The sequence below is a fragment of the Rhodospirillales bacterium genome (genome assembly GCA_020638175.1).
In the GTDB taxonomy this organism is placed as follows: Bacteria; Pseudomonadota; Alphaproteobacteria; order Micavibrionales; family Micavibrionaceae; genus JACKJA01.
In genome coordinates this window covers 1,549,195-1,664,537 of record JACKJA010000002.1, presented here as the reverse complement: position 1 = coordinate 1,664,537, position 115,343 = coordinate 1,549,195, and the positions used below count along the sequence as shown (strand labels likewise).

The window sequence follows — 115,343 nt, the reverse complement described above, 5'->3', positions numbered from 1 at the left end:
GAGCTCGACATCCTGCGCGATCAAACCGATTTCCGTTCGGCCTTCGCTGTCATTCTTCATCTTGAAGGTCACGCCGTTCAGGGCGAGGAGTTTTTCGATCTGACCTGCGGGCAAATCGACAATATCGGTTTTCAGGCGACGGTCGGACACATCGTTGAGCATACCGGTGTATTCAATGTCACCGATCACGTTGAGCTCAACACTTGGGCTGGTCGTGCCAATTCCAACCTTTCCGCCCATAATGACAAAGGCGTTGGACTGGGCAACATCGACACCGCTCTGGTCGCCGAGGAAAAAGCCGATCGAATCGGCGCCGGAAACAACGGGGTCGGTCGCGGGATCGGCGTTGGTCGCCCCGAAGGCGATGGAGCCATTACCTGTAACTTTTGCGTAGCGTCCCAACGCCATGTTATTACCATCTGCGCTGTTGCCGCGCCCAATCGCATAGCCGCTATGGTTGGTAACAGAATTAGTATTGCCTAATGCGACACTGCCATCTCCTACTGCGGAATTGCTGAACCCCATGGCGATAGTTGCATTTGATCCGCCAAAGGTAAGAGTGTTCATACGCCCCATAGCGATTCCGCTGCCACCCACGCCACCTGTGATCACATTGGCCTCACCAACCGCAAGCGACGCCCAAGATGCCACAGTATTGTTATAGCCAAACGCAACACTGTAGTCGCCGGTATTAGCTTCATTCCATTGTGATCCATTAACGTACCCTGCACGCAGCGCGGATTTGTCTTTATTCCAAACCAGCGCCGAACCCATACCGCCATCAAACCCGGCGCTGGTCATCGTTTCCCCGGCTTTGAGGAAATGCGCGCTTTGATAACTTATGTGCGTGCCGTTGTCGGTCCACAGGCCGGTCGAGCCGCCATTGGCGATCGTCTGCCACACGGAGCCGTCGCAGTAATCAAGGGACGGCGCGCCGCTGTCATAGCGAATCGCCCCGGCGATCGTGCCGTCACAGGTCGCCGCGTCATAATCGACCTTTACCGCTCCGGCAACGTCGAGCTGAGTCACCGGCGTTAATGTTCCAACACCGACTGCCCCTGCATCATCCAGGAACAACTGGGGGATTGAGTGGCCCGCGGTTTGTATGAGCATTGTGCCTTTGTTGTTAGACCCTGAATTTTTAAAAACCTCAATTTTTGCGGCATTCCAGCCCGCTCCAAAATCGCGCCACATCAGTTTTCTTGTTGAGTTTCCGGCAATGCTGAACCGGTAATCCCCGCGCAGAGTATCTCTTCCTACAATGAAACCGACCTCTGTCGCTGTGTTGTCCTTCAAATGGATATATGGGCTTGATCCTTGATAGGCGTTTAGAGATGTTTGTGTCACGCCATCATTCTGAAAATAGAAGCTGGTTGCGTTGTCCGTCCCGGTATCGTTGAAAATCACGTCGGGCGAATCTGATGTTAAATGAAGCGGGGAAGCAGGTGTTGCTGTGCCGATACCCAGAAAGCCGGCCGACGTGAATACAAAATTGCTGTCGGCAGAAAGCGAACCGCCGCTGTTGAACTGGATTTCGCGGTCCGCACCGGCGGGTGAGGCGGTGGTTGTCAGGGCACCAATGGTCCATCCGGACGCCCCGGCGCTGTAATACATGACGTCGCCGTTGTTCGGGCCGGCGGCATCGACATCGCTCAAATCATCAAGGACGAAATTGAAGGTCGGCGCAGGTTGTCCGGTCACGGTCGATAGGGCCGCGCCGCAGGCACCATTGGCCCATTCTGTACCACTCCAGGTCAGGCATTCACCGCCAGAAGGCGCACCGGCATTCACGTCGGTCAGGTCATCAAGCATGTAGGTAAAGGTCGGGGCAGGCTCACCGGTAACGACGGCGATTCCTGACCCACTGCCGCTCGCCAGGTCCGCCCAGCTGGCCCCATCGCAGTATTGCCAGAGGTCAGAGGCGCTCAAATACCGCAGGCCGCCCTCCGTGGACCCGGCGCAGGACAGGCCCTGCGCACCGAGAATAGCTTCGCCCCAGACATGAAGCGGCGCGGCAGCATCGCCGCCGGAGCTGAACATGATGTAACCGTTCTTGGTGAGAGTATTGACGTGGGCGACGGCCTGCCAGTTAGAGCCATCACAGACCAGGATATAGCCATCATCCTGACGGACCTTGCCATCGAGTGCGGGGGCACAGGCATCGCCCGGCGCGGTGGCGAAAGCCGGGCCCGCACCAACGAACAGCGTCAGAAACGCGCCTGCCAGCAAAATCCGTTTCATTGCGTATCTTCTTCCCTGCATTTAAAGACGTCTCTTTCCATTGTTATCAGATACATATCAAGAAGTCGTTAACGCGCGGGGATTTTTCCCCAAGCTTTTTTTTCGGCGTGTTTGATTGCTGATTGGTGTTCTGTCTCCGTCTTTTTTTGTCTGGCCGGGTCTGTCTCTATTCCAGCGTTAACCCCTTATCGCCTTAGCAAACGCACCGGGAATGCCTCGCGGCGGCGCGTCAATGGCCTGCCCGCTCCGTTCGCCTGCGCCTACGCAGGCTCCCGTGTTGGCCATGACACGTTCCCGGCGGCGTCCGCTGTTCGGCGGGCAAGGCTGGAATAAGCCAGCCCGTCACTCAAAACAGAAGACAAGGAGAAAGACCATGACCAATGCAGCAGAAAACCAAATCGCCGAGCAAACCAACGGCAAGAAGAGCAACCCACCGACCCACGTCGTAAAAGTCCGGCACGGTTACGGCAAGAACGCTAGCTACGAGCGCATCGGGGTTGCTTGGCAGAAAGAAAACGGCGCCCTTTACGTGAAGCTTCACGGTACGCAGATCGTCAGCGACTTTTCGCTCTACGAATTGCCCGGTGAAGGCGCTTCAGAAAATCCGGACTAGGTCGGTCCGACACTGAAACGCCGGGGGCGGTAATCGCTCCCGGCTTTCTTACGTCTCGGAGGGGGAGGGAACCATCGCGGCCATGTGGTCGCCGCAAATCAAATTCGCATCGTGCTTGGCCCAGGCCTTCTGGCCGCAATCGTCATGGCTGCACAGATAACGGATGCGTTTGCCGCTCTTCTTTTCCTTTGCGGTGGTCGCACTTTCAGCGGCCTCCTCCGCGCCTGCCGGTGCAATCCGCGGCCGCTCCTTCCAGCGGATCGCAAAGCCTTTAGCGATGATCGATTTGGTGAGACGCTCGAAGGAACCATCCGGCACAACCAGGTGATGAACGCTATCACCGGTCTCTTTGCCGCCTTCTTCGCCCGTGTCGGTCGGTTGCAGCCCGACCACCTTCATTTTGTCGGCCCATTCGCGGTTGTGGTAGCGGCCGCGGCCCGGCGTGCCGTGATGGTGCTGCCATAAATGCACCATCTCATGGGCGAGGGTAGCGAGAACTTCTGTTAAGGGACGATCGCGAAAATGCGAGGGATTGAGCGCGATCTCGTCTGTCGTCTTGCCATCCTCCCGGCCAAACCGGTCGCCGCAAAAATAGCCGTAACTGCGGCGCCGTCGCTGCAACGTAATCAGGCAGTTCGGCAGCGCATCATCGAACAGGCGCTTGTTGTAAAGCTCATAGACCTGCTGGAATCGGCCATAGGTCTCATTGGTTGGTCGCAGGCGGGTATCCGGGGTATCGTCTCTTGACACGGCAGACCTCCCAAGCATCGAGAAGGTGGCTGCCTTTTGGAATGTACATTCCAATTTCCGCGCGATTCAGCGCTTGAGGCAGCCGTCCTGCCTAGAATGCCCTTGCTGAAATATTCAGTGCCTCGCGAGACCCTCGCGGATAGCGATACGACCGCCACCGTCTTGCCGAAACCATCAGAATCAGGCCAGTGTGGTAAATAGCGTTAACGAATGATTAACGGCATCCTTGCTACCCTGAAAGGGTATTCGCTCAGTCCCGAAGGCGGTTTCTGAATGGCTCGATATCTGCGAAAAAGTCGGCCGTGATGGCCGCGAAAAGGTTGAGCCCGCGACGCTCGAAGAGTATCGCCATCGTGGCCGAATTATCTCCGAATACGCTTGGCCGAAGTCTCTGCAGGAAATCGAGCCTGTCGATATTGTGCATTTTCGTAGCTGGCTTCTGGAGAACAAGAGCCGTGATCTGGCTAGGCGCACGCTGTCGTCGCTGCACTCAGTATTGATCGAAATGAAGCATCAGGGCCACATCAAGGACGATCCTGCCGCCGGGATAACGGTGAAGACCGGGCGGTATGAGGAAGAGGAAAGCGAAGTCGAAATCCCTTCCGACAAGGAAATGCGCGATATCTTCGGCGCTGCCGATGTGCTTGCCGCAAAAAACGAACAGCTGGAGAAAAGCTGGGCACGCTACCGCCCCATGATTTATCTGGCCGGATTTTCCGGCATGCGACCGTCCGAGTACCGCGGCCTTGCGTGGCCTCATGTTCAGACGGACCACGTAACGGTTAAGCAGCGGGCTGACAAGAACGGAATCATCGGACCCGTGAAATCGCGGGCGGGACGCCGGACCATATATCTTCCGCAACTCGTTCTCGACATGCTCGCTGACTGGAAGCATTACAGCGGAGGCGCCGATGATGCGTTGGTGTTTCCTACCTCTACAGGGAAGCCACAGCTGCTGGGACGGTTCCGTCGAAGCGCCTGGGTGCCGCTGCTGAGAGAGGCAGACCTGATGGTGAAGGAAGTCAAAGGGGGCAGGGAGGTTGAGCGCCCCAAATACACGATGTATTCGCTCCGACATTACTACGCGTCAAAGCTGATCGAGAAAGGCAAAGACCTTAAGTTCATTCAGGAGACGATGGGGCACTCCCGAATCGAGGTCACGCTGAACGTTTATGGTCACCTTCTGAAGGATCGCGAAGAGGCGAGGAAGCAGACAGCGGAAGAGTTAGTTTCCGAAATACTGATGAATTGATGTGGCGAATTTGTGGCGAGTGCTCGCTACACCGCAGAAATCAAAGTGTTTTACTCAGCTTCCCAAGCTGAGGGCCGAGGGTTCGATCCCCATCACCCGCTCCATTTTTCTAAAAACTTGACATTTACGGCAAAAAAAACGATTGTCTGTGCCACTCACGGAATCGCGAATATCTGATGGCTGCGGACGCAGCCCGATTCCCTTAACTTTTCGGTGGTTATTCGTGCCTGTGTCGGCCTTGGGTGGCGGGCAAGCGGTGGCACTACAAAAACGGGAGAAAAAAATGAATAACAACAAATCTCTATCGGGTACAAAGATCGCTCTTTTGCTGGCTAACGGTTTTTACGAGCCGGATGTAACGGCGGCGCAGCGGGCGTTGCTGGAATCCGGGGCAACCCTTCATATCATCAGCCCGGATCAGGGGCTGGTTAATGGCTGGACCGGCGAGAGCTGGGGCCATCATTTCATGGTCGACCAGTCGCTTTCGACGGCGCTGGGCGCCGACTACGACATGCTGGTGCTGCCGGGCGGGCAGCGGAGCATGGACAAATTGATGCTGACGGCTCACACCAAGCGGTTTATTACGAGCTTTATGAACGCGGACAAGCCGGTGGCTGTGTTTGGCGAAGCGGCGGATTTGCTGGTTCGGACCGATAATGCCAAAGGTCGCAAGATTTCCGGGCCGGTGGCCTTGTTCGATATGATGATCCAGGCGGGCGTCGAGTGGCAAGACGAAACGCCCTGTTTTGACGGCGCTTTGATGAGCGGCGATGTGAGTGATGACAATCGTGCCGCCTTTATTACGGCGATGATGGATTTCTTTGTCAGCCATGGGCAACAAGGGGATGACAAGGCCGAAAAAGCGGCCTAATCTGCTTTCCGGTGATAAATATCGGACCATAAGGAATATGTCATGAAGGCAGAAACAGAAAGCATGGCCGGGGCGATCGAAGAGTCCCTGTCTTTGCTGAGGAGGCGTCTTTGACTGGGATCAGGCGCTCTCCCGGATGGACGAACTGAATGCTTTATGTGAGGATCCGAACTTGTGGTCGGATCAGGAAAAAGCCCAATCCCTGATGAAAGAACGCACGCGGCTGGAGCAGCAGATCGCGGAAATTCGGACGATCGAACACGGTTTGAACGATAATGTCGAGTTGATTGAGATGGGCGAGGCCGAAGGCGATCAGGAGATCGTTGCCGAGGCTGAGCTGGCGTTGGCTGTCCTCCAGAAAAAAACCGAAAAACTCCAACTGGAAAGCCTGTTGTCGGGGGAAGCCGATGGCAATGATGCCTTTTTGGAAGTGCATGCCGGGTCCGGCGGCACCGAGGCGCAGGACTGGGCCGAGATGTTGCTGCGGATGTACACGCGCTGGGCCGGGCAGCGGGGATATAAGGTTTTATTGCTGGAGCGGAGCGACGGTGAGGAAGCCGGGATTAAATCCGCAACCTTGAAAATAGAAGGCGAGCGCGCCTATGGTTGGTTGAAGGCGGAAAACGGCGTGCACCGGCTGGTGCGGATATCGCCTTTTGATTCAAATGCCCGCCGCCATACCAGTTTTGCTTCGGTCGCCGTGTCGCCGGTTATTGATGATTCCATTGATATCGAAATAGACGAAAAAGATTTGCGTATCGATACGTATCGTTCTAGCGGCGCGGGCGGCCAGCACGTTAACACAACGGACAGTGCCGTGCGTATTACCCACCAGCCGTCGGGCATTGTTGTTGCCTGTCAGAACGAACGATCCCAGCACCAAAACCGCGATCAGGCCATGGCCATGTTGCGGGCGCGATTGTACGAGATGGAGCTGGAGCGGCGCGAGGCGGAGAAACTGGCGGCGCATGGGGCCAAAAGCGATATTGGCTGGGGGCACCAGATTCGCTCTTACGTCCTGCATCCATACCAGATGGTCAAGGATCTGCGGACAAATTATGAAGACACGCAGGCGCATAACGTGCTGGACGGCGATCTGGACGGGTTTCTGGAGGCGTCGCTGGCGCATGGTCTGGGGATGGGAAAAGAGGGGTGAGGTCTATGAAACGCATCGGGACAAATGCTGCCGCTTTGTTTTTTTTGCTGATTATGGCGCTGGCTATGCCGGTCTCTGCGCAGGAGGAGTCTCTTTATGCGCCGACCAGTGCCTGGCTGGTGGGGTATTCCTCGATTTTTCTTCCGGATCAGGGGGGCGAAAGGCCCGTTTTGCCGTGCCTGATGAGTAATCAGTACAATAACGGCTATGTGTTTCGTTTCTCCGGCGACGAGGAGCGCTTGTATGCTCTGGTCGTTGATTTTCGTCAGGCGGTTTTCAAGCCCGGTGAAAAATACCCGGTTCATGTGATGGTGTCTCCGGACTTTGATGCGGTCCTGACCGGGGCGGCTTTTGACCAGGGAACCTTGATTATCAACCTTCAGGACGAAGAAACAATACGTTCCGTTCTGGTGGACGGACAAATCCTGACGCTGGGGGTCGGCGACAAGGATATCCAGTTTGCCTTGATGGGGATGGGTAGCGCTTTCAAGCGTTTGGGGCGCTGTTACCGCGAGCAGGGCGTTATGTCCGAATCGTTACAGCGTATGCCGGCGCCTGTGGCGGCGGAAGCGGAGCATATCTTGCCCGAATCAAAGGCTCCGCCGCAAACGCCCGATATCAAACCGCAGGTGATGATGTCGACCGGCCCGGTCATGGACGGGCAGGGCGTAACGCCGCCGCGAATCGTCAAGCAGGAGGGAATCGCCGTTACAATGGACCCCGTTCCCGCGCAGGACATATGGAAGGCTGCCGCCGGCAGCGATCTGAAGGGCGTTTTGTCAGCGTGGGCTGTGCAGGCGAATGCCCGGCTGCTCTGGGATACGGACAAAACGTTCGCCGTTCTTGAGCCGGTCAGCATGACGGGGACGTTTGAAATGGCGGTTCTTTTGTTGCTGGAGCAGTATCAGGGCGCAGGCGTCAAAAATCGCCCGGTAGGCCAGATATACCGCGATCCCGGCAATGGCCAGAAGACGTTGTGGGTCTATGTCGAGTCCGGTCATTCCTTGAATCGCTGATTTATCAAGGGGAGAATTGTTCGTTTTCCCTAAAAAGTCTTTGCATCCTCTGGCTATCGCTGTATCCTTGCGTGGGAGACAGTTTTTTGCTGTCGGTTACGGTTTCGACAGGCGTTTTTTACAAACGCCGGAAGCAGATTAAAATATATTTTCAGGAGAGCATGATTATGCACGTGCGGAAGTTGCTGTTGTCATCTGTTGTTTGTGGCAGTGTTTTATGGGGCGCCGGGGCTGTTTCCCTGCAGGCGGCGCAGGCATCGACGACCTACAAACCGAACAGCAATTGGGCGGTGTCCAAAATTTCGGCTCAGCAGGCCGGCGGCGATGCCTATTGTGCGATGGCGCGGCGCTTTAACGACGGGCTGGTTCTGACGCTGGCCCGGAACAGCGAGGATGAAAGCTCTCTGGCCCTGGATTTCCAGCAAATGAAGCTGAACACAACCCAGACATACAAAGTTTCTGCCGATGCCGGATTTAATCAGGTGCGGAATTTCGATGTGCGCCCGGTTTCGGGTAAAGCCGTCGTTATTCATCTGGGCAAGGATTATGCTTTTTATGATGCCCTGAATCGCTCGGATCGCCTGAAAGTTAATATGAACGGCGATGTTTATGAATTCTTTATGGACGATATCGCCGCCGGGCAGAAACAGCTCAATGGCTGTCTGGCGACTCTGATTGCTCCTGCCGCCGGGGAGGGAACGCCGCAGGTGGTCAAGGCGCAGCCTCAGGCCCGGTCTGCTCCTGTTTCGGTTTCTTCGGCCCCGACCCCGATGCCGGGCGAGCGCATCGAAACGCGGGCGATGCCTGTGCCGGCGGTGAATGCTTATGACACAGCCCGTTTGTCCGAACTGATGGCTGAGAACGAAAGCTTGAAGGCGGCGCTGGCCAAGGAACGTCAAAACTACGAAAACACATTTGCGAAGCGGGGGGCTGAAAGCAGCGCTGTTGCCGAATTGCAGGAAAAAGTTTCTGTCCTTGAGACGGAAAATAATTCCCTGCAAATGAAACTGGCCGATATGCGCGTTGTGTCCCAGAAGCAGGCAGTTAGCGCGGCGGCAAATGAAGCGCAGGAAAAACTGGCGCTGGAGATCAACAGTTTGCGCAGCGCCAATGACCGTTTGCTGGCGGATTTGCAAGCGCAGCGGCAGGTGACAGCCCAGCTGGAGAGCAAAGTGGCGCAGGCGGCGGGGCAGTCTGCGGCACAGGAAGCTGCGGCGGTGAATACACTGAATGACCGGATCGCGGTTCTGGAGACAGAGAATGGCCGTTTGAAGCAGGATTATCAGGCGCAGGCCCAGCGTATGGCGCAACTGGAAACACAGTTGGCGCAGGCTGGTGACAAGAGCGCCGAGTTGGCCCGGATCGCGGAACTGGAAGAAAAGAACAAAGCTTTCACAGCCGATATCGCCCAGAAACAACAGGCGCTGTCGCAGATGAAAGAGCAGTTGGCACAAGCGGGCGATAAAAGTGCCGAACAAAGCCAGATTGCGTCTTTGGCCAAGGAAAACGAGCGGCTTTTGGGTGAACTGGCCCATCAGCGCCAGTCTATGGATCAGATGAAAACGCAGTTGGCGCAGGAAGCCGGTGAACGTTCTCAGGAAACGGCGGCGGTGAATACACTGAACGACCAGATTGCGGTTCTGGAGACAGAGAATGGCCGTTTGAAGCACGATTATGAGGCGCAAACGCAGCGTATTTCCCAACTGGAAACCCAGTTGGCCCAAGGTGCAGACAAGAGCGCCGAGTTGGCCCGTATTGCCGAGCTGGAAGAAAAGAATAAAGTCTTCGTTGACGAAATGGCCAAAAAACAAGCCGCGTTGTCGCAATTGCAGGCACAACTGGCGCAGGCCGGTGATCGCTCGGCTGAGCAGACCCAGATTGCTTCGCTGACAGAAGAAAATCAGAAATTGTTGGAAGAGGTAGAACAACAGCGTCAGGCCACCGATCAGATCAAAACGCAACTGGCCCGTGTGGCGAGCGAAAAAGCAGCGGAAAGTGCCGATGCCGGGGCTGTGGAAGAGCGGATTGCGGTTCTGGAAACGGAAAACAGCCGTTTGATGAAATCTCTGGATTCCCAGAATATGGCGATGGCCAGCCTGAAAGAAAAGCTGGCGCAGGCTTCGCAGCAAGTGGCTGTGGCGACGACCGATGACGAAGCGTTTAATGCGATGCAGGAAACGGTGGCGGCGTTGAAAACGGAAAACGCCAAGCTCCATGAAGATTACAACAGGCAGTTGCAAGAGCTGGCAGCGTTGAAAACAAATATGTCTGATAGCGCGGCGGCGCCGCGGGCCGAGGATATGGACCGCGTGGCGGTGCTGGAGCGTGAAAACGCACGCCTTCTGGCCGATATTGAAGATCAGCGCACTGTTATTTCCCGTCTGGTTGCCCAGCAAGCGCCATCTGCGGGCGGAGATGATGTCGTCGATGATGGCCGCGTGGCGGAGTTGGAAGGGCAGATTCAGGCTTTGAAATCAGCCAATACGGCGCTGAACAATCATCTGGAAGACCAGAAACAGGAAATTGCTGCGTTGAAGGCGGCTCCTGCGCAGGTTGTGGCTGGGGACGGTAATGCGGCGGCCAATGAAAGAGTTGCGGCGCTGGTTGAGCAGATTGATGCCCTGACGGCGAAAAATGCCGATCTGTCGGAACGGCTGGCGGCGGTATCTGCTGATAAGGCGGCTGTGATTGACAAGCAAGCCCCCTATGATTCTCTGGCACAACTCAAAACGCTGGAAGAAGAGCTGCATATAGTTACGGTCGAGCGCGACCGTTTGGCCGCCGAGCTTGATAGCGTATATGACGGCAAGGCCGGTGAATTGTTCGAAGTATCATCGTCGAACTGGAATCTGGAAGAGGCGACCCGCCGCTTTAATGAGGCAGAGCGCGAGATCCGCCGTATGGGGGGGCAGATGGAAGAAGAGCGTCTGCGCTGTGAGAATGAAAAGCGCGATATCGAACTGTTGCTGTTTGATCCCGAAATTGCTTCGGAAGCCCAGATTTCCAAGTTGAAAACGCTGGAAGGAGAGCTGGCGCAGACCAAAATGCAGCTGGCGGAAAGTCAAAAAGCCGGTGCGCCGGATAACAGCTTTGAGCTGGCAGCCCTGCAGGACAAAATAGAGTCTCTGGAAGCGGAAAATGCGCGTTTGCAACGTGAGGGCCGTCAGGTGGAAACGCAAGTGGCCGTTTCCCGTGAGCCTCTTCCTGCTCCTACCCGGTCCGAAACGGTCGCTGTGAAAGATGCCGTTGGCGATTATGTCTACGATACAGCTCGTGAGATGGAAGAATCCGAAGCTATGGCGTTGTCCGCTATTGAGTCAAGCGCCGGGACGGTGTCACCGCGTATTGATGATAATTCTTCTTCCGCGATTTACGCTGCGACGACTGTTTCCGCGCCAGCGCCCGCACCGGAAAAAATGCCGCAAGCGGGGGCGCAGGCCATCAAGGCTGCGGGTGACGATATAAAGGCTCTTTTGAACAGCGCCCAGATTGCCCTGTCCGGGCCGATGCAGGAACTGGTGGCAAAGGACGACCCTTCTGTCGTTGTTTATAGCTGGGATACGCCGGATTTGTTTGGCAGCGCTGAGCAAAAACTTCTGGCAGATGCCGGGCAGTTTGACAGCTATGTGAAATCTTATCTCGACAAAACCGCCAGCCGTTGCGCCGGTGAGTTTGCCGCTGTGCCGGCGGTGACCAAAAATCAGGGGAATATCCGGGTTTCGGCTTATGAGATTGCCTGCATTGGGAATCAGGGCGAAGCGGTTGCTTCTCTGGTTTTCTATAATCAGGATGATGTCTTTACAACTATTGCCCATGAGGCCGGTATATCGGGCATTGACAGTGCCATGGATGTACGGGACCGTCTGGTCGATGCGTTGACGACGTTGCGGTAGACTTTTCTTGTGGGGAGAAAGCTGTATTTGCAGCACCGACGTTAAGATTAATTTTACCAACATGTCTGTAATATTACAGGTAAGTGGCGGTATTTCTTATATTCATGAAATGTTTCCGCATTTCAGGCGCCTATTGTGTATGGGGGACTTTTTTAATGTCATCGCGTGAAGATGATCCAGAAGCATTGAAATTTAAAGACAAAGAAAAGCTGCGAAACAGTATGGATGTATCGTCATCACTGTCGCATGCCTGGGCGCATAATGTTGACCGTCAATCCATGTTACGGACGATTGAGCGCTGGTATGATGAAAGCCAGGGGAATACCGGCTTTGTTCTGGTGGCCGGTATTAACCGTATGTACATGTTCAATGAAGCGCTTGGCGCTTCTGTGGCGGATGAACTGATCGTTCAGACAGGGGTGGCGTTGAAGGATGTTGTCGGTCATATGGGCGACGTTGTGCGGATTGACGGCAATACTTTTTGCATGCTGTTTTCCGATGATACACAAAACGATATAGAAACCGTATCGCGCTACATTTTGAATTATTTCTATGAAGCGCCTGTAAAAACAAAACGGGGCGACATATCGGTCAACCTGTCTATTGGCGGTATTGTTCTGGACCGTCAGCAGTCGATGTCCCCGGCGGCGGTTTTAACCAAAGCGGAATCGGCCATGCGCGCCGCCAAGGAGCAGCGTTTCAGCTGCTTTGTTTCGTATGAAAATATGGCCAACCGTACGGATGCTTACCGCGATGTTTTATCGCAGGGGGAAAAATTCGTCCGGGCCTTGAAGGAAAACAGGGTGCGTCTGGCGTATCAGCCTATTGTGAAGGCCGGTAAGGAAAACGTGGTTTTCAATGAATGCCTGATCCGCATGGTGGACGAACGGGGCAAGGTTTTGGCCGCCGCCGAATTTTTGCCGGCGATTGAATTGCTGGGGCTTAGTCACCTGGCCGACCAGTTTGCTTTGCAGACGGCTTTGCAGGAGCTGGTTCAGTATCCTGATCTGGGGCTGTCGATCAATGTCTCTCATATGTCGCTTCATAACCCGGAATGGCTCAGCACGTTAGAGCGCGTTTTGAAAAACCGTCCCGGCGTGGCGGAGCGTCTGGTCGTCGAGTTGACGGAAAGCGCGATGATGGGCGATCATGAGAAAACGGTAGAGATTGTCCGTAAGCTTCATAATATAGGCTGCCGTGTGGCGCTGGATGATTTTGGATCGGGGTATACGACCTTTGCGCAGATCAAGGATCTGTCAGTTGATTTTCTGAAAATCGACAAATCATATATCCGTAATATTCAGGATGATAAAAACCGCCTGTTTGTCCGGACGCTACAGGCGTTGGCTGACGGGCTGGGCGTTGAAACGATCGGGGAGGGCGCTGAAACGATCGGAGACGTCAAGATATTGTCCGATGATGGTATATCGAATATTCAGGGGTATGCATTTGGGTTGCCGCTGGTTGAGCGAATATGGTTGCCGGAAGGGCACGAGAAGAGAAATCTGTTGCGAAAAAATGATAAGAACGAATAAAGGCGGATACAAAATGATCCGCCTTTTCTCATTATGAACACCTGAAAGAACGGCGCTATTGTTATTTTTTGTCGGCTTCGCCGCCGAACGGCGACCATGCCTGCATGGCATTTTCAAACAATGCCATGTTCTGGCGATTGATTTCTTCCATGGCGCTCATCGGGTTCATTATGCCCATGCCCCCCATGGATTTTTGCATTTGGTCGCGGAATTGTTCCTGATTTTGTGAGAACGCCGAAAAAGCCTGTTCCAGATAGCCGGGGACCAGTGATTGCAGGCTGTCGCCGTAAAAACCGATGAGCTGGCGTAGGAATGATTCCGGCAGCATGTTTTCGCCTTTGGATTCCTGGTCAACAATGATCTGGGTCAAAACCTGACGGGTGAGGTCATCGCCGGATTTTGCGTCGTAGACGATAAAGTCATGGCCTTCCTTGACCATCTGGCAAAGATCGTCGAGCGTGACGTAGCTGCTGCGCCCCGTGTCATACAAACGGCGGTTCGCGTATTTTTTTATAACGATGGGGCCTTCATTTTTTTTCTTTGCGGTTGACATGTTGCACCTGCCTTTATGTGGTTACAATGTGTTTTTATAATTCGGGAATACGGTGACTATTATACATGTTTTTTGCAGTGCGGGAAGAGTTTATGTGGAAAAAATTGTGCAATTTTTTATAATGTCCATATGCAACGAAATCTTTCCGATGAAAATGCTGCACAAAAAAATCCGATTGAAAGAACGGGGCCGACGCCGTTGCCGATGCATCTTATGGCCGGCATGAATGTGGCGGGTGATGATGGCCTGAGCCTTTCAATGATTGAAGGGGTGAAAAAATATCGTGCGCATCCTTTCTTTCGTCAGCTTGCACCATTGCCTGTTGTCTGGCAGGCGGGGGAGGTTACGCTTTCTTTTTGTGCAGGGGCGTCTTTGCCGCGCCGGGATGATAAACCGTCTGTGCTGATTGTGCCTTCGATGATTAACCGGTCGACCGTTTTGGATATTCTGGAGGAGCGATCCTTTGTGCGATGGCTGGCGTCAAAAGGCGCGGATGTTTTTTTGCTCGATTGGGGGATGCCGGTTAATGATCCTGGCCAGCAATCCATGGCGTCTATTATAGAAGAGCGTTTGTTGCTGGCCGTTGCTTATGTCGCGGATAAGAATAATGCACCGGTCCATTGTGTGGGGTATTGCATGGGCGGGACGTTGCTGGCGCAAGCCGCGATGCGGGATGCCGGTCATATGGCGGCGCTGTGTTTTCTGGCGGTGCCGTGGGACTTCCATGCCGGGGATAAACGGCTGGCCGGGCAGGTGGCTTTGGGAACGCCGGCGGCGATGCAAATGATGGCGACGGAAAACAAGCTTCCGGCGCGCTGGGTCCAATCTGTTTTTGCCGTTGTGAACAGCGATCGTGTGGCGCAAAAATTTTCAAAATTTGCTATGCTTGATGATGAAAGTTTTGAAGCGCGTTTGTTTGTTGCGGTTGAGGACTGGTTGAATGGCGGGCTGGATTTGCCGGAGGCTGTCGGGCGAGAATGTCTCATCGACTGGTATGGAAAAAACTCTTTGCAGGAACAGTATAAATCCCGAACGCTTGGCAGGCCGTCTCTGGTTGTTTCTCCCCAGAGGGATCGTCTGGTTCCCGTGGAGTCGGCGCTGGCGCTTTGTGCGCATTTATCATCATATGAAACACTCACACCGTCGTGCGGGCATGTGGGAATGATGACGGGCCGTAACGCTGAACAAGAGGTATGGCTTCCTGTTTTGGAATGGCTTTTTCATTGTGCATGACAGCATAAATATCCACTTGCTTATTTCTTAAAGATGCAAATAATAAGCGTAATTTTTTGACATCTAAATTTGTTCGTTCATGGAAGGGATTACAATGAACCAGAATGATCCTGTCGTTATTGTTTGTGCAAAAAGAACGCCGATCGGTGCTTTTAATGGAGGGCTGTCAACGTTGCCGGCTCATCATTTGGGGGCACTGGTTATCAAGCATGTTATCGAAGAAGCGCAGCTGAGCCTCGACGATGTTGATGATGTCGTGATGGGGCAGGTTCTGACAGCCGGGGTCGGGCAAAACCCTGCCCGGCAGGCTTCTATGGCGGCGGGCATTCCGCAACATAAAACGGCGGCAACAATTAATCAGGTCTGCGGGTCCGGGCTTCGGACTCTGGCAATGGGGATGCAAGCTATCATGAATGGTGATGCGGCGATCGTCGTTGCCGGCGGGCAGGAGAATATGAGTCTGGCACCCCATTGTATGCATTTGCGTTCCGGAATCAAAATGGGTAACGGCGAAATGGTCGATACGATGATCCGTGATGGGCTGTGGGATATTTTTAATGAATATCATATGGGGATCACGGCAGAAAATATTGCACAAAAATTTGATATCAGTCGTGAGCAGCAAGATGAGTTTGCTGCACAATCGCAGCAAAAAACAGAAGCGGCGATGAGTGCCGGAAAATTTGCTGCGGAGATTTTGCCTGTGACGGTCAAGGGCCGGAAGGAAGATATCGTTGTTGACCGGGATGAATTTCCACGAGCCGGGGTGACGGCCGACAGTCTGGGTAAATTGCGTCCGGCTTTCTCGAAGGATGGAACGGTGACGGCGGGTAACGCTTCGGGGATTAACGATGGCGCGGCGGCGGTTGTTTTGATGCGGGCCAGTGAAGCGCAAAAAAGAGGCCTGCCGGTTCTGGCTACGATCAAATCGTGGGCGACGGCCGGGGTCGATCCGTCCGTGATGGGGACCGGTCCCATTCCCGCGAGCCAGAAGGCTCTGGAAAAAGCCGGATGGAGTGTTGCGGATCTGGATCTGGTTGAATCCAACGAGGCGTTCGCTGCGCAGGCTCTATGCGTCATGAAGGAGATGTCATTCAATCCGGAGATCGTCAATGTCAACGGCGGCGCGATTGCTCTGGGCCATCCGATCGGCGCATCGGGTACGCGGGTGACGGTGACGTTGCTGCATGAAATGGCGCGGCGAAATGCGCAAAAAGGTTTGGTAACGCTTTGTATCGGCGGCGGCATGGGCATTGCCATGTGTGTGGAGCGCGATCCGGCGACAAACCTGCGGCAGGTATCTTAAATAGATAAATATAAAGGGATGTGAAGAATATGTTTTCAAAGAAGGCAGAAGCCCCCAAGGGAAAAGTGGCGATTGTCACAGGCGGAACACGTGGCATTGGTTTGGAAATCACCAAGGCTTTGCGGGCGGACGGTTACAAGGTTGCGGCGCTTTATCATGGTAATGATGAAGCCGCGCGGGCCTGCGAACAGGAAACCGGCGCAAAAGCCTATAAATGTGATGTGTCCGATTTTACAGCTTGTCAGAGACTGGTGCAGGATCTGGAAGAAAAAGAGGGGCCGGTTGATATTCTGGTGAACAATGCCGGGATCACCCGTGACGGGATGCTGCACAAAATGGAAGAAGACGCGTGGCATGCCGTGATCGAAACCAATTTGACGTCCTGTTTTAATATGTGCCGGGCGGTTGTAGCGGCGATGCGGGAGCGTAAATATGGCCGGATTATCAATATCAGCTCGATTAACGGCCAGAAGGGCCAGCTTGGCCAGACGAATTATTCCGCGGCCAAGGCCGGGATGATTGGTTTTACCAAGGCGCTGGCGCTGGAAAATGCCTCTAAGCAAATTACGGTCAACGCGATCTGTCCGGGGTATATTGAAACCGAAATGACCGGCGCGATGCGTCACGATATTCTGGAGTCGATTGTCCGGCAAATTCCGGTCGGGCGGATGGGGCGGCCCGATGAAATTGCCGGAATTGTCTCGTTTTTATGCTCGGAACAGGCCGGTTTTATTACCGGCGCGACGCTGTCGGCCAATGGCGGGCAATATATGGTGTGATCCGCCGGGTTTCCCCGCGGGACATTATCAAAATTTTAAGAAAACCTCTGTACTATTCCAGTGAGATTTGGGGAATAACCAGAGGACACCATGACAAAAGCAAATAACCGGGAAACTGTTATTCTGGAGCGGCGCTTTGTGCCGGCCGGCCGGATTGTCGTGGATGAGGGCGATACCGGCCATTCCGCGTTTTTGATACAATCCGGGTCTGTGCAGGTCTTTACCGGTGCAAAGGGGGCGGAAGTCGAGCTGGCCCGGCTAGGGGCAGGGCAGATTTTCGGTGAAATTGCACTGGTTTTTGACTCGCCGCGGTCGGCGTCCGTGAAAACTCTGGAAGATAGCACCCTGATTGTAATTACCCGCCAGACATTCCAGGACAAGCTGAACAACAGCGATCCAACTGTGCGGGCGATTATTCCGATGCTGATTAAACGGATTACCAACAGCAATAATGCGATTTTGCGCCGTCAAAGCTCGGTTCAGGATTTGATGGAAACCGTCAATACAATCTATGAAAACATCAGTTTGGCAGTGCCGTCTTCACAAAAAGCGGCGCTGGAATCCGATGTTTTACCGAAGCTGGACGATTTATTGAAAGCCGTGCGTTCTTTTCAGGAAAAATACGTGAAAGATTAAGGGTATTCCCTTTCTTTATCGCCTGTTTCTTGTATATATATCTTTGTATACATCATTTCTTTTTGAACTTTGGAAACAGGCGGGGTGTCGCGTGAAGCGCTTAGTTATCGTTATCAGTGTTGTTGTTCTGGCAGTTTTGGGCCTTTTGGTTATGGCGCCCGGTTTTGTCGACTGGAACAAGTACAAGCCCCAGATTATTTCGCAAATCAAGGATACGACCGGTTATGAGGTCAAAATTGACGGCGGCCTGTCGTTTGCTGTGGTTCCGTTTCCCCGTTTGATGGTTGAAAATCTCTCTGTGGCGACGGCGGCCGGCGGGACGGTGCCGTTTATTTCGCTGGACCGGGCCGAGGTGTCTGTGGCCCTGATGCCGCTTTTAAGCCGGGAAGTGATTGTGAACAGCGTTTTGCTGGTGAAGCCGGATATATTGGTGGAGGTCGCAAAAGACGGCTCTTTGACGGCGATGACCGATACGATCAAGCAGAAAACGGAAAAGGGCAAATCCGACAACGCGGCAGGGCCGGAGAGCGCGATCAAGAATGTGGCGCTGAACGAAGTGAAAATCCGCGATGGGCGGTTCCATTACCTCAATCACCAATCCGGACAGGATATCGTGCTGGATGCTGTGGGGATGACGGTCAAAGGCGATAGCCTTCAGGGGCCGTTTGCTGCTGAAACCGCGTTTTCTTATAAGGGGCAAAAAGTAGAGGCTGACATTAAAACCGGCCGGATTGACGATGGTTCCGGGACGGTTGCTTTGCAACTGGCGGTCAATTTGCCGGACAGCAAGGCAAACGTTTCCTACTCCGGGATTGTGACAACGGGCGGTCCGCTGGAGCTGCAGGGGGAGTTTGAAGCGGCCTTTGATAATCTGGCTGCGGCGCTGGCGCTGGCCGATGTGCCGGCGCAGGACGCGTTGAAAAAAGCCGTGCAGGTTAAGGGAATGCTGACGTTTGGGGATGATGCACTGGCGCTGAAGACGCTGAGCGGCACCTATGACGGGGTGGCTGTTAGCGGAAATGTGAATGCCAAGGGGCTGAAAAGCAAGCTCTTGCAGGTTTCTGTTGCGCTGGAAAGTGCGGGGACGCTCAATCTTGATGCGATGATGAGCGGGACAGCCAATGGTAAAGGCCAGAAGAAGGACGGCAAGACCGCGGCGCAGGCTGCGGCGGCGTTTTTACCCGAAACGATGACTGTGCCCATGGATATTCGCGGGACGGCGGCCCTTAAAGCGGCCGGTATTACGGTTAAGGGCGTGACGTATACGAATGTGGCGCTGGCTTTGGAAAAGAATGGCGAGAGCGCCCTTAAAGGGACGGTTAAGGCCGCCGGACCGGGGGCTGGCAAGCTGGATAGTTCGTTTACGCTGTCTTTCGGGGCCGTTTCCCGTTCACTGCAGAGCGGCCAAATGGTTTATTCGGAGCCGCTGCTTTCTTTTGATGCTTCTGTGGCGACCGATAATGCCTTGCAAATGGTTGCTCCTTATTTGCAGCCGGACCAGGTTAAGCAAATGAACGCGGTGTTGTCCCGATCTGTTGACGGGCAAGTGCGCGGCAAAATCGTGTCAGATAAGGTTAGTGTTGAGGCCGGGCGCGTGACCCTTGATGACACGAAAATGAATTTTTCTGGTTCTTTCGCTTTAGGGAAAAAGCCGGTTTTGAGTGTGAACATGGAAGGTGCGCAACTGGATGTTGACGGCTGGAAGACCCGATTGCAGGGGGGCGGTGCAAGTGCCGCGGCTGTTGCGGCCGCTGCGGAGAAAAAATCGCCGGCTGCCGGGATCAAGGATATGACGGATCATTTGAAGCTACCGTTTGATCTTAACCTCGTGGCTTCGCTGCAGAACGTGAAACTGGATGGCCGGACTTATCAGAAAATTGATGCCAAGGGGGCTTTGACCGGTGACCGTTTGAGTATCGAGACGTTGAATGTGCGTAATGCGCAAGGGGATAGCGGGCTGGTTAGCGGCAAGATCGGGAGCGTGTCCGCGTTGTCGGATATTGATTTGTCCGTATCTGGTAAAACGCCGGATGTCGAAAAACTTGTCCAGTTTTTCAATATCAAAAATGTGACTTTGCCGGCGCATGCAGGGGATGCGGAGCTGGTTTCCGAATTTAAGGGGAAAGCTGACAATCTTTCTTATATAGCGAACGTCAAGGCGTTGCGCGGATCGGCAGAGGCGCGCGGTGTTTTGACTGGTCTTCTGGACAAACCCGATATCAGTGAACTGACGTTGCGGTTGCGGCACCCGAACTATGTTGACCTGATCAATATTTTCAAGCCGTCCTTTACCAGCCGGGTCACGATCAAGAAATCTCTGGACCTGTTTATCCCTGTGAAACGTGCCGGGGATAGTTACAATTTCAACGGTGTAAAGGCCGAGATCGGACCCGTATCAGCCAGCGGTGATATTGTGCTGAAAACCAGCGGTGTGCGTCCGGCGATCAAGGCAACGATGGCGATGAACGATGTGCCGCTCGACAGTTTGCTGGGGCATCAGCCCAGACAGCGCGGGACCGTGCGGGCAACGACGGGGCAATCGACACAAAAAGAAGATATCCGTTGGTCACGCAATGCGATTGATACGGGCTGGATGCACGCAGTCGATCTGGATATGGCGGCCACGGCTACGTCCTTATCTTATGGGACATGGACCATGCAAAATGTTGATCTGGACATGGATATGACGGGAGGAATCCTGACGCTTAAAAAGCTGAACGGGGCCATGCATGGCGGGCAGGTTGCGCTGAACGGGGTCGTTAAATCATCCGACAAACCGCGCCAGCCGTTGTCTATGGAGGGGGATGCCTCTTTGAAGAATGTTTCTTTGGAATCTTTTGTGAAATCATTCAGCGGGTCACGTCTGGTGCAGGCGAAAGGGACTGTTTCTCTGGATACATCCGTGAAATCAACAGGTTTAAGCCCTGCGGCCTTGATTTTTGACTTGCAGGGGAAAGGGGCATCGACGGGCCAGAACCTGATTTTTGAAGGGTTCGATCTGGCGCGTTTGTCGCGGGCTTTGTCTGCCCCGACCAGTAGCTTTACAGAGAATTTCGGCAAAATCCTGGAGGCCTCGACAGCCGGGGGCAGTACGGCATTCGATACGTTGGATGCCGCTTTCACGATTAATGAGGGGGGTATTAATTTTGACAAGCTGCTCCTGAGCGGGGCGGATGCTGATGTGACCGGTACGGGGAATGTGAATTTACCACTCTGGACGATTGACCTGACGACAGTTGTGGACCTGAAGGAACCTGCGGATGCTCCGGATCTGAAAACCGTGTTCAGGGGGCCGCTGGACAATCCCGGCAAAACATTCGCCCAGAATGCCCTGAACCAGTATTTCAACAAACAACTGGAAGGGCTGGTTCTCAATCCGCTGCTGAACAAGTTGCAAAAAGAGGGAATTTTGCAGGCACCGGCTGCGCCAGCTCCGGCGCCATCTGCACCGACTGCGCCAACGGCAGGGGAAACGCCCCAAACGCAACAACAGCAACAAGTTGTGCCCGAAGAGCCGAAACCTGCTCAGCCGGTGCCGCAGTCGCGTGAGATTTCACCGGAGGATGCGTTGTTCGGTATTTTGCAGAATGTTATTGAAGGGGCGCGGTAGTTCGGCTTTTACGGGCCGGGAACAAACGTAATCTGGATAACATTTCTGATTTGCCTGTTGTCGTCGATGGCGACGAATTCAAGACGGGATTTTTTGCCTTTGTGAAGAATGCGCTCCTCATTTCTTAGGCGGTATTCATTACTTATCTTTAGTGGCGTTGAGAGAGTTGGCTGTTTTGGATCACGCATCAGGACGGTGGTGATTGACGGATCCTGATGCAGGGCTTTGATCTTTATTATAGTTTGATCCGGTATCTTTACTTCCACGGAATCGAGGTAATATTTTCCGTTTATCAGCAGAGAAAACGGCCGTTCATAGGGGTATACATATTTCCTGTAGTAGTGTTCGGATAATTCTCGCGCTTTCTTTCTTTCCTCACCCTTTAACTGGGGGGCGAGTTTTGCCCTTTCTTTTTCAGCTTCTTCATGGCCGAGCATGGCTGCGGCGTAAAACCAGGCGTAAGCCGTTGGTGGGCTGGGCGGGGTGTCTTCGGTTCCGTTCAGGTAGATCAGGCCCGTGGCATATTGAGCGTCAGGGTCGCCAGTGCGGGCAGTTTTTTCAATGCCTTCTATCGCAAAATATTCTTTTTCTTGCGCATATGCTGCCGGGCAATGAATGAAACCTGTTGCCAGAGATAAAAACAAAACCGTCACAGCACACAGGATTGGCGCAGTTTTTACTCTCATTAGATATTAATCTCCCCCATCAAAATCCATATCATGACTATTATAACATACCGGCACGGGCCTGTGCCAACACATATAGCCGCAGGGCGCTGGAGAGATTTTCTGTCGCGCGGGTTTCATCAATTTCCGCGATCAGAGCGTTCATAGACATGTCGCGCCGGGCAGCTATATCCTTCAACGCTTCCCAGAATTCGTCTTCCAGCGTGATGGAGGTGGCGTGCCCGGCGATTTTAATGGAGCGTTTTTTCATTTAATCCCGCGGTTTGACCATATCTTCCGGTTTGATCCACTGGGCGAATTGCTCTTCGGTCAAGAGGCCGAGTGCAACACCAGCTTCTTTTAGCGTGGTCCCATCGGCGTGGGCCTTTTTGGCTATTTTGGCGGCGTTGTCATAGCCAATATGTGGGTTGAGGGCTGTGACCAGCATTAGGCTTTCGTGCAGCAATTTGTCGATCCGGGCGCGGTTGGCTTCGATGCCGACGACGCAATTATCGGTGAAGCTGTTGCAGGCATCGGCGATCAGGCGGATGGATTGCAGCACGTTATAAATCATCACGGGTTTAAAGACGTTTAATTCGAAATGACCGTTGCTGCCTGCGACGGTCACGGTGGTGTGATTACCCATGATTTGTGCCGCGACCATGGTCATAGCTTCGGCCTGAGTCGGGTTGACCTTGCCCGGCATGATTGAAGAGCCGGGTTCGTTGGCGGGCAGATTCAGTTCGCCAATACCGCAGCGCGGGCCGGAGCCGAGCATGCGGATGTCGTGGGCGATTTTCATCAGGCTGGCCGCCAGAACGTTAAGCGCGCCGGACAGTTCGACCATGGCGTCGTGGGCGGCCAGAGCCTCGAATTTGTTTTCCGCCGTGATGAACGGCAGGCCGGTGATGTCGGCGACTTTATCGGCGAAAGCCTCGGCAAAGCCGGCCTTGCTATTGATCCCGGTGCCGACGGCTGTGCCGCCCTGCGCCAGTTGCATGATGCGGGGCAGGGTGTTTTTGACCCGGTCGATGCCATAGCGGACTTGCGTGGCGTAGCCGGAAAATTCCTGACCCAGCGTCAGCGGGGTGGCGTCTTGCAGGTGCGTGCGGCCAATCTTGACGATATCGGCGAATTCCTTTGCCTTGGCGTCCAGGGCGGCGTGAAGCTTTTCGAGGGCCGGGATCAGGGCGCTATGAATTTGTTCGCCCGCAGCGATATGCATGACGGTTGGGAATGTGTCATTCGACGATTGACCCATATTGACGTGATCGTTCGGATGGACCGGGGTTTTGCCGCCGCGGGTACCGGAGAGTTGTTCGTTGGCCCGGCCGGCAATGACTTCGTTGGCATTCATGTTGGTTTGCGTGCCCGAACCCGTTTGCCAGACAACCAGCGGGAATTCCCCGGCCAGTGTGCCGTCGATGATTTCATTGGCTGCGGACACGATGGCATCGGCCAGATTTTTGTCCAGTACACCGAGTTTCTCATTGGTCAGCGCGGCGGCTTTTTTCTGGATACCCAGCGCCCGGACCAATGGCACGGGCATTGTCTCGCCACCGATTTTAAAGTTTTGCAGGCTGCGCTGGGTCTGTGCGCCCCAGTAACGGTCGGCGGGAACTTCGATGGCGCCAAGGGAGTCGGTTTCAGTGCGGGTATCGGTCATGATCTATCTCTTTGAAAAAGTAAAAAGTTGTCTGGGGCGGATTTTACTGCCTGCGGCACAGAAAACAATCATGAACAGCCTAAAAAAACAGGCTTTCCCCCGAATAATCTGTTGGTTGCAATTTATGGGAAAGCGTATGATGATGTAAGAAAAATGAGACAGCAGACAGAGAGGGATAGATGAAAAAAGGGAATGTTACCAGTATCAGTGACAGGCAGGCACGTCTGGCGGCGTGCGAGGATATCTATCGCCGGGCGCGTGGCCAGATGAGCAGTGCGTTTAACCTGGTGCGGGAAATGCAGGAGACTGTGGATACGCGCTCGTTGAAGATTGCGCTGCCCCAGAGCCGGGCTGAGCGGTTGTTGCAGGCTATCCGGGACGGGCGTTTTCGCATTGGTTCGCTGGATGGCGGAGATTTTTCCGGTTTCCGGCCGCGTTGGGAGCGTTAGGTCTTTGGCTTTAGCGCCGTGGCGTGCCCCATTTTGCGGCCATCCTTGACGTCTTCCTTGCCATAGAGGTGGACGCAAGTGCCCTCGATTTCCATGAGTTTTTTGGCTTCTAGAGCATCTTTTCCAATCAGATTTCTCATGATGGCGTCAGAATGACGGCTCGGATGACCCACGGCTAGGCCGCAGACCGTGCGGACGTGGTTTTCGAACTGTGATACGGCGCAAGCGTCAATCGTCCAGTGGCCGGAATTGTGGGTGCGCGGGGCGATTTCATTGGCGATGATGCGGCCATCCTTTGTGACAAACATTTCAAGCGCCAGAACACCGACCAGATCAACGGCATCAGCCAGTAAACGGGTCATTTCAACGGCCTGTGCGGCCATTTGATCCGGAATCGGCGCGGGCACGGTTGTCTTCGATAAAATATGGTCTTTATGCTCATTTAGACACGGCCCGTAGTGGACAGTTTGTCCGAGTTTGTCGCGAGCAACGATGACGGAAATTTCACATGAAAAATCAATAACTTCTTCGATAATTATTTCTTTTGAATTTAAAATTTCCCAAGCGTTTTCCACAGAGTCATTGGCCGATAGCATTTTTTGGCCTTTTCCGTCGTAACCAAAGCGTGTCGTTTTTAAAATATGACGCTCTCCCGGTACGGTTTTCAGAGCTTCTGGCATGTCTTTGACGCTGGCGGCCAGTGCCCAGCGTGCGGTTGGGATACCGATATCGTTCAGGAATTTCTTTTCCAGACCACGGTCCTGTGCGATTTCCAGCAGGCGGTCATCCGGGTAGACCGGTTTTAGATCTTGCAGATAGCGGACGGTTTCAACCGGGATATTTTCAAATTCGTAGGAAATGACATCGACGCTTTCAGCAAAGGCTTTCAGCTTTTTTTTGTCTTCATAGGTGCCGATAAAGGTCCGGGCGGCGACATGACTGGCAGGGCTGTTTTCTTCCGGGCAATAGATATGGGTTTTGATGCCTAGACGTGCGGCGGCCATAGCGCTCATCCGCCCAAGCTGGCCGCCTCCGAGGATGCCAAGTGTTTTCGCGTTCATTTTCATGGGGGCTTTTATGGCAGTGAATAGTCAAAACCGCAAGTGCGAATTAGTCGGCCGGCTGTTCGGCAACGCCGGCGGTTTGACGGTCGCGGTAGGCCTGCAGGCGTCCGGCGATCACGTCGTCATGGGTGCTCAGGATGGATGCCGCCAGAAGGGCGGCGTTTTTGGCGCCTGCCGCGCCGATGGCCAATGTGCCAACGGGAATTCCGCCCGGCATTTGCACGATAGAGAGCAGGCTGTCCATTCCCTTTAACGCCTTGCTTTCAACCGGTACGCCGAGAACGGGCAGGGTTGTTGCGCTGGCGATCATGCCGGGTAAATGTGCGGCCCCGCCGGCCCCGGCGATAATCACTTTCAGGCCGCGATCACGCGCGGTTTTGGCGTATTCAAACATCCGGTCCGGTGTGCGGTGGGCCGATGTGATCTTTGTTTCATAGGGAATGCACAGTTCATCGAGAATACCGGCGGCTTCCTTCATGGTGCCCCAGTCCGACTGGGAACCCATGGTGATACCTATAAGAGGGGGGGGTGCGGTCATAACAGCCTACGCAATAATATCCGGGAGCAAATTGCTTTCGATTTTCTGGATCATGTCCTTGAGCATCAGTTTACGCTTTTTCAGGCGCTGGAGCTGAAGAAAGTCGACGGGCTGGGTATGCATCAGGCGATCGATAATCTCATCGAGATCTTTATGCTCGGCCTTCAGGTGGACCAGCTTTTCTTGTAACTCGTCTTCGTCATCCATGAATTATGTATATCCGATATATTGTTATTTTGAGGTTTTTAAGTATAGCAAATAATGCTTTGTTTGATAAGTTTTTTTTGCATCCATTGCACGGTGGACACATTCTATGAAACAGAGTAAACAGAGACTCGGTTTTTTTAGTTAATATTTGATTCTGTAAAAGGTTGTAACTTATGGCGACAAAGCGTATCGGAATTCTTACCAGTGGCGGCGACTGTGCAGGCTTGAATGCGGCTATCCGGTCGGTGGTGCATAGTGCTCATAATCTGGGGTGGGAAACGGTCGGGATTTTGAACGGTACGGCCGGGCTTTTGAAAGATCCGCCGCAGTACCGGGTTTTGACGCCGGCGGAATTTAACGGCAACATTATGAGGTTGGGCGGCACTATTCTGGGGACGACCAATAAGGGAAATCCGTTTGCTTTTCCGATGGCCGACGGTTCGACCAAGGATTTATCCGGAAAAATCGTCGAAGGATTCAAGGCGTTGGGGCTGGATGGCGTTATCGGTATCGGCGGTGACGGCAGCTTTGCGATTTTGAAAAAACTGGCCGAGCAGGGCGGGATTAATCTGGTCGGGATTCCCAAAACCATTGATAACGATATCGGCATGACGGAGGCATCCGTCGGATTCGATACGGCGGTGGCGGTGGCGACCGAGGCGCTGGATCGTTTGCAGCCGACGGCGGCCAGCCATGACCGCGTGATGATTTTGGAAGTTATGGGCCGTGATGCCGGGCATATTGCCTTGAATGCCGGGATTGCCGGCGGCGCGGATATTATCCTGATCCCTGAAATTCCGTATACGATTGAGGCGATCGCCGAGAAAATCAGAAAAGTCAAAGCGTCGGGCCGTAACTTTGCGTTGATGATCGTGTCGGAAGCGGTGAGCACGCCGGAAGGTTCCAAGGCGGAAATGGAATATCATGGCGGCGAAAAACGCTATGGCGGGATTGGCTATTATCTGGGCGACCAGATTGCCCATGCGACGGATTCAGAAACGCGGGTCAGTATTCTGGGACACGTCCAGCGCGGCTGCCAGCCGACATGGAACGACCGGATGCTGGCATCGGCTTTCGGGGCCAAGGCTGTGGACCTGATCCGTGAAGGGAAATTCGGGCGTATGGTGGCCTGGTCCAACCGTCAGGTCATCGACGTGGCGATTGAGGATGCGATTGCGGCCTATCAACAAGTAGACCTGGACAGCACTTTGGTTCATACTGCCAGAGCGTTGGGTATTTCATTTGGAGATTAGAATTGAGTCGCATGGTATATGTCAGGCAGTCGTTGGGGCCTGACGAAGAATTAATAGCCGTAGGGCAATTCCACTGGATGTACAGTCTGCAGGCCGTGTTGAACATTATCTGGGGGATTTTGGGCTGTATCGGCGTTTTGTATGCCGCCATTTACTTTCAGGCTCATTACGGCAGCGGCGTTCATGCGCAAGGGATGATCGGCGCTGTTCGGGAATTGCATCCCGGCTTACGATTGCTGGCGTTTTTTGTCTTTGTGATGGGCATGATGCGTTTTGCCCAGATGATGGTGTACAAGGCATCTACGGAAATCGCGATTACCAATGCACGTCTTATATACAAGCGCGGTCTGGTCGCCCGTTATGTCGGGGAAATGAGTATCGACCGGATTGAAGGGGTTAATGTACTGCAAACATTCTGGGGCCGTTTGCTGGGCTATGGCCGGGTGATGGTTCGCGGGATGGGGATTGGCGAGGTTATTTTGCCGCCGCTGGCCAATCCGATTGTTTTCCGCAAGGCGATTGAAAGAGCCCGGACGAGCTAGGTGTTTTTCGTGAGGAGGGAATCATGGCAAAAGAGATCAAAGACGTTCTGGTTTCCGGCGAGCAGGTAAAAGCGCAGGCGCATCTGCATAAAGCGATTTTTATTTTCCCGTCGACGATTGTGCTTCTGGCCGTTTTGGTCGGTGTGTTGTTTCACTGGCTGGTCGGGTTGACGATTTTATTCCTGAGTCTGTACCCGGTTAGCAATGCTTATATCCTGTTCAAGACGACGCGGTTGTTGCTCACGGATCGACGTATTCTCTTGATATACGGCTTTTTTAATCAGGACGTTGTCCAGTTTAAATTCGACAAGGTTGAAAGTGCGTCGCTGGAAAACCCGCTTCTGGGCCGTATTCTCGGCTATTCTACAGTGGTGATCCGCGGGGTCGGGACCGGGGCGGTGCCGGTCCGGTTCGTGATGAACGGCGAGCGTTTCGTTCGCAAGACGGAAGAAGCGCTGCTGAAGCCTGAAAACTAATTTTCCTTTTGGTTAGAATTATTTGCATTCTCCATCGTTTTGGGCTATCCTTCACGTTATGTAAATAATTTAAGGAAGGGTGTGTGATGAGTGCAAACAAAACTTTGCTGGCTTCTGTATTGCTGGCCTCATCATCTTTGGCGGGGGCGCAAGGCCATACACCACAAATTGCTATCGTTATTGACGATTTATGTGAAGGTAAAATTCAAGAGACATTAGATATTGCTGCACTCAAGGCACCTATAGCGGGAGCATATTTGCCTTATGCAGCCAAGACGCCTGCTGGAAAGGCTTGTTTGGAAAAGGCAACCAAACTGGCCAAATCCAATGGTCAGGAAGTCTTTGTCCATTTGCCGGTGCAGCCGGTCGATCGTCGTCATGATGCACCGTCGGGCCAGATCAATGTCGGGATGCAAGCCGATCAGATTGTCCCGATTTTAAAGCAGGCATTTGATGCTGTGCCGCGCGCGATTGGTTTTAACAATCATCAGGGCAGTAAAGGGACAGCGAACAGGCAGCTTATGAGGGAGCTGGCGTTCGCGACGGCCTTTACCCAGTCTGACAGAATTAAATATACGCTGGATTCCCGTACATCAGGGAAATCCGTGATGTGTGATGCCATGAAGGATTTTAATGTGAACTGTGCCAAGCGTGAAGGCCGGTTTCTTGACAATGTTCGGAACGAAAATCAAATCTACACAGAAATCTATAATGGCATAGCTCTATCCCGTGAAACTGGTAAGCCGGTGATCGTGATCGGTCACCATTATCCTGAAACGCGGCGGGTTCTTGAAAAAGTAATTCCTGAAATCCGTGAATATATGATCCCGGCTTCCGAGGCGATCAAATTCAATAGATAGTTTTTATCTCGGCTTGAGTTCAGGGAATAAACACGCTATCCCTTTAGGCATTCTTTGAGTGCCATTATAAAGAGGGGTGCGCCCGCCATGACCTGGGATAAATCAAAACTTGTCAGCCGTTATGTAACCGAAGGCGTTAAAAGCGCCGCGGCCCGTTCGTATTACTATGCGATGGGCCTGACGGAGAAAGAAATTCACCAGCCTCTGGTCGGGGTGGCGACGTGCTGGAACGAGGCGGCTCCCTGTAATATTGCACTTCAGCGGCAGGCGCAATCGGTCAAAAAAGGTGTGAAATCCGGCGAGGGCACGCCGCGCGAATTTACGACGATTACCGTGACGGACGGGATTGCCATGGGGCACGAAGGGATGCGGTCTTCGCTGGTGTCCCGCGATATTATTACGGACTCTGTGGAACTCACAATGCGCGGGCATTGCTATGATGCGCTGGTGGGACTGGCCGGGTGCGACAAATCCCTGCCGGGGATGATGATGGCGATGATCCGTTTGAATGTGCCGAGTGTGTTTATGTACGGCGGGTCGATCATGCCGGGGAAATTCCGCGGCAAGGATGTGACCGTTATTGATGTGTTCGAAGGGATCGGCAAGCACGCGACCGGCGAATTTTCCGATAAAGACCTGCATGAAATGGAATGCTGTGCCTGTCCGGGGGCGGGGGCTTGCGGCGGCCAGTTTACGGCGAATACGATGGCTTGCGTATCTGAGGCGATTGGTCTGGCGTTGCCGGGATCGGCCGGAGCGCCGGCGCCCTATGAAACGCGCGATGAATATGCTGTGGCTTCCGGGGAGGCCGTGATGAAGCTGCTGCGCGAAGGTGGGCCGCGGCCGCGTGATATCGTAACGCGGCAGGCATTGGAAAACGCGGCGGCCGTGGTGGCGGCGACGGGCGGTTCAACCAATGCGGCGCTGCATTTGCCGGCGATGGCGCATGAGGCCGGGATAGAGTTTGACTTGCACGATGTGGCGGTGGTGTTTGCCCGCGTGCCGTATATTGCCGACCTGAAACCCGGCGGAAAATATGTAGCCAAGGATATGTATGATGTCGGCGGCGTGTCGGTGGTTTTGAAAGAATTGCTGGATGGCGGTTACATTCACGGCGATTGCCTGACGGTGACGGGCAAGACGATTGCCGAGAATCTTAAAGATCAGGCATTCCCCGAAAATCAGAATGTAATCCGGCCATTGTCCCATCCTATTCATCCCACCGGCGGCGTTGTTGGCCTGCGCGGGAATCTGGCGCCGGAAGGGGCGATTGTGAAGATTGCCGGGCTGGATGAGCTGGTTTTTGAAGGGCCGACCCGCTGTTTCGATAGTGAGGAAGAATGCTTTAATGCCGTGCAAAACCGCGATTACGAAGAGGGCGATGTTCTGGTCATTCGTTACGAAGGGCCGAAGGGCGGTCCCGGCATGCGGGAAATGCTCTCGACCACGGCAGCGTTGTACGGGCAGGGCACCGGTGGAAAAGTGGCGCTGATTACTGATGGGCGTTTTTCCGGCGGAACGCGTGGTTTTTGTATCGGGCATGTCGGGCCGGAGGCGGCTGTCGGTGGTCCGATCGCCTTGCTGAAGGATGGTGATATGATCCGTATAGATGCCGAAAAAGGCTCGTTAGAGGTTCTTTTGAGCGATGATGAGCTTAAAATGCGCCGCCAGTCGTGGCAACCCCGGACCAATAACTACCAGTCCGGCGCGCTGTGGAAATATGTGCAGCTGGTCGGCCCGGCCGAAAAAGGGGCGGTAACCCACCCCGGCGCCAAGGCGGAAACTCATATTTACGCGGATTTATAATCGTTTTCTGGCCAAATCATGTTATCTTGGTAGTAGATCTTTGTGTCTACCAGATTACGTTCTAAAGGTATCCGGCCATGTGGGCAAAATTCATAACAGAACCGGACAGTCGGCTTGTGCGCCCCTGGTTTTCCAAGGTTGCGGCGGGTGCGATTGTTCTGGCGCTTTTATCTTTGCCTTGTCCGGCAGAGGCCGGGGATGTCCGGGAAAAGCCAACGGTCATTGATAAAATTACATCCTTTGTCAATCCGGGCTCTGTTTTTCAAGCGGCTTTGGCGGCCGGCACGGTTGATGATTCTACATTTTATGATGCCGATGCCATGCGCGCTTTCTACCAGCAGCGGGACAATGAACTGATCTGGACGGAAAAAGAAGCGAATGCCGCGCAGATTAATGCCATGCTGACGGTTTTTGAAGATTCATGGCGTCATGGCCTGAACCCGGCGCGTTACCACGTGCCTTCCCTTCGTTCTCTGTTGTCCGGACCGCAGAATAAGGAAACGCAAGCCCGGCTGGAGTTATTACTTTCGGATGCCGTGGTTCGTTACGGCCATGATATAAGCGGGATGCGCGTTATTCCCGAACATGTCGGGGAAAAGGGCAAATACTGGCGGGCGCCGGTTCCGGCCCTGACGGTTCTTTCCCGTGTGGCGCAAGCGCATGCCCCGGCGCAGGAGTTACTGGCACTGGGGCCTTCCGGATCTTTGTACAAAAAGCTTCAGGAGGAGCTGGTTCGTTTATCCCGTGAAGATGATGGTTACGATCACGTTTTACCGCTGGATTTTGGCGTGCCTTTTTTCAAGCCGGGAAAACGTCATCCGGCGGTGGCGGGGTTAAGGGTTCGTCTCGGGGTTGAATATGACCCGGCGTATGGCCCTGAAGATTTTTATGATGACGAACTGGGGGCTGCGGTGATGCGTTTCCAGCGTGAACACGGTCTGGAGCCTGATGCCGTGATAGGTCCGCAAACGCTGACACTTCTTAACCGGACCCGGCAGGCGCAGATGGAACAGATTATCGCTAATCTTGAGCGGTTGCGCTGGCTGGATCCAGACCGCCCGGACCGTTATATGCTGGTCAATATTCCGTCCCAGACGTTGTGGGCGATATCCGGCGGGCGGGTGGCTCTGGAGATGCCGGTTGTGGTCGGGCAGCCTTCGCGGCCCACCGCGAGTTTTAAAACCGAAGTTAAGGGCATTCGTTTCAATCCGACCTGGACGGTGCCGTTGAGTATCAAGATGAAGGATTTCCTGCCGAAGATTCTGGAAGATCCCAGTTACCTCGATCACAAGGGGGTGGAGCTATATATGGGGTATGGCAAGGATGCCGAAACCATTGATCCTTATGATGTAGCGTGGGAAAATGTCGGGCGCAAGGAAATGAACCAGATCCGGATGGTGCAAATTCCCGGTGACCATAATGCGTTGGGCCGAATTCGCGTTTTGATGCCCAATGAATTCGATATTTATATGCATGACACGAATCACCCGGAATTATTCGATTCCAACCAGCGTATCTATAGCTCCGGCTGTGTACGGTTATCGCATCCGCGTGATGTGGCTCGTTTCGTGCTGGCGGAAAACCGTAACTGGTCCGAAGAAAAAATGGATGCGGTGATACAGGAAGGGAAGATGACGGACATTTTGTCGGCGAATCCCATACCTGTGTATATCGTTTACCAAACGGTCTGGCTTGGTGAGGGCGGGCGTATTATTTATGGCCCCGATGTCTATGGACTTGACAGGCGGCTGGTCAGCGAATTGCGCTCTATGGATGGGTTTGCATTGCCTTTGACGGCACCTTCGACCATGACGGTTGATGCGGCGCAGCGAGAACTTGCATCCGTCGGCACTTTCTAATATAATTATAAGAGGTCTTTACTGGTTATACCAAGTCTGGTATTCAAACATCTTCGATTCTCTTACTTTTGACGAATCACCATTCAGTAAACAAACGAACAAGTAAGTATATATATCAGGAGTTCGTGTTTCTCATGACACTAGATAACAACGAAAACGTGCCGGTTATTGGTCGGCGTGATGTTCTGAAATCCGGCCTTATCGGCGGTACCGGTCTGGTTCTGGCGGGCGGTATTTTTAGTCCTGTGCAGGCGGCGTCATTGTCCAAAATGGACAGGGGTGTGCGCGAAATAGAGCTTTACAATACTCACACGGGTGAAAAATTCTCAGGTGAATATAAAGTCGGCGGGAAATATCTGCCGGATGCCTTTGAGGAAATTAACAGCGTTTTACGCGATTTCCGTACGGGGGAAGTTTTTCCGATTGATCCGCGGGTTCTTGATATTATGCATACGATCCGTGAGCGGTTGGGGCGTAAGGACCAGTTTGAAATCCTGTCCGGTTACCGGTCGCCGAAAACCAATAAAATGTTGCGGACGAACACCAGCGGCGTTGCTAAAAATTCTTTGCATATGACCGGTCAGGCTGTTGATATTCGTATGCCGGGGGTTTCGACGACGAAAATCAGAGATATTGCCCGTAGTTTGAGAGCGGGCGGCGTTGGCTATTACCCGAAAAGCGGCTTTGTTCACATTGACACCGGTGCGGTTCGGAGCTGGTAGTCGGCTTTTGATTACGAAATAGAATTTTGATATCCCCGCTTTGGCGGGGATATTTGTATCAAGAGGGAAATGATGATTTTTGTTGCTCTGGGAGCCAATTTGCCAAGCCGTTTTGGCGCACCGCATGAAACGCTGGCGGCGGCGCGGGCTGAAATGGCGCGGCGTGGGCTGGATATTGTTCGGCAATCTTCAACATGGCTGACAGCGCCGGTGCCTGTGTCTGACCAGCCCTGGTATCATAATGAGGTGGTGGCTGTAGAAACCGGCCTGTCGCCTTTCCGGTTGCTGGAAACGTTGCAGGATATAGAGAATACATTTGGCCGGGAGCGCAGTCTTCGCAACGCGCCCCGGATCCTTGATCTTGATCTGGTGGCTTACGACGATGTGATACTTGACCGTCCAGAGCTGATTATCCCGCATCCGCGCATGCATGAGCGGGCTTTTGTCTTGCTGCCGTTGCAAGAAATCGCGCCGGACGATTGGCGGCATCCGGTTTCAAAGGCATCGCTGGTGGATTTGATCGCCAAAGTGCCGGCAGAGCAAAAAGCCCAGAAAAGCGATGTTGAGCAAGATTTGGGGTGAAAAACAGGGTGTTCGCAGGCGGCGTTGTGGTTTAGATATTATTTATGGTAACGCAAAATCCTTTTTTTAGCGGCGGCCCGTATATTATGGGCATTGTTAACGTTACGCCGGACAGTTTTTCCGATGGGGGCCGCTATTTCTCTCCGGAAAAGGCGGTCGCACATGGTTTGCGTCTGGTGGAAGAGGGGGCGGATATTCTCGATATCGGCGGCGAGTCAACGCGGCCTGGCGCCGTGCCGGTGACGCCACAAGAAGAAATCGACCGGGTTATGCCGGTGATTGAGGGGCTGAAGGGCTGTGGGCGGCGGATTTCCATTGATACGCGGCATGCGGCGACGATGCGCGCGGCGCTGGCGGCCGGGGCGGGCATGATTAACGATGTCACGGCGCTGACCGGTGACCCGGATTCTTTGGATGCCGCGCGGTCTGCGGATGTGCCTGTGTGTCTCATGCATATGCGGGGCATGCCGGGAACCATGCAGGATAATCCTGTTTACGAGGATGTGGTCGCGGATGTTTTTGCGTATCTTGGCCAGCGCATTGCCGCTTGTGAAGCGGCGGGTATTGAGAAATCCCGGTTGATCGTCGATCCCGGTATCGGGTTTGGTAAAACGGCGGCGCATAACACAAATTTGCTGGGGCATTTACGGCGGTTTCATGATTTGGGGGTACCCTTGTTGATTGGCGTATCCCGAAAACGTTTTATTGATGCGCTTTGTGAGCGGCCGATTTTACCGCAAGACCGCGTGCCGGGATCCTTGGCGGCCGCGCTTTTTGCCCTGACGCAGGGCGCGCATATTTTCCGCGTTCATGATGTGGCTGTCACGCGGCAGGCGTTCAGGGTCTGGCAGGGGATGCAATCCGCGTCATAGTGGGGCGCGTGAGACGTTATGACGTCTTTTTTCGGGTTGTGATACGCCTTGTTTTCAGACAATTTTATATTTCTTTTTTCCTGATGGCTGCGGTCTTTAAAAAACGTTTTTAGGCGTGTTCTTCATCGATCTTCCTTATATAAAGCTTCGGACTTGATCCTGTTATGTTCTCTTGTGGATAAACATACAGGGGATTGTTCTGTGGATATCAGAAATTCCCTTTAAATAACAAAGTGTTTGTGGATATCTATGATATTTGCACAGATGTTTTTTCCGCAAACGAAACGATATGTATCTATATTTTCGGCATTGTTTTTTGGGTCATCACTGGTTTTTATGATACGAAAAACAGCGAAAATGAGCCTTTTATACGGCGAAAATGCCATTTATGACCTTTTTAAGATATTTTCAGTTGGGGCGTATCGTAAAAGGAGCATTTTATCTGTGTGTAAGGCCTAAAGTTATCCACAGGCAAAAAACGGTCTGATCGCTGTTTTTTTCTGTGTGCGGTGCAGCAGACTGTGGATATCATTTTTGCCGGTTGGGCTGTAAATTAGTGAAAACGGAGAAAATATTGAAGTGACCTTGCGCCGGTTTGTATTCAGGTCCGGGATGTGCTATTTTATTGTCATATTATTTTTGTGGTCCTGCGGGGCCAGAGGGGCAAAACGTGTCATCGAAAATCATTAAAGGTTCATTATCGGTGCTTGGCGGCGCTTTTTTGGGCGGACAGGTGGCGGCGGCCGGTAATCCGGTGGTTGATGATGTGCCGTGTTTTGATAATTTGCGGGATTATTCGATTGCGGCGCTGGGGGTGGCTCCCGATATCAAAGGGTATGGCGTTATGAACAAAACCGCCGATTACACCGTCTTTATGGACAGCCGGCAGACGGATGGCGGTTTGCGCGGCCGGTTTCATTATCAAGTGGTGTCACTGGCGACGGCGCAAAAATGCGATTTCCAGCAGGATATTATTCTGCGAGAGGGCGGTGTGCGGACTCTTTCTGTCGCCGGCGTTTGCGCGCCTCTGAACGGCTGGCGCGATCAAAGTGAACTGGAGGATGTCCGGGGGCGTTACCAGCCCCGTGCCGGGATTTATGATGAAAACACGCCTTTTATGCGCTATGCGCGCGATCAGTGCTGGGCGATTGGCGGCGGGACGGACGATCGCGGCGAATATCGGCGGGAGATCGACAAGGAAGCTCATATTGTCGCGGAAAGCTCCTGTATACCGCTGACGGAAAATGCCGGCGTTTGTGTTACGGAATCGTTTAAGGGCAGCGTGTATGACGGCCGGACGAACGATGTAGAGCTGTCCTTTCAGCACAGCTATATCTGTAACGGCCAGGCTTATACAACGGAAGCCCGTTACAACCGCGAGCCCACGCCGTATGAGGGGGCGCGTTATAATGAAAAATCCGCCAAGAAGACCGAGGTTTTGCGCTATGACCCCTAGGCGGGGTTACAAGGCCGCGTTTTTTATCGTTAACTTCCCGTTTTCTACGATAATCTGTGAGACTTTCCATGGAAAATCAGACGTTTCAGGTGTGGGCGCCGGTTCGAAATAATGAAGGATCGCGTTTTCGGCTGTATGCCATGTGGTGCCGAAGCCAAAGGTGTGGCCGAGCACCAAAAATATTCCGCCATGGCAAGAAATAAGCGGCAGGCCGGGCTGCGCCAGTATGTCGTTCATTCCCTTCCTAACGCGCGCGGCGAAGGTTTCAAAGGTTTCGCCTTCGGGAGGTTCCTGCCATGATTTAAAGCTGTGATCGGCCTTTAATTCGCTTTTGATACGGCCCTGATAGATGCCGTAATGTTGTTCCGATATATCGCGGCTCTCAGCCATGGGAAGCGCGCATTCCTGATTCATCAGGGCGGCTGTGTCGCGGGCACGGGCCAGATGGCTATGGACGATCCGGTCCGGGCTGGGGATAAGTTCTGTCAGGAACGGTGTATAGGCCAGCGCTTGCTGACGACCCTTTTCGGTCAGGGCGACATCCATTTGTCCCGAATAATATCCACCGGCATTGGCTTCGCTTTCGCCGTGACGGATCAGGTAAAAAGGTCTTTGTGGCAGCATGTTATCTGTTTCTTTTAAAGAACGGTTATATCATCGGTCATTTGCCGGAGGGCGGCGATGACGCTGTGGGCAGCCAGCATGCTGGTTTTCGGGTTGGCCGGATCGGGAATGTTATCGACGCGGGCGGTCAGGGCCGAGTATTCGCCGGTGACCGTAATTTCGTGGGTGTTGCCTTGCGCGGCCGGATCGGCCCAGACTTCGACGGTGGTGTTTTCCGGACCCAGGCCTGCAAGGCTCAACGTGGCCGCCACGTTAACATTAGCCGGGAAAGCTTTGGCAGCGGCCAGAGCATTGCCAGAAAAAATGCATGTGGCGGTTTCTATGGCGTTTAAATCAATTTGTTCCTGTTCTATGTAAGGTGCGCCTGCGTAGGAAAGCGGCTTTTTAGTGGAACGAATTTGCGCCGTTTTGATACCCATAGAGCGGAGCGCGGCGACCCCGTCCAGTCCAAATAGAGCCCCGGATGGCACGATAATGCGTCCTTGACCTTCTTTTGCCCATTTTTTGATGTCAGGAAAGCGGAGCAAGGCAGCACTGGAGATCATAATCAGTGTTTTACCGCGGGACAAAACGTCCTGCGCCAGTGCCGAAACAATGTCCGGCGGCAGGCATTCACAGATAATGTCGCAGGTTTCCGCCAGTTCGGCAAAAGGCAGGTTGGGGACATCAAACGGCACAGAGCCGGTTTCGGCTACGGCGGTCAGATCCATGTCCGCGATATCGCCGTTTAGCAGCGCCGCGCAGACGGTTTTTCCAATCGCGCCGACCCCGGCGACTCCGATTTTGTAAGTCATGTTCAAGAATCCATGTGTATCTGTGACGATCTATGGTTAAATACAAACCATGGAACAGTGGGAAGATCAAGGGATAGTGCTGATGGCGCGGCCGCATGGCGAGAACGGCGCGATTGTGTCGTTGCTAACCGAGCAGAACGGGCGGCATGCTGGCTATGTGCGCGGGGCGAGCTCATCGAAAATGCGCGGAACGTTAGAGCCGGGATCGCTGGTCGGGGTGCGCTGGCAGGCGCGTAGCCATGATGAGCTGGGTACTTATACGTTAGAGCAAGAGCGCGGGTATGCCGCCGGTTTTATGTATGATCCGTTGCGGCTGGAGGCGTTGCTGTCGGCTTGTGCGCTATGCGATGCGGCGCTGCCAGAGCGGGAAGGGCATGCGGGGCTGTTTTACGGGCTGCAGGCGTTATTCGAGGCGCTGGACGATGAGCATTGGGGCGCGGTTTATGTGATATGGGAGATCGCGCTGCTCAGGGAGCTGGGGTTTGCGCTGGAGCTGAGCAAGTGCGCGGGCGGCGGCGATGATAACGATCTGGCTTATGTTTCACCGAAGACGGGGCGGGCGGTCAGCCGCGCTGCGGGGGCTGTTTATAAAGAGCGATTGCTCGAATTACCGGCGTTTCTCAAGCCGGAAAAAGGGGCGGCGACGGACGAGGAAATCCTGAAAGGTCTCAAAATGACCGGGTATTTTCTGGAACACTGGGCGTTTACCCACCATACGCAGGGCGTTCCGGAAAAACGCCTGCAATTTCAGGAGCGGTTTGAAAAAGCTCTGAATCCCTCGGCAGAAATGGAAAAAACCGCGTGACGCGGCGGTTTTCTTGGGCTATGAATAATGCCCATGACAAAAGAGAACACGATTCAAGACCAGCAAATCATTGACCAGCCGATGGGGGAGATTCTCTCCGACCGATATTTATCCTATGCGCTTTCGACGATTATGGACCGGGCGCTGCCCGATGTGCGCGACGGGATGAAGCCGGTGCACCGGCGTTTGCTGTATGCGATGTACCAGCTCAAGCTGGCCCCGGATACCCAGCCGAAAAAATGCGCGCGCGTCGTCGGGGACGTAATCGGTAAATTCCACCCGCACGGCGACACGGCCGTTTACGATGCCATGGTGCGTTTGGCGCAGGATTTTGCCGTGCGTTACCCACTGGTCGACGGGCAGGGGAACTTCGGGAATATTGATGGCGATAACGCGGCGGCCATGCGGTATACGGAAGCGCGGCTGACGGCTGTGGCGCGGTTGATGCTGGAGGGGATCGACGAAGATGCCGTTGATTTCCGGGCGACGTATGACGGGGAAACGCTGGAACCTGTGGTGTTGCCCGCCGCGTTCCCGAATTTGCTAGCGAACGGTTCGTCGGGGATCGCCGTCGGTATGGCGACAAATATTCCGCCGCACAACGTGTATGAGCTGTGCGAAGCTATGGAGCTGATGCTGGACAGCGACACGGACCCGACGGTTGAGGATTTGCTGAAAATCGTCAAGGGGCCGGATTTCCCGACGGGCGGCGTGATGGTTGAGCCGCACGAAAGCATTATTCAGAGCTATAAAACCGGGAAAGGTGCGTTCCGCCTGCGGGCGCGCTGGCACAAGGAAGAACTGAAGCAGGGGCAATACCAGATTATTGTCACGGAAATCCCCTATCAGGTGCAAAAATCCCGGATGATCGAAAAGATCGCCGAGCTGATTAATGCCCGGAAACTGCCGATGCTGGACGATGTGCGCGACGAGAGCGCCGAGGATATCCGCCTTGTTCTGGTGCCCAAGAGCCGGAATGTCGAGCCGGAATTGTTGATGGAAGCTCTGTTCCGGGCGACTGATCTGGAAACGCGCTTTAACATGAATTTGAACGTGCTGGACGGCGGGACCGTGCCGCGCGTGATGAACCTGAAGGAAGTGCTGGCGGCGTGGCTGGCGCATCGTCAGGAAGTGCTGGTCCGCCGGGCGCAGAACCGGCTGGAAAAAGTCTTGCACCGGATTGAGATTCTTGCCGGGTATTTGATTGTTTACCTCAATATTGACGAGGTGATCCGGATTGTGCGCGAGGAAGACGATCCGAAACAGGAATTGATAAAGACCTTTGGCCTGAGCGATGTGCAGGCCGAGGCTGTCCTGAATATGCGGCTGCGTAATTTGCGCAAGCTGGAAGAAATGGAGCTGCGCACCGAGCATGATGATTTGTGCAAGGAGCGCGATCAGCTGGAGGCGCTGATTAAATCCGAAAGCAAGCAGTGGAAAGAGATCCGCAAGCAAATCGGCGAGTTGAAAAAGCTGTTTGCCCTGAATACGCCACTGGGCGCGCGCCGCACGGAAATAGGTCATGCGCCGGCCCCGGTCGATATCGATTCTCTGGAAGAAGCCATGATCGAAAAAGAGCCGGTAACGGTGATTTTGTCGGCCAAGGGCTGGATCAAGGCGATGAAGGGGCACGGCGTTAATCCGAAGGATATCAAGTACAAGGACGGCGACCGCGGCAAATTCGTGCTGGAGGCCCAGACAACCGACAAGTTGCTGGTGTTCGGGACGAACGGGCGGTTTTACACGGTGGGCTGCGACAAGTTGCCGCCGGGGCGTGGTTTTGGCGAGCCGGTGCGGCTGATGGTCGATTTGCCCAATGATTCCGATATCGCGGCGATGGAGCTGTTTAAGCCGGAGGCCAAGTTGCTGGTGGCTTCGGATGACGGGCGCGGGTTTATCGTGGCGGAAAAGGATGTTCTGGCGCAAACGCGGGGCGGTAAACAGGTTTTGAATGTTGGCGGCAAGGTTGAAGCAAAAATCTGCGTGCCGATCGTCGATGAAGACGATCATATCGCCATTATCGGCACCAATCGCAAGATGCTGGTGTTTGAACGCGCGGAGCTGCCGGAAATGGCCAAGGGCAAGGGCGTGATCCTGCAACGCTTCAAGGATGGCGGTGTGTCGGATATTCGGCCGTTTAACATGGCGGTGGGCCTGACGTTTAAATACGGAGCCGGGGAGACGACGGTTGAGAATATTACGCCGTGGATCGGTCGTCGGGCCAGCGCCGGGCGCTTGCCGCCCAATGGTTTTCCAAAGAATAACCGTTTCGGTTAGACTCTTCGTTTAGGGCTGAAATTTGATTTTATGCATTGCGCGGTTCATGTATTCATCTGGCCGTGTCCGGCTTTGCTGTGGAACCGATTCTACGTCTTTCCAGCCTTTGTTTGTTAAGATCTGGAATGGATTGAATTCGCTTTTGTAATGCATACGGCCATCTTCACTCCTATCCCAAGGACCAAGGTAGATATAGGAAAGACCATTTTTTTGTGCGTGCTCGATGGACTTTAGAATAATGAATTTCCCAAGACTTCTCTCGTGAGATTGAGAGACATCGTAGTAATATGTATTCAACGACATACCATCTTCCAAGAGAGAGTAAATGCCCGCGCCGAGCAATTTATTATCGCGATCGCGTACTTCGATTGTGTAATCCGGAATATCTACGCGTCCCATTTGATGCGTTACATATCGGAACAGAAAAGTTTCAGGGTCGTTTTCTTTTTTGGCGGATTCAATTATTTTTTTGTATTCGTCCGGGTGGCGTCCCTTCATGAAATTTAGAAAAATAGCGATGTGTTCACCTATGTTTTCTTTTGCTTTCAAGGGGGAAAGCACTGTCAGTGTCAAATCATTATTCGTGTTTATATTGCGCCGTTGGGAACGGCGGGGTGTGAAATTCGCCGCGTCAATTCTGCAAGGGACGCAGTGATCGCATTGTGGGCACGTGTACTGTACGAAAAAATTACTTATTTTCATCAGGCCGCCCTGATGGGCAAGCGTGCTTATTCTTTTTGCCTGCTCAATGTCAACGTCGTCCCGCCATCCATAAACGTTGTATGTTTTTATGCCTGTATTCTCGCGAATGAGACATGTGGTTTTATTTTGTTGCTTAAGTAATAACGCCATACTTTGCCCAAATTTTTTATGGCAATGTAGCTTTTTGGTTATGAAAAGTCAAGGTTTCTGATGCCCCGTATAAACTAAGGGAAATAAACGGCGCCGGGGGTTTTTTGATAAGGTTTATCCTTGTCCGGCGCGGGGGTGACCGGCGTGCGGGATCGCGGATACTCATCAAAATTATTATCGGCGAAGGGGTCCGTGTCATCGGTGGTTCCTGCCGGGTGTGGCGTGGTTTTGGTTTCTTCGCCGGATGACTCTCCTGTTTTTTCTCCGACCAGATCGTCCAGCGCGCCGCGCGCCAGAGCGTCTTCCAGATTTTCCCGGAGCAGAATAATGCTAATCCGGCGGTTGCGGGCATCCATGGGATCTTCCGCAATAAAGGGATCTTTATCGGCCTTGCCCACGACATTGGCCGTGCGATCGGCGCTTACCCCCGCATCAATCAGGACACGGCGGCTGGCGTTGGCGCGATCGGCGGACAGTTCCCAGTTGGTGTATTTCGCGCCGACGCCAAATTTATGGGCGTCCGTATGACCGCGGATCGACAGATTGTTGGGCATGGTGTTGATGACGCCGGCCACCATTTTCATCAGGTCCTTCGTATAGCCGTACATTTCGGCGCTGCCGCTCGGGAACATGGGTTTGCCGTCCTGGTCGATGATCTGTATGCGCATGCCTTCGGGGACGACGTCAATGGCAAGATTTTCAGCAAGCCCGGCCAGTTCGGGATTGTTTTGCATCGTTTCTTCCATTTCCTTTTTGGCTTGCTCAAAGGCTTCGTCCTCGCGCTTTTCGAGTTCTTGCTTGAGCGCCTCTATATCGGCTTTCCCGGCTTCCATTTCTTCGCTGCCGACCTGTTGGGTAACTTTTTTACCCTGATTGACGGCGCCGGTTTGCTGGGGGGCGGATAAGGGCTGGGCATTGTCGGCCATGGCGCCTTCCGATGTCATGGTCAGACCACCGAGAACGCCGCCCGCACCGCTGGTATAGCTCGATATTTTTTCCGGAGTGGGGTCAAAATAACTGGAAATCAGGTTCTTTTCTTCCTCGGTCGTCACATTCAAAAGCCAAAGCAACAGAAAAAAGGCCATCATGGCCGTCACGAAGTCGGCATAGGCAACTTTCCATGCGCCGCCATGGTGACCGCCGCCACTTTTTTTGATCTTTTTGACGATAATCGGCTGGAGTTCGTCGGCCTTTTTTGACAACGTCGTTCTCCCGTTCCTATTGTCCCGGTGCAGGCAGTTCGTTCAGCTTGTCTTCCAGTTCCTGGAAGCTGGGCTGGACGTCATGAGGCAGGAATTTACGGGAAAATTCCACGGCAACCTGCGGCGCAGCGCCCTGCAAGAAGGCAAGGATACTGATTTTGATACATTTGAAGTACATGACTTCGGTTTCGGCTTTGGAGCTCATAGCTCCGGCAATCGGCGCCACAAAGGCATAAGACAGCCAGACCCCCAGGAACGTACCGACAAGGGCGCCCCCGATCATTTTACCCAGAATTTCCGGCGGTTCGGAAATGGAAGCCATGGTTTTAATAACCCCTAGAACGGCCGCCACAATACCCAGAGCCGGGATCCCGTCCGCCATGGTCTGGACCGCGTGACCGGGATGGCTGTGGTGATGGTTGATGGTTTCAATTTCTTCGTCCATCAGGGCTTCCAGCTCGTGCGGGTTTTCATTGCCCAGAGAGATAATCCGCAAGTAATCGCACAGGAATACCAGTGCATGATGATTTCCGGACAGGCCGGGGAACTGTCTGAAGACACTGCTTTCTTCCGGGTGTTCGATGTGTGATTCCAAAGCCAGCCAGCCCTTGGTCCGCGCCAGTTTGAAGATCGTGTACAGGGCGCTCAGCAAATCCATGTAGTCTTCTTTGCTGTAGGCTGAGGGTTTGGCCAAGGCGCTGAAATAGCTCAGCGTGGTTTTAATCACATCGGTTGAGTTGGCGATCAGAAAGGCAGAAATAGCACACCCGAAAATGATGACAAATTCCCCCGGCATGGCACCCAGAATCATGGTCAGCAAATGGGTGAATTTTTCAAAATCGAAATGCAGGGCGATCAGCAAACCGCCGAAAGTACAAACGAAAACAAGCGCAATACCAACAAACTTCATGGTGCTATCAGAAATCCTTTCCCGGACACTTTATGCGTTTTTCCGTTATGATCCTTGAAATACGTTTGCACAGGTCATGTATTTCCGAAATAAAGCGGACCGAATCTTGAATCTATTCTATTGATTTTATCCCTTTTTTAGCGCTCAAGATCAAGGCGTAAGCCGATTATTTTTGAAAGCAGCTGGGGGTTATTTGGCGGGGACCGTGAATTTCAGGTTTTCTTTGTCATAGGATGGCCACGGACCCGGTTTTCCAAACAAAAAGCCTTGGCCGAAGGGGATGTCCATATTACGCAGGCAGATGGCTTGTTCCTCGGTTTCAATGCGTTCGGCGACGACGCCGATTTCCAGATCTTTGCACATTTTGTTCAGGTTTTTTATCATGATCCTGTCTTTTTCCGAGGTCAGGAGTTTTTGTGTGTAAAGACCGTCGATTTTGACGAAATCGACATCAAGCTTGTTTAAATACTGGAACGATGCGGCTCCGGCGCCGAAATCATCAAGGCAGACGGCAAAACCCTTTTTCCGAAAGGCGCCGATGAAGCTGTTGACCATCTCCAGTTCGGTGATCGTCGTTGATTCCGTAATTTCAAAAATCATGCGGTCGGCCAACGCTTTGTTCAGGGTAAGTTTGGCCATTAACGTTTTGAAGAACTGTTCGTTCTGGATTGACTGGCCGGAGAGATTTATGGCGTATTTTGTACGGCTTCCTGCGGCTTTGTAGAGAAGATAATTGATAACCCGTTCGCAAACGGCGATATCCAGATCAGCGGCCATCCCGACATCTTCGCTGAAAATTACCCATTCCTGGGTCGAGCTTTCCCCGCGAAAGCGGGTGAGAACCTCGTAGTGCGCCAGTTCGTAGTCTTTCAGGGAGACGATCGGCTGAAAATGCAGTTCGAAATTCAGCTGCTCGATCATGCTTTTCATTTGCTGCATTTTCTGGGCATTGGCGCCGACATAGGCTTTGAAGCTGGAATTCAGGTTGTCTATGGACAAATCAGCGCCTTTGCGCTCGAATTCGTTGATAGTGTAGATCAGGGCTTTGGTCGTTTCCCGTTCGCTGAGTGTCTGCAGATCAGCCGTGACGGTTTTGCTCTGGATATCGAATCCTTCGCCGTCGGGATCCTTGTCTTTGGCGAGTTCTTCGACCCGTGAGCGCAGGGTTTCGGAATCGATGGTTTTATCATGGATAATGCTGTAGCGGCCCTGCGCAATTTCAGCGACCGTATCCCCGCCCAGAGAGTGACCGGCCAGAAATTCGGTCAGGGCGTCGGTGAACTGGTCCCACAGCTCTTCCCCCAGCCGGGTTTTGGCTTGCTGGACGGCTGGGATGTCAAGCAATGTCATGTCGACTTCGTCGCCGACAGAACGCGCCATATCCAGCGCACCCTGAGCGGATTCGAGGAAGCTGTTTTTATCAAGGAGAATGGGAGACTCTTCTGGAACTGTTTGTGTACGCACGATAACGGGAACGAAGTCTTCTTTCGTTTTCGTCAGCCCGAAATCATAGGTTTTTTCCTCTTTGGGACGGGTTTTTTCAAAGTCCCCGGATTTATTTTCTTTTAGCGGTTTTGTGGGGTCAAATTCACCGGCTTTGTTTTCTTCCAGCGGTTTTGTGGAATCGAATTCGCCGGGCTCCTCATCTTTGATAGCGCTGGTTTTTGTTAATGCGTCGCTGTCAGGATCGTTTATCGGGCGGGTTTGGTCGAATTCACCCGGTTCATTGTCCTCGATTTTTTGTGTGCGCTCAAACTCGCCGGGGGGCGGTTGTTCGACCGGGGCTTTGCCTGTGGCGAGGTCACGCATAATAAGGCTGGTGAAGCCAATCGTCAGGTAAAGGCGGTCGCTATCGGGCATTTTGATAGCGGTTACAATGGCCTGTTTTCCGTTGCCGGCCTTTTCCGCCAAATTCATGAGAAAGGGGCCGTATCTTTTGCCGGGGATGGCTTTTTCCTGAACGGCGTGGAGGGTTTTGTGATCGTCGTCACGGAACAGCATCAGCCAGTCCTGACCGGGCAGCGAATCGTGGTCGATTCCCGTCAGACTTTTGGCCGCCCCCAGAGCATAGGCGACTTTCATGTCTTCGCCGATTTCCAGCAAAAGATCCGCTGATGCAAACGAAAACGCCAGAAAGCGATCTCTTTGCCGTTTTATATCTTCCGATGCCATAAACCCCCACAAGCAGAAGGCCGGGCCGTTCTGGCCCGTTACCATTATTATCATGGCAGCGGAGGATTACAAATTACTTAATGAAACGAGAGGATTATCAGCCGTTTTCCAGAAGCCGTGCGGCATCCGGGGCGGCATAGGTCAGAATACCGTCGGCGCCCGCACGTTTAAACGCCAGCAGCATCTCCATAACGGCTTTATCGTAATCCAGCGCTCCGGCAGCCGCGGCATGCTTGAGCATGGCGTATTCGCCGCTGACGTTGTAGACAAAGGTGGGCATCTGGAATTCGGCTTTGACGCGCGTCAGGATGTCCAGATAAGGCAGGCCCGGCTTGACCATGACCATATCGGCGCCTTCCTCGATATCAATGGCGACTTCACGCAGGGCTTCTTCGGCGTTGGCCGGGTCCATCTGGTAGGTGGCGCGGTCCTTGCGGGCATGCGGGTAAGCGCCGAGAGAGCAGCCCGCGGCATCCCGGAACGGGCCGTAAAAGGATGATGCGAATTTGGCGGCATAAGACAAAATGGCCGTATCGGTGTGGCCTTCGCGGTCCAGACCTTCGCGAATGGCGCCGACCATGCCGTCCATCATGCCCGATGGCGCGACGATATCGGCCCCGGCGGCGGCGGCGCAGGCCGCTTGCATCGCCAGATTTTCAAGCGTGGCGTCATTATCGACATCGCCGTGAGCGTTCAGGGGACCGCAATGACCGTGATCGGTGTATTCGCAAAAACACAAATCCGCCATGATGACGATTTCCGGGCAGGCTTCACGGGCGCGGCTTACCATGCGGTCGAGCAGGCCGCCCTTGCGCCAGCTATCGCTGCCTTCGCCGTCTTTATGGTGGGAGATGCCGAACAGCATGATCGACTTAATGCCGGAATTCCAGGCTTGCTTGACGGCCGGGCCGATGGTGCGCTCGGTTTCCCGGTAAATGCCGGGCAGGGAGCCGATCGGGGTGCGTTCGTCCAGCTCTTCCTCGACAAACATCGGGAAAACCAGATCGTTGACGGTCAGGTGCGTTTCCCGGAGCATGTCCCGCATGGCATCGCTTTTGCGCAGACGGCGCATGCGCGCGAAGGGCGAAAATTCAAGTGACGGGGCGGACTTGGCCTTGATCTGTTTGAGAGCGCTCATAGCGGGGACTATTCCTGTTTTATTGGTGTATCTTTGTTTTTGGTTAGTGGAAAAAAACGGCTTTGTAAATCTTTGCTGATAAAAAACGTCAAATTTCCGGCTTTTGCCTGTGGTTTTTTGATTTATGATTTTGTCTTATGTGGCGAATGTAGTATGATAAAGCTGTTATCCTGATCGTCCGGTAACATCTCGTTAATACACATCATGCAACAATATCCCGTTAGGCTTTTCAATCAAGGGAGCAATAAAAGTGGCAACAACACCGTATTATGACGCAATTCAGCTTATCGAGCGTCTGCACCGTTATTTTCTGGACGTGGTCAAGGTTGAGCTGGACCGTAAAGGGATTCAGGATATCAACAACGTGCAGAGCATGATCCTGCACAATATCGGCGATGATGAATTGACGGTCGGGGAATTAACGATTCGTGGCTATTATCTGGGCTCTAACGTTTCCTATAATGTTAAAAAAATGGTTGAAAACGGTTATCTGGAGCAGGCACGCTCTGTGCATGACAAGCGGTCGATCCGTGTGAAGCTTTCGACCAAGGGGAAGGAGTTGCACGCGATTATTACCGAGATGTTCAAGCGCCATGAAGGGCAGCTTTCCGGTACGGTCTTGACGGACGATCGTTTGAAGAACCTGAACGAAACTATGCAGATGATGGAGAAATTCTGGGCCAGCCAGACCAACTTTTCCGGTTTGTCTTCTCTGTAGGATATTTTTCGCCGTTTTTTAAAAAAGCTTTCCCATGTCCGATTTACCTTTACGCGACCGCGAAGTTATTCTCGAATATTTTCCGGTGCCGCCTTATATGCGGGTGACGGCTATGGATACGGCAACCTTGACCGAGATTTCCATTCAGGGGCCGGTCAATGCCGCCCGTCCGGTTCTGGAGCGCAATGCTCTCAAGCGCCTTGAATATGTCCTGAAAAAGAAAGGATTGATTTAGGGGGCGTCTCGCTACTATATATAGGGCTCGCTATAGTGGATCAATACAGGATGGAGCCCGTGCCGGATTTCAAAACAATAGCTTTAGGATGCGATCACGGTGGTTTTTCGTTGAAGGAAACCATCAAGGACACGCTGACCGGACGGTATGAAATTGTTGATCTGGGGACCCATTCCGAAGAGTCCGTGAATTATGTCGATTATGGCTCAGCCGTAGCGGAATCAATCCGTGACGGCAAGGCCGATGCCGGGATTGTTATTTGCGGTACCGGGATCGGGATTTCGATTGCTGCCAACCGTTATGCGGCGGTGCGGGCGGCGCTGTGCACGAACGCAACCATGGCGCGGCTGACGCGGGAGCATAATAACGCCAATGTGCTGGCGCTGGGCGCGCGGATTACGGGCGTAGCGGTGGCGCTGGACTGTGTTGAGGCTTTCCTGTCGACGGATTACGAAGGGGGCCGGCATGAGGCACGAGTTGAAAAACTCTGTAAAGGGATTTGATTTTAAAGGAAAAGGTGTGAAGCGATGTCATCAAACGTACAGAAAATGGATAACAGAATGAGCGAACGATTTTTTACCGAGGAACTGGCCAGCCGTGACCCGGATTTGCACAAAGCGATCCGCGACGAGTTGAAGCGTCAGCAAACCCAGATTGAGCTGATTGCCAGTGAAAACATCGTTTCCAAGGCTGTTCTGGAAGCGCAAGGCTCGGTTTTGACCAACAAATATGCCGAAGGTTATCCGCACAAGCGCTATTACGGCGGCTGTGAATACGTGGATGTGGCCGAAGATCTGGCGCGGGAACGGGCCAAGGCGCTGTTTGGCTGTGAGTATGTTAATGTGCAGCCGCATTCCGGTTCGCAGGCTAACCAGGGCGTTCTGCTGGCGCTGATCCAGCCCGGCGATACGATTTTGGGCATGTCTTTGGCGGCTGGCGGGCATTTGACGCATGGCGCGGCGCCGAATGAGTCCGGCAAATGGTTTAATGCCGTACAGTACGGTGTGCGCGAAGAAGATGCGCTGATTGATTATGATGAAGTGGCGCGGCTGGCGGACGAGCACAAGCCGAAACTGATTATTGCCGGGGCTTCTGCCTATCCGCGCGTAATCGACTGGAAACGCTTCCGCGAGATTGCCGACAGTGTCGGGGCTTACCTGATGGTCGATATGGCCCATTATGCCGGGCTGATTGCCGGTGGGGCGTATCCCAGCCCTGTGCCGCATGCGCATGTGAGCACGACCACGACGCATAAAACCCTGCGCGGGCCGCGGGGCGGGCTGATCCTGACCAATGACGAAGCGATTGCGAAAAAGCTGAATTCGGCGATTTTCCCCGGTCTGCAGGGCGGTCCGCTGATGCATGTGGTTGCGGCCAAGGCTGTGTGCTTTGGCGAAGCGCTGAAGCCGGAGTTTAAAAATTATGCGCAGGCGATTGTCGATAATGCCCAGGTTCTGGCCGAAACGCTGATTGCAGGCGGGCTGGATATTGTTTCCGGCGGGACGGACTCCCATATTGTTCTTGTGGATCTGCGGCCCAAGGGGCTGACCGGGAACATCACGGAAGTGGCGCTGGAAAATGCCGGTATGACCTGTAACAAGAATGCCGTGCCGTTTGATCCGGAAAAGCCGTTTGTGACCAGCGGTGTTCGTCTGGGTACGCCGGCGGCGACGACCCGTGGCTTTGGCACTGAAGAGTTTCGGCAGGTCGGGGAAATGATGGTGCAGGTTCTCGACGGCTTGGCGGCCAATGGGCCGGAAGGTAATGGCGCCGTTGAGCAGGCCGTACGGGCGAAGGTCGAAGAAATGTGTGCCCGGTTCCCGGTTTATCAAGGGCTGTAGAGGGATATAAGGAGTAAATTATGCGCTGTCCCTTTTGTGGATATGAAGACAGTCAGGTGAAAGATTCTCGCCCCGCGGAGGATGGGGCGAGCATTCGCCGTCGCCGGTCTTGTCCTAAATGTGAGGCGCGTTTTACAACGTTTGAACGGGTGCAGCTCCGTGAAATCACGGTCATCAAGGCCGGGAACAAACGTCAGCCCTTTGACCGCGACAAGATGCTTAAATCCATGCAGATTGCCCTGCGCAAGCGTCCGGTTGAGCTGGAAGAGATTGAAAAGGCGGCCAATGCCATCGTGCGGCAACTGGAAAAAGCCGGCGATGCCGAAGTGCCCTCGACCCATATCGGTGAGCTGGTCATGCATGCGCTGGCCCAGATCGATACGGTTGGTTATATCCGCTATGCCTCGGTTTACCGGGATTTCCGTCATCCCGAAGATTTTGATTCCTTCCTGCAAGAAGTGCGGGAGTTGCCTCATAGCAAACAGGCGGCTGAATAGGCGCTGTTTTTTTATCCCGAATGATCCCCGGAGTTTCAACAGGTTTATCCACAAGCCGGTGACATGAATCATTTTGTTTTCATGGGGAATGATGATGATATTTTTGGCGGTTCATGCTGCATCATAGATAGTTCTTTTGATCTTGTTATCGCATCAAATTGAACCTGAAGTGATACTTTCATGCGTTATACATGGTTTATCCACAGCGATATGCTTTCACGTGATCCCGTTCATTTTCGGTTCGCTATTATGTAGAGTGCAGGAAGTTGATGCATCCCTTGCCAATTCATGATAGAGATATCCACAAGCTACCGGGGCGGTTGGATAATTTATAGAAGAGTGTAAAATAAAAACTATGACGGCAAATGCACAAAGCAAGAAAAAGACAGGTTCGGCCAAGGCCCGGCGATCAGCGGCACGGCTTGCGGCGACGCAGGCGGTTTACCAGCAGCTGAATAACGACCAGACCGTCGATGACGTAATTAATGAATATCTCTCTTATCGTTTGGGGTTGCCTGTCGACGGACAGGAGATGGTTACGCCGGACCGGACGCTGTTTACGGCCATTGTGCGGGGCACGCATGATCGCAAGGATGATCTGACCGGCATTATTTTGCCGCTTGTCCATAAAAGCGCAGAGGAGGAGGGCAGCAAGAGCCACGACCTTGATTCCCTGCTGATGGCGATTTTGCTCTGTGGCGGGTTTGAGCTGATGGCTCATCACGATATTGATGTGCCGGTTATTATTTCTGATTACCTTCATGTTACCCACGCGTTTTACGAGCAAGGTGAGTCGCGTCTGGTGAATGCCGTTCTGGATAAAATCGGGACTTCGTTACGTTCGTAATGACCTGCTTCATGACTGTTCAAAACGGGGGATAACCTGGGGGATCTAGCGGGGGTATATTCTATTAGTGTTTTGAATCAGTTTATTTTTCTTTTGTTTTTATCTTTGATCCTTTTTTGAACCTGAAACGCATTTGCGCCTAATTTATCTAAAATACAACATGAATATAACCTAATATTAAAAAAGTTCTGCCAGAATAGAATAGGTTGGGGACGCAAGATTATTTTAGGGTTCAGGTTTTTTTATGAAATTACTCGTTATAGGAATGGTCGCTCTTTTAGTGCTCGGCGGTGTTGGCGCCGGGGCCTATTTTTACTTTGGCGGTAAAAAGGCCGAAGCCTCGATCGGTGAAACGGAAGAGCATCAGGCCGCCAAAGAAGCGCACGGTGACGGAGAGCAGGGTGAAGGCCACGATGAAGGCCGCTTTAAGTATGTCGAACTTGATCCCCTGATCTTGCCGATCATTAACAGTAACGGCGTTTCCCAGAATTTAAGTCTGGTGATTGTTATCGAAGTTGAAAGCGCGCGGGCGCAAAAGAAAGTCGAGGACTACCAACCCCGCCTCAAGGATGCTTATATCCAGGAACTTTACGGTGTTTTAAACCGTCAGGCCGCGATGGAAGGCGGTGTCTTGCAGATACAATCCATTAAAGCGCGCTTGCGTGACATCAGCCGCCGCGTTGTTGGGGAAGATGAAGTGAACGATGTGTTGCTACAGGTTGTCCAGCAGCGTCCTCTTTAAAAAAACGCCTCTTTGAAAATTGTACTGAAAGCCCGCGTTGCCGGGCTTTTTGTTTGCAGGGGCGTATTTTTTTATAAAAAAACAGAGGATAACTCCTTGCGTCCCTTCGCATAATTATGCACTTTCAATCATCATGCTGCTGTCGATCCGGTTAACCTGTTCTTTTTGAACCGGATTGCGGAGCCAACAATAAACACTAAGAGGCATAAAAATGATTGAAGTCTACTTTATGGCGATCTGCGCCGGTATGGCGGCCCTTCTATATGGCGCCTATCTGGCGCGCAAGGTTATGGCCTGCAGCCCGGGGAATGAGCGTATGCAGGAAATTGCCGGGGCTATTCAGGAGGGCGCTGCTGCTTACCTGAACCGTCAATATACGACAATTGGTCTGGTCGGCGTTGCCGTCGCGGCCCTGTTGTTCTTTTTGCTCGGCGGGCACGTTGCCGCCGGTTTTGTGATCGGTGCGGTTTTATCCGGGATTGCCGGGTATATCGGTATGAACGTATCGGTGCGCGCCAATGTGCGGACGACGCAAGCCGCCACCGAAAGTTTAGGGAGCGCGCTGGCTGTCTCCTTTAACTCCGGGGTTGTTACCGGTCTTCTGGTGGTCGGGCTTGGTATTCTGGGCGTGACAATTTATTACATGACCCTCGATACCATGGGCATGGGCCTGCGCACGATGCTCGAAGGTCTGGTTGCTTTGGGCTTTGGCGCGTCGCTTATCTCTATCTTCGCCCGTCTTGGCGGTGGTATCTTCACCAAGGGTGCCGATGTTGGCGCTGATCTGGTGGGGAAGGTCGAAGCCGGCATACCGGAAGATGACCCGCGTAACCCGGCCGTGATTGCCGATAACGTCGGTGATAATGTCGGGGACTGTGCCGGGATGGCTGCGGACTTGTTCGAAACCTATGTTGTGACTGTGGTTGCTACGATGCTGATTGCCTACAGTGTGTTTGCACCGGAGGTTCAAAGTATCATGATGCTGTTGCCGTTGATGATCGGGGCGCTTTGTATTATTGCGTCGATCATGGGAACGGTCTTTGTGAAGCTTAACAGCGGGTCAACCAACATCATGTGGGCGCTGTACAAGGGGCTTATCGCGACGGCGCTGTTCGCCGGTATCTTTATTGCTCTGATGCTGGCCAACATGGGGGTTTACCATGAAATCCCGATGGCGGATGGTACGATCATTAACGGCGTCAAGCTGTTTTGGTGTGTGCTGACGGGGCTGGGCGTAACCGGCCTGATTGTCTGGATTACCGAATACTATACGGGTACGGAACACCGTCCGGTCCGGATTGTCGCCAAGGCGTCAGAATCGGGTCATGCGACGAATGTGATCCAGGGGCTGGCTATCTCTATGGAAGCGACGGTCCTGCCGGTGATTGTGATTTGTGCGGGTATCTTTATCGCTTACTCACAGGCGGGCCTGTACGGGATCGCGATTTCCGCGACGGCGATGTTGTCGCTGGCCGGGATGGTTGTGGCTCTGGATGCTTACGGTCCGGTAACGGATAATGCCGGCGGGATTGCCGAAATGGCGGAACTGCCGGAGAATGTCCGGAACACGACCGATGCGCTGGATGCCGTAGGGAACACGACCAAGGCTGTGACCAAGGGTTATGCGATCGGCTCTGCCGGTCTGGCGGCTCTGGTGCTGTTCGCTGCTTATACGGAGGAAATCAAACACTATCTGCCGGACCTGCCGGACATGGCGTTTTCCTTGCAGAACCCGTATGTGGTGATCGGTCTGTTCATTGGTGGCTTGCTGCCGTACTTCTTTGGCTCTTTGTCGATGCTGGCTGTGGGCCGGGCGGCAGAAAGTGTCATTATCGAAGTGCGTCGTCAGTTCCGTGAGATCAAAGGCATCATGGAAGGCAAAGCCAAGCCGGAATATGGCCGGGCGGTTGACCTTTTGACCAAGGCGGCGATCAAGGAAATGATTGTTCCGTCGCTGTTGCCTGTGTTGGCGCCGATTGTCCTGTTCACCGTTATGTACTATCTGGGGGGGATCGTTGCGGCGTTCCAGTCTCTGGGGGCGATGCTGATGGGGACGATCGTGACGGGGCTGTTTGTCGCGATCTCCATGACGTCCGGCGGTGGTGCCTGGGACAATGCCAAGAAATTTATCGAAGACGGTAATTTCGGCGGCAAAGGGTCCGAAGCTCACAAAGCGGCTGTTACCGGCGATACTGTCGGCGACCCGTACAAGGACACATCCGGTCCGGCCGTGAACCCGCTAATCAAGATCACGAATATTGTCGCGATCTTGCTGGTGGCGATCGTAGCCAAGTTTGTTGTGGGCTAACGCCGGATCATAAAAACACAAAAAGAAAGCCCCGCCATTTGTGCGGGGCTTTTGTTATGGGGAAGAAACACGATGTGGAGCGGTGTCCGTTCTTACCTTTGTTTGTTAAATCGCCCAACATTGCCGAAGAATTGCTGAACGGCGGTGACCTCGTTGCCGGTGGTCGGCGTTTTTTCCCGTTCATAGGGCAAATCGAGACGATTGTTATCAAGCTCTTCTATGCTTGCCAGTGTGCCTTCCTGATCAAAGGTGGCCATAACGATACGCTCTTTTTGAATATCTTCATCAAGGATGCCGCGTTTTTGGGTTTCCTGACCGATGTAATACCAGACATTTTCATCAAACGGCGCTTTGGTCGTCGGCGAGCCGAGTTTGCGCAGGACGTCCGAGCGTGTGTCAATGCCGGGCTTGACTTCGGCCAAGCGGAAATCCTCGACTATATTGCCGCGGATGTGATTGGTCGGTGTGCAGGCGCTCCCCAAAAGGGACAAAGAAACAGCGCAGGCGATCAGGTTTAATTTTTTCATGGTGATATTTTTGAACCGTGTTATATCCATTTCAGTATTCGAGGGGTAAGAATGGTACACATGCTGGGATTTTTCAAGACGCAATCAAAACGTAACGAGAGAGCTGCACAATTATATGCAGCTTTGGTGGTGCAGGCGCGTCAACCGGTTTTCTACCGGGATTATGCTGTGCCGGACACGGTGCAGGGCCGGTTCGAGATGGTCGTTCTGCATGGTTTTCTGGTCTGGAATCGTTTGCTGGATGAGGGCGCGGCCGGGGCGGCCCTGTCCCAGAATCTGTTTAATGTCATGTTTCGTGATCTGGAGGCGGCCTTGCGGGAAATGGGGGTCGGCGACATGGGTGTGCCCCGCAGGATGAAGCGCATGATGCGGTCCTACAAGGGCCGTTCCATGGTTTATCGGGATGCTTTGAACGGTGTGGGCGATGACGATTTGCCGGACGTTCTGATACGGACGGTTTATCAGGGGCGGGATCCCGGAAAAGCGGTTTTGGCGGCTATGACCGATTATATGCGCCGGAATGTAAATGCTTTGAAAAATGCCGGCACACAGGATATTTTGTCGGGAATTGTCGAATTTGTAACGATGAGTGAAAAAAATGACGAAGAAAATGCAAGCGATTACGCCGGAATGGTCGCATCTGTTTGATGTTGAGGATGTTGCCGCGGTGCCGGTGACATTGACAATAACGGCGGACGAACAGCAATGCCGCGATCTGGCCCGGCGGCTGGGGGTGGAAGCCGTTCAGAGCGCGGCGGCGACGGTGACATTGCAACGCCAAAACGGCAATATCATTCATGTGAAAGGCGATTTGACGGCGCAGGTCATCCAGAACTGCGTTGTTACGCTGGAGCCCTTTGAAGAACAAATAGAAGAAGACGTCGAGGGCTGGTATCTGGATGAAGAGCAGGCTGTTTCCCTGGCCAAGGTGCGTCATGAACGCCAAAGCCGGGGCGGCGAAGTGGAAGTACCGATTCTCGACGAGCGCGATGATCCAGAGCCTGTCGTTGACGGCATGATTGATCTGGGGGAACTGGCTACGCAATGCATGTCGCTGGCGATTAACCCGTTTCCGCATGCGCCGGGGGTTATGTATGAGCTGGGCGACGATCGCGAAAGCCCGGTAGAGCCGCCGCGTCAGCCCAACCCGTTTGCGGCGCTAAAGGAATGGAAGAAAAATAAAGAGGAAAACTGATTTTTCCTTGCTTCGTCCGGGAAAATCCGCTATCAGGTGTCCCTCGGATAATTATAACGACGAAATCAGGAATTTGAAAAATGGCTGTTCCGAAGAGAAAAACAACGAAATCAAAACGCAATATGCGCCGGGCGCACGATGCGTTGGGCACTGTGAACTGGGTTGAAGACCAGCACACGGGCGAGCCGAAGCGCCGCCACCATATCGACCTGAAAACCGGCATGTACAAAGGCCGTCAGGTTCTGACCGAGCGCGACTAGTCAGATCGCGCCATAAAAAATCAAAGGGTTCCGCGTTTCCGATTTTTGAGATATCGTAACGCGGAATTTTTGATTCTTGCGCCCATAAATACGGCAATGTGATGTCTAAACCACAAATAATGGCACTGGATGCGATGGGGGGCGATTTCGGCCCTGCTGTTGTCGTTCCTGCGGCGGCTCTGGCGGTGAAAAAGCTGGGCGCTAACGTGCACTTCCTGTTTTATGGCGATGAAAATGAAATTAATCGCTTTCTGGGCAAGTATCCTCGTTTAAAGGCTCTTTCGACTATTCACCATACGGACAAGAAGATTTCCAGCGCGGATAAACCGTCGGCGGCTGTGCGGGCCAGCAAGGATACCTCCATGCGGCTGGCGATTGAGGCGGTGAAGGACGGGCAAGCCCAGAGCGTCGTGTCTGCCGGGAATACTGGGGCGTTGATGGCGCTGTCCAAGATGATTTTAAAATGTCTGCCGGGGATTGACCGGCCGGCAATTGCCAGTGTTTTGCCCACAGAAGGCCGCGATACCGTGATGCTCGATCTGGGGGCTAATCTGGTCTGTGATGAAGAGATGCTGGTGCAGTTTGCGGTTTTGGGGGCTGTTTATGCACGGGCTGTTAGCGGGATTGAACGGCCGAGCGTCGGGCTTTTGAATATCGGGACCGAAGATATGAAGGGCCATGATGAAATCCGGGCGGCGGCGGGAATCCTCTCGGGGATTGATTTTCCGGGTTCTTATCACGGCTTTGTCGAAGGCAACGATATTGCCAAGGGAACGGTTGATGTCGTCGTTACGGACGGGTTTACCGGCAATGTAGCGTTGAAGGTCGCGGAAGGGGTCGGTAGCCTGACGCGGCATTTCCTGCGCGATGCTTTTAAATCCTCACCGCTGGCGATGCTGGGGGCTATGCTTGCATCTGGCGCTCTGAAACGTATGAAAAAGCGGGTCGATCCCCGTTTTTATAACGGCGGGATGTTTTTGGGACTGGACGGGATTTGCGTGAAAAGTCACGGCGGCATGGATGAATACGGGTTTTACCGCGCGATCCGGGTGGCTTACAACCTGGTGGAGCAAGGCTATAACAAACGGGTCGCCACGGAAATTTCTCATGTGATGGAACAGGAAACCGAGATTAGCGCCCGAACGGAAGAAAAAGAAACAGCAGAGGATAATGCATGATTCGGACCGTAATAGCATCGTGCGGCGGTTATCTGCCCGAAAAAACCATGACCAATGCCGATCTGGAAAAGATCGTCGATACGTCGGATGAATGGATTGTTCAGCGTTCCGGGATTCGGGAGCGTCATATTGCGGCGGCGGATGAGGCGACGTCCGACATGGCGGCAGCCGCGGCCCGCGTAGCCCTGAAAAATGGCGGGTACGGGCCGGCGGATATCGACGGCATTATCGTGGCGACGACGACGCCGGATAAAACCTTTCCATCTGTTGCCGTGCATGTGCAGGCGACTCTCGGCATTGGGCCGTGCGTGGCCTTTGATGTGCAGGCGGTCTGTTCCGGTTTTGTGTATGCTCTGAGCATAGCTGATATGTTTGTTAAAACCGGGCAGGCCCGGCGAATTCTGGTGATTGGCGCCGAGAAAATGTCTGCGGTTTTGAACTGGGAAGACCGTACGACCTGTGTTTTGTTCGGGGACGGAGCCGGGGCCGTGGTGGTGGAGGCCGACGAGAGCGGTCAGGGCACTGTCGAAGATCGCGGCGTTTTGTCCTCACATCTTTATGCCAATGGTGTGCAGAAAGGTCTGCTTTATACCAATGGCGGACCGTCTACGACCGGGGAGGCCGGCCATATCGTGATGGAGGGCCGCGAAGTGTTCAAGAACGCCGTGCAATACATGGCGGATATTGTCAGTGAAGTGCTGGAAGAAAACGGTATCAGTGACAGCGATATCGACTGGTTGGTGCCGCATCAGGCCAATATCCGCATTATCGAGGCCACAGCCAAGAAGCTGCATATGAGTATGGATCAGGTTGTGGTGACTGTCGATCGGCATGGTAATACGTCGGCGGCGTCGATTCCTCTGGCGTTGGCCGATGCCGTGGAAAGCGGAAAGATCAAGCGCGGCGATTTGCTGTTGCTGGAAGCGCTGGGTGCGGGCCTGACATGGGGCGCGGCTCTGGTGCGGTTTTAGGGGCGCACAAAACACCTGAAATTAACAATATTCTGTTACCCTTTGAACTCTTAACATTTTTTTGCATTTGTTTGTTGCTGGAAAGTTGACAGACGCAAAAGCAAACGGGTATGGTTTGAGTCATTCATAAATACATGAGGAAAGTATGTCTGGACGTACGATTACAAGAGCCGATCTGGCCGAAGCCGTCTATGAAGAAGTCGGTTTGTCACGCAACGAGTCGGCGGACCTAGTGGAAGCCGTCATTAACGAGATCTCCGAGGCTTTGATCGCCGGGGATAACGTTAAGATCTCGTCATTTGGCAGTTTTTCCATCAGGGAAAAAGGGGAGCGGGTTGGCCGTAACCCGAAAACCGGTGTGGAAGTGCCGATCAAACCGCGCAAGGTTCTGGTTTTCCGGGCGTCTCACGTCATGAAAGACCGGATCAACGGCAGCGAAGGCTGATTATCGGATCCATTTTGAAAACAACATCAATACAATAGGTGGGGACTTATCGTTATGAACGCATTACAACCGCAATCCGCTCAGTTTGACATGGAAGAGCAGGAGGCTGACAGGCCGGATAACAGCCGTTCGCGCAAAGCTGCGGGGGCGTTCCGTACGATTAGCGAAGTGGCTGATATCCTCGATGTTCAGCAGCATGTCCTGCGCTTTTGGGAAACCAAATTCACGCAAGTCAAGCCGCTCAAGCGCGGCGGCGGGCGTCGTTACTACCGGCCTGAAGACGTGACGCTTCTCGAGAAAATCCATCACCTTCTGTACACGGAAGGCTATACCATCAAGGGCGTTCAGAAATTGCTCAAGGAACAGGGGAAAGCCCAGCTCTTGAAAACCGAAACAACCCCGAAGCCCGGTGTCGCTGTGGCGAATGAAACGGGCGGTTTGGCGGCCGCGCCGCAACCTGCTGTATCCGGCGCGCAAAGCAATCTGAGCGGCAAGCAAAAACGTTTGTTACAGGGCTTGCTTGAGGATCTGCAGGACATTCGCAGCGCTCTGGGCGATCGTTCATAAAAATCCGGGAGGACGGGGCCGTTTTAAGGTTTGCGTCGCCGGGTAAAATCAGATAAACATTCCCGCAGTCGGAGCGTGGCGCAGCCTGGTAGCGCACTTGCATGGGGTGCAAGGGGTCGCAGGTTCAAATCCTGTCGCTCCGACCATTTTTCAAAAATCGTTATATTATCTGGCGAGGTAATAGCAATCGCCGGACTGCGCCCGCAGCGCGAAACCTTGCTTTTCCAGCTTTCGAACCATCATGTCCGGCGTGTCCGGACGGCCTGTTAATTTGGGCTTGTGGAGTTCGATCATGATCTGGTCGCAGCGTTCCATAACCGCGGCTTCGTGGTCAATCAGGTCGATTTCCGCACCTTCGATATCGGCGATCAGGGAGAAGTGGTCGGCCAGAAGACCCTTCACGATATTGGTAAGCGATTGTATGGGGACGTTGATGATTTGGTCACGGTTTGTGCGCTTGGTATGGGATGACAGGCCCGAAGAGAGGTTGTTGCGCATTAAAAATTCGGCGGTTTGGTCATTATCGGCTGTTTGGCCGATGGCGGCATTTATGAAAGCGATTCTGACGTCGGGCCGGTTATTTGTGGCGCGTCCCATGTTTTTTTGTAGGGCCGGGAAGGAAAGCGGATTTGGTTCCACGCACATAATGCGGCCGGTTTTTGCCAGTTTTTCTTCGCAGGCGATGCGGCTGATAACGCCAATGTTCGATCCCAGGTCAATGATGGTGTCGGCGGTTTTAAAATGATCGCGGAGCAGACGGGTTTCATGCCGTTCATAGGTGCCACGATAAATCCCTATAAAATCGTCCCAGTGCATGTTTTTGGGAATGGTAAATCTGTAGCCATCCGGGGTCGTTCCATTTTGGAGAACACCCGTGTTTATAAGGGATTGTACGGCTGTCTTGACAAAAGGGCGTGCCAGCATTTTTAGCGGTTTCATAGCCGGGTGTTGAAGCATGAATGCTAGCTTGCTTTCAGATATATCTGCCATCTGCGCTGTATTATCGGTCATAGCCGGTGTTCTTTCGCCCTTTGTTGAAGAGGGGGGAAAGTACCACAAGATTTTCCGTTATGTCAAACTTTTCGCTGGCCCGGCGTGCCTGTTGGCCGATCAAGGTTGTGCGGCTTTGAGCGCTTCGATTTCGGCCCGCAGGGCTTCGATTTCAGCTTGTTGTTCCTTGATGGCGGCAACCAGCGGCGCAATCATCCCGACATAGTTCAGGCTTTGGGTTTTTTGCTCGTCGTTCTCGACCTTGACCAGTTCCGGGTAAATTTCCCGGACGTCCTGAGCGATGAACCCGAATTCGGTCCGGGCGTCGGGGTCGTCTTTCATGGTAAAGGAGACAGGCTCCAGCGCCATGATTTTGGCAAGTTGCGGTGAAAGCAGGGCGATATTGTCTTTCAAGCGGCGGTCGGATACGTCGACAATGACACCGGTATAGTTGATATCGCCGACAACATCCAGTGCGGCGGACGGGGCCGTATCGCCGATCCCGACATAGCCGTTGCTGGAGACATAGAACAGGTCACCGTCGTTGGCATCGTCGCTGCTAATCATAAAGGCGGGCTGGGATGTCGAGCCGCTGAGCGATACTTCCAGCCATGAGTCCGGCGTGGCGTCGCCAATACCCGTATTTCCACGGGTGGGACCTAACAGTACATAGCCATTGGCATTGCCGCTGGAGCCTGATCCGGGGTTCAGGGTTATACTGGCCCCTGTGGCGCTGGAGCCGCTGTTACCGGCGGTCAATGTTAGTGCGCCGCCTGTACCGCTGGTGGCGCCGCCGTTTCCCGTTGTGATGCTAATACTTCCGCCTGGGCTTGTGTTAAATCCACCATTATTGGTTTTGATTGTCATTGAACCGGGAGTTCCTACGCCACCATGGGTGCCGCCTGCACTGAGAGTGACTTGTCCACTGGTTACAGAGCCTGAACCACTCAGGGTGAGATAAGAACGTGTAGCACTTGCGGAATATCCTCCACCCACTGTATTTCCGCCGCCATAAATTGTTGTTGTGCCGGTTGGTGTAGATGCCGCATCACCAGCGGCCATCGTTAGGTTTCCACCCTGAGTCCCGCCAAGCGTCTCATTTTCTCCGGCTTGAATAGTAATGTTTCCGCCCCTTGCTCCAGAAGCCATTGGGCGTCCGGCACGAATGGTCATGCTACCGCCGCTGCCTGTGCCTCCGCCATCTCCGGCGCTCATATAGACATTGCTTCCGGTGCCGTTGCTGGCGGCGTAGCCTGCGCCGCCAATGATGCGGGTAACTTCACTGGCGTTCGGGGTGGTGGCATTACCATCCGCGCCGACGACATGCAGGGAGGCGGTCGGATCGGTCAGGCCGATGCCAACCATCGGGTCACTGCCGGAGTTATAGTAGATATCGTTGCCCGCCCCGGTTACCCATTTGGAGCCGCCGGCGCTGGTCGCGATTGTTTTCCAGCTGAGGCCGTCGCACAGGTCAAACTGTGTGTTGCCGCTGTCATAGCGAATCGCCCCGGCGATCGTGCCGTCACAGGTCGCCGCGTCATAATCGACCTTTACCGCTCCGGCAACGTCGAGAAGGGTGGTTGGCGTGTCAACGCCAACGCCAATTGAACCACCCGCTTTGACGGTGAATAGATGGTTTGCACCGCTATCCTGGACGGTGAAAGCTTCGGTGGCGTCCGTATTGCCCTCGGCCCATACAGCGACATCCGCGTTCTTTACATCAGGATCGTAAATATTCGGAATGTGCCCCAACGCCATACCATAAGAACCTTGCCTGTTTATCACAATATTCGCAGTCGAATCCGTGATTGAAACCCCCCGCAAACTAAATATGTTGTTTCCACTCGACCCTCTGTACTCCATTTTGAAACCCTCAGGAAACCCATCGTTCCGACTGTATAGACGTAATGCGGCGCTTCCTGGGACCCCACCATTACCACCGCTGAGGATCATGCTGGTAGCTGTGGCGTTTGCCGTGTTGGAATAAACGAATTGATTGTTGCTTTCATCGAAAAACAGTTGACTGCTGGCGGCGAGTGATCCGCTGCTGTTGAACTGGATTTCGCGGTCCGCACCGGCGGGATTGGATGTTCCGCCTTCGCCCCAGCCGATCCAGCTGGTGCCGTCGCAATATTTGAAAACCTGTTCGGAGGCGCTGAAATACTCGATTCGTCCGGCCGGGGCGGCGGGACTGGCGCAGTCAGCTTTTGCCTGTTGTGAATGGGCGGTCAGCGCCAGAAATAGGGCGCCGGACAGCAATATCCGTCTCATAGTCACTTTCCCCTGCAAATACATGTATCTCCTATCTATTGTTACCAGATACATCTCAAGAAGTCGTTAACGGGCTGTTAGTTTTCCGCAGCTTTGTTTTTTCCCTAAGACGGGTGTTGAGGGGAAAAATAATGTGCTAGATTAAGGGTATGTACCCATCTATCGATCCTTATAAAACCGAAATGCTGCCCGTTGGCGACGGGCATGTTCTCTATGTCGAGCAATGCGGAAATCCGGCCGGAATTCCGGCTGTTTTTATCCATGGCGGGCCGGGCGGCGGATCGCACCCGGATATGCGGCGGTTTTTCGACCCGGAACGCTACCGGATTGTTGTGTACGACCAGCGCGCTTGCGGCCAAAGCACGCCGTTTGGCACGGTTGAGAATGTAACGCCCGATATTCTTGTTGACGATCTGGACAGGATCCGGGCGCATCTGGGGGGGGATCAATGGGTGATTGCCGCCAGTTCATGGGGGTCGGCATTGTCCCTGAAATACGCCATTAAATATCCGGAACGGGTGCGGGGGATGACGATATCGGGCGTTTTCTTCATGGATCGGCGCGGCGTGGAGTGGTTTACGGAGGAAGGCGGAGCCAGCAATATCCGGCCGGAATGGTTCGGGGCTTACCGTGACCTGATTCCGCCGGATAAACGTAAGGGTGGCCTGACGGAGGCTTATTGCGACCTTATGGAGACCGGTGCGGATGAGGAAATCCGCGAGGCCGCGCGGCGGTTCGATGCATGGGATACATCCATTTTGTACTTCGAGCCGAATCTTGAGCGGATTTCTGAAGTGGAAGCCGGCCTTGAAAAATCCATACCGCTGACGAAAAACTTTTTCTATTTCGTGCGTCATTACTACCGGGATGAAAACAGGGCGCAGATTCTCGATGGCGTTAAAAATCTAGGGCATATACCCTGTTTTATTGTTCACGGGCGTTATGACCTGATTTGCCCGGTGAAAAATGCCTTTGACCTGCATGAAGTTTATCCGGGGAGCACGCTGTTTGTCATGGACAAGACCGGTCATACGGCGCGCGATCCGAATATTGCGAACAAGATGGCCGAGATTACCGACAAACTGGCGGAGGATTTTTCAAAATGAGTGCTGTTCTGGTTTATATCACTGTGCCGACGGCGGAGGAGGGCGAGCGGATCACCCGTTTGCTGCTGGAGCGGCGTCTGGTTGCCTGCGTTAACATGATGGCGCCCCACAAATCAATGTATTGGTGGCAAGGTAAAATCGATCAGGCGGAAGAGATTGTGATAATTGCCAAGACGCGGGCGGCGCTGTTTGATGATGTGAAGACCGCCGTTTGTGAAATGCATAGCTATGAGTGCCCGTGCATTGTGGCATTGCCGATTACGGACGGGCATGCGCCGTTTCTGACGTGGATCGAACAGGAAACCGGTGCGGATTAAGCCAATCCCGGTGTCGGCGCTGCCGGCGCGGCGGCCTGTATGGTCATGGTTTGCTCGACCGGTTCGTTTCGTTGTTCCAGACCGGTTTTCGCATTGATTCTTGTGATGTTGCCTGTGTCTAGTCCGGCCTGAGCCAGCAGATTACCGTTCCCCATGCTGTAGGCCGGATCGGTCAGGATATTGGCGGCCAGTTGCTCGGCGCCGGGAATTTCGGTTTCCGTACCCAGATAATCGGTTACGCCGCTCTCGGCATCCGTGCCCCGGTCGATTTTCTCCGGCGTCTGTGATTTTATGGCGCTTTCGGCCAGTTTTTGTTTGTCATCCAGTGTATGACCGCTGGCGGTATTATAGGCGACTTCGACATTTATGGTCGAGCGTGTCGGCCCCAGTTTGTCATCCGTGTGGTCGATAATCACGGTTTCCTGCCGCATCGTTACATCATTGCCGCTTTTGCGGTTCACTGAGTTGGCAACGTCTTTGCCCCCATCATTTTCATCAATGAATTCACCGATTTTATCGATATCATTAATCGGGATTTTTGTGAAATTCCGGTCATCTTTGTGCTCGTTTGCAAAACGGACGAAGGCCGTCCAGTCCCCATCAAATTTCTCGTCGGCGAGTTTTTCAAGGTTTTCGGCGATGGGCCGGGATAAGCTGTTCTCTTTCAGCTCCTGAATTTTATCGTTAATCTCTTCGTTGGTCAGGCCATTCAATTCATCCAGTTGACTGGTGAACGCACCGACTTTTATCCCCGGTTGCTGTGGTTTTCTGCCGCCCATTATGCGCCCTCCGTCAACATGGTGAACTTTAAAGGGTAAGGCGCGGCCAGAGTCCGGTCGCCTTTGACCTCGATCATGAAAATTTCGCGCGTATTATGCAGGGGGGCGCGCAGCGGTTCATGGACCGTCATACCCAAATCCTGCATTTCGCCGTCTTCGGTAACGAATTGCAGGGCGTGGAGAGAGGGGTCGTACTGAACATAGGAGTAATCGTGATCTAAAGCGCCTTGATGGAGCAGCATAACATTTCCGGTCTTTGTGACCAGAAGATCAATCTCCCGTTCCTGTGCCAAAGGCTTTAAATACAATGACAGCCCCTTTGTTCGTTCTTGTGCCTCATACCATTGCCACGCCATTGTAGCAGGCAAGGGTTAAAGGATGGTAAAGGTGTGCGGTGTTATTATACCGCAAATCTAACACTATGATTTTAAAGGTAAAATAAATTTATGTTGACAGGTGTAGAGCGATCCGGCATAACCGCCCGGTTCAATGATTTTGATAAGGACAAATAACCATGAAAACCTATTCTGCGAAACCTTCCGAGGTTGAAAAAAAGTGGGTGCTTGTTGATGCCGAGGGTGTTGTGCTCGGGCGTCTGGCCAGCGTTGTGGCGTCGCGTTTGCGCGGCAAGCACAAGCCGACTTTTACGCCGCATATCGATTGCGGTGACAATGTTATCATTATTAATGCGGGGAAAGTCCGTCTGACCGGGAACAAGCGCAAAAACAGCCTGTTTTTCTGGCACACCGGTTACCCCGGCGGGATCAAACAGCGTTCACAAGGACAGATCCTTGAGGGCGATCACCCGGAACGCGTGGTTGAAAATGCCGTTAAACGCATGTTGCCGAAAACCATTCTGGGGACGCATATCTTCAAAAATATGCGCGTATATGCCGGTGCCGAGCACCCGCATGAAGCACAAAATCCGGAAGTTCTGGATATTGCCGCTATGAACCCGAAAAACAAGAGGTAAGAAATTATGTCTGAAGCTGTAAAAGATTTGAAAGATTTGGGTGACGTTGTGGCGAGTGATGCTGCGGATGCTTCTCCTGTGTCTGAAGCCGTGGAAACGAAAAAGCCGCGGGAAAAAGAAGTCGACAATCTGGGCCGTTCCTATGCCACCGGTCGCCGTAAGGATGCCGTGGCCCGCGTATGGATCAAGCCGGGTAAAGGCGTTGTGACCGTAAATGGTCGCGATCAGGCTGTTTATTTCGCTCGTCAGACCCAGCGTTTGATCCTGAACCAGCCGTTTCTGATCTGTAACCGCGTCGGCCAGTTCGATGTCGTTTGCACGGTCAAGGGCGGTGGTTTGTCCGGTCAGGCCGGGGCTGTCCGTCACGGTATTTCCCGTGCGCTGGAAAAATTCGAGCCGGAACTGCGTCCGTCTTTGAAACAGGCCGGTATGCTGACCCGTGATGCACGGACCGTTGAGCGGAAAAAGGTCGGGAAGCACAAAGCCCGTCGTTCCAAACAGTGGGCAAAACGTTAAGCTCGTTGCTTACAGAAATTATACGAAGAGCGCTCTGGTTTTCAGGGCGCTTTTTGTTTAGGGTGTGTAGATGACAGGCATCATTCTACCTTATATGGACAAGTGTCCTCTGATCCACGAAACGGCTTTTGTTGCGCTGAATGCGGCGGTGGCCGGGGATGTCGAGATCGGGGCTGAGAGCGGTATATGGTTTTCCTGTGCGATCCGCGGCGATGTCAACGAAGTGCGGATCGGAGCGCGGACGAATATTCAGGACGGCACGGTGATTCATTGTACCTATAAGGGCGAAGGTACCTATATCGGTGATGATGTGACGGTTGGGCATGCCGCGATCCTGCATGCCTGCACGGTTCATGATTTCGGTTTTGTCGGGATGCAGGCCTGCGTTATGGATGGTTGCGTTATTGAAAGCAACGGAATGCTGGCGGCCGGGGCGTTGTTGACGCCGGGCAAGCGAATTCCTTCCGGCCAGCTCTGGGCCGGGCGTCCGGCGAAATATATGCGTGATCTGACACAGGAAGAGCTGGATTATATCCAGTGGTCGGCCGGGCATTATGTGCGGCTGGCGGCGGCGTACCGTTAAGTTTGCATAATCTGCAAAAAATCGCTATAAGAATAGCCATAACAAATAAAAAGGGTGTGACAATGACTCGGGCATGTACGATTGATGCTTTTTTCACGAATTTTCAAGCGGGCAACATTGAGAACGAACCGTCTCAGGATGTGATTGATCTTATTTCCAAGACACGTCAGATGGAATGTCGGGGCGATTTTAAGGCCGCGGTTGCTGCGCTCACGGATGCTTTGATTGAGCATGCTAATTGCGTGGAGCTTATCAATGAATGGGAAGAAGTTGCGCTGTCCGCGATTGGTGACGCGGATATTGATGTGGTTTCTGACTGTGTAGATCGGTTGGAAGAAAAATCACAGGCAGACAGCTGTGCCTATGCTGTTTCACAACGTATGGCCGCTATGGTTTCCAGTACGCGTTCGTCCCTTAAGCTTTTACAATATTAAAGCATTAGCTTTTCATCTTTATGTAAGTGCCCGGCGCGGCGCACAGTCCCTTGGCCGGTTTGCGGGCGGCGATTTTTTCGCCCGCATGTTTTGCCAGCCATTTGCTCCAGTGCGGCCACCAGGAACCATCTTCCTGACGGGCCTGTTTTAGCCATTCGTCCGGGTCTTTCGGGGTCTTGGTCGATGTCCAGAAGCAGTATTTGTTTTTGGCCGGTGGGTTGATGACGCCCGCGACATGGCCGGAGGCCGCCAGTGTGAAGGTTACCGGGCCATCAACAAGTTGCGTGGTGGCGTAGGTGGCTTTCCATGGTGCAATATGGTCTTCTCGTGTCGACAAGAAATAAGACGGCGTTTTAATCGATGTGATGTCGATGGGCTCGCCATTCATAACCACGCCGCCGGGCACCGGCAGAAGATTTTCATTATAACATTTGCGCAGGTAAAAACTGTGCATGGCCGCGGGCATGTTGGTGGCGTCGTCGTTCCAGTACAGCAAGTCGAACGGGAAGGGTTCCCGGCCCATCAGGTAGTTATTGATGACAAACGACCAGATCATGTCGTTGGCACGCAGGAGCGAGAATGTTTTTTTGAACGATTCAGCTGGAAATATCCCTGTTTCCGCCATTTCCCGGTCCAGAAGGTCTAGCTGGGTTTTATCCATGAACATCTTGAGCTCGCCGGCGTCTGCGAAATCGACGAGGGTTGTCAGGAACGTGGCCGAGGCGATCTTTTTATCCTGTCCCTTGGCTGCTAGCCACGCCAGCGTAATCGCAAGAAGCGTACCGCCGAGGCAATAGCCAAGAACGTTGCAATCGGGCTGTCCGGTGATCTGTTCAATCTGGTTCATCGCGGTCAGGACGCCTTCGTCCATATAGTCCTCGAACCGCTTTTGAGCGAGTTTTTTGTCAGGATTGACCCACGAAATCGTAAAGACGGTGTGGCCTTGCTCTACGGCCCAACGGATCAGGGAATTATGTTCCTGCAGGTCCAGAATGTAATATTTGTTAATCCATGGCGGGATAATCAAAAGCGGCTTTTTGTAAGCTTTTTCAGTTAGCGGTTCGTACTGGATCAGTTCCATCAGGTCATTGCGGAACACGACGCGGCCGGGGGTGACGGCAAGGTTTTTGCCGATCTTGAAAGCTTGGTAATCGGTCGTACTGATAGACAGCTCACCGTGGCCGCGTTCGATATCCTCCAGCATGTTTTCCAGTCCACGAACCAGATTGTCGCCATTGGTGTTGATGGTTTCCTGCAGGACTTCCGGGTTTGTCAGCAAGAAATTGGTCGGGGCGATGGCATTGATGAACTGCCGGGCCTGAAAGTCGAGTTTTTGCCGGGTTTCGCTGTCCAGTCCCTCCGTTTGCTGAATGGTGTTACCGATCCAGCGCCCGGTCAGAAGATAAGATTGTTTGATGAAGTCGAACAGGGCGCTTTCCTGCCATGCCGGGGATTGAAAGCGGCGGTCGCCTTTCTCCGGTTCGTATAAGGTATGAGATTCCTGTCCCATGAAGCGCTTGGCGCTTTCCTGCCATAGGGTGCCCCAGTCCTGCCAGAATTTCATCTGCATTTCCGTCAGCTTTTGCGGATCGGACAGCAAATGCGCGGCAAAATCGAAATAGGCTTGCTGCAAATTCAGAGGATCGGCCATTTTTGTGTTCTGGGCTACGCCGTATTTGGCCATGATCTCTTGCATGACGGGCTGGGTTTTCTGGGCGACGTCAAACAGAATGCGTCCCAGAGCTACGGGATCTACGCCGGCCAGGCTATCGGGCAGTTGTGATTTGCTGTTTTCTTCTTTACGGGCTTGCGACACGGTTCCTCCGTAGGGGCAAAGACAAGTGAAAGGGGATGTTACATGAAATCTTCTTGATTATCTCGTAATCTTTTCATTCGGTACTTGCAACTTATTCCTGAATGGGCCAGTTTTGGGACATTGATTTAACATGAGTTTTCATGCCATGGCATACATGGCCAAACGGGAGGGCGTTTTGAAGCCGTTTTTAACAGTGATGTTCAGTATGGTTCTGGTTCTGATGATGGCGGGCTGTTCGTCGACGCCGAATGACGACCGGATAGAGGTCTATAATTCTTCCGCGGCAGAGCAAACGGAAGACTATGCGGATGTCGGCGGTTATGACATGCAGGACATGTCTAACGGTGCTGTTGAGGTGTATTCTCTGGAAGGGGACGCGGCGGAGACGGCATTGCTCCCGTCATCCCTGCCTGCGGCCATGCCAGAGCGGCACAGTGTCCCGGCCCATGATCCGAACGTTGAAATTTTTCCGTTTGACGGCGGGGAGTCTCCCTATCCTTTGCATGAACCCCGTGACTATGCTGCTCCCGTGATGCCGATGTCGCCTGAAGAACAAGGAGAGCCTTTGCCGGTGATGCCTGCGGAGGATGCTGTTTTAACGCCGTTGCCGCGCACGGTTTATTTTGCGCATAATTCGGCTGATTTGAATGGCGCTGCCGAGGCGACGATTGACGAGGTTGTCAAAACGCATAACGGGATGCAGGCTTTGAGCGTTGAGGGGCACGCCAGTTCCCGTGCTGTAGCCAAGGATCCGGTTGAGCGTAAAATCGTTAATCTGAAAATGTCGATGGAGCGAGCCTTCCGGGTTTCCAGCGAATTGATGCGCAAGGGCGTTCCGGCGGAAACCATACGGGCGACAGCCTGGGGCGATACGCGTCCGGGGGATGTGCCCGAAGGTATGAGCACCGAGGAAGCCGAGCGCCGCGTCGATATTTACACGGATGCGCCGTGATCGCTTGAAACAAGCAGGACTTATCATGACACAAGTTTTTCGCATTGGTATCGCCGGACTGGGGACCGTCGGTGTCGGCGTGGTGAAAATATTGCAACAGCATGCGGCGGTTGTTTCTTCCCGGGCCGGGATTCCTGTCGAAATTACGGCTGTGTCCGCACGGTCGCCGGGTAAAGATCGCGGCGTTGACCTGTCGGGGTATGAATGGAGCGATGACCCGTTAATGCTGGCCGATGACCCGCGGCTGGATGCCGTGGTGGAGCTGATTGGCGGCGCGGACGGCGTTGCCTATGATCTGGCAAAAAAGACACTTTTGAACGGCAAGGTTTTCATTACGGCGAACAAGGCACTGGTGGCGCATCATGGGCGGGAGCTGGCGTGTCTGGCGGAAGACAACAACACGGCGTTGCTGTATGAGGCGGCTGTGGCTGGCGGTATTCCAATTATCAAGGCGCTGCGCGAAGGGTATGCAGCCAACGATATGCGGGCGGTTTACGGTATTCTCAACGGGACATGCAATTATATCCTGACGGCGATGCGGGAAACCGGCGGCGCGTTTGACGATATTTTGAAAGAGGCGCAGGACAAGGGCTATGCCGAATCCGACCCGTCTTTTGATATTGAGGGGACGGACGCCGCGCATAAACTTTGTATTCTCAGTGCTTTATCCTTTGGCGTTCAACCTGATTTTGAGGCGTTGGGCGTGCAGGGCATTACCGGCATAGCCAGTGAGGATATCGAGGCGGCGACAGCGCTGGGCTATAAGATCAAGCTTCTGGGCGTGGCGCGGCGATTAGGAGATAAAATCAGTCAAAGCGTTTCGCCTTGCCTGGTGCCAGAAGATAGTCCGATTGCCGCGGTCGAAGGGGTGTTTAATGCCGTCGAGGTTACCGGTGATTTCGTTGATACCGGCCTGCTGGTCGGGCGCGGTGCCGGGGAAGGACCGACGGCGTCCTCGGTTGTTGCCGATATTATTGATGCTGCGCGCGGGATTAAGTTGCCGGCTTTCGGGGTGCCCGTACGTGATTTGAAAACGGCGGACTGGGCCGGGCCGCAGGATATCCATTCCCGCTTTTACCTGCGCCTGACGGTTATGGACCAGACCGGGGTTCTGGCTGAGGTTACGGCCTTGCTCCGTGATTACGGCGTTTCAATGGAGTCCGTGATGCAGCACGGTCATGATTCTGATCGTCCGGTGGCGCTGATTATGACGACCCATGAAGCCCGGCAATCCGACGTTGAGGCTGCTTGTGAAAAGATTGCCGCGTTGCCGTCTGTGGTGGCGGCCCCGACCGTTATGCGTATTGAAAGCGCCTGACGAGCGCGTTAAGCTGGCGGTCTCTCTTTTTTATCTATGACAAAGAAAAGGAACTGCCATGTCCGTCGATCAGGAACTCTCTGCCAGCTACAAGCATATCACTCCCGATGATGAAACGTTTTCCATGGACCGGAATGTGGCGCTGGAGGCTGTGCGTGTCACGGAAGCGGCGGCGTTGTCGGCTTCGCGGTTAATTGGCCGCGGGGATGAAAAGGCTGCGGACAAGGCGGCGGTGGACGCGATGCGCGATTCGCTCAACAGCCTGCATATCAGCGGCACGGTTGTGATCGGTGAAGGCGAACGCGACGAGGCGCCGATGCTCTATATTGGCGAGAAGGTCGGTGCGGGCGGCCCGGAGATCGACATTGCTCTCGATCCGCTGGAGGGGACGACGATTACCGCCAATGGCGGCCAGAATGCGATGGCGGTGATGGCGATGACCGACAAGGGGGGCTTTTTGAACGCCCCGGATACCTATATGCAGAAAATTGCTGTGGGGCCGGATGTGCCGGCGGATATTCTCGATCTGGATGCGCCGATCGAAGATGTATTGCAAAAACTGGCGCAGGCCAAGGATACAACGATTGAGAATCTGATGATCTGTATTCTGGATCGCCCCCGGCATGAGGGGCTGATTAGCAATGTCCGGGCGGCAGGCGCGCGGATTACCCTGATTCAGGACGGGGATGTCAGTGCCGTGATGGCGACGGCCGACCCGGAGACCGGGATTGATCTGTATGTTGGCACAGGCGGTGCGCCTGAAGGGGTGCTGGCGGCGGCGGCGCTGCAATGTACGGGCGGCGCGATGCTGGGGCGGCTGGTGTTCCGTAATGACGAGGAACGTGACAGGGCGGCGCGCTGGGGGATATCCGAGGCGGACCGCGATAAGATCTATGATACGAATGCTCTGGCCAAACCCGACAACGTGATGTTTGCGGCGACGGGGGTGACGGATGGTACGACGTTGAAAGGGGTGCGGCGTTTTCCCGGCGGCGCGGTGACGCATTCGATTGTCATGCGTTCCAAATCCGGGACTGTGCGGCGGCTGGAAGTCTGTCATAATTTTACCCGTAAAGCGGGGCGTTCATAATGGCTGGATCCGCCCTTTTCGGTGTGGATAATTCTCTGGGTAATGCCCGGTGGGTGTTGCCCCCGGCCGAGACGGCGCTTGTGGAAAAAATTGCGCGTCAGTATGATTTGCCGGAAATCGTGGCGCGGCTTTTGGTTCAGCGCGGCGTAGCGGCGGAAAGCGTGCCGTCTTTTCTCAATCCAACATTACGCAGTGATTTGCCCGATCCGTTTTGTATGGCCGGAATGACGGCGATGGCTACGGATGTGGCGGAGGCGATTGCCGCGGGCCGGAAGATTGGTGTTTTCGCTGATTTTGATGTTGATGGTGCGACATCGGCGGCGCTTTTGATCCGTTTTATGCGTCATCTGGGCGTCATGACCCCGTTTTATATCCCGGACCGGCTGGCCGAAGGCTATGGCCCCAGCGTTAAGGCTTTTCAGGCTTTGAAAGAGCAGGGCGCGGAGATTGTTCTGGTCTGCGATTGCGGTATCACGTCTTTTGATACGGTGGCCGCCGGGCGGGAAATGGGGCTGGAGATCATCGTGTTCGATCACCATGAAGCGGAGGATACGCTGCCGGAGGCATCCCATGTGATTGATCCCAAGCGCCGGGACGACACGTCGGGCCTTGATATGCTGGCGGCGTGCGGCGTGGTGTTTATGGCGTGCGTGGCGATTAACAACAAGTTGCGGGAGCTGGGCTATTATCGGAAAACCGGGCAGGCTGAACCACCTTTGAAGGACTGGCTGGATATTGTTGCGCTGGGGACGGTATGCGACATGGTGCCGCTGGTCGGGGTTAACCGGTTATTGGTGCGGCACGGTTTTGCACAAATGGCCCGGACGGAGAATCCCGGTATTCTGGCGCTTTTGTCGGTGTCCGGGGTCAATGACGCGCCAACGCCGTATACGGCCGGGTTCGTTTTAGGGCCACGGATCAATGCCGGTTCACGCGTGCATGAGGCTGATCTGGGGGCGCGGCTGTTATCTACGGATGATACGGAGGAAGCCCGGAATATAGCTTTTACCCTTAATGATTGTAACGCGCACCGCAAGGAAATCGAGCAGCAAATGCTGGCCGAGGCAGAGGGCATGATTGCGCGTGAGCGTCTGGATGAACAGCCCTTGATTCTGGTGGGGGATGAGAACTGGCATCCGGGGTTGTCCGGGCTGGTGGCCGGGCGGCTGAAGGAAAAATACGGCAAGCCGTGCGTGGTGATTACTTATGCGCCGGGAGAAACCGGCGGCATGGAAGGGCGCGGTTCCGGGCGCTCTGTGCCGGGCGTGAATATGGGCGCGGCCTTTATCGAAGCGCGTAACCGCGGGCTTTTAACCAAGGGCGGCGGGCATGCCATGGCGGCCGGGTTTACGGTTTTACCGGATCAACTTGAAGCCTTCCGGGATTTTGTCTTCGATCATATCGGGGGGCAGCTGGCCGGGCAGCCGGTGATTAGCGAGACGGTCGTTGACGGCGTTCTAAGCGTGCGCGGTGCGCAGCCCGATTTTGTCAGGTTGCTTGGCGATCATGTCGGGCCGTTCGGGCAGGCCCATCCCGAGCCTTTATTTGTTTTGCCGCAGGTCTGTGTGCAAAAGGCCGATATTGTCGGTGCCGGTCATGTGCGGGCGATGATTAGCGACTGGGAGGGCGGTTCCTGGATGAAGGCCATGGCTTTTCGCGCGGCCGATACGCCGATGGGGCAGGCTTTGTTGAACAGCAACCGGCAGCCGCTTCATCTGGTCGGAACATTTAAGCTGGATAACTGGGGCGGCACGGAAAAGGTTGAAATGCATGTGCAGGATGCAGCGCCGGCGCGGGAACAGGTTTTATAAGCTTCGGCTTTTGCTCTCCTGAACGTTATTTTTTATTTCCCTTTGCGTTTTTGCTTGCTTTTGCCCCGGCATTTCCCTTACAACTGCCCGGTCTTACATTCTTTGACAATACGTCCCGTTCGTCTAGAGGCCTAGGACACCGCCCTTTCACGGCGGCAACACGGGTTCGAATCCCGTACGGGACGCCAAATATCCACACAATACAATCCCAAGAAATCCATAAAACCTAGACAAATAAAGGCTTTTGAGCGATAATTCCTCCAAAACCATCCAAGGGCATCCCATAATTTCTAAGAAAAATGGGGGCCTTTTAGGGGGCTTTTAAAATAACCCGAATTCAGGAGGCCCCCAAATGAAACTCACCGCTAAAGCCTGTGAAGCCGCAAAACCCAAGGACAAAGCCTATAAATTGTTCGATGGTGGGGGCCTTTACCTCGAAGTGAAGCCCCCAAATAGCAAACTATGGCGTATGAAGTACCGTTACCTTGGTAAAGAAAAGAAGCTCTGCATAGGCGAATATCCAACAATCAGCTTGGCTGCGGCAAGAGACCACAGAGAAGAAGCTAAAAAATTGCTAGCAAATGGGCATGACCCCTCCGCTGTAAAACAAGAAATCAAGCAGGAAAAAATCCAAGAGCAAGCTAATACCTTTGAGGCCATAGCCCGTGAATGGCATGAACACAAAAAATCGGAGTGGTCAGAAGTAAACACAAAAACCGTTATCGATCGCTTAGAGCGTGATGTCTTTCCAGAGATCGGTAAATATCCAATCAAGATTATCACCCACAAAATGATTCTAGACCTCGCCAATAGCGTTAAGCAGCGCGGAGCCAATGAATTGGCTAAACGGATCATTCAAATGTGTAGGCATATATATCGCTATGCGATTGTTACAGGTCGAGCCGAAACAAACATTGCAGAAGATTTAAAAGGCATGGTCAAAGCAAAACCCAAAAGCCACTTTGCAGCTATTGAGGCCAAAGAATTACCACAATTTATTTCCGACCTTCGCGATCATAAAGCCAAACTTAATCGTCAAACTTATCTGGCTGTTAATTTTATGATGCTCACATTTGTAAGAACGGGAGAAATGATCGGAGCTAAATGGAGTGAATTTGATTTAGAGCAAAAACAATGGCTCGTTCCCGGCGAACGTATGAAGATGGGTAAGGAACATATCGTCCCGCTTTCACGCCAAGCAATCGAGATTTTAGAAGAGTTGCGCGAATTGCATAATCATCCCATCTATGTGTTTCCAAGCCGAACCAACCGAAGCAACACCATGAGCAACAACACAATCCTTATGGCATTAGATCGTATGGGATATAGAGGAAAAATGACAGGCCACGGTTTCCGTGCATTAGCTATGAGTACAATAATGGAAAAATTAGGCTATCGACATGAAGTGCCGGATGCTCAACTCGCCCACGCCAAGCGCGGAGATGTAGCCAGAGCTTACGACCGTGCGAAGTTTTTGCCAGAACGTGCAAAGATGATGCAAGAATGGGCAAATTATATTGATGGCGTTCAAACATCGAGAGTAATAGAATGGCCAAAGCAGCGGCAAACAGCATAAAAGATATTGGTAACGAGAATTCTTACACCTCTGAATTTTTTGAAGAGTTTTTTCAAAAAATCGGACTTACAGCCCAGTCAGAAAAAGCTGTCCTAAAACGCACTATCATGCTTGCCACACAAGCATATGTCAGAAATTACAGCAATCATGTAAGAGAGCTTCCAGCCCATGAAATAAAAGATAAGCTTGAAAAAACCCTCAAGCACATAAACAAAGCCGCAGACTCGCTTTCCGAAGTCTATACATCAGAATATTACAGTGAAGCCGTAATAAATAACTTGTACGATGTTATTGATAAAAAACACCCAACACTGCATAGCTTGTTAGATCAAATTATACGCTCAACTCATGCCGGTACAATTACCTCTCCTGCTCGCTCCTTCGTTTTATTGGCTGCAATGGCAGACGGAATTGAACAAACGCTTGAAAACTTTGAATCCGAAAACACTCCGAATAAAAGCGAAGCACTTTATCATTGGATCATGATTTTGTCCGCTAAGTTAGAACCGATCCTCGGACGCAAACTTGAACAAAGCCGCTACCACGAAGGCGAATATATATCCAAAAGAGACATCAGCGACTCTGAGCTGCTCTTATTCATTATCAAACAGCTAGATCCAAACGTCACACAGAGCCAAATAGAAACAGCCATCAAAGACACCCACAAAGAACGCCGTGACGCTCCCTGGGATAATTATTTCCCGACGTAGAAAAAAATCCATCTTTTTTGAAAGAGATTTTCCTTCCATCACCTTTATGGAAGCAACCTAAATTCCATTAAAAATATTTGTATCCACTTGAACAAACATAGAAAGGATACAAATGTCAGAACCATCAAAAAAAGAACGCTTTCTCAGATTAACAGACGTTATGGCGCGCACGGGTTTAAGCCGTAGTGCCATTTATCTCAGCATAAGCGAAGGCACATTCCCCAAAAACATCAATTTAAGCGCCCGCTCTGTCGCATGGCTTGAAAGCGAAATTGATACATGGATGCAAGACCGCATCAATCAAAAATCGATCGCTTCTTAAATGCCGTTCTTTCCGAACTTTTTGCATTAGCAATGGAAAAAATTTCAATGAAAAAGATTTTAGACACAAACACACACACTGAAAATTGTATCGAAAAAACACCAGTAAAAGCCATACGAAAGTATTGTTTAGAATGCTGTTTAGAAAAACCGTCCGAAGTTCGGTTATGTGCGGCTAAAAATTGCCATCTATGGCCTTTCCGTATGGGCAAAAATCCATTTCATAGGCGCACGATGACGGATGAACAAAAGCAAAAATTAGCAAGACGTTTAAAAGATGACTAATGCTGCCCAAGTTCTGGTTTCCCTTGCCCAAGCACTAGCAAACCAAAAACTGCTGTAAATGGTGTGAAACAAATTGAAATAAGTACCCATATAACAGTTGATCGGTTTCGAGCCTTTGCCATATCCGCAGGAAGGAATACGTAGAGCCAAAGTGCAACGCCAATGGAAAATAAAACAATTACAAATTCCATGCCGCTCCTTTATATTTCCAGTTATCGAACGCGCTACCAAGAGGAAAATCCTCTGGTAGCCGGGAGTTCGAAACCATCCATCAAAAGAAAAATGGCCGACGGCTTTTAAGCCGAAGCCTTGGACATAGCCGCCGCTCCCGGCCATAAGACCGAAGAGCGGCATCCTGTGATACGTTTCTTGAGAAGCGCATCACTAACGGCTGATGCCAGCCGCTTTTGATGAAGAGGTTTCGAAGCCTCAAGTCTGCATAAATGCAAACCTGATCTGATAGTGCTTTTTATTTGCAAGAAAAGCAAGGGTAATAGAAGTGTGTGTCTCCCCCTTGGGGGACGGAAGGGGGGGAGGACTTAATCTAAACTTGATTATTAAGTCCTAGGTGACGAACAGAAAGGGATAAAATGGCGTGGCAGACAAAATAGAACAAGAGCCCCAATTTAAAAGAAACACGCGCTTAAAATACTCAAAAGCTAGACAAAAAGTCTGCGCTTTTCTAAATCATTAGGGCTGATTGTTCGTTTAACGTCATTTAAAACCTTTGTGAGAAGAGACAGGGTAGTGCCTACCCGGAAGATCAGCAGACCAGTTATCTTACTTGATGTAACTGTACTGACTGACAGGAAAATACAAAAATCCATATACCAAGACCAAAAAACTGTAATAATATAATCACATGGATTTAGTGCTCGGTATTGTTGCAGTTGTTTTTAGTTTTCTTGCCTATATGCATGCAAGAGAACGCTTCCGCTTGGATTTACTCGAAAAGCGCTGGCAAGTTTACGAGAAAGTTTTGGAGTTTTGTAGCCGCGTTACTGAATATGGAGGCCTTCCTAAGCATGGCGATGATGGAGACCGTAATCAGGCAATTATTAACGCTCTTATTGCCGCGAATGAGTCTTTTCGTGGTATAGGATATCACAAAGCCCGTTCTTTATTCGGGCCAGAAATTCATAGAAAATTTGATGAGTTGAGCAAGGCTTATGCGTTCTTTGTTACCTACTCAGATATTTCTCATGACAAAATTGATGAAAAGCATAAAAAGCTGATGTTTGTATGGGAAACGATAAAAGAGTTGCCAGATTTATTTAAGCCCTATGTCTATTTCGGCGACTTCAAGCATTACACTTTCAAAGAACGTGTAGATTTAGCAAAAAGCAAAATACAAGAACTTACTGTGTTCAGAAAAGAAGACATTAAATAGGGGGCTTTATTGGGGGCTTTTGTATTTTTTGCTATTTTATTTTTAAATTAAACCAATAGCTTGTTGTCTGAGTTCGAATCCCGTACGGACGCCAATTTTTCCATAGATGTTAACCAAAGCTCCGTTTCCGGAATTACCGACAGGAATAAACGGCTAAACCGCAAACAGTTCTTGCCCTGCGGCGGCTTTAACTATATGAAGTCAGGCATGAGTTTTGAAGAGCTGGGGCTGGGCCCCGACATAATGAAAGCCATTGAAGAGTGCGGTTATACCAAACCGACACCGATTCAGGAAAAGGCTATTCCTCCTATTTTGATGATGCGCGATCTTGTCGGATTGGCGCAAACAGGCACTGGGAAAACGGCGGCGTTTACGTTGCCGATGATCGAGATCCTTTATGGCGGCCGGGCCAAGGCCCGCATGCCGCGCTCTCTGGTGCTGGCCCCGACGCGGGAACTGGCGGCGCAGGTGGCCGATAATTTTGACACGTATGGCAAATACCACAAGTTAAGCAAGGCGTTGCTGGTTGGCGGCGAGTCGATGGGCGACCAGATGAAACTTCTGGATCGCGGTGTTGACGTATTAATTGCGACGCCGGGGCGGTTGCTGGATTTGTTCGAGCGTGGGGCGTTGCTTCTGGGGGATATTAAAATCCTTGTGATTGATGAAGCCGACCGGATGCTGGATATGGGTTTTATCCCGGATATTGAAAAAATTGTGTCGCTGGTGCCGCCCTTGCGTCAGACATTGCTATTTTCCGCGACTATGCCGCCCGAGATTAAAAAGCTGGCTGACAAATTCCTGAGCAACCCGAAAACGATTTCGGTGGCGCCGCCGGCCTCTCCTGCGGAAACGGTTGAGCAATTCCTTCTAAAGGTTTCTCCTCGCAATAAAAAAGAAGCTTTGGATGAGCTGATTGGCCGCGAAGATATCAAGAACGCTTTTGTGTTTTGTAACCGTAAACGCGATGTGGATATGCTGGCCGCGTGGCTGAAAAAGCAAGGTTATGCCGCCGCGCCGATGCATGGTGATATGGCGCAGCCGGTTCGAACCAAAACGCTGCAGGAATTCAAGGACGGCAAGGTTGTTTTGCTGGTTTGTTCGGATGTTGCCGCGCGGGGACTGGACGTTTCTGCCGTTTCGCACGTGTTTAATTACGATGTGCCGATGTCCGCCGATGATTATGTTCACCGGATTGGCCGGACCGGCCGGGCCGGGCAGACGGGCCGGGCGTGGATGCTGGTTACGGATGCCGATCAGAAGTTTCTCGACGCTATTGAAAAACTGATCAGCAAGAAAATCCCGGTTACCGATGTAACGAAAGGTTCGCCGGCACCGCGTAAAGCCGATGAAAAGCAGAGCCGGGAAAAGCCCGTGAAAACGCGCCGGGAGCAAGGTGGTAACCGGGGCGAAAACCGGGGCCGGACAGACAGCCGTAACCAGAATGACCGGCGGGACCGTGCTCCTTCCCATCGTCATGCGGAGTCAGAAGACAGCAATATTGTTGGTTTTGGTGACGATATTCCTGCATTCCTGAAATAATTTTCTCTATTTTTCCGTTTATAAATCCGGTTTCATAGCGCCGCTTCCTTGACTTACGAGGCATGTCCCCGCAGAATCCTCCCTTGGATATCGCTTTAATTAAACCCGTGGAAAATGGCGGGATCAGAGATCGTTTATGGCCTTTTGCCCGAAACTGAAATTTTTCCTCCGTTTGTGCCTGTTTGCCACCTTTTTCCTGGGGGAGGGAAGCGCCGTGCAGGCGCAGATGCTGACGGGTTATCGCAGCGCTGAAAATCAGGAAACCGTTGTCGTTCAAAGCGTTGAACCGTCTTCCCCGGTTTCTACGGTATCCCGTCCTTTTTTAACGGCGCGGAGCGAGCGTATGGGGGCTGTGCCTCCCGTTGCCGCCGTACCGGAGAGTGCTTCACAAAAGCTCGTGGAAGAACCGGTGCAATCCGATGCCGCGCCGGTGGATCTGGCGGCGGACAATCTGGTTCACGATAAGGAAAAACAAATCCTGACGGCCAAGGGACATGTCGTGTTGCAGCAAGCTGGCCGTATATTGAAGGCCGACGAGGTGCAGTACAATATGGCCAGTGATACGGTGCTTGCACGCGGAAATGTGGTGTTGAACGAGCCAAGTGGCGATATTCATTTTGCGGATGAGGTTGCTTTGACCGGCGAGATGAAAACCGGGCTGGTTTTCGGGCTGCAATCCTACCTGTCGGAAGGCGGACAATTCACGGCGCAAGAGGGGGAGCAAAGCGATGGTGGTCAGCGGATCGTGATGTATGATGCGGCTTATACCCCTTGTGAATGTGATACGGACAAAAAAGGTAATCCAGCATGGCAAATTCGAGCGCGGGAAGTGATATATGACAAGGAAAACCACCGGATTATATACAAGCATGCCCGGTTCGAGATTTTTGGTGTGCCACTTCTTTATTCCCCCTATCTGGCGCACCCGGACGGGCGGGAAAAGCGGAAAAGCGGGTTTTTGACGCCGGGGCTGGCTTTCGACAGCCAGTTAGGGACGGTCGTGACCAATAATTACTACTGGGATATTGCTCCCAATCGTGATGCAACCGTTGGCGTTATGGTGATGACACAGGAAGCTCCGGTGGCGCTCGGTGAATATCGTCATCGCTTTGAACAGGCAGCCCTGACGTTGAGCGGCAGTACTACCTATTCGGCGCGTACGGATAGTGTCGGGGGAGAAGATGTCAAGAAAAGGGAAGAGTGGCGCGGTCATGTTTTTGCCGATGGCCGCTGGGATATTGACAATAAATGGCGGGCCGGCACCGAGCTGGAGCTGACTTCGGATGACCAGTATTTACGTCAGTATGATTTCAGTCACAAAGACGTTCTTGAGAATCAGGTCTATGTCGAGCGCTTTTCGGGCCGCCATTACGGGGTCGGGCGTGTAATGGCTTTTCAGGATGTGCGGGTGCGTGAAGAACAGACAGACCAGCCCAACGTGTTGCCTGAGTTCGAGATGAGTTTTGTAGGTGAGCCGAATGCGACGCTGGGGGGGCGCTGGCAGGCTGACGTTTCGGCTCTGGGGCTGCAAAGGAACGGTAACGGACAGGATATGACGCGTGTTGTTGCACAGGCGGGCTGGCAAAAACGGCATGTTTCCCGGATGGGGTTTGTGAATACGCTGACGGGGGTTGTTCGAGGCGATGCTTATTATGCGCAGGACCGGGATATAGCGACTCCCGGATCGGGGCGTAGCCGCGATGCTGAACAGACTCGCGGCTTTGCGCAGGCGCATCTGGTGACCTCTTATCCGCTGGTTCGCTCGTTTGAGCGTATGCAGGCTGTTATTGAACCTGTGGCGGCGCTGACTCTCGCTCCGAATATTGACGCTCAAAATGATGATATTCCCAATGAGGACAGCAAGGATGTGCAGCTGGATACGGCCAACCTGTTTAATCCGAGCCGTTTTCCGGGAATGGATAAAATTGAAGACCAATCGCGCCTTACATACGGTTTACGTCCCGGTTTGTATGGTCACAAGGGCAGTTATATCGAGGCATTTGGCGGACAGAGTTACCGGTTTGATGACAGCAACAATCCCTTCACGGAAGGCTCTGGTTTAACGCGTCAGGGATCCGATTTGGTTGGACAGCTGACGGGGGTGTATAACAAACGGTACGGTATAAATTACCGTTTTCAGGTTGATAGCGCCCAGTTGACGTCGCAGCGTCATGAATTTGACGGTTATGCGAAATGGGACCGGTTGTCCGTTTATTCCCGCTATCTTTTTGCCAAAGCTCTGGAAGGGACGGATATCAGTGAGAGCCGGGAGCAAATACAAGGGAGTTCAACATTCAAACTGACGGAGCGCTGGCAGTTGCGCAATGGAGCGCTTTATGATCTGGGGGAAGATCAAGGGTTGCGTAAGGCGATGTTGGCTATAGACTATATCGGGTGCTGCATGTCCATGTCTCTGGCGGCGGAACGCAGTTTGACAACGGATTCTTCGGGAGACAGCGGAACAGACATTATGTTCCGGCTGGGGCTGAAGAATTTGGGGGAATTCCAGACCTCTGGTTCAGGGGGGTGGGGAGCCGGTAATGTGCCTGAGTAGAGAGTTTTGTAACCGGATTTTTAAAAGGCGGTTTTTGTGACGTTTGTATTTGAAACACCGGCGATGCATATGTGGTTTGTTCTGATCCTCACGGGATTGGCCATTATATCGTTTGCCCGCGAAAAATTTCCGCTGGAAGTCACAAGCGTCGCCTTGTTAACCGCGTTGCTGGTTTTTGGACAGTTTTTTCCTGTCTATGACGCAAATGGTCGCAACCAGATGGATGCCCTGTCTTTGTTGTCCGGTTTTGCCAATCCGTCATTGGTGGCGGTTTTGGCCCTGCTGGTGATCGGTCAGGGGATTATCCAGACCGATGCCTTGCGGCCTGTGACGCAAATGTTTGTCACATCCAATCAAAAAATGGCATGGGCCTCGATCTTCGGCATACTGATTTTTGTTCTGGTTGTCAGTGCCTTTATGAATAATACGCCATTGGTCATTATCGCTATTCCGATTATGCAGGCGCTGGCTCATTCAGCCCAGCTTTCCGATAGCCGTATTATGATGCCCCTTAGCTTTGCCGCTATTTTGGGGGGGATGACTACGCTGGTCGGGTCGTCGACGAACCTTCTGGTGTCCAGCACCATGGTTGAACTGGGCTATGAACCGCTGTCTTTTTTCGCTTTTACCGTGCCGGGAATGATGATGGCGGCTGTCGGGTTTATTTATCTTCTGGTGATATTGCCTAAATTGTTGCCTGATCGCCAGTCGCTGGCCAGTCAGCTCGCCGGGGATGAAAAAGAATTTATTGCCGAGCTGGATATTGTGTCTGACAGCAAGCTGATCGGGATGGAGTGTGTCGAGGGGCGGTTTCCCGGTTTGCCGGATATGAATATCAGGTTGATCCAGCGTTCCGGGCATTTGATATTACCGCCGTTCGAGGGCTATGTGATCGAGCAGGGCGATATTCTGATCGTTGCGGCGACGAGAAATGCTCTGGGGAATTTATTATCCCAGTTCCCCGGCTTTTTGTTGTCGGAGGAAGAAGAGCGGGCGCTGGTTACCCGTAAAACCGAGGATGAGGGGGAAGAAGAGGTTGGCGGCAGTCCGGAGCTTGAAGAAAAAGTCGCGGAAACCCGTATATTGGCCGAGATTATGATTAAGCCGAACTCTCGTATGATTGATATGAGTTTGGAGCAGGTTGGATTTCACCGCCAGTTCGGCGCTATCGTTTTAGGGATTCAGCGCCGGGCCAGGGTGGTGCGGCGACGGCTGGGGCGTATCCGGCTGGAGGCCGGGGATGTGCTGTTGGTGGCCGGTAGCCGCGGCGCGGTTGATTCCATGCGCAGTTCACAGGATCTGATTGTTTTATCGGGGTCGAAAAAGGAATTGCCGGTGCCTGCCAAAGCGCCGCTAGCGGGCGGTATTATGCTGAGCACTATTGTTATGGCGGCACTGGGGATTATGTCGATTCCCGTGGCGGCGATAACCGGGGCGGTGGTGATGATTGCCACGGGCTGCCTGAATGTACGGCAGGCGACACGAGCGATCGACCGGAAAATATTTTTGCTGGTCGGGTCGATGCTGGCGTTGGGGACGGCCTTGCAGGTTACCGAAGGTGCCCAGTTTATTGCCGAGTTGCTTTTGAAGTTGCCGATCGCCGATTCACCAATGGCGATTGCCGGGTTGCTGTTTATTGTCGTGGCCATAGCCACCAATGTTCTGAGCAACAATGCCTGCGCTATTTTGTTTACGCCGATTGCCATTAATCTGGCCATTAATATCGGCGTTGATCCGGTTGTTTTTGCGATGACGGTTATTTTTGCGGCGAATTGTTCTTTTGCCTCTCCGATTGGTTATCAGACCAATTTGCTGGTGATGGGGCCGGGGCATTACCGGTTCCGGGATTTTATGAAGGCCGGTATTCCGCTGATCCTGATATTGTGGGTGGCTTATATGGTGATTGCGAAATACTACTTTGGTCTGGTCTAGCTCACTATTCAGCCGGGTTCAGGCTGATGACGTATTGCTCTGTAGCGTTGTTTTGTGTGTTTGTGGCTACGATTTTAGATGTCAGATCGCTGAGCGGTCCTTTGATCTGTAATTCTGTGTGGTCGTATTCCCAATCTTTCATTGTGGCTTTCAGGCGTGCCAGATTGCCGGGGGTAATCATCAGGCGCGAGAAGGCACCAAAGGGGCTGGTTATTCCTTCCATGCTATTTCGTATTTTGAGTAAAAAGGCCAAGAGGCCCTCGACATCATCGGCCAGCACCGTTATGTCGATCTGGAAATCCGAGTTCTCTTTTTTTACATCGGCATAAAAGGATAAATTCTGGAAACCGGCGGCCTGTCCGCTTGCGATCAGGTGGTATCCGTCAATCGGACCGTCGACGGTCAGGGTGACTTTGGAAAAGATCGTGCCGGAGAAATCAATTTGTCCGGCATCCAGTTGGCCGCTAATGACGGGGATGGTTTTTGCTTGTCGGCTCAAGCTTCCCCAGCCGTTTACACGGGTGGCCTGGAGCCGGTCTGTGTTCAGGCGCGCCTCCCGTATTTCCGTTTCAACCTGAAAACTACCGTCCGGGGCGATGGTTCCCTTCCACAGGCTGTCGAGGTTGAGCTGATGCTGCTTGCCCCACAGCGCTGCTTCAAACGTGCTTTTTTCCGGGGTTCGGGTTAACTGGCCCTTGGCGTTCAGGCGCAGGGCGCCCGCCGTTGTCAGGATATCAGCCTGTCCGCTGTTTAGCACGGTTTTGTCAAACGAGGGCAGGGGGGGCAGGCGTCCGTCCCAGCCGGAAATATCCGGCATGAGAGGCGGGGTCCATTCGCCGCTCAGGGCCAGACCATCAATGGTTACGGTTGATGTTGAGGGCGTAAATATGCCTTTTAAAAGCGGCGTGACAACGGACAAGTTGTCCATCGTGCTGAACCGGTCCGGATCAAGGGCTATGTCCTGTATGACAATTCGGCCTTTTCGTACAGATGATTTTCCGATGCTGGTTGTGGCAAAGCCGTTTTCGGCCAAGGCGTTTTCTATTCGTCCCGCCCATAATCCGCTGATGGCGGCGGGCATTGCCAAGGCGGCGATGATTAATAAAACGGAGATCAGGCCGATTTTTATAACAAGAGCGTTTGGCATGGATCAGATATCCAGATCCTCGACAAATTCAGCGTTATCCTGAATGAAGCGGAAGCGTGCTTCGGCGTTTCTTCCCATCAAGCGGTCAACCAGATCGTCAACATCATGGCGGTCCGGGATGGTTTCCGTCGATCCGTCTTCTTCTGTGAGGGCGATGTCGGCCGTCAGTCCCAAGGCGGCCATGGCATCGGGCAGCGTTACGCGAATCAGTGTCCGGGTCGCCGGGTTCATGGTTGTTTCTTTCAACTGTTTGGCGGGCATTTCGCCCAGCCCTTTAAAGCGGCTGACATCAACCTTTTTCTTGCCTTTGAAGGTTGTTTCCATCATTTCATCTTTTTCGGCATCATCCATGGCATAGGCGCTTACGTTGCCGCTGGAAAGACGGTAAAGGGGCGGCTGGGCCAGAAACAGGTGTCCTTCTTCAATGAGCGGGCGCATTTGCGTGTAGAAAAAGGTAATTAACAGCGCGGCAATGTGGGCGCCATCGACATCGGCATCGGTCATGATGATGATTTTTTCGTAGCGCAGTTGACTGATATCGCAGTCTTTTCCGGTGCCGCAGCCCAGAGCCAGCGTGATATCCTGAATTTCCTGATTGGCGCGGATCTTGTCCTTGGTGGCGCTGACAACGTTCAGGATTTTACCGCGCAGGGGCAGGATAGCCTGCGTTTCCCGGTTGCGTCCTTGCTTGGCGGAGCCGCCCGCGCTGTCCCCCTCGACGATAAAGACTTCTGTGCCTTCCGCGGCCTGACGTGAACAATCCGAAAGCTTGCCGGGCAGGCGCAGCTTACGCGTAGCCGTTTTACGGGCCATGGCCTTGTCATCGCGGCGGCGCTGGCGTTCCTCGGCCCGGTCGACGATGGCCTCCAACAGTTTATTGCTGCCTTGCGGGTCACTGGAGAGCCAATGATCAAAATGATCCTTAATTGCGACGTCAACCAGACGCGTAACTTCCGCGTTGGCCAGTTTTTCCTTGGTTTGTCCTTGGAATTGTGGCTCGCGGATGAATACGGATATCAGAATAGCCGCCCCGGCCATGACATCGTCGGCGGTAATGATCCCGGCTTTTTTGTTGCCGGCCATTTCACCGTAATTGCGGAGTCCCCGGGCCAGAGAGCTGCGCAGGCCGGTTTCATGGGTACCGCCTTGCGGTGTCGGGACCGTGTTGCAATAGGAATGTATGAAGCCTTCGCCGTATAGGGGCCAGGCAATGGCAAACTCGACTTTTCCTGCGCCTTCCGGCAATTCGGCGGTACCGTGAAACGCGGTGGGCGTCAGGGTTTCCTGATCGTTAAGCGACGTATTCAGAAAATCAAGCAAGCCATTGGGAAACTTGAATATATCTTCTTCCTGTACTTTGCTGTCGGCTTTCAGCAGTTCCGGGGCGCATTTCCAGCGGATTTCCACACCCCGAAACAGATATGCCTTGGAGCGGGCCATCTGGTACAGCCATGAGGGTTTGAATTTCGCCGTGCTGCCGAAAATCTCCGGGTCGGGCGCGAAGTGAACGGTTGTACCCCGGCGGTTGCTGACGCTGCCTAGATTTTCCAGGGCGGATGTCGTGTGACCGCGGCTATAGCTCTGGCGGTAGAGTTGTTTGTCGCGGGCGACTTCCACCCACATGGCGGCGGATAGCGCGTTAACGACCGAAATCCCGACGCCGTGCAGACCCCCCGATGTCTGGTAGACTTTACCGGCAAACTTGCCGCCGGAGTGTAGTGTGGTCAGGATGACTTCCAGTGCCGATTTTCCCGGGTATTTCGGGTGTTCGTCGACGGGAATGCCGCGGCCGTTGTCGCGGACCGTAATGGAATTGTCGGCGTGCAGTTCGATTTCAATCCGGTCGGCAAAACCGGCGACCGCTTCGTCCATGGAGTTATCGAGGATTTCACCGACAAGATGGTGCAATGCCCGTTCGTCCGTCCCGCCGATATACATGCCAGGGCGGCGGCGGACCGGTTCCAGTCCTTCAAGGACTTCGATATCCTGCGCTTGATAAGAGGTGGCGTTGCTTGCAGACGTGTCATTAAACAGGTCGGTCATAAATTTTCCCGTCGGTTCTGATCTTCGGTTATAATAATATATTAAGAGTTCCGTGCTATTGATAAATAGCCAAAACCCAGCGCTTTGCAAAGTGTAAAGTGCAGTTGATGCAGGAATATGACGGGAGGACGGTCTTTCTATGGTGCAGGATGTTTCTGGTTTTTTGATGAATCGGATGATGATTGTAAGGGTTGCCTTAATTATGATGGTGATGCTGATCAGCGTGCCTTCCTATGCGCAGTCGATTGATCCCGACAAAATTGAGGGCATTCCCCGGTTTGACGAATTATCTGATGAGGAATTCAACGACAATACACTGTGGATTGAAGAGAGCCCCAAGAAGAATGCTTATCTGGCCTATAAAATAAGGCTTCCCTATGATTGGGAGCGTTCCGAGCTCTCGCAAGAAAAAGGCGGATTTGCAGACGACAGCCTTACGCAGGATCGATCTTCTGATTTTGTAAGCCGGAGCATTTTAGGGCTTATTGCTAAATATAACGGGCCTTCGAATTTTGGGGTGCGGAGTTACATAGAAGTTCGGGCGAAAGAGCTAACCCGGATTATTTCGGCGCGGAACTGGTTTATTCATTTCGTCTTGACCAATGGTTATTCTCTGGAGGGCATGGAAATGCTGTCCGAAAATCGCGTTGAAGGGCTGTATGTACAGATTATCAATGATGTTTCCTACGCCGTGCGCGTTATTTGCGAGCTGAATGGGAATCAGGTTGTTCTGATGTCTTATTACATGCCGGTTTCCCGTATTAAGGATGAAAAAGCTCTGCAAGAAAAAATTGTGGGATCTTTTCATTTTATTGATCCGGAAAAGCCTGAGGTTGCCCTGACACGGACTTATTCCTTTATGGGGGTCGTACACTTTGATTACCCGTATTCTCTGCGTTTGCCGGCGCCGAAAGTTTATTCTTTCAGCGAAATGGAGTTGCAGCTTATCAATGCCGCGAACAATAATAAAAGCAGCTTCACGGAAATTGATATTCACATTATGGCGCACGACAAGGTTCAATCCCTGGCGGAGGAGGTATTGCTTCTGAAGCAAAGAATGGAAAAAGAGAAAATAAAAATCGGGGATATGCGGGAAGTCTATAAACGTTATGAAGTCGGCGAGAATATAGACTTCCATAGAGTGGAAGTCTATAACGCCGAAGGTATGGGGAAAAAAATTGTACCTCATGAGTACTGGATTGCGATTTTGCGCGATAGTACGTATTTCTATATTATTTCCATGCTGACAACAGGGCGTACAAGTGATTTTTACACGTGGGCGCAAAATGTCGAGGCGTTGGGTGTTATTTTTAAAACGATCGGAAAAGGACCATCACCCCGTATGGAAAAAGACAAGAAGGCGGAAGCAATCGCTCCGCCTTCCTCTTCGTCTTCTGTTCCTTGATGCTTTTATCTATGAAGAATAGTACATCATGAATTCGATCGGGTGCGGCATGGTTTCGTATGCCTCGATCTCTTCCATTTTCAGTTCGATATAGGAACCCAGCATATCTTCGGTGAAAACGCCGCCTTTCAGCAGGAAGTCATGGTCCGTTTTCAGGGCTTCCAGTGCTTCACGCAGGGAGCCGCAAACCGTCGGGATTTCCTTTAATTCGTCTTCCGGCAGGTCGTACAGGTTTTTGTCCATGGCATCACCCGGATGGATTTTGTTCTGGATCCCGTCAAGACCGGCCATCAGCAGAGCTGCAAAGCATAGATATACGTTTGCCGTCGGGTCCGGGAAGCGGACTTCAACGCGTTTTGCCATCGGGGATGTCGCATAAGGAATGCGGCATGATGCGGAGCGGTTACGCTGTGAGTATGCCAGCAGGACCGGTGCCTCGTATCCCGGCACCAGACGTTTGTAGCTGTTGGTGGACGGGTTGGTGAAAGCGTTCAGTGCGCGGGCGTGTTTGATGACCCCGCCGATATAGTACAGGCAGTTTTCTGACAGGTCCGCATATTCGCTGCCGGCGAAGAGCGGCTTGCCGCCTTTGAACAGCGATTGGTGGCAGTGCATGCCGGAACCGTTATCGCCATAGACCGGTTTCGGCAGGAAGGTTGCCGTTTTGCCGTAGGCGTGAGCAACATTATGCACGACGTATTTGTAAAGCTGCATATTGTCGGCACAGTCGGTCAGGGTTGAGTATTTGATCCCCAGCTCGCACTGGCTCGGCGCGACTTCATGGTGGTGCTTTTCAACCGGTACGCCCATGTGCTTCATGACCGTAACCATTTCAGCGCGGATGTTGGACAGGCTGTCGACCGGGGCTTCCGGGAAGTAGCCGCCTTTGACGTTCGGGCGGTGACCCAGGTTGCCACCGTCATATTCGGTGCCGCGGTTGTACGGGCCTTCTTCACTGTCGATGCGGTAACCGACATGGTTCATTTCAACATTGACGCGTACGTCTTCGAAAATAAAGAATTCGGCTTCCGGACCGAAAAAGGCCGTGTCACCCATGCCGCTGTCTTTCAGATACTTTTCGGCGGCAATCGCGATGGAGCGCGGGTCGCGGTTGTAGGGTTCACCCGTGGTCGGTTCGGTGATGGTACAGAAAACCTTGAAGGTTGGCTGGGCCGCGAACGGGTCGAGACAAGCCGTTGTGACGTCTGGAACCAGCAACATGTCGGATTCGTTAATGGCTTTCCAGCCGGCGATCGAAGATCCATCAATGAAGATGCCTGTTTCCATCATGTCTTTGTCGATCGAATCGACATGCTGGGCGGTATGCTGCAGTTTCCCGCGCAAATCCGTAAAGTTAAAGTCAACATACTCAATATTGTATTCTTCCAGCGCCTTCATGAAGTCGGCGACATTCTTTATTTTCAGAGCTTTGTCGGTCATTTCTGGTTCCTTGATATGCGTTAAATGAATATCTGTTATGCGTTAATGATGGGGTTTCTAGCACGGTTTTCTGTATGTGTCTATTGTTCCGGCTTCTCATAAACACTTTTTTTGTGGGACAGTACTTGACCATAAGCATAAAAAAGATGTAGGTAAAGCATCCTTGTTCCGGTGGCGGCTGTAGCTCAGTGGTAGAGCACTCGGTTGTGGTCCGGGCTGTCGTGGGTTCGATCCCCATCAGCCGCCCCATTTTTCTTATGTTTTTGACAAGGGCTTTGCAAAAAATCCGGTTCGGATTTACTCTTGCGAGCATGAAAAGTTCTCCTCAAGAAAATATCCCTGATTTATGGACGGCGGATTTGCCCTATCCGCCGGCATCCGGCGGGCATAAATATGACCGCGGGCATGTCGTGGTGCTGGGCGGCGCCAAACTCACCGGCGCGGCCCGATTGGCGGCGCAGGCGGCTCTGCGGATCGGGGCGGGGCTTTGCACGGTCGTGGCTGATAAAGATACGGTGGTTATATATAAAAGTGATGCGCCGCATGTAATGGTTGAACCATTGGCGGACCTTTCTGACTTTAAAACGCATCTGTCTGATCTGCGTCGGAATGCGGTTGTGATTGGGCCGGGAGCGGGGCTTGATGCTCCGGAAGAATTAAAAACTGCCGTTCTGGGCGCTTTGTCCACAAAAAAGCCCACAGTTCTGGATGCGGATGCGTTGACTGTGTTCGCCGATGCGCCGGCGGTTCTTTTTGCGGCGTTGCATGATAAATGCGTTTTGACCCCGCATGAGGGGGAATTTGCGCGATTGTTCGGTGATGAGGACAACGGGCGTCTGGAGCGGACGCGGAAAGCCTCTGAAAAGGCAGGATGTATTGTGCTTCTGAAGGGGGCGGAGACGGTGATTGCGCGGCCTGAGGGCACGGTTGTTGTCAACAAACATGCCAGCTCGTGGCTGGCGACGGCCGGCGCCGGAGATGTGTTGAGCGGCATGATCGCCGGGTTGATGGCGCAGGGCGTAGATCCGTTTCAGGCAACCTGCGCGGCGGCATGGATGCATGGCGAAGCAGCGTGCCGGTTCGGGCCGGGGTTGGTGGCGCCGGACATAATCGATCAAATTCCCGCTATTTTGCGGGATTTCGCTTGAAATTCTCTTCGTTTTCTGGTTAGTCGTGTGTTTGCTGTTTCGCGGGTGTGGCGGAATTGGTAGACGCGCTGGTTTTAGGTACCAGTGACTTATGTCGTGGGGGTTCGAGTCCCTTCACCCGCACCACCGTGCTTTCGGGCAGTGGCGGAATATTTGAACAGAGATTGATTAACGCAAAGGTTGAAAAAAGCGATGCAAGTAAAAGAATTGAAAAACGAAGGTCTGAGTTTCGAGTGTGAAGTGACCGTCACGGCCAAGGAAATCGACAAGCACGTCGATGAGAAACTGCAGGAATATTGCAAAACCATGAAAATGCCGGGGTTTCGTCCGGGTAAAGTGCCGCTGAGCATCGCCAAGCAGCGCTATGGCAAAGCCGTCATGGGCGAAGTGCTGGAAAGCGCCGTTAATGAAAACACCGCCAAGCTGATTAAGGACAAGAAACTGCGTCCGGCCATGCAGCCGAAAATCGAAGTAAAGTCTTTCGATGAAGGGAAAGACCTGACCTATACGATGGCTGTTGATTTGCTGCCGGAATTCAAAATTATGGATGTGAAGAAGCTGAAACTGGAAAAGCCGGTTGCCAAAGCTGACAAGAAGGAAATCGACGAGGCGCTGGAGCGGATTGCGTCCCAGCGTAAAAACAGTACGCCGATCGAAGGCAAGCGCGCCTCCAAGAAGGGCGACATTGTTGTGATTGATTTCCATGGCCGCACTGCCAAGGACAACAAACCGCATCCGGGTATGCACAGCCACGATCATCATCTGGAGCTGGGCGGCGGTCAATTTATTCCGGGCTTCGAAGACCAGCTGATCGGTAAAAAAGCCGGCGAGAAGGTCGAAGTGAAAGTTTCCTTCCCGGAAGCTTACCATGCCGAGGAACTGGCCGGACAGGATGCGATCTTTGATGTAGAGATCAAGGAAATCCGTGAAGCCGCGCCGGTCGAAATCAATGACGAGTTTGCCAAATCGCTGGGCATGGAAGACGCCAAAGCCCTGCGTAATGCCGTTGAACAGCAGATTCAAGGTGAGTACGACAATCTGAGCCGTACGAGACTGAAGCGGGCGCTTCTTGATGCGCTGGATGACGGGCATGATTTCGATGTACCGCAAGGCATGCTTGATCTTGAGCTGGAGAATGTACGCCAGCAGGTCATGATGGAGCGTCAGGAAGATGTCAAGGACGGCAAATTGCAGCTTTCCAAGGATGAAGAAGAAGAGCTGGAAGCGATTGCCGGGCGCCGGGTGCGTTTGGGGCTGATCCTGTCTGAAATCGGACAAGCCAATAACATTCAGGTCAGCGATCAGGAAATACAGCGCGCCGTGATTAACGAAGCGCAAAAATTCCCCGGTCAGGAAGCTCAGGTCTTTGAATATTTCCGCAGCAACCGCCAGGCTCTGGAAGCTTTGCGCGCGCCGGTCTTTGAAGACAAGGTTGTCGATTTCATCTTTGAACTGGCCGATATCAGCGAGAAAAAAGTCACGATTGATGAATTGACCGCCGATGATGAGGAAGAGACCTATAAAGGCAAGAAGAAGTCTTCTTCCAAAAAATCATCACCGGCAAAGAAAGAGACCGCTGAGAAGAAGCCTGCCGCAAAAAAGCCGGCAGCGAAGAAAGAATCTTCGGCCAAGAAGAAATAAGCTGGAAAAAATATTTTGAGGAAAGCGGCTTTTTAGGCCGCTTTTTTCTTGTCTGTTATACGGGCAAGGCCCGTGCCTATGACGTAGACGGTAAAAGCGCTGAGAATGCCGGGCATGGCATCGAACACCCCTTTTTCCCAGCCCAAGGCGCGCCAGACAACAATGACGGTCAGGGCGGTGGCCATCATGGCGAGGGCTGTTTTCCCACCCAACGGCCAGCGCAGAGAGCGGATAATCAGTAGCGGGGCAAAGCAGGCACCCATCACAGCAACGGCAATCAAAATAATGTCAAAAACGCTTTTGGGGCCGAACAGGGCCAGAACAAGGGCCAGCCCCGTGATTCCCAGCGTGCATAGTTTTAAAAACATATAAGAATCTTTCCAGCGCGGGAAAATATCACGGGACATGGTTGCGGTGGCGCTCAAGACCAGTGAATCCGCCGTGGAAATGGTGCTGGCAAAAATGCCGGACAGGATCAGGCCGACGAAGATGGCGGGCAGGCTGTTCATGGCGAGCATTGGCAGGGCCAGTTCGGCATCAAACACGGTGTCCGGCGGTAGTAAAACGCGGGTGCAGACGGCCACCAGAAAGGCCAGAACGTAAAACCCGGCATAGCACAGGAAATACCAGAAAATGGCCTGATCTGTATCTCTGGGGTTTTTCAGGGTCATGAAACGGATCATGGCATGGGGAAAGCCGGCGACCGCCACACCGCCGAAAAACCATCCGGCGATAAACAGGACGGGGCCAAACATGGCTTGGCGTGGCCAGATATAGGCCAGTGAGGGCTGGATTGTCGCCAGCTTGTTGATCAGGGCAACGGGGCCGCCTATTTCAGAGAGAGCAACAGCCAAGAGCAGGGCCATGGCGGCGATCATCACGATAATCTGGGCGGCATCGGTCCAGATCGACGCACGGATCCCCCCGGCAAAGCAATAAAGGACAACGATAATCGCTCCCATGATCGCGCCGACATTATAGTGCCAGCCAAACAGAACGTGAAGCGCTTTGCTGCCGGCGGCCAGTTGACCCGTGGCGTAGAGGATAACAGCCGCCAGAGTGATAAGGCCGATGACCAGCTGGACGAGTCTTTGGTGCGTATCCAGTTTCATGGACAGATATTCAGAGTAAGAGGCAATTCCGTAGCGCTGGCTATAGGTGCGGAAGCTGCGGGATGTCAGGCGAAAGGTTACGAACGCGCCGAGCATAATTCCGACGACAAACCAGCCGGCGGCCAGTCCCATGCTGTAGCCAAAGCCGATCATGCCGGTAAAGCCGAAACCGCTGGCGGTTGAGGCGGCGGCGGACAGGCCGACGAGGATCGGAGAGACTTCCCGGCTGGCGAGCAGATAGTCCTCCGAGGATTTACGGCGCCGGCGTATGGATAAAAGGCCAATGCATAAAAAGGCGGCCAGAAAGGCCATAAAGCTATAGAGGACCGGGGTGTTATCCATGATCTTTAGGCTTTCTGTTGCTTATGTGTTTCTCATAAAGCGGCTATCATGCCGGGGCAGGGGGAGGCTGTCAATCACGAGGGTATGAGTGAGCTTTTCCGCATTTTGCCCTCTTGCGCCCGGCGCGCCGCCGCGATACGGTTTATGTCAGTTGATTCTAAACACGATACAAAAAGGCAGCGACCAACCATGAGCGAACGCGATCCGATTGAACTGTACAATTCCACCCTGATCCCGACGGTTATCGAACAAACAAACCGCGGGGAGCGGGCGTTTGATATTTTTTCCCGGCTTTTGAAGGAGCGGATTATTTTCCTGACCGGGGAAGTTAACGATTACGTGTCCAGCCTGATTTGCGCGCAGTTGTTGTTTCTGGAATCGGAAAACCCGAAAAAAGACATTTCGTTTTACATTAACTCACCGGGCGGGGTGGTGACGTCCGGTCTGGCGATGTATGACACGATGCAATACATCAAACCGGAAGTATCGACCGTTTGTATCGGTCAGGCGGCGTCCATGGGCTCTCTGTTGTTGACGGCCGGGGCTGCGGGCAAGCGTTTTGCCTTACCGCATGCGCGGATTATGATCCACCAGCCGCACGGCGGGGCACAGGGGCAGGCCTCGGACATTGAAATCCAGGCCAAGGAAATCCTGCGTTTGCGTTCAAAACTGAACAATATTTATGTCGAGCATACCGGCCAGAAGCTGAATGTGATCGAAAAAGCCATGGACCGAGATAATTTCATGTCTGCCGAAGAAGCACAGAAATTTGGTTTGATTGACCAGGTTGTAATGTCCCGGCCGGATACGGGCGCGGAAAAAGACAAAAAATAGGGCTTTCGGGGCACTTGTTTGGCCCTTGGCCTTGATTTTTGTGTTGGGCAATCCAATCTGTTGCATTGTATGTTTTGGCAATAACCTCTTAACGGTCTTTGCGTATAGTTAAGAGTGGGGCTCATATCTGCGGGCGGACAATAACAATAAAAGAGATACAGATATCATGATTGGGTTTTCTTCTTCTTCCTCAAAGGATGCTGTTTTACCGGTTTTGCCATTGCGCGATATCGTGGTGTTTCCGCACATGATTGTGCCGCTGTTTGTTGGCCGTGAAAAATCGGTCAAGGCGCTGGAAAACGTGATGTCGGAAAACAAGCAGATATTGCTTGTGACGCAAAAGCAGGCGACGGAGGACGATCCGGGGCCAAACGATTTGTACATGGTCGGCACGATCGGTACGATTTTGCAAATGCTGAAGTTGCCTGACGGTACGGTCAAGGTTTTGGTCGAGGGCGGCAATCGCGTAAAAATCGATAAATTCACCGAAGTGGATGGTTATCTGGAAGGGGCCATGCACGAATTGAGTGACGAGACGGTCGTCGACGATGAAGTTGAGGCTCTGGCACGGGCTGTGGCGGCGCAATTTGAGCAATACGTCAAGCTGAACAAGAAAATCCCGCCGGAAGTTATCGTTTCGATCAACCAGATCGAAGAGCCGTCAAAGATGGCCGATACGGTGGCGGCGCATTTAACGCTCAAGATTGAGGAGCGGCAGGAATTGCTGGAGCTGTCGAATACGGCAGCCCGTCTTGAGAAAATCTACAGCTTTATGGAAGGCGAGATCGGCGTTCTGCAAGTCGAAAAACGTGTGCGCAACCGCGTGAAGCGCCAGATGGAAAAAACCCAGCGCGAGTATTACCTGAATGAACAGCTCAAGGCTATTCACAAGGAGCTTGGTGAGAACACCGATGGCGGATATGACGAGATTAACGAGCTTGAAAAGAAGCTGGCCGATACCAAGTTGACCAAAGAAGCCCGTGAAAAGGCCGATAATGAGCTGAAAAACTGCGGCAGATGAGCCTGATGTCAGCTGAGGCGACGGTTGTTCGTAATTATCTCGACTGGATTCTGGCGGTGCCATGGCAAAGCCGCACCCGCGTCAAAAAGATATCAAGGATGCCAAAAGGTTCTCGATACCGACCATTATGGTCTGAAAAGGTCAAAGACCGTATTCTCGAATATCTGGCGGTTCAAAACCGTACCAATAAAGTGAAGGGGCCGATTCTGTGTCTGGTCGGTCCGCCGGGGTTGGCAAGACGTCGCTGGGGCAATCGATTGCACGGGCGACCAATCGGAACTTTGTGCGGATATCTCTGGGCGGCGTGCGGGACGAAAGCGAAAATCCGCGGTCACCGCCGGACTTATATTGGTGCTATGCCCGGCAAGATCATGCAGGGGATGAAAAAGGCGAAATCTTCCAATCCGCTGTTTTTGCTGGATGAGGTGGACAAGCTGGGCTCTGACTGGCGCGGCGACCCGTCGTCGGCGTTGCTGGAGGTTCTCGATCCCGAACAAAACAGCACCTTTAACGATCATTACATGGAGCTTGATTACGATCTGTCGGATGTGATGTTCTGTATGTACGGCAAATTCCTGAATATGCCGCGGCCGCTTCTCGACCGGATGGAAATTATCCGGATTTCCGGTTACACGGAGGACGAAAAGTTGCAGATTATCCGGCGGCATTTGCTGAAAAAGCAAACCAAGGCGGCGGGGCTGCGTAGCGGGAGTTTTCAATCAACGATAATGCCCTGCGTCACCTGATTCGTTATTACACACGGGAAGCCGGCGTTCGGAATCTGGAACGGGAAATTGCCAATCTGTGCCGGAAGGCCATTAAGGAAATCCTGATGAAGGGCCGTAAACGGGTTAATATTACAATCCGTAATCTTGAGACCTTGCCGGGGTTCACAAATTCCGCTATGGCGAGATTGAAGAGCGTGACCGATCGGTGTGGTCAACGGGCTGGCTTATACCGAGTTTGGTGGTGATTTGTTGTCGATTGAGGTTGTTACCATGCCCGGTAAAGACGGCAAGGTGACGACTACCGGGAACATCAAAGAGGTTATGAAGGAATCGATTACCGTGGCCGAGATGCTTATGAAATCGCGGGCGGCGCAGTTCGGCATTGATTATGACGAGCTGAATAAAACCAATATCCACGTGCACGTGCCGGAAGGGCAACCCCAAGGACGGACCTTCGGCTGGGGCTGCCATGACGACCGCCATTATTTCGGCGTTGACCGAATCGAAGTGCGGCGTGACGTGGCGATGACCGGCGAGATTAACTTGCGCGGGTACGTTACGGCGATTGGCGGCCTGAAGGAAAAACTTCTGGCGGCCATGCGCGGGGAATCACCAAAGTTCTTATTCCTAAAGATAACGAAAAAGACTTGGCTGACATCCCGGACAAGGTGAAAAGGGCATGAAAATCGTTCCTGTCAATACGATCGAAGAAGTGCTCTCACATGCCTTTGATTGCCCTGCCGGGAGCCTATTCTGGAAAATAAAGACGAAAAAAATACCTGAAATTTCGTCAAAAAGTGCAGAAAATAAGGGCGAAGACGTGATTCTGGCATTGAGTCTCCTTTAAAAAGAGCGTAAAAATGATTCGTCTGGAAGGGACGGAACCCCTAGTGTTTTTGGGATTCCTCGGACCAGATCCTGTTTATCCATTATTATGTTGTGTTGAGAGCAGGTTGTTTTTTATTTGTTAATATCTAACCTAAGAAGGGGTTCCCGTGAATAAACAAGAACTCGTAAATCAAGTAGCTTCAAAGCTGATCTTCCGAAAACCAAAGCACAAGCTGCTGTTGAAGCTATCATCGACAGCATCAAAGCCAGCTTGAAAAAAGGCGATGAAGTTCGTCTGGTTGGTTTTGGTACGTTCAGCGTTGCCAAGCGTGCAGCTACGACAGGCCGTAACCCGCGTACGGGCGAAGCCATCAAAATTCCGGCTTCCAAACTGCCGAAATTCAAAGCTGGTAAAGAACTCAAAGACGCTGTTAACAAATAATCCATTTGTGACAGCTTTTTTATTGAGCTTAAAAGCTTCGGCTTCGCAGATTAGCGAGGCCGAAGTTTTTTTAGGTCGATTTTTTATCTTTTTAGAGGGGGCGGGGCTTGGGAATTACGCGAGGCTATCGGCGCGTTCATAAAAATTTATAACAGAACGCTTGATTTTTGTCTGATAACTCATTATTGAAGAACCTTCCTTTTCTGGAAGGGCGGTTAGCTCAGTTGGTAGAGCATCTCGTTTACACCGAGAGGGTCGGCGGTTCGAGCCCGTCACCGCCCACCATCATCACCCGATAATTACCGGCAGATACCTTCATCCAGCGCGATGAAGTGAACCGCCGTGTTTTTTTTAAAGAGCGTGCTTGCGGCACGCGGGGTTCGAGCCCGTCACCGCCCACCATCATCACCCGATAATTACAGGTGGATTGTTCTCGTTGTTTTTATCAACTTTAGGTATGTATTTTGCGTTTGCGGGGAGTGTAAAGGGGCCTATTTTTGTACTGTTTTTAGAAAAAATGATTTTAATACAGTTGGTTATTGTTTTTATTCGTTCAACCGAGAGTTTATCTTTTGTTTACCCTTGTACTATACTATAGTATAAGGGTTGGTTATTACGGATATGATGTTCAGGAAGGGGAATATCATGGGAACACAACAAATTAGGCAGGTCAATCGACCGGAAGATCTTGACGATGAAACAGCTTATGCGATGACAGAAACGGTGTTGTCGGATTATCTGGCGCTTCACAAGCGCGTTCTTCATAAATTGCGCCATGCGCGGCAGGCTACCCTGACTACTCTGGAAGAGATTAATCACTTTTTTGAGCTGGTGAAGCTGGATGAGGCGATTGAGCAATATAGTGATATGTGGGATCGAGATATTAAGAAATTTGTGGGGTCGGGGCTAACTGAAGAAGAGTTGCGTCATATTGAGGGCGCTCTGGATTCGGTGCCTCTGGCGGTTAAAGTTCACTATCAGATGCTTTTGGATAAAGATCCTTTGCCGGAGATGGAGGTTGATCTTCAGGAACGGGACAGGGCTTATAAAATTATCAGCCAGATTTATCAGCAGGAATTAATGTAATTTTTGAATAACCATAGTTTTGCTTCACTCCTGAGCGGTACAGAATGTGCCGCTTTCTTTTTGTCAATTTTGGGGCAATGTTTCTGGCGTTTTTTGGGAAGCATGCTAAAAGGGTAGCCAGACTATCCCTGATTCCAAGTGAGGTTTTTCATGATTATCGGTTGTCCAAAAGAAATAAAATCGCAAGAGCATCGTGTCGGTCTGGTTCCTGCGTCGGTCAGGGAGCTGGTGGCGCATGGCCATAAGGTTATTATGGAGGCAAACGCCGGGGCCGGGATTGATTTTTCCGATCAGGATTATCAGGCGGCTGGTGCCGAAATTCGCGGGACGGCGCAGGAGATTTTTTCTGAAGCCGATATGATTATCAAGGTCAAGGAGCCGCAGCCTTCCGAGTGTGTGATGTTGCGCGAGGGCCAGTTGCTGTTTACCTATCTGCATCTGGCGGCGGATCCGGAGCAAGCCAAAGGGCTTATGGATTCGGGCTGTGTGGCGGTGGCTTATGAAACGGTGACCGGGCCGGGCGGGCGTGGTTTGCCGCTGCTGGCACCGATGAGCGAGATTGCCGGGCGGCTGTCCGTACAGGTGGGCGCTTTTAACATGCAAAAACATATGGGCGGACGCGGACGTATGATTACCGGCGTTCCGGGCGTGGCGCCGGCGCATGTAACGATTCTGGGCGGCGGCGTTGCCGGGTTTAATGCGGCGCGCATGGCGGTTGGCATGGAGGCCGATGTTACGATTTTAGAAAAAAGCCCGGAGAGGCTTCGGTTTCTGGACGATTATTTTGCCGGTCGCGCCAAGGTGCTCTATTCCGGTCGGGATACGGTGGCGCAGGCGGTGAATGATTCTCATCTGGTGATCGGGGCGGTCCTGATTCCCGGTGCCGCGGCGCCAAAGCTGGTGAGTCGTGACATGTTAAAGGATATGAAGGCCGGGACGGTGATGGTCGATATCGCGATCGATCAGGGAGGCTGTTTTGAAACCAGCCACGCTACGACGCATAATGATCCGACCTATGAAATCGACGGAATTATTCATTACTGTGTGGCGAATATGCCGGGGGCGGTGGCGTTGACGTCGGCGCTGGCGCTGAATAACGCAGTGTTGCCGTACGCCCTGCAACTGGCGGACAAAGGCTGGAAGAGGGCGTTGTCTGAGGATTCCAATTTGCGGGCCGGTTTGAATGTCTGTTGCGGTGATATTACGTATGAAAGTGTGGCGACAGCGCTGGAGCTGACGTTTAATGGATCTCCGGCGGCGCTGGCAGTATAAAAATGCCGGGCGATGCCGAAAAATCGTTGACATGAAGAATCAATCCCTGTAACAAATCACTCACTCTTTTGCGGGAGTAGTTCAGCTGGTTAGAACGCCGCCCTGTCACGGCGGAGGTCGCGGGTTCAAGTCCCGTCTCTCGCGCCATTCTTTTTTTGGTGAGCATGACTCGATTAGTAATAGGTGTTTTCGGGTGGTATATCGGAACGACGGCATTGATCGCCGGTTTGTGGATGATTAACTTTATTATCGAATCCGGTGAAATTTACCCCTACCTGTTTGCTCTTCTTTCTTTTGGTATTGCTTATATTTTCTCAAAATTCTGGATGGGGCTGGAGGGAATAGGTTTCTATCTTTCCCTTGGGGTTTTCCTGTTGACGTCGGCGGCGGCCTATTACATCCCTGTGTATTACATATTTTTTGTGTCGTGGGGGGTGATGAATGCCCTTTTAGGGATTCCCCTGATGCTGATCGTCTTGCTGAAATTCGCCGATTAATTTTATTCAACATTCTTCCATATAAGATGATTGTCCGTCTTGGAATGGGGATGGCTTGCTGTTAGAATGCCCCCACTATGGCACACGAATCCTATTTACTTGAGTATCTTCCGATCGTTGTTTTCTTCGCTATTGCGGGGGGGATGGCGGTGTTGATGATTGTGGCGTCCCTGATTGTCGGCCTGCGCCGTCCGGACAAGGAAAAGCTGTCGGCCTATGAATGCGGCTTTGATGCATTTTCCGATACGCGCAGCAAGTATGATGTCCGGTTTTACCTGGTGGCCATTTTATTCATTATTTTTGATCTGGAAATTGCGTTTCTGTTCCCGTGGGCGATATCGCTGGGAGCGATCGGGATGTTTGGTTTCTGGTCGATGATGTTGTTCCTCGGCGTTTTGACGGTCGGATTTATTTACGAATGGAAAAAAGGGGCCCTGGAATGGGAGTAGGTCGCTATCCGGTTTGTCTCAAGTTAAAGATTTTATACGCTGCTGAGGCCGATCGTCGGGTTGGTACTGCGGAGGAAAGAGTTTCTGCCATGATTGCAGAGGGGGCAGTCGGATATAAGCCTCGACAAGATATTCAAAAAGGCTTGGGGGATCTGCTAACGAAGGTGAAAATTTAATGTCTCACGAATCAAAAATTTTTACGGCGCCGGGTTATGATCTGAAAACGGATATTCCGTTTCCACCGGCTGCCGAGCAGGATATTGTGCCGGCGGCAATTTCCAAGCACGTTAAGGATAAAGGGTTTTTGCTGACGTCTGCCGATGCCCTGTTTGACTGGGCGCGGACCGGGTCGATGTGGCCGATGACATTCGGGCTGGCGTGCTGCGCTGTGGAGATGATTCACTCTTATATGAGCCGCTATGACCTTGACCGGTTCGGGATGATCCCACGCCCCTCTCCGCGGCAGTCCGATGTGATGATCGTGGCCGGGACGCTGACAAACAAGATGGCTCCGGCGCTGCGGCGTGTGTACGACCAGATGCCGGAACCGCGCTGGGTGATTTCCATGGGGTCGTGCGCTAACGGCGGGGGGTATTACCATTATTCCTATTCAGTTGTGCGGGGGTGTGATCGCGTGGTGCCCGTTGATATTTATGTGCCGGGGTGCCCGCCAACGGCGGAAGCGCTGGTTTATGGCTTGTTGCAACTGCAACGGAAAATCCAGAACGAAGATACGAGGATTGCCCGATGAATGCGATGGTTGACGAAGCGCTGGTTGATCTGGCCGAGCATATAGAGGAAAGCTTGGAAGGCGCGGTTGAGCGTCACGAGGTTCTGAACGGTGAGCTGGTGTTGCATGTGCGGCGGGCCGATATCGTTTCGACTTTGCTGTTTTTGCGGGATGACCGGGAATGTGGGTTCAAGCAGCTCATCAATTTGTGTGGGGCAGACTATCCGCAGCGAGCCGAGCGGTTTGACGTGGTTTATATGCTGCTGTCCCTGTCGCAAAACCAGCGACTGCGCGTTAAGGTGACGACGGATGAAGCCCAGCCTGTCCCTTCGGTGACGGGGGTATTCAGTTCTGCCGGTTGGTATGAGCGCGAAGTGTGGGATATGTACGGTGTTTATTTCGACGGGAATCCTGATCTGCGCCGGATTTTGACCGATTACGGGTTTGAGGGGCATCCGCTGCGCAAGGATTTTCCGCTGACGGGGTATGTTGAAGTGCGCTATGACGAGGAGCAAAAGCGGGTCGTTTACGAGCCTGTGACGTTGACGCAGGAATTCCGCGATTTCGACAATCTCAGCCCGTGGGAAGGGATGACAGACATTATGCTGCCCGGTGACGAGAAGGCTGTGAAGCCGCCGCATGGCTATCGTGAAACGAAGGCGGGGTAAGACACATGAAAGCGCAAAACGTGGTGAAGCCAGCGAATCAGGAAACCCAAATCCGGCCCTATACGATGAATTTCGGGCCGCAGCACCCGGCGGCGCACGGCGTTTTGCGTCTGGTGCTGGAGCTGGACGGGGAGGTCGTCGAGCGGGCCGATCCGCATATCGGCTTGCTGCACCGGGGCACGGAAAAGCTGATCGAGCACAAGACCTATATGCAGGCGACGCCGTATTTCGACCGGCTGGATTATGTGGCGCCGATGAATCAGGAACACGCTTTTGCGCTGGCGACGGAAAAGTTGCTGGGGATCGACGTGCCGCTGCGGGCGCAATATATCCGGGTTTTGTTTTCGGAAGTGACGCGGATTTTAAACCATATTCTGAATATTACGACCTATGCCCTTGATGTCGGAGCGATTACGCCAGCACTGTGGGGTTTTGAAGAGCGCGAAAAAGGCATGGAATTTTATGAGCGCGTTTGCGGCGCGCGCCTTCATGCTAACTATTTCCGTCCCGGCGGCGTGGCGCTGGATATGCCCGACGGACTGGCCGAGGACATTTATGCATGGACCGAGAAATCGGTGAACAGGGTCATTGATGATCTGGATACGCTGCTGTCCGGCAACCGGATTTTCAAACAGCGCACGGTCGATATCGGTACGGTTGGTCTGGAGGAAGCGCTGAACTGGGGCTTTACCGGGCCGATGCTGCGGGCGAGTGGCGTTCCTTGGGATTTGCGCAAGGCGCAGCCCTATGAAGTCTACGAGCGGATGGATTTTGACATTCCGGTTGGCAAGACGGGGGATTGTTACGCCCGTTATCTGGTGCGGATGGAAGAAATGCGCCAGTCTCTGAAGATTATTCGCCAGTGTATCAATGAAATGCCGGACGGGCCGGTGATGGTGGACGACCGGAAAATCGCGCCGCCGCCGCGGGCCGAGATGAAATCGTCCATGGAGGCGCTGATCCACCACTTCAAGCTGTTTACCGAAGGTTATCACGTGCCCGCCGGGGAAACTTATACGGCGGTCGAAGCGCCGAAGGGCGAGTTTGGTGTCTATCTGGTGGCCGACGGGACCAACAAGCCGTATCGCTGTCACATTCGCGCGCCGGGCTTTGCGCATTTACAGGCGCTGGATTTTATGAGCAAGGGCCATATGCTGGCCGACAGCGTGGCGATTATTGGCTCGATGGATATTGTGTTCGGGGAAATTGATAGGTAAGCCATGAAATACTTTTTTATTATTTTACTGTTTTTCGCTTTTGCTCCTGAAGCTCTTGCATTTAATAAGCCAAATGAAAATAGGGCTTATAAACATTTTCAAAAACTGGATGAGGTTGGTGGGTTTAAGGCTGTATACGATTATTTGCAATCAGGTAAACAGCAAGAATTTTTGTCCAAACCAGAAGATATTGAATCCTTTGGTGTTTGGCTTCGGGATATACATTTTAATCCGGATAAGGATTTACGTTATGGCTTTTTATATGCATCCCATATGAGGGAACTGAGTGATGCATATTCTAAAAAAGGAATTCGAAAAGTTTCTGAAGACCTCAAAGGGGTTTCTGCACTTTCTTATTTTGTAGCACTTTTGAAAATGAATAATTCTGTTAGTCGTTGTGATGATGTGAATGTTGGAATGAGGGCTAAGCTTGCTTGGGCCCCTAAGAATAGTGACTATAAAGAGCTCTTTTTAACAATTGATCCAAGTAAGCGTACGGAGTGGTTCGATATTATTGTTCAGCATGCAGAAAAATCTGTAAAAAGTGAACCAGTAGTTTGGGTTTGTTTGGATGGTGCTAGTGTAATGAGCAAAGCTATACAGGCTGATGAAGAAGAGCAAAAAATCGAAGATCCCGAAGGATTGGGCCGCAATTATGCGATGGTGGATACATCAAAATATGTTGAGTTTATTTCTGATGAGGCTTGGAAAAAGAAGCGTGATGAGAATGTGGAAAAGCTAAAAAAATATCTTTTAGACAGTGATTGACCGATGAAAAAACCGTTTGAAATTCATGCTGAGTACCAGCCGAAAAACTTTGCCTTCAAGGAGCAGAAGAAGGTGGATGAGATTCTGGCGCGTTACCCAAAGGGGCGGCAGCGCAGCGCCGTGATGCCTTTGCTGGACCTGGCGCAGCGTCAGACGGGCGAAGAGGGCGCGAAAGCCAAGGCGCCCTATGGCGGCTGGATCCCGCGGGCGGCGATGGATGTGATTGCCGATATTATCGGGGTGCCGCCGATCAAGGTTTATGAAGTCGCGACGTTCTATTCGATGTACAACCTCGCGCCCGTTGGTGTGCACCATGTGCAGTGCTGCACGACGACGCCGTGCTGGCTGCGCGGCAGTGCCGATATCGTCAAAGCGTGCGAGTCGGAGCTGGGCATTCATGTCGGAGAAACAACCAAGGACGGCCAGTTTACCTTGTCAGAGGTTGAATGTCTGGGGGCGTGCGTCAATGCACCGATGGTCCAGATTAACGATGATTATTACGAAGACCTCGGTGCCGAAAGCATGAAAGATATTCTGAAGGCGCTGGAAAAGGGTGAAAAACCGCCGAAGGGCTCGCAAACCGGACGGCACAATTCCCTGTCGGCCGCCGGAGCGACGACGTTGCTCAAGCAGGCGAAAAAGGCCGGGGTCGCCTCATAATTTTCTTGCAGAATGAAAATAGCTTATGGTAACCGTCTCTTCATATGATCGAAGAGATGGATATATTATTGGGTGAAACCGGGCAGGTTGTCCTGAGTGTTCCGGGCGCTATTCCCGCCGGTAATATCGTTTTGTCTCTTTATCGTAATCATGTGGAGCTGTGTGCCGGGGCGACCTGTTTTGCCCGGGTTACGGATATCGAAACCGATATTGTTGCAACGCTGTCGGGATTTGATGACGTTCCGCTTTTGGAAGTGATCGATCCGGAGAACCCGCCGTGCTATATAAAATGCCGGGCGACGGTTCAGGATCAACGGAAGGAATAACTGCGACGATGACTGCGCTGGCCGTCGATTTCAAATATTTAGCTGCGCCGCAAGGCGAAAGTCTGGATTCTCTTCTGGGGCCGACGGGGATTGTCGCATCACTGGGGCGCAAGGCCGATAATGTGGCGGCGAGCATCAAGCGCCGTGTGAATCTCTCTAAATTGCTGACCCGTGAAAATGGTAAAAAAGCCGCGTGGATGGTTTTGAAATCTACGGCGGTGGCAACGGTCGGGCCGATGCTGGCGGGGGGCGTCATCGGGATTATCGGTGTGGCGGCGACAGTTGGAACGGTTGGCGCGGTGCGTTCCTATATGGAAGAGCGTCATAAGGGCAAGGGGCCGGCCCTGAAAACGGCGGCGAAGAAATTTTTAAAGGACGGGGCGATGTCGGCGCTGTTCGGCAGCCTGATGATTGCCGGGGGGGCGTTGATCCCTGAACCTGTGCTGGAAAAGGCCAAAGATCTGGCGCTACGGGCTGTGGGGACGGCTCTTGAATTTGCGGTGCCGCCGGTTGAAGCCCATCCGTACGATGATTATATGCGGTTAATGGGCGAGGACTCTTTTTCTACCCCGGAGCCCGCGCCGCCGCCCGTGGAGGTGCCTGAGGCAGTGCCTGTGGAGCCGTCAGCAATCGATACACCCGTCGAGAAACCAGCGCCACAAAAGCAAGAATTTCAAGGCCGCACCCGTTTGGTTGATGCCGGGCCAGAGATTGATGCCGGGGATTTGCCGGTGGAATTGCCAAGCGCCGAGGATCAATTTCGGGCGCATATTGCCGGGGCTGATAATGTTTCCCCGAAAGTTACCGCGGCGCTGGATCATATTCACAGCGACAATGCCAATATCCGGGCGCAGGCTTACAAGGATTTGTCCTATTTTGCAGCGGGACGCGACGGGGTTATGGCCGATCCGGGACTGGCGAAAGCGATGCTGACCGAGGCTTATGAACAAGGCGCGACATCGGCCGGGGTCCAGAGACAAATCCTGGCAGATATGAAGTTTTATGGTTTGACCCCGGAAATGATTGCCCAACAGGCAGAGGAAAAGGTCGCTGCGGTTGCCGAGAAGGTAGTTGCGGACAGCGCTGCGCTCCCTGCGGCCATGCCGGAACCTGTGGCTGAGAAGGCTCCGTCGGCTCTCAAAAAAGGCTGGCAGTGCATGATTTCTGTGTTCGAAACGAAAGAAAGCTATGTTGATTGGGGCAACGATGATTCGGGGTTCCCGCGCTATGCTGAACGGGCGCACGAGCATATCAATATGGCTTGTGATGAGCATGTAACAGAAGACGGAGTTGGCAAAATCACGAAATGGTTTAATGCCGCCCGGGAAAAAGTGCTGGAAAGCGGTCAGCAACTGTTCCGTGGTAATTACGGTTTCGAGATGCGGTCCGACGGGAAGGTGGCTTTTGGCACGACGCCCCCCGGTTTTAATCCGTTCGGCTAAGGAATTTATGAAAATTTTTTGACTTATCGCAATTAAGAATGCTACAACCCGCAACAGATTTTTAAATAAAGGAGAAAAAAATGAGTGCATTGGTGAAAAGTTATATGGCTGCGACGGCCGCAGGCGCAGTTTTGCTGGTCAGTGGCGCGGCGCAAGCCTGTGAGTATGATTATTTTGGTGGCTGTGGCCAGCAGCCCAGCGGCAACGTGTCGATAGACGATCATTCGACAAATGTGAATTCCATGAGCCAACACACGACGGCCAATCCTGTAGCAACAGCCAACGCCAATCCGACTTTGATTGCTAATCCGAGCGCGAGTGGAACAGGGATTGCGACTGTAGGGCCGGTATCTGCTGCCGGTGGTCAGGGCGGCCAAGGTGGTCAGGGCGGCCAAGGTGGTCAGGGCGGCCAAGGTGGCCAAGGTGGAATTGGTCAGGGTGGCCAGGGTGGAATTGGTCAGGGTGGCCAGGGTGGTTCTTCATCTGCCGGTTCGTCCTCCAGCACGGGGGATCAGACTCTCATTAATGAAGCAACCAAGATTCCGAAGTTTACCGGACATATTGCTATTGGTGGTGCGAATACGCCGAATAACTACACGACGGGTCCGTTGACACAAAGCTATTCCGTCAATGTGCTGGGGCTGGTTGCCGGCGGTAAAGCCGGTCCGACCGAGCAGGCGAAAGCTATTATTACATCCCAGCAGCAGCATCCGGGGAATTCCGATCTCGATCAGGCCGGTCGCATTGTAACCTACAATGCGGAAATGGATGCGCAAAAAGACCCTGAAAAACAGGGGACGTCCCACCGCTATGTCGGTGTGATGGCTGCGTTGGCGGCAACGGCGCCGAAAGAGGCTTGTGGCTCCATATCTTCCAAATGGGCGGCCAGTGCGACGGCGACGATGCTGGGAGAGAAAGCCGTGGACTTTGGCAAGGTTGGGGCATGTCAAAAGCCTGTTCCCGTGCAAAAGGGCCCGACCGCAGAACAGGTCGATGCCAAAATTGAAGCGGCTGAAAAGCGTGTTATGAAAAAGTCATACGGTGAGTTTGAGCCGATCATGAAATAAATAAACCTCTATTTTCCAAAAGCCGCCGCGGGATATCCTTGCGGCGGTTTTTTATGCGCAAAAGCTGTGAATTGCCCCTTGGCCTTGGGCGCGCTTGGCGCTATCCTGTGGAAGCATTTGATTCTATGACTTTCACGACAGGTCCACATGCTTGACGATAAAGACCGCATTTACACCAATCTCTATGGCTTTGAAGGGGCGGACCTGACGGCGGCGCAAAAGCGTGGCGATTGGGACAAGACTGCCGATTTCATTAAAAAGGGCCGGGGGTGGATCATCGACGAGATGAAAGCTTCGGGGCTGCGTGGGCGCGGCGGGGCCGGGTTTCCGACCGGGCTGAAATGGTCGTTCATGCCCGACCCGGAAAAAAGCGGCAAGCCGCATTATCTGGTTATCAATGCCGATGAGTCCGAGCCGGGTACCTGTAAGGACCGGGATATTCTGCGCCATGAGCCGCATAAGCTGATCGAGGGGGCGTTGCTGGCCGGGTTCGCGATGGGCGCGCATAAGGCTTATATCTATATCCGCGGCGAGTTTTATAACGAAGGATCGGCAGTCGTGCAGGCCATCCGTGAGGCGCGTGAGGCCGGGCTTCTGGGCAAGAATGCCGCCGGATCGGGCTGGGACTTTGATGTGGAGCTGCACCGCGGGGCGGGGGCATATATTTGCGGTGAGGAAACGGCTTTGCTGAACTCTCTGGAAGGCAAGAAAGGCCAGCCGCGTAACAAGCCGCCGTTTCCGGCGATGGCGGGGCTGTATTCCGCGCCGACGACAATCAATAATGTTGAGACGATTGCCGGCGTGGCGACGATTTTGCGGCGCGGCGCCAAGTGGTTTTCTTCGCTGGGGCGGGATGAGAAAAACGCCGGGACGAAGGTTTTTTGCATATCCGGGCATGTGAACAATCCCTGTAATGTCGAAGAAGAGATGGGAATCCCGATGAGGGACCTCATTGAAAAACATGCGGGCGGCGTACGCGGCGGATGGGATAACCTGTTGGCTGTGATTCCGGGGGGATCGTCCTGTCCGGTCCTGCCAAAGGCAACATGCGATACGGTCTTGATGGATTACGACTCGCTACGTGAAGTGCAAAGCGGTCTGGGGACGGCGGGGCTGATTGTGATGGACAAATCGACGGATATCGTCAGTGCCATATGCCGTCTGTCGCAGTTTTATATGCATGAAAGCTGTGGCCAGTGCACGCCGTGCCGTGAAGGGACGGGCTGGTTGTGGCGGATGATGAAGCGTATGGTGGCCGGGAATGCTACGGTTGAAGAGATTGACCAGATGATCGAGGTCACGAAAGAGGTTGAAGGGCATACGATTTGCGCGCTAGGGGATGCGGCGGCGTGGCCGGTGCAGGGGTTGGTGCGCCATTTCCGGCCTGAGCTGGAAAGGCGGATCATGGAATACAGAAAGGCAGCGGCGTAGAAAATGCCAAAACTTACAATCAACGATCAGGAAATCGAAGTCGAAGCCGGGACGAGTATCTTGCAGGCGGCGGAGCAGCTTGGCATTGAAGTGCCGCGCTTTTGCTATCATGACCGCTTGTCCGTTCCGGCGAACTGCCGGATGTGCCTGGTCGAGGTTGAGGGCGGCCCGCCGAAGCCGGTGGCATCCTGCGCGATGGCCTGTGCCGATGACATGGTTGTGCATACCGATTCCCCGATGGTCAAAAAGGCCCGCAAGGGGGTTATGGAGTTCCTGCTGATTAACCACCCGCTGGATTGCCCGATTTGCGATCAGGGCGGCGAGTGCGATTTGCAGGATCAGGCTGCTGGCTATGGCTATGACCGTTCGCGTTATCATGAGAACAAGCGCGCCGTACCGAACAAGGATATCGGGCCGCTGGTTAAAACGATTATGACGCGCTGCATTCAATGTACGCGTTGTGTGCGGTTTACCGATGAGATTGCCGGGATGACGGAGCTGGGGCTGCTGCACCGGGGCGAGGATGTCGAAATCGATACTTTCGTCCAGAAGGCGATGAAGTCCGAGCTGTCCGGGAACCTGATTGATATTTGCCCGGTTGGTGCGCTGACTTCTGCGCCGTATGCGTTTAAGGCGCGCTCATGGGAGCTGGCCAAGACCGAGACTATCGATGTGCATGATGCGGTGGGCTGCAATATCCGGGTTGATTCCCGTGGCGGCGAAGTGATGCGTGTGTTGCCGCGCCTGCATGAAGATATCAATGAAGAATGGATCAACGATCGGACACGTTTTGCCTATGACGGGTTGAAACGGAACCGCCTGGATCGCCCGTGGATGCGCGATGAGACGGGCAAGCTGCGGCCCGCCAGCTGGGACGAGGCGCTGGAGGTTGTCGGTGCAAAGATGAAACGCGTGAAGCTGGAAAATATGGCGGCGCTGTCCGGGGATCTGGTTGACCTTGAATCGATGGTGGCGCTGAAAGACCTGATGGGATTGAAAGGCGCGCATGATATTGAATGCCGGGTGGATGGCGGCCGTTTTGATGTGTCTGAGCGTTGCGGCTATACGTTTAATGCCGGGATTGCCGGGATCGAGGATGCCGATGCCATTTTGCTGGTCGGGACCAATCCGCGCTGGGAAGCGACGATGGTTAACGCCCGGATTCGCAAGGCATGGCTGAATGGCGGCGTGCGGGTCGGGATGATCGGTGAGCCGGTCGACCTGACCTATCCTGCGGTGCATCTGGGGAGCGGTCCGGCGGATCTTGAAAAACTGATTAAGGCGAAGGACGGCTTTGCCGATATTCTGAAGAACGCAAAACGCCCGATGATTATTATTGGTGCGGGGGCTTTTGCCCGCGAGGATGGTGTTGCTATCCAGCATCTGGCCCGTGAAGCTGCTGAAGCATTCGGGATGATCGGTGAAGAATGGTGCGGATTTAATGTGCTCCATAATGCTGCGAGCCGGGTTGGGGCACTGGATATCGGGTTTTACACCGACAAGCCGTTTGATATCGCAGAGAAGACCTTTGTGTATCTGCTGGGCGTTGATAACGGGCCGCTGTTTGAGGCAATCCCGAAGAAAGCCTTTGTGGTTTATCAGGGCCATCACGGGGATGCCGGGGCGGCGCGGGCGGATGTGATCCTGCCGGGCTGTGCCTACACGGAAAAAGCCGCGACCTATGTGAATACGGAAGGGCGCGTTCAAATGGCCCGTAAGGCCGTTGATGCACCGGGGCAGGCCAAGGAAGACTGGAAAATCCTACGGGCGCTGTCTGTGCGGGCTGACACGTTATTGCCTTATGATGATGCTGTGGCGCTTCATAACCGGATCATCACCGAATGGCCGCATCTGGGCGAGGTTGATGTGATTCTGCCATCTCCGTGGGTCGAATTTTCTAAAAAAGGCAAAGCATTAAAGGCCGATTTTGAAAATCCGGTTGAGGATTTCTATCAAACCAATGTGATCTGCCGCGCTTCGGAAACGATGGCGCAATGTAGTGCGGTCTTTGTGAAAAAACAGAACTATAGGGAGGCTGCGGAATGAGCAGAACGACAATCGAAATGGTGCGTGAATTTCACGAAGTTTATGGATGCGCGATCAAGGATCAACCGGATGTCGCCGATGCCGCTATCAACCGCTTGCGGATTAATTTGCTGCGGGAAGAGCTGGAGGAGCTGGAAGAGGCATTGAGCAATAATGACGCTGTGGAAGCTCTCGATGCGCTCATTGATTTGCAATATGTTCTGGACGGGGCTTTTCTGGCGCTGGGGATGCATGCACTGAAAAACGAGGCGTTCGATGAGGTGCATCGCTCGAACATGAGCAAGCTCGGCCCGGATGGGAAGCCGATTTTGCGCGAAAGCGATCAGAAAGTGATGAAAGGCCCTGATTATTTTCGGCCGGATTTGGCCGCAATTGTTCGTGCCCATTTTGAAATAGAGGAGGCTGCGTAAATGGGGCGAGAAAACGAATATGTTGATTATTTTTTCGATTCAAAAAAAACATCTGTCGTGCGGTTAAGAAAGGTATTCGAAGGCGAAATTAAAACGCTTGCTTTGGGAAATATCTTAGAGCTTGAGGTTGTTGATCTTGACTCTGATCCGCAGCCCGACGGTGGATACCCGAGCCATGTTTATCAAGCATCTATAAACGGAGCATGGGTCGAGATTACGCGTGATGGCGAGAGGGTTGTTGGAAGATCGAATTTAAGAACGACTGCGGACTACGTAAAGGGCGAGGTAATGGCGTGTGCTATAAACGGCTAGGATCAGAAAGGCACAATTAATCAAATCTTTCTGGTCAAATCCAGCACATTTTATCAACATCGAAGAAGGCGCCGCTTAAAGAAGAAAAGGACACAAAATGATAAAGAAAATTGAACGTATTTCCATTGTGCAGACCAGTTTGACTTTGTCGACGGTGACGACGTTGGTGCTGGTGCCTTTGATGTTCATCCAGTTCATTATAGCCTTGATGCAGGGTGGGAATATTCTGGGGCTTTTTCTGGTTGTCCTGTTTCCTCTGGTGTATTTGCTCGGGGCGTTTGCATTGTTTGCCTTTATTTTCTGGATTTACAACATGGTTGCTGACTGGCTCGGCGGCATTGAATTTACAGTTACGGATCGATAGGTAGAATGTATCGTTATGATTGAGCTCTGGACAACATACGGCTTGCCGCTGGCAATTATTCTCGGATGGATCGGACTGATTGTCGGCGTGGTTTTGATCGCTGTTGCTTATCTGACCTATGTCGAGCGTAAAGTTCTGGGGGCGATGCAGCGCAGGCAAGGGCCGATGACGGTTGGGCCGTTCGGGCTTTTGCAACCGATTGCGGACGGTGTGAAGCTACTGTCCAAGGAAACGATTATCCCGTCGCAAGCTAACCGCCCTGTGTTTCTGTTGGCGCCGATCCTGATGTTTATTCTGGCTTTGATTGCCTGGGCGGTGATCCCGGTTGATTACAGGATGGTGCTTGCCGATATCAATGTCGGGATTTTGTATTTGTTTGCTGTTTCCTCCATGGGGGTTTACGGCGTGATTATGGCCGGATGGGCTTCGAACTCCCGTTATGCGTTTCTTGGCGGGCTGCGTTCCGCGTCGCAAATGGTGTCCTATGAAGTGTCTATGGGGCTGATTATCGTTTGTGTGCTTGTCTGTGTAGGCTCTCTGAACCTGACCGATATCGTGATGGCGCCGCGTCCTGTGTGGGTGCAGGTGATGCTGTTCCCGATGTTTATCGTGTTTCTTGTGTCGATTTTGGCGGAAACCAACCGGGCACCGTTTGACTTGCCGGAGGGGGAGTCAGAGCTGTCCGGCGGGTTCATGGTGGAATATTCGGCGATGACTTTCGCGCTGTTCTTCCTGGGGGAATACGCGAATATGATCCTGATGAGCGCGATTGCGGTTGTACTGTTCCTGGGGGGCTGGCTGCCGCCGTTCGGGATGGAATTTCTTGGGTTCGTGCCGGGCTTTGTCTGGTTTGTCGTTAAGACCTGCGCGATCCTGTTCTTCTTCCTGTGGGCGCGGGCGACTTTCCCGCGTTACCGCTATGACCAGCTGATGCGGCTGGGCTGGAAAGTGTTCCTGCCGTTAACGCTGGGCTGGGTGGTGTTTATGGCCGGGACGCTGATGGCGTTCGATGCGCTGCCGGGATAGGAAAGTGATATGATTGCACAGGCGTTAAAATCTTTTTTGCTGATCGACATCGTCAAGGGTATGTCCCTGACGCTGCGGTATATGTTTCGGCCCAAGGTGACGATCAACTATCCTTACGAAAAGGGACCGATCAGTCCGCGGTTTCGGGGCGAGCATGCGCTGCGCCGTTATCCTATGGGGGAGGAGCGCTGCATTTCCTGCAAGCTGTGTGAGGCGATTTGCCCGGCGCAGGCGATTACGATCGAGGGCGGCGTGCGCGATGACGGTTCGCGCCGGACGGTACGTTATGACATCGACATGACCAAGTGTATTTATTGCGGCCTATGTCAGGAAGCCTGTCCGGTCGATGCGATCGTCGAAGGGCCGAATTTCGAATATGCCACGGAAACCCGGGAAGAGCTGTTCTATAACAAGGACAAGCTGCTAGAAAACGGGGATGTCTGGGAGGCGCAGATTGCCCGGAACATTGCTGTGGACGCAAAATACCGTTGAATTCCTTGACATATTCTTTTTTTCCACCCTAAATGTTTTCAATAATCAAACATGGGAAGGGATCTATTATGAGTGTTCAAGTTAAAGGAACAATCGAATCTTACGAATTTAGCGGCG

111 protein-coding genes, 6 tRNA genes and 2 pseudogenes (2 of these 119 only partly in view) are annotated in these 115,343 nt (G+C 52.9%); 92 read left to right on the top strand and 27 right to left on the bottom strand.

Annotation, left to right across the window (positions count from 1 at the left end; all coding sequences use genetic code 11):
• Window positions 1-2,241, bottom strand: partial view of a tail fiber domain-containing protein gene (locus H6868_08240; GenBank protein ID MCB9989301.1) — the 5' portion only. The gene continues 237 nt to the left of window position 1, outside the view; 2,241 of the gene's 2,478 nt are visible here — the first part of the coding sequence; its start codon is at window positions 2,239-2,241; the stop codon falls past the left edge of the window.
• A gap of 397 nt (window positions 2,242-2,638) precedes the next feature.
• Between H6868_08240 and H6868_08235 the strand changes: the two genes are divergently transcribed.
• A complete protein-coding gene (locus H6868_08235; protein MCB9989300.1) occupies window positions 2,639-2,854 on the top strand; it encodes a hypothetical protein in 216 nt (71 codons plus the stop codon).
• A 48-nt stretch (window positions 2,855-2,902) separates the two neighbouring features.
• Here H6868_08235 and H6868_08230 read toward each other — a convergent pair whose 3' ends face one another.
• Complete coding sequence (locus tag H6868_08230) at window positions 2,903-3,622, bottom strand: SprT-like domain-containing protein (GenBank protein ID MCB9989299.1); 720 nt, start codon at window positions 3,620-3,622, stop codon at window positions 2,903-2,905.
• A 226-nt stretch (window positions 3,623-3,848) separates the two neighbouring features.
• Here H6868_08230 and H6868_08225 point away from each other — a divergent pair, with 226 nt between their 5' ends.
• The 6 genes from H6868_08225 (at window position 3,849) to H6868_08200 (ending at window position 13,327) form a co-directional block, all read left to right on the top strand.
• Window positions 3,849-4,856 carry a site-specific integrase gene (locus tag H6868_08225; protein ID MCB9989298.1) on the top strand — a complete coding sequence of 336 codons (1,008 nt, stop codon included), beginning with the start codon at window positions 3,849-3,851 and terminating at the stop codon, window positions 4,854-4,856.
• Window positions 4,857-5,139: 283 nt separating this feature from the next.
• Window positions 5,140-5,727 (top strand): DJ-1/PfpI family protein, encoded by a 588-nt coding sequence (locus H6868_08220; GenBank protein MCB9989297.1) that lies wholly within the window; start codon window positions 5,140-5,142, stop codon window positions 5,725-5,727.
• Between the two features lie 42 nt (window positions 5,728-5,769).
• Window positions 5,770-6,883 (top strand): peptide chain release factor 2 gene (prfB, locus tag H6868_08215; protein MCB9989296.1). Its coding sequence is split into 2 segments (ribosomal slippage): window positions 5,770-5,838 and window positions 5,840-6,883, totalling 1,113 coding nucleotides; the frame shifts between segments, so codons are not numbered across the junction.
• A gap of 5 nt (window positions 6,884-6,888) precedes the next feature.
• Entirely contained in the window at window positions 6,889-7,899 is a 1,011-nt protein-coding gene (locus H6868_08210; protein MCB9989295.1) for a TcpQ domain-containing protein, read from the top strand.
• 161 nt (window positions 7,900-8,060) lie between these two features.
• Entirely contained in the window at window positions 8,061-11,792 is a 3,732-nt protein-coding gene (locus tag H6868_08205) for a hypothetical protein (GenBank protein MCB9989294.1), read from the top strand.
• 155 nt (window positions 11,793-11,947) lie between these two features.
• Window positions 11,948-13,327, top strand: a complete 1,380-nt coding sequence (locus tag H6868_08200; protein ID MCB9989293.1) for an EAL domain-containing protein — start codon at window positions 11,948-11,950, stop codon at window positions 13,325-13,327.
• 61 nt (window positions 13,328-13,388) lie between these two features.
• On the opposite strand, the gene phaR is transcribed toward H6868_08200, so the two are convergent.
• Complete coding sequence (gene phaR, locus H6868_08195; GenBank protein ID MCB9989292.1) at window positions 13,389-13,880, bottom strand: polyhydroxyalkanoate synthesis repressor PhaR; 492 nt, start codon at window positions 13,878-13,880, stop codon at window positions 13,389-13,391.
• Window positions 13,881-14,009: 129 nt separating this feature from the next.
• Here phaR and H6868_08190 point away from each other — a divergent pair, with 129 nt between their 5' ends.
• The 5 genes from H6868_08190 (at window position 14,010) to H6868_08170 (ending at window position 21,444) form a co-directional block, all read left to right on the top strand.
• A complete protein-coding gene (locus tag H6868_08190; protein MCB9989291.1) occupies window positions 14,010-15,113 on the top strand; it encodes an alpha/beta hydrolase in 1,104 nt (367 codons plus the stop codon).
• 94 nt (window positions 15,114-15,207) lie between these two features.
• Window positions 15,208-16,419 carry an acetyl-CoA C-acetyltransferase gene (locus H6868_08185; GenBank protein ID MCB9989290.1) on the top strand — a complete coding sequence of 404 codons (1,212 nt, stop codon included), beginning with the start codon at window positions 15,208-15,210 and terminating at the stop codon, window positions 16,417-16,419.
• Window positions 16,420-16,448: 29 nt separating this feature from the next.
• The gene (gene phbB / locus H6868_08180; protein MCB9989289.1) at window positions 16,449-17,198 is read left to right on the top strand and encodes an acetoacetyl-CoA reductase; all 750 of its coding nucleotides are present in this window, start codon (window positions 16,449-16,451) and stop codon (window positions 17,196-17,198) included.
• Between the two features lie 90 nt (window positions 17,199-17,288).
• Entirely contained in the window at window positions 17,289-17,834 is a 546-nt protein-coding gene (locus tag H6868_08175; protein ID MCB9989288.1) for a cyclic nucleotide-binding domain-containing protein, read from the top strand.
• Between the two features lie 91 nt (window positions 17,835-17,925).
• The gene (locus H6868_08170; GenBank protein ID MCB9989287.1) at window positions 17,926-21,444 is read left to right on the top strand and encodes an AsmA family protein; all 3,519 of its coding nucleotides are present in this window, start codon (window positions 17,926-17,928) and stop codon (window positions 21,442-21,444) included.
• An 8-nt stretch (window positions 21,445-21,452) separates the two neighbouring features.
• Here the strand turns inward: H6868_08170 and H6868_08165 are convergent, their stop codons facing one another.
• From H6868_08165 to fumC, 3 genes are read right to left on the bottom strand one after another with little or no spacing between them, the layout of a single operon-like run.
• Window positions 21,453-22,130 (bottom strand): sel1 repeat family protein, encoded by a 678-nt coding sequence (locus H6868_08165; protein MCB9989286.1) that lies wholly within the window; start codon window positions 22,128-22,130, stop codon window positions 21,453-21,455.
• Window positions 22,131-22,170: 40 nt separating this feature from the next.
• Window positions 22,171-22,380 carry a ribbon-helix-helix domain-containing protein gene (locus tag H6868_08160; GenBank protein MCB9989285.1) on the bottom strand — a complete coding sequence of 70 codons (210 nt, stop codon included), beginning with the start codon at window positions 22,378-22,380 and terminating at the stop codon, window positions 22,171-22,173.
• Window positions 22,381-23,775: a class II fumarate hydratase gene (fumC, locus tag H6868_08155; GenBank protein MCB9989284.1), complete on the bottom strand. Its 1,395-nt coding sequence runs from the start codon at window positions 23,773-23,775 to the stop codon at window positions 22,381-22,383.
• Window positions 23,776-23,954: 179 nt separating this feature from the next.
• On the opposite strand from fumC, the gene H6868_08150 reads away from it, so the two are divergent.
• Window positions 23,955-24,224 (top strand): hypothetical protein, encoded by a 270-nt coding sequence (locus H6868_08150; GenBank protein MCB9989283.1) that lies wholly within the window; start codon window positions 23,955-23,957, stop codon window positions 24,222-24,224.
• On the opposite strand, the gene H6868_08145 is transcribed toward H6868_08150, so the two are convergent.
• Genes H6868_08145 through H6868_08135 form a run of 3 tightly spaced genes read right to left on the bottom strand, consistent with a single transcriptional unit; the run spans window position 24,221 to window position 26,033 of the window.
• Window positions 24,221-25,291: a 5-(carboxyamino)imidazole ribonucleotide synthase gene (locus H6868_08145; protein ID MCB9989282.1), complete on the bottom strand. Its 1,071-nt coding sequence runs from the start codon at window positions 25,289-25,291 to the stop codon at window positions 24,221-24,223. The two genes, H6868_08150 and H6868_08145, sit on opposite strands and share 4 nt — an antisense overlap.
• 43 nt (window positions 25,292-25,334) lie before the next feature.
• On the bottom strand, window positions 25,335-25,826 hold the full coding sequence (purE, locus tag H6868_08140) for a 5-(carboxyamino)imidazole ribonucleotide mutase (GenBank protein MCB9989281.1): 492 nt from the start codon (window positions 25,824-25,826) through the stop codon (window positions 25,335-25,337).
• A gap of 6 nt (window positions 25,827-25,832) precedes the next feature.
• Window positions 25,833-26,033, bottom strand: coding sequence for a DUF465 domain-containing protein (locus tag H6868_08135; GenBank protein MCB9989280.1), 201 nt, complete (start codon window positions 26,031-26,033; stop codon window positions 25,833-25,835).
• Between the two features lie 173 nt (window positions 26,034-26,206).
• On the opposite strand from H6868_08135, the gene H6868_08130 reads away from it, so the two are divergent.
• The 10 genes from H6868_08130 to H6868_08085 all read left to right on the top strand — a co-directional run bounded on the left by H6868_08130 (window position 26,207) and on the right by H6868_08085 (window position 36,461).
• Window positions 26,207-27,286: an ATP-dependent 6-phosphofructokinase gene (locus H6868_08130; protein ID MCB9989279.1), complete on the top strand. Its 1,080-nt coding sequence runs from the start codon at window positions 26,207-26,209 to the stop codon at window positions 27,284-27,286.
• A gap of 11 nt (window positions 27,287-27,297) precedes the next feature.
• On the top strand, window positions 27,298-27,828 hold the full coding sequence (locus H6868_08125) for a PH domain-containing protein (protein MCB9989278.1): 531 nt from the start codon (window positions 27,298-27,300) through the stop codon (window positions 27,826-27,828).
• A gap of 23 nt (window positions 27,829-27,851) precedes the next feature.
• Entirely contained in the window at window positions 27,852-28,304 is a 453-nt protein-coding gene (locus tag H6868_08120; protein MCB9989277.1) for a PH domain-containing protein, read from the top strand.
• Between the two features lie 86 nt (window positions 28,305-28,390).
• The gene (locus tag H6868_08115; protein MCB9989276.1) at window positions 28,391-29,164 is read left to right on the top strand and encodes a divergent polysaccharide deacetylase family protein; all 774 of its coding nucleotides are present in this window, start codon (window positions 28,391-28,393) and stop codon (window positions 29,162-29,164) included.
• An 87-nt stretch (window positions 29,165-29,251) separates the two neighbouring features.
• Complete coding sequence (gene ilvD, locus H6868_08110; protein MCB9989275.1) at window positions 29,252-30,970, top strand: dihydroxy-acid dehydratase; 1,719 nt, start codon at window positions 29,252-29,254, stop codon at window positions 30,968-30,970.
• 77 nt (window positions 30,971-31,047) lie between these two features.
• The gene (locus tag H6868_08105; protein MCB9989274.1) at window positions 31,048-32,829 is read left to right on the top strand and encodes a L,D-transpeptidase family protein; all 1,782 of its coding nucleotides are present in this window, start codon (window positions 31,048-31,050) and stop codon (window positions 32,827-32,829) included.
• Between the two features lie 134 nt (window positions 32,830-32,963).
• The gene (locus tag H6868_08100; GenBank protein MCB9989273.1) at window positions 32,964-33,551 is read left to right on the top strand and encodes a DUF882 domain-containing protein; all 588 of its coding nucleotides are present in this window, start codon (window positions 32,964-32,966) and stop codon (window positions 33,549-33,551) included.
• A 69-nt stretch (window positions 33,552-33,620) separates the two neighbouring features.
• Entirely contained in the window at window positions 33,621-34,133 is a 513-nt protein-coding gene (gene folK / locus H6868_08095; GenBank protein ID MCB9989272.1) for a 2-amino-4-hydroxy-6-hydroxymethyldihydropteridine diphosphokinase, read from the top strand.
• 44 nt (window positions 34,134-34,177) lie between these two features.
• Entirely contained in the window at window positions 34,178-35,005 is an 828-nt protein-coding gene (gene folP / locus H6868_08090; protein MCB9989271.1) for a dihydropteroate synthase, read from the top strand.
• Between the two features lie 670 nt (window positions 35,006-35,675).
• Window positions 35,676-36,461 carry a hypothetical protein gene (locus H6868_08085; GenBank protein ID MCB9989270.1) on the top strand — a complete coding sequence of 262 codons (786 nt, stop codon included), beginning with the start codon at window positions 35,676-35,678 and terminating at the stop codon, window positions 36,459-36,461.
• A gap of 6 nt (window positions 36,462-36,467) precedes the next feature.
• On the opposite strand, the gene H6868_08080 is transcribed toward H6868_08085, so the two are convergent.
• A complete protein-coding gene (locus tag H6868_08080) occupies window positions 36,468-37,085 on the bottom strand; it encodes a histidine phosphatase family protein (protein ID MCB9989269.1) in 618 nt (205 codons plus the stop codon).
• 14 nt (window positions 37,086-37,099) lie between these two features.
• Window positions 37,100-37,879 (bottom strand): DUF108 domain-containing protein, encoded by a 780-nt coding sequence (locus H6868_08075; GenBank protein MCB9989268.1) that lies wholly within the window; start codon window positions 37,877-37,879, stop codon window positions 37,100-37,102.
• Between the two features lie 49 nt (window positions 37,880-37,928).
• Here H6868_08075 and recO point away from each other — a divergent pair, with 49 nt between their 5' ends.
• Complete coding sequence (gene recO / locus H6868_08070; GenBank protein ID MCB9989267.1) at window positions 37,929-38,684, top strand: DNA repair protein RecO; 756 nt, start codon at window positions 37,929-37,931, stop codon at window positions 38,682-38,684.
• 33 nt (window positions 38,685-38,717) lie between these two features.
• A complete protein-coding gene (gene parC, locus H6868_08065) occupies window positions 38,718-40,961 on the top strand; it encodes a DNA topoisomerase IV subunit A (protein MCB9989266.1) in 2,244 nt (747 codons plus the stop codon).
• Between the two features lie 9 nt (window positions 40,962-40,970).
• Here the strand turns inward: parC and H6868_08060 are convergent, their stop codons facing one another.
• The 5 genes from H6868_08060 to hemB form a co-directional block, all read right to left on the bottom strand.
• Window positions 40,971-41,813: a hypothetical protein gene (locus H6868_08060; protein ID MCB9989265.1), complete on the bottom strand. Its 843-nt coding sequence runs from the start codon at window positions 41,811-41,813 to the stop codon at window positions 40,971-40,973.
• 74 nt (window positions 41,814-41,887) lie between these two features.
• Window positions 41,888-43,015 (bottom strand): flagellar motor protein MotB, encoded by a 1,128-nt coding sequence (gene motB / locus H6868_08055; protein MCB9989264.1) that lies wholly within the window; start codon window positions 43,013-43,015, stop codon window positions 41,888-41,890.
• A 16-nt stretch (window positions 43,016-43,031) separates the two neighbouring features.
• Window positions 43,032-43,925 (bottom strand): flagellar motor stator protein MotA, encoded by an 894-nt coding sequence (gene motA, locus H6868_08050; protein ID MCB9989263.1) that lies wholly within the window; start codon window positions 43,923-43,925, stop codon window positions 43,032-43,034.
• A gap of 189 nt (window positions 43,926-44,114) precedes the next feature.
• Complete coding sequence (locus H6868_08045) at window positions 44,115-45,734, bottom strand: EAL domain-containing protein (GenBank protein ID MCB9989262.1); 1,620 nt, start codon at window positions 45,732-45,734, stop codon at window positions 44,115-44,117.
• A gap of 460 nt (window positions 45,735-46,194) precedes the next feature.
• Window positions 46,195-47,235, bottom strand: a complete 1,041-nt coding sequence (gene hemB, locus H6868_08040; protein ID MCB9989261.1) for a porphobilinogen synthase — start codon at window positions 47,233-47,235, stop codon at window positions 46,195-46,197.
• 244 nt (window positions 47,236-47,479) lie between these two features.
• Between hemB and H6868_08035 the strand changes: the two genes are divergently transcribed.
• The 8 genes from H6868_08035 (at window position 47,480) to H6868_08000 (ending at window position 54,423) form a co-directional block, all read left to right on the top strand.
• Window positions 47,480-47,953 carry a winged helix-turn-helix transcriptional regulator gene (locus H6868_08035; protein MCB9989260.1) on the top strand — a complete coding sequence of 158 codons (474 nt, stop codon included), beginning with the start codon at window positions 47,480-47,482 and terminating at the stop codon, window positions 47,951-47,953.
• 34 nt (window positions 47,954-47,987) lie between these two features.
• Entirely contained in the window at window positions 47,988-48,188 is a 201-nt protein-coding gene (locus tag H6868_08030; protein MCB9989259.1) for a hypothetical protein, read from the top strand.
• A gap of 50 nt (window positions 48,189-48,238) precedes the next feature.
• On the top strand, window positions 48,239-48,691 hold the full coding sequence (gene rpiB / locus H6868_08025; GenBank protein MCB9989258.1) for a ribose 5-phosphate isomerase B: 453 nt from the start codon (window positions 48,239-48,241) through the stop codon (window positions 48,689-48,691).
• Between the two features lie 57 nt (window positions 48,692-48,748).
• Window positions 48,749-50,029, top strand: a complete 1,281-nt coding sequence (locus H6868_08020) for a serine hydroxymethyltransferase (GenBank protein MCB9989257.1) — start codon at window positions 48,749-48,751, stop codon at window positions 50,027-50,029.
• Between the two features lie 20 nt (window positions 50,030-50,049).
• Window positions 50,050-50,526 (top strand): transcriptional repressor NrdR, encoded by a 477-nt coding sequence (nrdR, locus tag H6868_08015; GenBank protein MCB9989256.1) that lies wholly within the window; start codon window positions 50,050-50,052, stop codon window positions 50,524-50,526.
• A 355-nt stretch (window positions 50,527-50,881) separates the two neighbouring features.
• Window positions 50,882-51,373: a transcription antitermination protein NusB gene (locus H6868_08010; GenBank protein MCB9989255.1), complete on the top strand. Its 492-nt coding sequence runs from the start codon at window positions 50,882-50,884 to the stop codon at window positions 51,371-51,373.
• A gap of 244 nt (window positions 51,374-51,617) precedes the next feature.
• The gene (locus tag H6868_08005) at window positions 51,618-52,115 is read left to right on the top strand and encodes a flagellar basal body-associated FliL family protein (GenBank protein MCB9989254.1); all 498 of its coding nucleotides are present in this window, start codon (window positions 51,618-51,620) and stop codon (window positions 52,113-52,115) included.
• Window positions 52,116-52,326: 211 nt separating this feature from the next.
• Entirely contained in the window at window positions 52,327-54,423 is a 2,097-nt protein-coding gene (locus H6868_08000) for a sodium-translocating pyrophosphatase (protein ID MCB9989253.1), read from the top strand.
• A gap of 92 nt (window positions 54,424-54,515) precedes the next feature.
• On the opposite strand, the gene H6868_07995 is transcribed toward H6868_08000, so the two are convergent.
• Window positions 54,516-54,950, bottom strand: coding sequence for an outer membrane protein assembly factor BamE (locus tag H6868_07995; protein ID MCB9989252.1), 435 nt, complete (start codon window positions 54,948-54,950; stop codon window positions 54,516-54,518).
• Between the two features lie 60 nt (window positions 54,951-55,010).
• Between H6868_07995 and H6868_07990 the strand changes: the two genes are divergently transcribed.
• The 8 genes from H6868_07990 (at window position 55,011) to H6868_07955 (ending at window position 59,712) form a co-directional block, all read left to right on the top strand.
• Window positions 55,011-55,598 carry a ubiquinol-cytochrome C chaperone gene (locus tag H6868_07990; protein ID MCB9989251.1) on the top strand — a complete coding sequence of 196 codons (588 nt, stop codon included), beginning with the start codon at window positions 55,011-55,013 and terminating at the stop codon, window positions 55,596-55,598.
• On the top strand, window positions 55,549-56,145 hold the full coding sequence (locus tag H6868_07985; protein ID MCB9989250.1) for a hypothetical protein: 597 nt from the start codon (window positions 55,549-55,551) through the stop codon (window positions 56,143-56,145). Before H6868_07990 ends, H6868_07985 begins: the two co-directional genes overlap by 50 nt.
• An 80-nt stretch (window positions 56,146-56,225) precedes the next feature.
• Entirely contained in the window at window positions 56,226-56,405 is a 180-nt protein-coding gene (locus H6868_07980; protein ID MCB9989249.1) for a 50S ribosomal protein L32, read from the top strand.
• A 101-nt stretch (window positions 56,406-56,506) separates the two neighbouring features.
• On the top strand, window positions 56,507-57,583 hold the full coding sequence (gene plsX, locus H6868_07975; GenBank protein MCB9989248.1) for a phosphate acyltransferase PlsX: 1,077 nt from the start codon (window positions 56,507-56,509) through the stop codon (window positions 57,581-57,583).
• Entirely contained in the window at window positions 57,580-58,554 is a 975-nt protein-coding gene (locus tag H6868_07970) for a ketoacyl-ACP synthase III (protein MCB9989247.1), read from the top strand. Before plsX ends, H6868_07970 begins: the two co-directional genes overlap by 4 nt.
• A gap of 145 nt (window positions 58,555-58,699) precedes the next feature.
• A complete protein-coding gene (locus H6868_07965) occupies window positions 58,700-58,999 on the top strand; it encodes an integration host factor subunit alpha (GenBank protein ID MCB9989246.1) in 300 nt (99 codons plus the stop codon).
• Between the two features lie 90 nt (window positions 59,000-59,089).
• Window positions 59,090-59,566, top strand: coding sequence for a MerR family transcriptional regulator (locus tag H6868_07960; GenBank protein ID MCB9989245.1), 477 nt, complete (start codon window positions 59,090-59,092; stop codon window positions 59,564-59,566).
• A gap of 69 nt (window positions 59,567-59,635) precedes the next feature.
• Window positions 59,636-59,712: transfer RNA gene (locus tag H6868_07955), tRNA-Pro, on the top strand.
• 19 nt (window positions 59,713-59,731) lie between these two features.
• Here the strand turns inward: H6868_07955 and H6868_07950 are convergent.
• Both H6868_07950 and H6868_07945 read right to left on the bottom strand, forming a co-directional pair.
• Window positions 59,732-60,577 carry an FkbM family methyltransferase gene (locus H6868_07950; GenBank protein MCB9989244.1) on the bottom strand — a complete coding sequence of 282 codons (846 nt, stop codon included), beginning with the start codon at window positions 60,575-60,577 and terminating at the stop codon, window positions 59,732-59,734.
• 99 nt (window positions 60,578-60,676) lie between these two features.
• Window positions 60,677-62,827 (bottom strand): tail fiber domain-containing protein, encoded by a 2,151-nt coding sequence (locus H6868_07945; protein MCB9989243.1) that lies wholly within the window; start codon window positions 62,825-62,827, stop codon window positions 60,677-60,679.
• Between the two features lie 149 nt (window positions 62,828-62,976).
• Between H6868_07945 and pip the strand changes: the two genes are divergently transcribed.
• Both pip and H6868_07935 read left to right on the top strand, forming a co-directional pair.
• On the top strand, window positions 62,977-63,933 hold the full coding sequence (gene pip, locus H6868_07940; protein MCB9989242.1) for a prolyl aminopeptidase: 957 nt from the start codon (window positions 62,977-62,979) through the stop codon (window positions 63,931-63,933).
• Entirely contained in the window at window positions 63,930-64,250 is a 321-nt protein-coding gene (locus H6868_07935) for a divalent-cation tolerance protein CutA (GenBank protein ID MCB9989241.1), read from the top strand. Before pip ends, H6868_07935 begins: the two co-directional genes overlap by 4 nt.
• On the opposite strand, the gene H6868_07930 is transcribed toward H6868_07935, so the two are convergent.
• The gene (locus tag H6868_07930) at window positions 64,247-65,029 is read right to left on the bottom strand and encodes a hypothetical protein (protein MCB9989240.1); all 783 of its coding nucleotides are present in this window, start codon (window positions 65,027-65,029) and stop codon (window positions 64,247-64,249) included. The two genes, H6868_07935 and H6868_07930, sit on opposite strands and share 4 nt — an antisense overlap.
• Window positions 65,029-65,337: a hypothetical protein gene (locus H6868_07925; protein ID MCB9989239.1), complete on the bottom strand. Its 309-nt coding sequence runs from the start codon at window positions 65,335-65,337 to the stop codon at window positions 65,029-65,031. The genes H6868_07930 and H6868_07925 overlap by 1 nt, the downstream gene beginning before the upstream one ends.
• A gap of 206 nt (window positions 65,338-65,543) precedes the next feature.
• On the opposite strand from H6868_07925, the gene rplM reads away from it, so the two are divergent.
• From rplM to H6868_07905, 4 genes are all read left to right on the top strand, one after another.
• On the top strand, window positions 65,544-66,002 hold the full coding sequence (rplM, locus tag H6868_07920) for a 50S ribosomal protein L13 (GenBank protein ID MCB9989238.1): 459 nt from the start codon (window positions 65,544-65,546) through the stop codon (window positions 66,000-66,002).
• A gap of 6 nt (window positions 66,003-66,008) precedes the next feature.
• Entirely contained in the window at window positions 66,009-66,518 is a 510-nt protein-coding gene (rpsI, locus tag H6868_07915) for a 30S ribosomal protein S9 (protein ID MCB9989237.1), read from the top strand.
• Between the two features lie 70 nt (window positions 66,519-66,588).
• Window positions 66,589-67,101 carry a gamma carbonic anhydrase family protein gene (locus H6868_07910; GenBank protein MCB9989236.1) on the top strand — a complete coding sequence of 171 codons (513 nt, stop codon included), beginning with the start codon at window positions 66,589-66,591 and terminating at the stop codon, window positions 67,099-67,101.
• Between the two features lie 62 nt (window positions 67,102-67,163).
• The gene (locus tag H6868_07905; protein MCB9989235.1) at window positions 67,164-67,535 is read left to right on the top strand and encodes a hypothetical protein; all 372 of its coding nucleotides are present in this window, start codon (window positions 67,164-67,166) and stop codon (window positions 67,533-67,535) included.
• Window positions 67,536-67,539: 4 nt separating this feature from the next.
• Here the strand turns inward: H6868_07905 and phaC are convergent, their stop codons facing one another.
• Entirely contained in the window at window positions 67,540-69,231 is a 1,692-nt protein-coding gene (gene phaC / locus H6868_07900) for a class I poly(R)-hydroxyalkanoic acid synthase (GenBank protein ID MCB9989234.1), read from the bottom strand.
• Between the two features lie 250 nt (window positions 69,232-69,481).
• On the opposite strand from phaC, the gene H6868_07895 reads away from it, so the two are divergent.
• From H6868_07895 to H6868_07855, 9 genes are all read left to right on the top strand, one after another.
• The gene (locus tag H6868_07895; GenBank protein MCB9989233.1) at window positions 69,482-70,303 is read left to right on the top strand and encodes an OmpA family protein; all 822 of its coding nucleotides are present in this window, start codon (window positions 69,482-69,484) and stop codon (window positions 70,301-70,303) included.
• A 25-nt stretch (window positions 70,304-70,328) separates the two neighbouring features.
• Window positions 70,329-71,621 (top strand): homoserine dehydrogenase, encoded by a 1,293-nt coding sequence (locus H6868_07890; protein ID MCB9989232.1) that lies wholly within the window; start codon window positions 70,329-70,331, stop codon window positions 71,619-71,621.
• Window positions 71,622-71,745: 124 nt separating this feature from the next.
• Complete coding sequence (glpX, locus tag H6868_07885) at window positions 71,746-72,711, top strand: class II fructose-bisphosphatase (GenBank protein MCB9989231.1); 966 nt, start codon at window positions 71,746-71,748, stop codon at window positions 72,709-72,711.
• Entirely contained in the window at window positions 72,711-74,522 is a 1,812-nt protein-coding gene (recJ, locus tag H6868_07880) for a single-stranded-DNA-specific exonuclease RecJ (GenBank protein ID MCB9989230.1), read from the top strand. Before glpX ends, recJ begins: the two co-directional genes overlap by 1 nt.
• 112 nt (window positions 74,523-74,634) lie before the next feature.
• A tRNA-Glu gene (locus H6868_07875) sits at window positions 74,635-74,710 on the top strand.
• A gap of 164 nt (window positions 74,711-74,874) precedes the next feature.
• On the top strand, window positions 74,875-76,098 hold the full coding sequence (locus H6868_07870) for an integrase arm-type DNA-binding domain-containing protein (GenBank protein MCB9989229.1): 1,224 nt from the start codon (window positions 74,875-74,877) through the stop codon (window positions 76,096-76,098).
• Complete coding sequence (locus H6868_07865) at window positions 76,071-76,808, top strand: hypothetical protein (protein MCB9989228.1); 738 nt, start codon at window positions 76,071-76,073, stop codon at window positions 76,806-76,808. The genes H6868_07870 and H6868_07865 overlap by 28 nt, the downstream gene beginning before the upstream one ends.
• Before the next feature lie 112 nt (window positions 76,809-76,920).
• Window positions 76,921-77,130 (top strand): AlpA family phage regulatory protein, encoded by a 210-nt coding sequence (locus tag H6868_07860; protein MCB9989227.1) that lies wholly within the window; start codon window positions 76,921-76,923, stop codon window positions 77,128-77,130.
• A complete protein-coding gene (locus H6868_07855) occupies window positions 77,088-77,414 on the top strand; it encodes a hypothetical protein (protein ID MCB9989226.1) in 327 nt (108 codons plus the stop codon). Before H6868_07860 ends, H6868_07855 begins: the two co-directional genes overlap by 43 nt.
• Here H6868_07855 and H6868_07850 read toward each other — a convergent pair.
• Window positions 77,411-77,605 carry a hypothetical protein gene (locus H6868_07850; GenBank protein ID MCB9989225.1) on the bottom strand — a complete coding sequence of 65 codons (195 nt, stop codon included), beginning with the start codon at window positions 77,603-77,605 and terminating at the stop codon, window positions 77,411-77,413. The two genes, H6868_07855 and H6868_07850, sit on opposite strands and share 4 nt — an antisense overlap.
• Window positions 77,606-78,276: 671 nt before the next feature.
• Between H6868_07850 and H6868_07845 the strand changes: the two genes are divergently transcribed.
• The 4 genes from H6868_07845 (at window position 78,277) to H6868_07830 (ending at window position 84,832) form a co-directional block, all read left to right on the top strand.
• Window positions 78,277-78,804 (top strand): hypothetical protein, encoded by a 528-nt coding sequence (locus H6868_07845; GenBank protein MCB9989224.1) that lies wholly within the window; start codon window positions 78,277-78,279, stop codon window positions 78,802-78,804.
• A gap of 207 nt (window positions 78,805-79,011) precedes the next feature.
• Complete coding sequence (locus H6868_07840; protein ID MCB9989223.1) at window positions 79,012-80,346, top strand: DEAD/DEAH box helicase; 1,335 nt, start codon at window positions 79,012-79,014, stop codon at window positions 80,344-80,346.
• Window positions 80,347-80,776: 430 nt separating this feature from the next.
• Entirely contained in the window at window positions 80,777-82,900 is a 2,124-nt protein-coding gene (locus tag H6868_07835; GenBank protein ID MCB9989222.1) for an LPS-assembly protein LptD, read from the top strand.
• Between the two features lie 63 nt (window positions 82,901-82,963).
• Window positions 82,964-84,832, top strand: a complete 1,869-nt coding sequence (locus tag H6868_07830; protein ID MCB9989221.1) for an SLC13 family permease — start codon at window positions 82,964-82,966, stop codon at window positions 84,830-84,832.
• A 4-nt stretch (window positions 84,833-84,836) separates the two neighbouring features.
• Here H6868_07830 and H6868_07825 read toward each other — a convergent pair whose 3' ends face one another.
• Window positions 84,837-85,979: a hypothetical protein gene (locus tag H6868_07825; GenBank protein MCB9989220.1), complete on the bottom strand. Its 1,143-nt coding sequence runs from the start codon at window positions 85,977-85,979 to the stop codon at window positions 84,837-84,839.
• Window positions 85,980-85,982: 3 nt separating this feature from the next.
• Entirely contained in the window at window positions 85,983-88,022 is a 2,040-nt protein-coding gene (parE, locus tag H6868_07820) for a DNA topoisomerase IV subunit B (GenBank protein ID MCB9989219.1), read from the bottom strand.
• A 202-nt stretch (window positions 88,023-88,224) separates the two neighbouring features.
• Between parE and H6868_07815 the strand changes: the two genes are divergently transcribed.
• Complete coding sequence (locus tag H6868_07815; GenBank protein ID MCB9989218.1) at window positions 88,225-89,427, top strand: hypothetical protein; 1,203 nt, start codon at window positions 88,225-88,227, stop codon at window positions 89,425-89,427.
• Window positions 89,428-89,436: 9 nt separating this feature from the next.
• Here the strand turns inward: H6868_07815 and glnA are convergent, their stop codons facing one another.
• Window positions 89,437-90,867, bottom strand: coding sequence for a type I glutamate--ammonia ligase (gene glnA, locus H6868_07810; protein MCB9989217.1), 1,431 nt, complete (start codon window positions 90,865-90,867; stop codon window positions 89,437-89,439).
• Window positions 90,868-91,041: 174 nt separating this feature from the next.
• On the opposite strand from glnA, the gene H6868_07805 reads away from it, so the two are divergent.
• From H6868_07805 to H6868_07790, 4 genes are all read left to right on the top strand, one after another.
• A tRNA-His gene (locus H6868_07805) sits at window positions 91,042-91,116 on the top strand.
• 62 nt (window positions 91,117-91,178) lie between these two features.
• The gene (locus H6868_07800; protein MCB9989216.1) at window positions 91,179-92,015 is read left to right on the top strand and encodes an NAD(P)H-hydrate dehydratase; all 837 of its coding nucleotides are present in this window, start codon (window positions 91,179-91,181) and stop codon (window positions 92,013-92,015) included.
• 41 nt (window positions 92,016-92,056) lie between these two features.
• Window positions 92,057-92,141, top strand: a tRNA-Leu gene (locus H6868_07795).
• Window positions 92,142-92,207: 66 nt separating this feature from the next.
• Entirely contained in the window at window positions 92,208-93,656 is a 1,449-nt protein-coding gene (locus H6868_07790; protein MCB9989215.1) for a trigger factor, read from the top strand.
• Between the two features lie 32 nt (window positions 93,657-93,688).
• Here the strand turns inward: H6868_07790 and H6868_07785 are convergent, their stop codons facing one another.
• On the bottom strand, window positions 93,689-95,110 hold the full coding sequence (locus H6868_07785) for a sodium/proline symporter (GenBank protein ID MCB9989214.1): 1,422 nt from the start codon (window positions 95,108-95,110) through the stop codon (window positions 93,689-93,691).
• Between the two features lie 189 nt (window positions 95,111-95,299).
• On the opposite strand from H6868_07785, the gene clpP reads away from it, so the two are divergent.
• The 27 genes and pseudogenes from clpP to H6868_07650 form a co-directional block, all read left to right on the top strand.
• Window positions 95,300-95,944 carry an ATP-dependent Clp endopeptidase proteolytic subunit ClpP gene (gene clpP / locus H6868_07780; GenBank protein MCB9989213.1) on the top strand — a complete coding sequence of 215 codons (645 nt, stop codon included), beginning with the start codon at window positions 95,300-95,302 and terminating at the stop codon, window positions 95,942-95,944.
• A gap of 166 nt (window positions 95,945-96,110) precedes the next feature.
• Window positions 96,111-98,376, top strand: a pseudogene (gene lon, locus H6868_07775) (endopeptidase La).
• The gene (locus tag H6868_07770) at window positions 98,373-98,540 is read left to right on the top strand and encodes a hypothetical protein (protein ID MCB9989212.1); all 168 of its coding nucleotides are present in this window, start codon (window positions 98,373-98,375) and stop codon (window positions 98,538-98,540) included. The pseudogene lon and the gene H6868_07770 overlap by 4 nt, the downstream one beginning before the upstream one ends.
• A 148-nt stretch (window positions 98,541-98,688) precedes the next feature.
• Window positions 98,689-98,963: pseudogene (locus H6868_07765) on the top strand (HU family DNA-binding protein).
• A gap of 209 nt (window positions 98,964-99,172) precedes the next feature.
• Window positions 99,173-99,248, top strand: a tRNA-Val gene (locus H6868_07760).
• A 360-nt stretch (window positions 99,249-99,608) separates the two neighbouring features.
• Complete coding sequence (locus H6868_07755; GenBank protein MCB9989211.1) at window positions 99,609-100,049, top strand: hypothetical protein; 441 nt, start codon at window positions 99,609-99,611, stop codon at window positions 100,047-100,049.
• 150 nt (window positions 100,050-100,199) lie between these two features.
• Window positions 100,200-101,321: an alanine dehydrogenase gene (ald, locus tag H6868_07750; protein ID MCB9989210.1), complete on the top strand. Its 1,122-nt coding sequence runs from the start codon at window positions 100,200-100,202 to the stop codon at window positions 101,319-101,321.
• 70 nt (window positions 101,322-101,391) lie between these two features.
• Window positions 101,392-101,468, top strand: a tRNA-Asp gene (locus H6868_07745).
• A 17-nt stretch (window positions 101,469-101,485) separates the two neighbouring features.
• On the top strand, window positions 101,486-101,818 hold the full coding sequence (locus tag H6868_07740; GenBank protein MCB9989209.1) for a hypothetical protein: 333 nt from the start codon (window positions 101,486-101,488) through the stop codon (window positions 101,816-101,818).
• Between the two features lie 77 nt (window positions 101,819-101,895).
• Window positions 101,896-102,267, top strand: coding sequence for an NADH-quinone oxidoreductase subunit A (locus H6868_07735; protein MCB9989208.1), 372 nt, complete (start codon window positions 101,896-101,898; stop codon window positions 102,265-102,267).
• Window positions 102,258-102,443 carry a hypothetical protein gene (locus tag H6868_07730; GenBank protein ID MCB9989207.1) on the top strand — a complete coding sequence of 62 codons (186 nt, stop codon included), beginning with the start codon at window positions 102,258-102,260 and terminating at the stop codon, window positions 102,441-102,443. Before H6868_07735 ends, H6868_07730 begins: the two co-directional genes overlap by 10 nt.
• A complete protein-coding gene (locus H6868_07725; protein ID MCB9989206.1) occupies window positions 102,443-103,018 on the top strand; it encodes an NADH-quinone oxidoreductase subunit B in 576 nt (191 codons plus the stop codon). The genes H6868_07730 and H6868_07725 overlap by 1 nt, the downstream gene beginning before the upstream one ends.
• A gap of 5 nt (window positions 103,019-103,023) precedes the next feature.
• Entirely contained in the window at window positions 103,024-103,665 is a 642-nt protein-coding gene (locus H6868_07720) for an NADH-quinone oxidoreductase subunit C (GenBank protein MCB9989205.1), read from the top strand.
• Between the two features lie 5 nt (window positions 103,666-103,670).
• Complete coding sequence (locus tag H6868_07715; GenBank protein ID MCB9989204.1) at window positions 103,671-104,882, top strand: NADH-quinone oxidoreductase subunit D; 1,212 nt, start codon at window positions 103,671-103,673, stop codon at window positions 104,880-104,882.
• Window positions 104,883-104,885: 3 nt separating this feature from the next.
• Window positions 104,886-105,650, top strand: coding sequence for a hypothetical protein (locus H6868_07710; protein MCB9989203.1), 765 nt, complete (start codon window positions 104,886-104,888; stop codon window positions 105,648-105,650).
• A gap of 3 nt (window positions 105,651-105,653) precedes the next feature.
• Entirely contained in the window at window positions 105,654-106,310 is a 657-nt protein-coding gene (gene nuoE / locus H6868_07705) for an NADH-quinone oxidoreductase subunit NuoE (protein MCB9989202.1), read from the top strand.
• 56 nt (window positions 106,311-106,366) lie between these two features.
• Window positions 106,367-106,636 (top strand): hypothetical protein, encoded by a 270-nt coding sequence (locus H6868_07700; GenBank protein MCB9989201.1) that lies wholly within the window; start codon window positions 106,367-106,369, stop codon window positions 106,634-106,636.
• Between the two features lie 8 nt (window positions 106,637-106,644).
• Entirely contained in the window at window positions 106,645-108,078 is a 1,434-nt protein-coding gene (locus tag H6868_07695) for a hypothetical protein (GenBank protein MCB9989200.1), read from the top strand.
• Window positions 108,079-108,158: 80 nt separating this feature from the next.
• Window positions 108,159-109,145, top strand: coding sequence for a hypothetical protein (locus H6868_07690; GenBank protein ID MCB9989199.1), 987 nt, complete (start codon window positions 108,159-108,161; stop codon window positions 109,143-109,145).
• Between the two features lie 147 nt (window positions 109,146-109,292).
• Window positions 109,293-110,576 carry an NADH-quinone oxidoreductase subunit NuoF gene (nuoF, locus tag H6868_07685; GenBank protein ID MCB9989198.1) on the top strand — a complete coding sequence of 428 codons (1,284 nt, stop codon included), beginning with the start codon at window positions 109,293-109,295 and terminating at the stop codon, window positions 110,574-110,576.
• A gap of 3 nt (window positions 110,577-110,579) precedes the next feature.
• Window positions 110,580-112,622, top strand: coding sequence for an NADH-quinone oxidoreductase subunit G (locus tag H6868_07680; protein MCB9989197.1), 2,043 nt, complete (start codon window positions 110,580-110,582; stop codon window positions 112,620-112,622).
• Window positions 112,619-113,032, top strand: a complete 414-nt coding sequence (locus H6868_07675; protein ID MCB9989196.1) for a hypothetical protein — start codon at window positions 112,619-112,621, stop codon at window positions 113,030-113,032. The genes H6868_07680 and H6868_07675 overlap by 4 nt, the downstream gene beginning before the upstream one ends.
• Window positions 113,033-113,344: a hypothetical protein gene (locus H6868_07670; GenBank protein MCB9989195.1), complete on the top strand. Its 312-nt coding sequence runs from the start codon at window positions 113,033-113,035 to the stop codon at window positions 113,342-113,344.
• A gap of 97 nt (window positions 113,345-113,441) precedes the next feature.
• On the top strand, window positions 113,442-113,708 hold the full coding sequence (locus H6868_07665) for a hypothetical protein (GenBank protein ID MCB9989194.1): 267 nt from the start codon (window positions 113,442-113,444) through the stop codon (window positions 113,706-113,708).
• A gap of 15 nt (window positions 113,709-113,723) precedes the next feature.
• Window positions 113,724-114,734, top strand: a complete 1,011-nt coding sequence (nuoH, locus tag H6868_07660) for an NADH-quinone oxidoreductase subunit NuoH (GenBank protein MCB9989193.1) — start codon at window positions 113,724-113,726, stop codon at window positions 114,732-114,734.
• 9 nt (window positions 114,735-114,743) lie between these two features.
• Window positions 114,744-115,226, top strand: coding sequence for an NADH-quinone oxidoreductase subunit NuoI (gene nuoI, locus H6868_07655; GenBank protein MCB9989192.1), 483 nt, complete (start codon window positions 114,744-114,746; stop codon window positions 115,224-115,226).
• 68 nt (window positions 115,227-115,294) lie between these two features.
• Window positions 115,295-115,343, top strand: the start of a protein-coding gene (locus H6868_07650; GenBank protein ID MCB9989191.1) for a hypothetical protein. It continues 179 nt past the right edge of the window; 49 of the gene's 228 nt are visible here — the first part of the coding sequence; it begins with the start codon at window positions 115,295-115,297; the stop codon falls past the right edge of the window.

Coding starts and splice junctions, on each gene's coding strand:
- H6868_08175 (MCB9989288.1), top strand. CDS start 17,289: ATGACAAAAGCAAATAACCGGGAAACTGTTATTCTGGAGCGGCGCTTT.
- H6868_08160 (MCB9989285.1), bottom strand. CDS start 22,380: ATGAAAAAACGCTCCATTAAAATCGCCGGGCACGCCACCTCCATCACG.
- H6868_07680 (MCB9989197.1), top strand. CDS start 110,580: ATGCCAAAACTTACAATCAACGATCAGGAAATCGAAGTCGAAGCCGGG.
- H6868_08075 (MCB9989268.1), bottom strand. CDS start 37,879: ATGACTTACAAAATCGGAGTCGCCGGGGTCGGCGCGATTGGAAAAACC.
- H6868_08105 (MCB9989274.1), top strand. CDS start 31,048: ATGTGGGCAAAATTCATAACAGAACCGGACAGTCGGCTTGTGCGCCCC.
- ilvD (MCB9989275.1), top strand. CDS start 29,252: ATGACCTGGGATAAATCAAAACTTGTCAGCCGTTATGTAACCGAAGGC.
- nuoE (MCB9989202.1), top strand. CDS start 105,654: ATGAAAAAACCGTTTGAAATTCATGCTGAGTACCAGCCGAAAAACTTT.
- H6868_07740 (MCB9989209.1), top strand. CDS start 101,486: ATGACTCGATTAGTAATAGGTGTTTTCGGGTGGTATATCGGAACGACG.
- parE (MCB9989219.1), bottom strand. CDS start 88,022: ATGACCGACCTGTTTAATGACACGTCTGCAAGCAACGCCACCTCTTAT.
- H6868_08190 (MCB9989291.1), top strand. CDS start 14,010: ATGCAACGAAATCTTTCCGATGAAAATGCTGCACAAAAAAATCCGATT.
- H6868_08060 (MCB9989265.1), bottom strand. CDS start 41,813: ATGGCGTTATTACTTAAGCAACAAAATAAAACCACATGTCTCATTCGC.
- plsX (MCB9989248.1), top strand. CDS start 56,507: ATGTCTAAACCACAAATAATGGCACTGGATGCGATGGGGGGCGATTTC.
- H6868_08150 (MCB9989283.1), top strand. CDS start 23,955: ATGAAAAAAGGGAATGTTACCAGTATCAGTGACAGGCAGGCACGTCTG.
- rplM (MCB9989238.1), top strand. CDS start 65,544: ATGAAAACCTATTCTGCGAAACCTTCCGAGGTTGAAAAAAAGTGGGTG.
- H6868_08010 (MCB9989255.1), top strand. CDS start 50,882: ATGACGGCAAATGCACAAAGCAAGAAAAAGACAGGTTCGGCCAAGGCC.
- H6868_07730 (MCB9989207.1), top strand. CDS start 102,258: ATGGGAGTAGGTCGCTATCCGGTTTGTCTCAAGTTAAAGATTTTATAC.
- parC (MCB9989266.1), top strand. CDS start 38,718: ATGACAAAAGAGAACACGATTCAAGACCAGCAAATCATTGACCAGCCG.
- H6868_07665 (MCB9989194.1), top strand. CDS start 113,442: ATGATAAAGAAAATTGAACGTATTTCCATTGTGCAGACCAGTTTGACT.
- nuoI (MCB9989192.1), top strand. CDS start 114,744: ATGATTGCACAGGCGTTAAAATCTTTTTTGCTGATCGACATCGTCAAG.
- H6868_07980 (MCB9989249.1), top strand. CDS start 56,226: ATGGCTGTTCCGAAGAGAAAAACAACGAAATCAAAACGCAATATGCGC.
- H6868_08005 (MCB9989254.1), top strand. CDS start 51,618: ATGAAATTACTCGTTATAGGAATGGTCGCTCTTTTAGTGCTCGGCGGT.
- pip (MCB9989242.1), top strand. CDS start 62,977: ATGTACCCATCTATCGATCCTTATAAAACCGAAATGCTGCCCGTTGGC.
- rpiB (MCB9989258.1), top strand. CDS start 48,239: ATGGAGCCCGTGCCGGATTTCAAAACAATAGCTTTAGGATGCGATCAC.
- H6868_07870 (MCB9989229.1), top strand. CDS start 74,875: ATGAAACTCACCGCTAAAGCCTGTGAAGCCGCAAAACCCAAGGACAAA.
- glpX (MCB9989231.1), top strand. CDS start 71,746: ATGGACCGGAATGTGGCGCTGGAGGCTGTGCGTGTCACGGAAGCGGCG.
- rpsI (MCB9989237.1), top strand. CDS start 66,009: ATGTCTGAAGCTGTAAAAGATTTGAAAGATTTGGGTGACGTTGTGGCG.
- H6868_07845 (MCB9989224.1), top strand. CDS start 78,277: ATGGATTTAGTGCTCGGTATTGTTGCAGTTGTTTTTAGTTTTCTTGCC.
- H6868_08230 (MCB9989299.1), bottom strand. CDS start 3,622: ATGCTTGGGAGGTCTGCCGTGTCAAGAGACGATACCCCGGATACCCGC.
- H6868_07865 (MCB9989228.1), top strand. CDS start 76,071: ATGGCCAAAGCAGCGGCAAACAGCATAAAAGATATTGGTAACGAGAAT.
- recO (MCB9989267.1), top strand. CDS start 37,929: ATGGAACAGTGGGAAGATCAAGGGATAGTGCTGATGGCGCGGCCGCAT.
- ald (MCB9989210.1), top strand. CDS start 100,200: ATGATTATCGGTTGTCCAAAAGAAATAAAATCGCAAGAGCATCGTGTC.
- H6868_07930 (MCB9989240.1), bottom strand. CDS start 65,029: ATGGGCGGCAGAAAACCACAGCAACCGGGGATAAAAGTCGGTGCGTTC.
- H6868_08030 (MCB9989259.1), top strand. CDS start 47,988: ATGTCCGATTTACCTTTACGCGACCGCGAAGTTATTCTCGAATATTTT.
- H6868_07965 (MCB9989246.1), top strand. CDS start 58,700: ATGTCTGGACGTACGATTACAAGAGCCGATCTGGCCGAAGCCGTCTAT.
- H6868_07985 (MCB9989250.1), top strand. CDS start 55,549: ATGACGAAGAAAATGCAAGCGATTACGCCGGAATGGTCGCATCTGTTT.
- fumC (MCB9989284.1), bottom strand. CDS start 23,775: ATGACCGATACCCGCACTGAAACCGACTCCCTTGGCGCCATCGAAGTT.
- recJ (MCB9989230.1), top strand. CDS start 72,711: ATGGCTGGATCCGCCCTTTTCGGTGTGGATAATTCTCTGGGTAATGCC.
- folP (MCB9989271.1), top strand. CDS start 34,178: ATGGTAACGCAAAATCCTTTTTTTAGCGGCGGCCCGTATATTATGGGC.
- H6868_07670 (MCB9989195.1), top strand. CDS start 113,033: ATGGGGCGAGAAAACGAATATGTTGATTATTTTTTCGATTCAAAAAAA.
- H6868_07785 (MCB9989214.1), bottom strand. CDS start 95,110: ATGGATAACACCCCGGTCCTCTATAGCTTTATGGCCTTTCTGGCCGCC.
- H6868_08125 (MCB9989278.1), top strand. CDS start 27,298: ATGGTATATGTCAGGCAGTCGTTGGGGCCTGACGAAGAATTAATAGCC.
- H6868_07720 (MCB9989205.1), top strand. CDS start 103,024: ATGGTTGACGAAGCGCTGGTTGATCTGGCCGAGCATATAGAGGAAAGC.
- H6868_07755 (MCB9989211.1), top strand. CDS start 99,609: ATGGGAACACAACAAATTAGGCAGGTCAATCGACCGGAAGATCTTGAC.
- H6868_07970 (MCB9989247.1), top strand. CDS start 57,580: ATGATTCGGACCGTAATAGCATCGTGCGGCGGTTATCTGCCCGAAAAA.
- H6868_07850 (MCB9989225.1), bottom strand. CDS start 77,605: ATGGAATTTGTAATTGTTTTATTTTCCATTGGCGTTGCACTTTGGCTC.
- H6868_07895 (MCB9989233.1), top strand. CDS start 69,482: ATGAGTTTTCATGCCATGGCATACATGGCCAAACGGGAGGGCGTTTTG.
- H6868_08000 (MCB9989253.1), top strand. CDS start 52,327: ATGATTGAAGTCTACTTTATGGCGATCTGCGCCGGTATGGCGGCCCTT.
- phaC (MCB9989234.1), bottom strand. CDS start 69,231: ATGCAAGAGATCATGGCCAAATACGGCGTAGCCCAGAACACAAAAATG.
- H6868_07700 (MCB9989201.1), top strand. CDS start 106,367: ATGGATATATTATTGGGTGAAACCGGGCAGGTTGTCCTGAGTGTTCCG.
- phbB (MCB9989289.1), top strand. CDS start 16,449: ATGTTTTCAAAGAAGGCAGAAGCCCCCAAGGGAAAAGTGGCGATTGTC.
- H6868_07935 (MCB9989241.1), top strand. CDS start 63,930: ATGAGTGCTGTTCTGGTTTATATCACTGTGCCGACGGCGGAGGAGGGC.
- glnA (MCB9989217.1), bottom strand. CDS start 90,867: ATGACCGACAAAGCTCTGAAAATAAAGAATGTCGCCGACTTCATGAAG.
- H6868_08220 (MCB9989297.1), top strand. CDS start 5,140: ATGAATAACAACAAATCTCTATCGGGTACAAAGATCGCTCTTTTGCTG.
- H6868_08185 (MCB9989290.1), top strand. CDS start 15,208: ATGAACCAGAATGATCCTGTCGTTATTGTTTGTGCAAAAAGAACGCCG.
- H6868_07675 (MCB9989196.1), top strand. CDS start 112,619: ATGAGCAGAACGACAATCGAAATGGTGCGTGAATTTCACGAAGTTTAT.
- folK (MCB9989272.1), top strand. CDS start 33,621: ATGATGATTTTTGTTGCTCTGGGAGCCAATTTGCCAAGCCGTTTTGGC.
- phaR (MCB9989292.1), bottom strand. CDS start 13,880: ATGTCAACCGCAAAGAAAAAAAATGAAGGCCCCATCGTTATAAAAAAA.
- H6868_07840 (MCB9989223.1), top strand. CDS start 79,012: ATGAGTTTTGAAGAGCTGGGGCTGGGCCCCGACATAATGAAAGCCATT.
- H6868_07815 (MCB9989218.1), top strand. CDS start 88,225: ATGATGGTGATGCTGATCAGCGTGCCTTCCTATGCGCAGTCGATTGAT.
- H6868_07910 (MCB9989236.1), top strand. CDS start 66,589: ATGACAGGCATCATTCTACCTTATATGGACAAGTGTCCTCTGATCCAC.
- H6868_07695 (MCB9989200.1), top strand. CDS start 106,645: ATGACTGCGCTGGCCGTCGATTTCAAATATTTAGCTGCGCCGCAAGGC.
- H6868_07860 (MCB9989227.1), top strand. CDS start 76,921: ATGTCAGAACCATCAAAAAAAGAACGCTTTCTCAGATTAACAGACGTT.
- H6868_07735 (MCB9989208.1), top strand. CDS start 101,896: ATGGCACACGAATCCTATTTACTTGAGTATCTTCCGATCGTTGTTTTC.
- H6868_07830 (MCB9989221.1), top strand. CDS start 82,964: ATGCATATGTGGTTTGTTCTGATCCTCACGGGATTGGCCATTATATCG.
- H6868_07960 (MCB9989245.1), top strand. CDS start 59,090: ATGGAAGAGCAGGAGGCTGACAGGCCGGATAACAGCCGTTCGCGCAAA.
- H6868_08115 (MCB9989276.1), top strand. CDS start 28,391: ATGAGTGCAAACAAAACTTTGCTGGCTTCTGTATTGCTGGCCTCATCA.
- H6868_07945 (MCB9989243.1), bottom strand. CDS start 62,827: ATGAGACGGATATTGCTGTCCGGCGCCCTATTTCTGGCGCTGACCGCC.
- H6868_08205 (MCB9989294.1), top strand. CDS start 8,061: ATGATTATGCACGTGCGGAAGTTGCTGTTGTCATCTGTTGTTTGTGGC.
- H6868_07855 (MCB9989226.1), top strand. CDS start 77,088: ATGGATGCAAGACCGCATCAATCAAAAATCGATCGCTTCTTAAATGCC.
- H6868_07995 (MCB9989252.1), bottom strand. CDS start 54,950: ATGAAAAAATTAAACCTGATCGCCTGCGCTGTTTCTTTGTCCCTTTTG.
- purE (MCB9989281.1), bottom strand. CDS start 25,826: ATGACCGCACCCCCCCCTCTTATAGGTATCACCATGGGTTCCCAGTCG.
- H6868_08120 (MCB9989277.1), top strand. CDS start 27,852: ATGGCAAAAGAGATCAAAGACGTTCTGGTTTCCGGCGAGCAGGTAAAA.
- H6868_08020 (MCB9989257.1), top strand. CDS start 48,749: ATGAGCGAACGATTTTTTACCGAGGAACTGGCCAGCCGTGACCCGGAT.
- H6868_07890 (MCB9989232.1), top strand. CDS start 70,329: ATGACACAAGTTTTTCGCATTGGTATCGCCGGACTGGGGACCGTCGGT.
- H6868_07905 (MCB9989235.1), top strand. CDS start 67,164: ATGACTCGGGCATGTACGATTGATGCTTTTTTCACGAATTTTCAAGCG.
- H6868_08045 (MCB9989262.1), bottom strand. CDS start 45,734: ATGCGTGACCTCGCCACAGGCAAAGCCCCGGTCGAACAACCGCCCCCC.
- H6868_08100 (MCB9989273.1), top strand. CDS start 32,964: ATGACACTAGATAACAACGAAAACGTGCCGGTTATTGGTCGGCGTGAT.
- H6868_07715 (MCB9989204.1), top strand. CDS start 103,671: ATGAAAGCGCAAAACGTGGTGAAGCCAGCGAATCAGGAAACCCAAATC.
- H6868_08130 (MCB9989279.1), top strand. CDS start 26,207: ATGGCGACAAAGCGTATCGGAATTCTTACCAGTGGCGGCGACTGTGCA.
- clpP (MCB9989213.1), top strand. CDS start 95,300: ATGAGCGAACGCGATCCGATTGAACTGTACAATTCCACCCTGATCCCG.
- nuoF (MCB9989198.1), top strand. CDS start 109,293: ATGCTTGACGATAAAGACCGCATTTACACCAATCTCTATGGCTTTGAA.
- H6868_07710 (MCB9989203.1), top strand. CDS start 104,886: ATGAAATACTTTTTTATTATTTTACTGTTTTTCGCTTTTGCTCCTGAA.
- H6868_08200 (MCB9989293.1), top strand. CDS start 11,948: ATGTCATCGCGTGAAGATGATCCAGAAGCATTGAAATTTAAAGACAAA.
- H6868_07825 (MCB9989220.1), bottom strand. CDS start 85,979: ATGCCAAACGCTCTTGTTATAAAAATCGGCCTGATCTCCGTTTTATTA.
- H6868_08135 (MCB9989280.1), bottom strand. CDS start 26,033: ATGGATGACGAAGACGAGTTACAAGAAAAGCTGGTCCACCTGAAGGCC.
- H6868_08165 (MCB9989286.1), bottom strand. CDS start 22,130: ATGAGAGTAAAAACTGCGCCAATCCTGTGTGCTGTGACGGTTTTGTTT.
- H6868_07990 (MCB9989251.1), top strand. CDS start 55,011: ATGCTGGGATTTTTCAAGACGCAATCAAAACGTAACGAGAGAGCTGCA.
- H6868_08210 (MCB9989295.1), top strand. CDS start 6,889: ATGAAACGCATCGGGACAAATGCTGCCGCTTTGTTTTTTTTGCTGATT.
- H6868_07800 (MCB9989216.1), top strand. CDS start 91,179: ATGAAAAGTTCTCCTCAAGAAAATATCCCTGATTTATGGACGGCGGAT.
- H6868_08145 (MCB9989282.1), bottom strand. CDS start 25,291: ATGAAAATGAACGCGAAAACACTTGGCATCCTCGGAGGCGGCCAGCTT.
- H6868_07690 (MCB9989199.1), top strand. CDS start 108,159: ATGAGTGCATTGGTGAAAAGTTATATGGCTGCGACGGCCGCAGGCGCA.
- hemB (MCB9989261.1), bottom strand. CDS start 47,235: ATGAGCGCTCTCAAACAGATCAAGGCCAAGTCCGCCCCGTCACTTGAA.
- nrdR (MCB9989256.1), top strand. CDS start 50,050: ATGCGCTGTCCCTTTTGTGGATATGAAGACAGTCAGGTGAAAGATTCT.
- H6868_08080 (MCB9989269.1), bottom strand. CDS start 37,085: ATGCTGCCACAAAGACCTTTTTACCTGATCCGTCACGGCGAAAGCGAA.
- motA (MCB9989263.1), bottom strand. CDS start 43,925: ATGAAGTTTGTTGGTATTGCGCTTGTTTTCGTTTGTACTTTCGGCGGT.
- nuoH (MCB9989193.1), top strand. CDS start 113,724: ATGATTGAGCTCTGGACAACATACGGCTTGCCGCTGGCAATTATTCTC.
- H6868_07950 (MCB9989244.1), bottom strand. CDS start 60,577: ATGACCGATAATACAGCGCAGATGGCAGATATATCTGAAAGCAAGCTA.
- H6868_07770 (MCB9989212.1), top strand. CDS start 98,373: ATGAAAATCGTTCCTGTCAATACGATCGAAGAAGTGCTCTCACATGCC.
- H6868_07790 (MCB9989215.1), top strand. CDS start 92,208: ATGCAAGTAAAAGAATTGAAAAACGAAGGTCTGAGTTTCGAGTGTGAA.
- H6868_07725 (MCB9989206.1), top strand. CDS start 102,443: ATGTCTCACGAATCAAAAATTTTTACGGCGCCGGGTTATGATCTGAAA.